The sequence below is a fragment of the Agrobacterium genomosp. 2 str. CFBP 5494 genome (assembly GCF_900013495.1).
Classification (GTDB): Bacteria; Pseudomonadota; Alphaproteobacteria; order Rhizobiales; family Rhizobiaceae; genus Agrobacterium; species Agrobacterium pusense.
This window is the reverse complement of record NZ_LT009718.1, coordinates 228,117-342,837: the sequence shown is the minus strand read 5'-3', so window position 1 is coordinate 342,837 and position 114,721 is coordinate 228,117. Positions and strand designations below refer to the sequence as shown.

General features: G+C 58.6%; 107 protein-coding genes, 1 pseudogene and 1 riboswitch (2 of these 109 only partly in view). Of the genes and pseudogenes, 64 read left to right on the top strand and 44 right to left on the bottom strand.

Features of this window, described 5'->3' with window-relative positions:
• Together addA and trxA are read left to right on the top strand one after the other, a co-directional pair.
• Positions 1-2,920, top strand: the 3' portion of a protein-coding gene (gene addA / locus AGR2A_RS01545) for a double-strand break repair helicase AddA (protein ID WP_072495227.1). It extends 638 nt beyond the left edge of the window; 2,920 of the gene's 3,558 nt are visible here — the last part of the coding sequence; its start codon lies beyond the left edge, outside the window; the stop codon is at positions 2,918-2,920.
• 77 nt (positions 2,921-2,997) lie between these two features.
• A complete protein-coding gene (gene trxA, locus AGR2A_RS01540) occupies positions 2,998-3,318 on the top strand; it encodes a thioredoxin (RefSeq protein ID WP_003516334.1) in 321 nt (106 codons plus the stop codon).
• A gap of 47 nt (positions 3,319-3,365) precedes the next feature.
• Here trxA and AGR2A_RS01535 read toward each other — a convergent pair whose 3' ends face one another.
• The 8 genes from AGR2A_RS01535 to AGR2A_RS01500 all read right to left on the bottom strand — a co-directional run bounded on the left by AGR2A_RS01535 (position 3,366) and on the right by AGR2A_RS01500 (position 11,622).
• Positions 3,366-4,745, bottom strand: a complete 1,380-nt coding sequence (locus AGR2A_RS01535) for a bifunctional folylpolyglutamate synthase/dihydrofolate synthase (protein ID WP_185933298.1) — start codon at positions 4,743-4,745, stop codon at positions 3,366-3,368.
• Positions 4,746-4,831: 86 nt separating this feature from the next.
• Positions 4,832-5,728, bottom strand: coding sequence for an acetyl-CoA carboxylase, carboxyltransferase subunit beta (gene accD / locus AGR2A_RS01530; RefSeq protein WP_006700113.1), 897 nt, complete (start codon positions 5,726-5,728; stop codon positions 4,832-4,834).
• Between the two features lie 27 nt (positions 5,729-5,755).
• Entirely contained in the window at positions 5,756-6,595 is an 840-nt protein-coding gene (gene trpA, locus AGR2A_RS01525; protein ID WP_004444282.1) for a tryptophan synthase subunit alpha, read from the bottom strand.
• A 4-nt stretch (positions 6,596-6,599) separates the two neighbouring features.
• Positions 6,600-7,820, bottom strand: coding sequence for a tryptophan synthase subunit beta (gene trpB / locus AGR2A_RS01520; RefSeq protein ID WP_035208049.1), 1,221 nt, complete (start codon positions 7,818-7,820; stop codon positions 6,600-6,602).
• Between the two features lies 1 nt (position 7,821).
• Positions 7,822-8,484: a phosphoribosylanthranilate isomerase gene (locus AGR2A_RS01515; RefSeq protein ID WP_004444276.1), complete on the bottom strand. Its 663-nt coding sequence runs from the start codon at positions 8,482-8,484 to the stop codon at positions 7,822-7,824.
• A gap of 102 nt (positions 8,485-8,586) precedes the next feature.
• Entirely contained in the window at positions 8,587-9,354 is a 768-nt protein-coding gene (locus AGR2A_RS01510) for a M48 family metallopeptidase (RefSeq protein ID WP_072495226.1), read from the bottom strand.
• A 69-nt stretch (positions 9,355-9,423) separates the two neighbouring features.
• Complete coding sequence (locus AGR2A_RS01505; RefSeq protein ID WP_072495249.1) at positions 9,424-10,656, bottom strand: polyhydroxyalkanoate depolymerase; 1,233 nt, start codon at positions 10,654-10,656, stop codon at positions 9,424-9,426.
• 123 nt (positions 10,657-10,779) lie between these two features.
• Complete coding sequence (locus tag AGR2A_RS01500) at positions 10,780-11,622, bottom strand: fumarylacetoacetate hydrolase family protein (RefSeq protein ID WP_072495225.1); 843 nt, start codon at positions 11,620-11,622, stop codon at positions 10,780-10,782.
• A 128-nt stretch (positions 11,623-11,750) separates the two neighbouring features.
• Here AGR2A_RS01500 and AGR2A_RS01495 point away from each other — a divergent pair, with 128 nt between their 5' ends.
• On the top strand, positions 11,751-12,353 hold the full coding sequence (locus AGR2A_RS01495; RefSeq protein ID WP_045533512.1) for a nitroreductase family protein: 603 nt from the start codon (positions 11,751-11,753) through the stop codon (positions 12,351-12,353).
• 104 nt (positions 12,354-12,457) lie between these two features.
• On the opposite strand, the gene gyrB is transcribed toward AGR2A_RS01495, so the two are convergent.
• The 5 genes from gyrB to AGR2A_RS01470 all read right to left on the bottom strand — a co-directional run bounded on the left by gyrB (position 12,458) and on the right by AGR2A_RS01470 (position 17,785).
• Positions 12,458-14,893 carry a DNA topoisomerase (ATP-hydrolyzing) subunit B gene (gene gyrB / locus AGR2A_RS01490; protein ID WP_004444267.1) on the bottom strand — a complete coding sequence of 812 codons (2,436 nt, stop codon included), beginning with the start codon at positions 14,891-14,893 and terminating at the stop codon, positions 12,458-12,460.
• A gap of 156 nt (positions 14,894-15,049) precedes the next feature.
• Entirely contained in the window at positions 15,050-15,415 is a 366-nt protein-coding gene (locus AGR2A_RS01485) for a helix-turn-helix domain-containing protein (protein ID WP_004444265.1), read from the bottom strand.
• Positions 15,412-15,981, bottom strand: a complete 570-nt coding sequence (locus tag AGR2A_RS01480; protein WP_004444262.1) for a Smr/MutS family protein — start codon at positions 15,979-15,981, stop codon at positions 15,412-15,414. Before AGR2A_RS01480 ends, AGR2A_RS01485 begins: the two co-directional genes overlap by 4 nt.
• Positions 15,978-17,090: a murein transglycosylase A gene (gene mltA / locus AGR2A_RS01475; RefSeq protein WP_072495224.1), complete on the bottom strand. Its 1,113-nt coding sequence runs from the start codon at positions 17,088-17,090 to the stop codon at positions 15,978-15,980. Before mltA ends, AGR2A_RS01480 begins: the two co-directional genes overlap by 4 nt.
• The gene (locus AGR2A_RS01470; RefSeq protein WP_004444258.1) at positions 17,087-17,785 is read right to left on the bottom strand and encodes a Tim44/TimA family putative adaptor protein; all 699 of its coding nucleotides are present in this window, start codon (positions 17,783-17,785) and stop codon (positions 17,087-17,089) included. Before AGR2A_RS01470 ends, mltA begins: the two co-directional genes overlap by 4 nt.
• A gap of 141 nt (positions 17,786-17,926) precedes the next feature.
• Here AGR2A_RS01470 and AGR2A_RS01465 point away from each other — a divergent pair, with 141 nt between their 5' ends.
• Together AGR2A_RS01465 and secB are read left to right on the top strand one after the other, a co-directional pair.
• Entirely contained in the window at positions 17,927-18,463 is a 537-nt protein-coding gene (locus tag AGR2A_RS01465) for an FxsA family protein (protein ID WP_072495223.1), read from the top strand.
• A 102-nt stretch (positions 18,464-18,565) separates the two neighbouring features.
• Positions 18,566-19,048 (top strand): protein-export chaperone SecB, encoded by a 483-nt coding sequence (gene secB, locus AGR2A_RS01460; RefSeq protein ID WP_022555303.1) that lies wholly within the window; start codon positions 18,566-18,568, stop codon positions 19,046-19,048.
• 95 nt (positions 19,049-19,143) lie between these two features.
• Here secB and dnaQ read toward each other — a convergent pair whose 3' ends face one another.
• From dnaQ to AGR2A_RS01435, 5 genes are read right to left on the bottom strand one after another with little or no spacing between them, the layout of a single operon-like run.
• Entirely contained in the window at positions 19,144-19,842 is a 699-nt protein-coding gene (gene dnaQ, locus AGR2A_RS01455; RefSeq protein ID WP_004444252.1) for a DNA polymerase III subunit epsilon, read from the bottom strand.
• The gene (coaE, locus tag AGR2A_RS01450) at positions 19,835-20,443 is read right to left on the bottom strand and encodes a dephospho-CoA kinase (protein ID WP_072495222.1); all 609 of its coding nucleotides are present in this window, start codon (positions 20,441-20,443) and stop codon (positions 19,835-19,837) included. The genes dnaQ and coaE overlap by 8 nt, the downstream gene beginning before the upstream one ends.
• A complete protein-coding gene (locus tag AGR2A_RS01445; protein ID WP_072495221.1) occupies positions 20,443-21,303 on the bottom strand; it encodes a shikimate dehydrogenase in 861 nt (286 codons plus the stop codon). Before AGR2A_RS01445 ends, coaE begins: the two co-directional genes overlap by 1 nt.
• On the bottom strand, positions 21,296-21,895 hold the full coding sequence (locus tag AGR2A_RS01440) for a Maf-like protein (protein ID WP_072495220.1): 600 nt from the start codon (positions 21,893-21,895) through the stop codon (positions 21,296-21,298). Before AGR2A_RS01440 ends, AGR2A_RS01445 begins: the two co-directional genes overlap by 8 nt.
• 31 nt (positions 21,896-21,926) lie before the next feature.
• Positions 21,927-22,748 carry a pyruvate, water dikinase regulatory protein gene (locus AGR2A_RS01435; protein ID WP_072495219.1) on the bottom strand — a complete coding sequence of 274 codons (822 nt, stop codon included), beginning with the start codon at positions 22,746-22,748 and terminating at the stop codon, positions 21,927-21,929.
• Between the two features lie 409 nt (positions 22,749-23,157).
• Between AGR2A_RS01435 and hemE the strand changes: the two genes are divergently transcribed.
• The 8 genes from hemE to AGR2A_RS01395 all read left to right on the top strand — a co-directional run bounded on the left by hemE (position 23,158) and on the right by AGR2A_RS01395 (position 31,897).
• On the top strand, positions 23,158-24,192 hold the full coding sequence (gene hemE / locus AGR2A_RS01430) for a uroporphyrinogen decarboxylase (protein WP_072495218.1): 1,035 nt from the start codon (positions 23,158-23,160) through the stop codon (positions 24,190-24,192).
• A complete protein-coding gene (hemJ, locus tag AGR2A_RS01425; RefSeq protein ID WP_072495217.1) occupies positions 24,189-24,734 on the top strand; it encodes a protoporphyrinogen oxidase HemJ in 546 nt (181 codons plus the stop codon). The genes hemE and hemJ overlap by 4 nt, the downstream gene beginning before the upstream one ends.
• Before the next feature lie 186 nt (positions 24,735-24,920).
• Positions 24,921-26,186 carry a transcription termination factor Rho gene (rho, locus tag AGR2A_RS01420; protein ID WP_004444236.1) on the top strand — a complete coding sequence of 422 codons (1,266 nt, stop codon included), beginning with the start codon at positions 24,921-24,923 and terminating at the stop codon, positions 26,184-26,186.
• 87 nt (positions 26,187-26,273) lie between these two features.
• Complete coding sequence (gene mnmE, locus AGR2A_RS01415; RefSeq protein WP_072495216.1) at positions 26,274-27,599, top strand: tRNA uridine-5-carboxymethylaminomethyl(34) synthesis GTPase MnmE; 1,326 nt, start codon at positions 26,274-26,276, stop codon at positions 27,597-27,599.
• A gap of 56 nt (positions 27,600-27,655) precedes the next feature.
• Entirely contained in the window at positions 27,656-29,539 is a 1,884-nt protein-coding gene (gene mnmG / locus AGR2A_RS01410) for a tRNA uridine-5-carboxymethylaminomethyl(34) synthesis enzyme MnmG (protein WP_080822356.1), read from the top strand.
• Positions 29,540-29,550: 11 nt separating this feature from the next.
• Positions 29,551-30,168: a 16S rRNA (guanine(527)-N(7))-methyltransferase RsmG gene (gene rsmG / locus AGR2A_RS01405; RefSeq protein ID WP_072495214.1), complete on the top strand. Its 618-nt coding sequence runs from the start codon at positions 29,551-29,553 to the stop codon at positions 30,166-30,168.
• Positions 30,169-30,187: 19 nt separating this feature from the next.
• Entirely contained in the window at positions 30,188-30,982 is a 795-nt protein-coding gene (locus AGR2A_RS01400; RefSeq protein ID WP_006700257.1) for a ParA family protein, read from the top strand.
• 30 nt (positions 30,983-31,012) lie between these two features.
• Positions 31,013-31,897 carry a ParB/RepB/Spo0J family partition protein gene (locus AGR2A_RS01395; RefSeq protein WP_004444225.1) on the top strand — a complete coding sequence of 295 codons (885 nt, stop codon included), beginning with the start codon at positions 31,013-31,015 and terminating at the stop codon, positions 31,895-31,897.
• Between the two features lie 59 nt (positions 31,898-31,956).
• Here AGR2A_RS01395 and AGR2A_RS01390 read toward each other — a convergent pair whose 3' ends face one another.
• A complete protein-coding gene (locus tag AGR2A_RS01390) occupies positions 31,957-32,157 on the bottom strand; it encodes a DUF1674 domain-containing protein (protein ID WP_004444223.1) in 201 nt (66 codons plus the stop codon).
• Positions 32,158-32,288: 131 nt separating this feature from the next.
• Here AGR2A_RS01390 and htpX point away from each other — a divergent pair, with 131 nt between their 5' ends.
• From htpX to purH, 4 genes are all read left to right on the top strand, one after another.
• A complete protein-coding gene (gene htpX, locus AGR2A_RS01385; RefSeq protein ID WP_004444222.1) occupies positions 32,289-33,254 on the top strand; it encodes a zinc metalloprotease HtpX in 966 nt (321 codons plus the stop codon).
• Positions 33,251-34,636: an RsmB/NOP family class I SAM-dependent RNA methyltransferase gene (locus AGR2A_RS01380; protein WP_072495213.1), complete on the top strand. Its 1,386-nt coding sequence runs from the start codon at positions 33,251-33,253 to the stop codon at positions 34,634-34,636. Before htpX ends, AGR2A_RS01380 begins: the two co-directional genes overlap by 4 nt.
• Positions 34,637-34,761: 125 nt before the next feature.
• Positions 34,762-36,429 carry a heparinase II/III family protein gene (locus tag AGR2A_RS01375; RefSeq protein WP_072495212.1) on the top strand — a complete coding sequence of 556 codons (1,668 nt, stop codon included), beginning with the start codon at positions 34,762-34,764 and terminating at the stop codon, positions 36,427-36,429.
• Between the two features lie 149 nt (positions 36,430-36,578).
• Positions 36,579-38,195 (top strand): bifunctional phosphoribosylaminoimidazolecarboxamide formyltransferase/IMP cyclohydrolase, encoded by a 1,617-nt coding sequence (purH, locus tag AGR2A_RS01370; protein WP_006700260.1) that lies wholly within the window; start codon positions 36,579-36,581, stop codon positions 38,193-38,195.
• 83 nt (positions 38,196-38,278) lie between these two features.
• Here the strand turns inward: purH and AGR2A_RS01365 are convergent, their stop codons facing one another.
• Together AGR2A_RS01365 and AGR2A_RS01360 are read right to left on the bottom strand one after the other, a co-directional pair.
• Positions 38,279-39,811, bottom strand: coding sequence for a UxaA family hydrolase (locus AGR2A_RS01365; RefSeq protein WP_080822354.1), 1,533 nt, complete (start codon positions 39,809-39,811; stop codon positions 38,279-38,281).
• 42 nt (positions 39,812-39,853) lie between these two features.
• Complete coding sequence (locus AGR2A_RS01360) at positions 39,854-40,546, bottom strand: FadR/GntR family transcriptional regulator (RefSeq protein WP_072495210.1); 693 nt, start codon at positions 40,544-40,546, stop codon at positions 39,854-39,856.
• 254 nt (positions 40,547-40,800) lie between these two features.
• Here AGR2A_RS01360 and AGR2A_RS01355 point away from each other — a divergent pair, with 254 nt between their 5' ends.
• The 9 genes from AGR2A_RS01355 (at position 40,801) to AGR2A_RS01315 (ending at position 50,119) form a co-directional block, all read left to right on the top strand.
• A complete protein-coding gene (locus AGR2A_RS01355) occupies positions 40,801-42,366 on the top strand; it encodes a sugar ABC transporter ATP-binding protein (RefSeq protein ID WP_072495209.1) in 1,566 nt (521 codons plus the stop codon).
• Between the two features lie 8 nt (positions 42,367-42,374).
• A complete protein-coding gene (locus AGR2A_RS01350; RefSeq protein WP_004444206.1) occupies positions 42,375-43,397 on the top strand; it encodes an ABC transporter permease in 1,023 nt (340 codons plus the stop codon).
• Positions 43,398-43,472: 75 nt separating this feature from the next.
• Positions 43,473-44,414 (top strand): ABC transporter substrate-binding protein, encoded by a 942-nt coding sequence (locus AGR2A_RS01345; protein ID WP_004444202.1) that lies wholly within the window; start codon positions 43,473-43,475, stop codon positions 44,412-44,414.
• Between the two features lie 66 nt (positions 44,415-44,480).
• Complete coding sequence (locus AGR2A_RS01340; RefSeq protein WP_072495208.1) at positions 44,481-45,494, top strand: aldo/keto reductase; 1,014 nt, start codon at positions 44,481-44,483, stop codon at positions 45,492-45,494.
• Positions 45,495-45,498: 4 nt separating this feature from the next.
• On the top strand, positions 45,499-46,320 hold the full coding sequence (locus tag AGR2A_RS01335) for an amidohydrolase family protein (RefSeq protein WP_037090068.1): 822 nt from the start codon (positions 45,499-45,501) through the stop codon (positions 46,318-46,320).
• A gap of 3 nt (positions 46,321-46,323) precedes the next feature.
• Entirely contained in the window at positions 46,324-47,334 is a 1,011-nt protein-coding gene (locus tag AGR2A_RS01330) for a zinc-binding alcohol dehydrogenase family protein (RefSeq protein ID WP_072495207.1), read from the top strand.
• Positions 47,331-48,464, top strand: coding sequence for a mannitol dehydrogenase family protein (locus tag AGR2A_RS01325; protein ID WP_072495206.1), 1,134 nt, complete (start codon positions 47,331-47,333; stop codon positions 48,462-48,464). The genes AGR2A_RS01330 and AGR2A_RS01325 overlap by 4 nt, the downstream gene beginning before the upstream one ends.
• Positions 48,465-48,475: 11 nt before the next feature.
• Entirely contained in the window at positions 48,476-48,805 is a 330-nt protein-coding gene (locus tag AGR2A_RS01320) for an L-rhamnose mutarotase (protein WP_006700267.1), read from the top strand.
• Positions 48,806-48,841: 36 nt separating this feature from the next.
• A complete protein-coding gene (locus AGR2A_RS01315; protein WP_006700268.1) occupies positions 48,842-50,119 on the top strand; it encodes an L-fuconate dehydratase in 1,278 nt (425 codons plus the stop codon).
• Here AGR2A_RS01315 and cobD read toward each other — a convergent pair.
• Positions 50,101-51,147, bottom strand: a complete 1,047-nt coding sequence (gene cobD, locus AGR2A_RS01310) for a threonine-phosphate decarboxylase CobD (protein WP_072495205.1) — start codon at positions 51,145-51,147, stop codon at positions 50,101-50,103. The genes AGR2A_RS01315 and cobD overlap by 19 nt on opposite strands.
• Here cobD and cbiB point away from each other — a divergent pair.
• Complete coding sequence (gene cbiB / locus AGR2A_RS01305) at positions 51,146-52,111, top strand: adenosylcobinamide-phosphate synthase CbiB (RefSeq protein ID WP_072495204.1); 966 nt, start codon at positions 51,146-51,148, stop codon at positions 52,109-52,111. The two genes, cobD and cbiB, sit on opposite strands and share 2 nt — an antisense overlap.
• On the opposite strand, the gene AGR2A_RS01300 is transcribed toward cbiB, so the two are convergent.
• The gene (locus tag AGR2A_RS01300; protein WP_072495203.1) at positions 52,098-53,555 is read right to left on the bottom strand and encodes a cobyric acid synthase; all 1,458 of its coding nucleotides are present in this window, start codon (positions 53,553-53,555) and stop codon (positions 52,098-52,100) included. The two genes, cbiB and AGR2A_RS01300, sit on opposite strands and share 14 nt — an antisense overlap.
• Before the next feature lies 1 nt (position 53,556).
• Positions 53,557-54,174 (bottom strand): cob(I)yrinic acid a,c-diamide adenosyltransferase, encoded by a 618-nt coding sequence (cobO, locus tag AGR2A_RS01295; protein WP_004444179.1) that lies wholly within the window; start codon positions 54,172-54,174, stop codon positions 53,557-53,559.
• 133 nt (positions 54,175-54,307) lie between these two features.
• Positions 54,308-54,524, top strand: a riboswitch (cobalamin riboswitch).
• Between the two features lie 118 nt (positions 54,525-54,642).
• Here cobO and AGR2A_RS01290 point away from each other — a divergent pair.
• The 7 genes and pseudogenes from AGR2A_RS01290 to AGR2A_RS01260 all read left to right on the top strand — a co-directional run bounded on the left by AGR2A_RS01290 (position 54,643) and on the right by AGR2A_RS01260 (position 62,957).
• Positions 54,643-55,068 (top strand): DUF1636 family protein, encoded by a 426-nt coding sequence (locus AGR2A_RS01290; RefSeq protein WP_072495202.1) that lies wholly within the window; start codon positions 54,643-54,645, stop codon positions 55,066-55,068.
• Complete coding sequence (gene cobW / locus AGR2A_RS01285; RefSeq protein WP_072495201.1) at positions 55,065-56,102, top strand: cobalamin biosynthesis protein CobW; 1,038 nt, start codon at positions 55,065-55,067, stop codon at positions 56,100-56,102. The genes AGR2A_RS01290 and cobW overlap by 4 nt, the downstream gene beginning before the upstream one ends.
• Before the next feature lie 2 nt (positions 56,103-56,104).
• Positions 56,105-59,454 (top strand): annotated as a pseudogene (gene cobN, locus AGR2A_RS01280) (cobaltochelatase subunit CobN).
• Complete coding sequence (gene cobG / locus AGR2A_RS01275; RefSeq protein ID WP_072495199.1) at positions 59,454-60,806, top strand: precorrin-3B synthase; 1,353 nt, start codon at positions 59,454-59,456, stop codon at positions 60,804-60,806. The pseudogene cobN and the gene cobG overlap by 1 nt, the downstream one beginning before the upstream one ends.
• Positions 60,803-61,435, top strand: coding sequence for a precorrin-8X methylmutase (locus AGR2A_RS01270; RefSeq protein ID WP_006700275.1), 633 nt, complete (start codon positions 60,803-60,805; stop codon positions 61,433-61,435). The genes cobG and AGR2A_RS01270 overlap by 4 nt, the downstream gene beginning before the upstream one ends.
• On the top strand, positions 61,432-62,199 hold the full coding sequence (locus AGR2A_RS01265) for a precorrin-2 C(20)-methyltransferase (protein ID WP_072495198.1): 768 nt from the start codon (positions 61,432-61,434) through the stop codon (positions 62,197-62,199). Before AGR2A_RS01270 ends, AGR2A_RS01265 begins: the two co-directional genes overlap by 4 nt.
• Positions 62,196-62,957: a precorrin-3B C(17)-methyltransferase gene (locus AGR2A_RS01260; protein ID WP_045533471.1), complete on the top strand. Its 762-nt coding sequence runs from the start codon at positions 62,196-62,198 to the stop codon at positions 62,955-62,957. Before AGR2A_RS01265 ends, AGR2A_RS01260 begins: the two co-directional genes overlap by 4 nt.
• On the opposite strand, the gene AGR2A_RS01255 is transcribed toward AGR2A_RS01260, so the two are convergent.
• Entirely contained in the window at positions 62,924-63,706 is a 783-nt protein-coding gene (locus AGR2A_RS01255; protein ID WP_072495197.1) for a cobalt-precorrin-6A reductase, read from the bottom strand. The two genes, AGR2A_RS01260 and AGR2A_RS01255, sit on opposite strands and share 34 nt — an antisense overlap.
• Here AGR2A_RS01255 and cbiE point away from each other — a divergent pair.
• The 3 genes from cbiE to cobM are packed head-to-tail and all read left to right on the top strand — an operon-like array spanning position 63,705 to position 66,150.
• Positions 63,705-64,964, top strand: coding sequence for a precorrin-6y C5,15-methyltransferase (decarboxylating) subunit CbiE (gene cbiE, locus AGR2A_RS01250; RefSeq protein ID WP_072495196.1), 1,260 nt, complete (start codon positions 63,705-63,707; stop codon positions 64,962-64,964). The two genes, AGR2A_RS01255 and cbiE, sit on opposite strands and share 2 nt — an antisense overlap.
• Positions 64,958-65,380 carry a cobalamin biosynthesis protein gene (locus tag AGR2A_RS01245; protein WP_004444156.1) on the top strand — a complete coding sequence of 141 codons (423 nt, stop codon included), beginning with the start codon at positions 64,958-64,960 and terminating at the stop codon, positions 65,378-65,380. Before cbiE ends, AGR2A_RS01245 begins: the two co-directional genes overlap by 7 nt.
• The gene (gene cobM, locus AGR2A_RS01240) at positions 65,377-66,150 is read left to right on the top strand and encodes a precorrin-4 C(11)-methyltransferase (protein ID WP_004444155.1); all 774 of its coding nucleotides are present in this window, start codon (positions 65,377-65,379) and stop codon (positions 66,148-66,150) included. The genes AGR2A_RS01245 and cobM overlap by 4 nt, the downstream gene beginning before the upstream one ends.
• Here cobM and AGR2A_RS01235 read toward each other — a convergent pair.
• On the bottom strand, positions 66,105-67,235 hold the full coding sequence (locus AGR2A_RS01235; RefSeq protein ID WP_037090092.1) for a cobalt-precorrin-5B (C(1))-methyltransferase: 1,131 nt from the start codon (positions 67,233-67,235) through the stop codon (positions 66,105-66,107). The two genes, cobM and AGR2A_RS01235, sit on opposite strands and share 46 nt — an antisense overlap.
• Positions 67,236-67,292: 57 nt before the next feature.
• Here AGR2A_RS01235 and cobA point away from each other — a divergent pair, with 57 nt between their 5' ends.
• The 3 genes from cobA (at position 67,293) to AGR2A_RS01220 (ending at position 70,841) form a co-directional block, all read left to right on the top strand.
• A complete protein-coding gene (cobA, locus tag AGR2A_RS01230; RefSeq protein WP_037090094.1) occupies positions 67,293-68,081 on the top strand; it encodes a uroporphyrinogen-III C-methyltransferase in 789 nt (262 codons plus the stop codon).
• Positions 68,078-69,394, top strand: a complete 1,317-nt coding sequence (locus AGR2A_RS01225) for a cobyrinate a,c-diamide synthase (RefSeq protein ID WP_072495195.1) — start codon at positions 68,078-68,080, stop codon at positions 69,392-69,394. Before cobA ends, AGR2A_RS01225 begins: the two co-directional genes overlap by 4 nt.
• A 199-nt stretch (positions 69,395-69,593) precedes the next feature.
• The gene (locus AGR2A_RS01220; protein ID WP_072495194.1) at positions 69,594-70,841 is read left to right on the top strand and encodes a cytochrome-c peroxidase; all 1,248 of its coding nucleotides are present in this window, start codon (positions 69,594-69,596) and stop codon (positions 70,839-70,841) included.
• Here AGR2A_RS01220 and leuB read toward each other — a convergent pair.
• The 3 genes from leuB to AGR2A_RS01205 form a co-directional block, all read right to left on the bottom strand.
• Positions 70,822-71,934 carry a 3-isopropylmalate dehydrogenase gene (gene leuB, locus AGR2A_RS01215; RefSeq protein ID WP_072495193.1) on the bottom strand — a complete coding sequence of 371 codons (1,113 nt, stop codon included), beginning with the start codon at positions 71,932-71,934 and terminating at the stop codon, positions 70,822-70,824. The genes AGR2A_RS01220 and leuB overlap by 20 nt on opposite strands.
• Before the next feature lie 265 nt (positions 71,935-72,199).
• Positions 72,200-72,805: a 3-isopropylmalate dehydratase small subunit gene (gene leuD, locus AGR2A_RS01210; RefSeq protein WP_006698323.1), complete on the bottom strand. Its 606-nt coding sequence runs from the start codon at positions 72,803-72,805 to the stop codon at positions 72,200-72,202.
• A 161-nt stretch (positions 72,806-72,966) separates the two neighbouring features.
• The gene (locus AGR2A_RS01205) at positions 72,967-73,197 is read right to left on the bottom strand and encodes a hypothetical protein (protein WP_006698322.1); all 231 of its coding nucleotides are present in this window, start codon (positions 73,195-73,197) and stop codon (positions 72,967-72,969) included.
• 110 nt (positions 73,198-73,307) lie between these two features.
• On the opposite strand from AGR2A_RS01205, the gene AGR2A_RS01200 reads away from it, so the two are divergent.
• Positions 73,308-74,219, top strand: a complete 912-nt coding sequence (locus AGR2A_RS01200) for an HpcH/HpaI aldolase/citrate lyase family protein (RefSeq protein WP_072495192.1) — start codon at positions 73,308-73,310, stop codon at positions 74,217-74,219.
• On the top strand, positions 74,216-74,422 hold the full coding sequence (locus AGR2A_RS01195; protein ID WP_003505258.1) for a DUF1737 domain-containing protein: 207 nt from the start codon (positions 74,216-74,218) through the stop codon (positions 74,420-74,422). The genes AGR2A_RS01200 and AGR2A_RS01195 overlap by 4 nt, the downstream gene beginning before the upstream one ends.
• Before the next feature lie 19 nt (positions 74,423-74,441).
• Here AGR2A_RS01195 and AGR2A_RS01190 read toward each other — a convergent pair whose 3' ends face one another.
• On the bottom strand, positions 74,442-74,882 hold the full coding sequence (locus AGR2A_RS01190; RefSeq protein WP_003520258.1) for a metallopeptidase family protein: 441 nt from the start codon (positions 74,880-74,882) through the stop codon (positions 74,442-74,444).
• A gap of 332 nt (positions 74,883-75,214) precedes the next feature.
• On the opposite strand from AGR2A_RS01190, the gene rplU reads away from it, so the two are divergent.
• From rplU to AGR2A_RS01120, 14 genes are all read left to right on the top strand, one after another.
• Positions 75,215-75,529 (top strand): 50S ribosomal protein L21, encoded by a 315-nt coding sequence (gene rplU, locus AGR2A_RS01185; RefSeq protein ID WP_003492690.1) that lies wholly within the window; start codon positions 75,215-75,217, stop codon positions 75,527-75,529.
• Positions 75,530-75,569: 40 nt separating this feature from the next.
• On the top strand, positions 75,570-75,839 hold the full coding sequence (rpmA, locus tag AGR2A_RS01180; protein ID WP_004444127.1) for a 50S ribosomal protein L27: 270 nt from the start codon (positions 75,570-75,572) through the stop codon (positions 75,837-75,839).
• A gap of 131 nt (positions 75,840-75,970) precedes the next feature.
• Positions 75,971-76,603 carry a GNAT family N-acetyltransferase gene (locus tag AGR2A_RS01175; RefSeq protein ID WP_004444125.1) on the top strand — a complete coding sequence of 211 codons (633 nt, stop codon included), beginning with the start codon at positions 75,971-75,973 and terminating at the stop codon, positions 76,601-76,603.
• On the top strand, positions 76,600-77,193 hold the full coding sequence (locus tag AGR2A_RS01170; protein WP_004444123.1) for a GNAT family N-acetyltransferase: 594 nt from the start codon (positions 76,600-76,602) through the stop codon (positions 77,191-77,193). The genes AGR2A_RS01175 and AGR2A_RS01170 overlap by 4 nt, the downstream gene beginning before the upstream one ends.
• 169 nt (positions 77,194-77,362) lie before the next feature.
• Positions 77,363-78,430, top strand: a complete 1,068-nt coding sequence (gene obgE / locus AGR2A_RS01165; RefSeq protein ID WP_004444121.1) for a GTPase ObgE — start codon at positions 77,363-77,365, stop codon at positions 78,428-78,430.
• Positions 78,427-79,596, top strand: a complete 1,170-nt coding sequence (gene proB / locus AGR2A_RS01160; protein WP_072495191.1) for a glutamate 5-kinase — start codon at positions 78,427-78,429, stop codon at positions 79,594-79,596. The genes obgE and proB overlap by 4 nt, the downstream gene beginning before the upstream one ends.
• On the top strand, positions 79,589-80,875 hold the full coding sequence (locus AGR2A_RS01155) for a glutamate-5-semialdehyde dehydrogenase (protein WP_072495190.1): 1,287 nt from the start codon (positions 79,589-79,591) through the stop codon (positions 80,873-80,875). The genes proB and AGR2A_RS01155 overlap by 8 nt, the downstream gene beginning before the upstream one ends.
• Before the next feature lie 42 nt (positions 80,876-80,917).
• Complete coding sequence (locus tag AGR2A_RS01150) at positions 80,918-81,502, top strand: nicotinate-nucleotide adenylyltransferase (protein ID WP_072495248.1); 585 nt, start codon at positions 80,918-80,920, stop codon at positions 81,500-81,502.
• A gap of 69 nt (positions 81,503-81,571) precedes the next feature.
• Entirely contained in the window at positions 81,572-82,060 is a 489-nt protein-coding gene (gene rsfS / locus AGR2A_RS01145; RefSeq protein WP_006698315.1) for a ribosome silencing factor, read from the top strand.
• A 157-nt stretch (positions 82,061-82,217) separates the two neighbouring features.
• Positions 82,218-82,700: a 23S rRNA (pseudouridine(1915)-N(3))-methyltransferase RlmH gene (gene rlmH / locus AGR2A_RS01140; protein WP_072495189.1), complete on the top strand. Its 483-nt coding sequence runs from the start codon at positions 82,218-82,220 to the stop codon at positions 82,698-82,700.
• A gap of 159 nt (positions 82,701-82,859) precedes the next feature.
• Complete coding sequence (locus AGR2A_RS01135; RefSeq protein ID WP_034500115.1) at positions 82,860-84,257, top strand: murein hydrolase activator EnvC family protein; 1,398 nt, start codon at positions 82,860-82,862, stop codon at positions 84,255-84,257.
• Complete coding sequence (locus tag AGR2A_RS01130; protein ID WP_004444102.1) at positions 84,247-85,575, top strand: S41 family peptidase; 1,329 nt, start codon at positions 84,247-84,249, stop codon at positions 85,573-85,575. The genes AGR2A_RS01135 and AGR2A_RS01130 overlap by 11 nt, the downstream gene beginning before the upstream one ends.
• Before the next feature lie 62 nt (positions 85,576-85,637).
• A complete protein-coding gene (locus AGR2A_RS01125) occupies positions 85,638-86,831 on the top strand; it encodes a divergent polysaccharide deacetylase family protein (RefSeq protein ID WP_034500116.1) in 1,194 nt (397 codons plus the stop codon).
• 56 nt (positions 86,832-86,887) lie between these two features.
• Positions 86,888-87,400: an RNA pyrophosphohydrolase gene (locus AGR2A_RS01120; RefSeq protein WP_004444097.1), complete on the top strand. Its 513-nt coding sequence runs from the start codon at positions 86,888-86,890 to the stop codon at positions 87,398-87,400.
• A 31-nt stretch (positions 87,401-87,431) separates the two neighbouring features.
• Here AGR2A_RS01120 and bfr read toward each other — a convergent pair whose 3' ends face one another.
• The 4 genes from bfr to AGR2A_RS01100 form a co-directional block, all read right to left on the bottom strand.
• Positions 87,432-87,923: a bacterioferritin gene (gene bfr, locus AGR2A_RS01115; protein ID WP_004444094.1), complete on the bottom strand. Its 492-nt coding sequence runs from the start codon at positions 87,921-87,923 to the stop codon at positions 87,432-87,434.
• A complete protein-coding gene (locus tag AGR2A_RS01110) occupies positions 87,889-88,200 on the bottom strand; it encodes a (2Fe-2S)-binding protein (protein ID WP_004444092.1) in 312 nt (103 codons plus the stop codon). Before AGR2A_RS01110 ends, bfr begins: the two co-directional genes overlap by 35 nt.
• Before the next feature lie 265 nt (positions 88,201-88,465).
• Positions 88,466-89,191 carry an acetoacetyl-CoA reductase gene (gene phbB, locus AGR2A_RS01105; RefSeq protein WP_072495188.1) on the bottom strand — a complete coding sequence of 242 codons (726 nt, stop codon included), beginning with the start codon at positions 89,189-89,191 and terminating at the stop codon, positions 88,466-88,468.
• 157 nt (positions 89,192-89,348) lie between these two features.
• Positions 89,349-90,530, bottom strand: coding sequence for an acetyl-CoA C-acetyltransferase (locus tag AGR2A_RS01100; protein ID WP_045533449.1), 1,182 nt, complete (start codon positions 90,528-90,530; stop codon positions 89,349-89,351).
• 242 nt (positions 90,531-90,772) lie between these two features.
• On the opposite strand from AGR2A_RS01100, the gene phaR reads away from it, so the two are divergent.
• The gene (phaR, locus tag AGR2A_RS01095) at positions 90,773-91,348 is read left to right on the top strand and encodes a polyhydroxyalkanoate synthesis repressor PhaR (RefSeq protein WP_072495187.1); all 576 of its coding nucleotides are present in this window, start codon (positions 90,773-90,775) and stop codon (positions 91,346-91,348) included.
• 57 nt (positions 91,349-91,405) lie between these two features.
• Here phaR and AGR2A_RS01090 read toward each other — a convergent pair whose 3' ends face one another.
• Both AGR2A_RS01090 and AGR2A_RS01085 read right to left on the bottom strand, forming a co-directional pair.
• Positions 91,406-92,782 carry an MFS transporter gene (locus tag AGR2A_RS01090; protein WP_004444081.1) on the bottom strand — a complete coding sequence of 459 codons (1,377 nt, stop codon included), beginning with the start codon at positions 92,780-92,782 and terminating at the stop codon, positions 91,406-91,408.
• Positions 92,783-92,886: 104 nt separating this feature from the next.
• Positions 92,887-97,647 (bottom strand): NAD-glutamate dehydrogenase, encoded by a 4,761-nt coding sequence (locus tag AGR2A_RS01085; protein WP_072495186.1) that lies wholly within the window; start codon positions 97,645-97,647, stop codon positions 92,887-92,889.
• 541 nt (positions 97,648-98,188) lie between these two features.
• On the opposite strand from AGR2A_RS01085, the gene AGR2A_RS01080 reads away from it, so the two are divergent.
• Positions 98,189-98,758: a CarD family transcriptional regulator gene (locus tag AGR2A_RS01080; RefSeq protein ID WP_004444078.1), complete on the top strand. Its 570-nt coding sequence runs from the start codon at positions 98,189-98,191 to the stop codon at positions 98,756-98,758.
• Positions 98,759-98,824: 66 nt separating this feature from the next.
• Here the strand turns inward: AGR2A_RS01080 and AGR2A_RS01075 are convergent, their stop codons facing one another.
• A complete protein-coding gene (locus AGR2A_RS01075; protein WP_080822350.1) occupies positions 98,825-99,328 on the bottom strand; it encodes a L,D-transpeptidase family protein in 504 nt (167 codons plus the stop codon).
• Positions 99,329-99,511: 183 nt separating this feature from the next.
• On the opposite strand from AGR2A_RS01075, the gene AGR2A_RS01070 reads away from it, so the two are divergent.
• Positions 99,512-100,195: a response regulator transcription factor gene (locus tag AGR2A_RS01070; protein ID WP_004444073.1), complete on the top strand. Its 684-nt coding sequence runs from the start codon at positions 99,512-99,514 to the stop codon at positions 100,193-100,195.
• Positions 100,196-100,314: 119 nt separating this feature from the next.
• Positions 100,315-100,770 carry a cyclic nucleotide-binding domain-containing protein gene (locus AGR2A_RS01065; RefSeq protein ID WP_072495184.1) on the top strand — a complete coding sequence of 152 codons (456 nt, stop codon included), beginning with the start codon at positions 100,315-100,317 and terminating at the stop codon, positions 100,768-100,770.
• Positions 100,771-100,802: 32 nt separating this feature from the next.
• On the opposite strand, the gene AGR2A_RS01060 is transcribed toward AGR2A_RS01065, so the two are convergent.
• The 6 genes from AGR2A_RS01060 to tesB form a co-directional block, all read right to left on the bottom strand.
• Positions 100,803-101,606: an exodeoxyribonuclease III gene (locus AGR2A_RS01060; RefSeq protein WP_004444069.1), complete on the bottom strand. Its 804-nt coding sequence runs from the start codon at positions 101,604-101,606 to the stop codon at positions 100,803-100,805.
• A 158-nt stretch (positions 101,607-101,764) separates the two neighbouring features.
• The gene (locus AGR2A_RS01055) at positions 101,765-102,490 is read right to left on the bottom strand and encodes an outer membrane lipoprotein carrier protein LolA (protein ID WP_072495183.1); all 726 of its coding nucleotides are present in this window, start codon (positions 102,488-102,490) and stop codon (positions 101,765-101,767) included.
• Between the two features lie 47 nt (positions 102,491-102,537).
• Positions 102,538-105,201 (bottom strand): DNA translocase FtsK, encoded by a 2,664-nt coding sequence (locus AGR2A_RS01050; protein WP_072495182.1) that lies wholly within the window; start codon positions 105,199-105,201, stop codon positions 102,538-102,540.
• A 273-nt stretch (positions 105,202-105,474) separates the two neighbouring features.
• Positions 105,475-106,821 carry an ammonium transporter gene (locus AGR2A_RS01045; protein WP_004444059.1) on the bottom strand — a complete coding sequence of 449 codons (1,347 nt, stop codon included), beginning with the start codon at positions 106,819-106,821 and terminating at the stop codon, positions 105,475-105,477.
• A 29-nt stretch (positions 106,822-106,850) separates the two neighbouring features.
• Entirely contained in the window at positions 106,851-107,201 is a 351-nt protein-coding gene (locus AGR2A_RS01040; protein ID WP_004444057.1) for a P-II family nitrogen regulator, read from the bottom strand.
• Positions 107,202-107,412: 211 nt separating this feature from the next.
• Positions 107,413-108,297 (bottom strand): acyl-CoA thioesterase II, encoded by an 885-nt coding sequence (tesB, locus tag AGR2A_RS01035; protein WP_022556997.1) that lies wholly within the window; start codon positions 108,295-108,297, stop codon positions 107,413-107,415.
• On the opposite strand from tesB, the gene AGR2A_RS01030 reads away from it, so the two are divergent.
• From AGR2A_RS01030 to fdxA, 4 genes are all read left to right on the top strand, one after another.
• Positions 108,261-109,598 carry a ubiquinone biosynthesis hydroxylase gene (locus tag AGR2A_RS01030; RefSeq protein ID WP_373968923.1) on the top strand — a complete coding sequence of 446 codons (1,338 nt, stop codon included), beginning with the start codon at positions 108,261-108,263 and terminating at the stop codon, positions 109,596-109,598. The genes tesB and AGR2A_RS01030 overlap by 37 nt on opposite strands.
• Before the next feature lie 458 nt (positions 109,599-110,056).
• Entirely contained in the window at positions 110,057-113,140 is a 3,084-nt protein-coding gene (locus tag AGR2A_RS01020; RefSeq protein WP_006698303.1) for a helicase-related protein, read from the top strand.
• 4 nt (positions 113,141-113,144) lie between these two features.
• The gene (locus AGR2A_RS01015; protein ID WP_004444041.1) at positions 113,145-113,561 is read left to right on the top strand and encodes an RNA-binding S4 domain-containing protein; all 417 of its coding nucleotides are present in this window, start codon (positions 113,145-113,147) and stop codon (positions 113,559-113,561) included.
• Between the two features lie 158 nt (positions 113,562-113,719).
• Positions 113,720-114,058, top strand: a complete 339-nt coding sequence (gene fdxA, locus AGR2A_RS01010) for a ferredoxin FdxA (RefSeq protein ID WP_004444038.1) — start codon at positions 113,720-113,722, stop codon at positions 114,056-114,058.
• A gap of 64 nt (positions 114,059-114,122) precedes the next feature.
• Here the strand turns inward: fdxA and holA are convergent, their stop codons facing one another.
• Positions 114,123-114,721: the 3' portion of a DNA polymerase III subunit delta gene (gene holA, locus AGR2A_RS01005; RefSeq protein ID WP_072495181.1), read on the bottom strand. Its footprint extends 439 nt past the window's final position; the window shows 599 of its 1,038 coding nt (coding positions 440-1,038); its start codon lies beyond the right edge, outside the window; its stop codon occupies positions 114,123-114,125.

Below are 114,721 nucleotides of genomic sequence, written 5' to 3'. Positions count from 1 at the left end.
CATCGCCAATCGCAGTGCCCTGCGGGCCTTCCTTCTGGACGCCAAACAGTCAGGCGGCATCGATGCCCGGTTGCGGCAGGCGATGCAGATTGCAGATGGAGAGACCGAAGAAACTGCCGCGGCCGCTTTCTGGCCTCTGCCCGGCCTCTCCGGCCTCGCGCTCGATACGTACCTCACCCTTGCCGACGAGGTGGGGGGATCACGCGTCATCGATGTCGCCTATGCACTCAGGGAAGCAAAACGACAACCAGACCCCGTGCGGCGGATGGAATTCATCGAAGCCGCCCTGCTGACGGCCAAGGGCGAAAAGAAATCCGATGCCTATGTCATCAACAAGGGCATGCAGAAATCCGCCCCCGAACTTCTCGAGGCGCTGACGCTGGCGCGGGACCATGTCGTTTCCTGCCGCAACCGTTATCGTCTGGTGCGAATGCTGGCGGCGACCAAATGCGCCCTTGTTCTGGCGGAAAGGCTGATCGGTGATTTCGAAGACCTGAAGAAACAGCGAAGCCAGCTCGATTTCGAAGACCTGATCGAGCGCGCGGCCAACCTCCTCAACCGTGATACGGCGGGTGCGTGGGTGCATTACAAGCTGGATCAGGGCATCGACCATATTCTGGTCGATGAGGCGCAGGACACGAGCCCAGTGCAATGGTCGATCATCCAGTCGCTTGCGGCGGATTTCTTCACCGGCGAGAGCGCCCGCATGGGGCGGCGGACGCTGTTTGCCGTGGGCGATGAAAAACAGTCGATCTATTCATTCCAGGGCGCGCGGCCGGAACGGTTTTCGCAGGAGCGCGAAGAGACCAAGAGACGGGTCGACTCGGTCGAACAGGCCTTTCACCGCATTCGCCTGCCGCTATCCTTCCGATCCACGGAGGATGTGCTGGCGGCTGTCGATCAGGTGTTTTCGGACCCGAATAACGCAAGCGGCCTCAGTGCCGATAACGAGCCGGTGGAGCACCGGTCCAACCGCGCTGGCCATCCCGGCACCGTGGAAGTGTGGGATATGGTGGCACCGGAAACCACCGAGGACGAAGAGGATTGGACAGCCCCCTTCGATGCGCTGCGGGAAAGCGCGCCGGCCACCATAATTGCCCGCCGGATCGCCGCGCGCATCGCCGATATGATCGGACGCGAGACCATCATCGAAAAAGGCGTGGAGCGCGCCATCGAACCGGGCGACATTCTGGTGCTTGTCAGAAAACGTCATGCCTTCGTCAATGCACTGACCCGGGAGCTGAAACGGCGCAAGAACATACCCGTTGCCGGCGCTGACCGCCTTCGCTTGACTGACCACATTGCCGTGCAGGACCTTCTGGCGCTCGGTCATTTCGTTGTCCTGCCCGAAGACGACCTTTCCCTTGCCGCACTTTTGAAAAGTCCACTCTTCAACCTGACGGAAGACGACGTTTTCGACATTGCCGCGATGCGATCGGAAACGGAGAGCGTCTGGAAACGGCTGCAAATCCTTGCGCAGGAAGATAATAGCCATCTTTCCAGCGTTACCGCCAAGCTGGAAGGTTTTATCGCGCTTTCTAAAACGGCCACCGTACATGATTTCTTCGCAGCGGTGCTTACACTGCACGACGGACGCAAAAAATTTCTCGGCAGGCTTGGCAACGAGGCAAGCGACGTTCTGGATGAATTCCTGTCCTTCGCGCTGGATCACGAAAGGACCGGCCTGCCCGGCCTGCAGGCCTTTCTCTCCGTCCTGGAAACTGACTCACCGGAGGTGAAGCGGGAGCAGGACAAGGATCGCGGCGAAGTTCGCATCATGACCGTGCACGCCTCCAAGGGGTTGGAAGCACCCGTCGTTTTTGTCGTCGATGGCGGTTCGAAGGCCTTCAATCACAGCCATGTGCCTAAACTGCGTTTTGTCGAAGCAGGTGAAGACGCCTTCCCGGTCTGGTTGCCCGGCAGCGGATTTTCAAACCATCTTATCCGATCGGACGAAGAGCGGCTGAAGACCGCCGCCGAAGACGAATATCGGCGGCTACTTTATGTGGCCATGACGCGCGCCGCCGATCATCTCGTCGTCTGCGGTTATCGCGGCCAGAAGGAAAATCCCGAATGCTGGCATGCCATCGTCAAAAAGGCGCTTGCCAACAACGAAGACCATTGCAAGCCCCAGCTTTTCACGGCGGATGGTGAGGAATGGCGGGGGCTTGTCTGGCGCAAATCCGAACCGCACTCGACACCTGCTCCACAAAGGCCACCGGAAACGCCGCAGCAGGAAGACTATGCCCTCCCAGCGGGACTTCTTACCCCTTTGCCGGCCCTGCCCTCTCTACCGAGACCGCTCAGCCCTTCCGGCGCGGGCACCATCATCGATGACGGTGCGGATGATCTCGCCGTGCGCTCACCGCTGTTCGGGGAGAAAGCCGAGGTTTCTTCATTGGCGCTGCAGCGCGGACGGTTGGTGCATCGCATGCTTCAGGCGCTGCCCGATTTTCCGGAGGTCGAACGGGAAGAGGCGGCGCGCCGTTATGCTGAACGCGCGGCGCGGTTCTGGCCTGTTACCGAGCGCGAGCAATTGGTACGGGCCGTTTTGCGTGTCATGTCCGAACCCGCTGTGCAGCCGGCCTTCTCTGCCAACAGTCGCGCGGAAGTGTCGATCATGGGCACGATGGCCCTCGGCCGGCAGCAATATGCAGTCTCCGGCCGCATCGACCGGCTGGCGGTCGAGGGAGATCGCGTCATCCTGATCGATTACAAGACCAACCGAGTGCCGCCCCGCGAAGCGCGTGAAATACCCTTCTCCCATACGGCGCAGCTCGCCATTTATCGGGAAATTCTGGTACCGCTTTATCCCGGCAAGGAATTTGTCTGTGCGCTGATTTATACGGAAAATGCTGCCTTTATAACGGTTGGCGACGATGCGATGAGAGAGGCCCTTGCCGCAATAAAGACAAAGTGAGATACCGGGGCATTGAAATTTCGACGCGCCCGCATCACATCGATAGTGGAAAAGATTTACTGAAAGGAGAGCCAGATATGGCTACCGTAAAAGTCGATGCCGCCAACTTCCAGTCCGAAGTCCTTGAATCCTCCGAACCCGTCGTGGTGGATTTCTGGGCCGAATGGTGCGGCCCGTGCAAGATGATCGCGCCGAGCCTTGAGGAAATTTCCTCCGAGTTGGCCGGCAAGGTCAAGGTCGCAAAGCTGAATATCGACGAAAACCCGGAACTGGCCGCTCAGTTCGGCGTTCGCTCCATCCCGACGCTCGCCATTTTCAAAAGCGGTGAAGTGGCTGACATCAAGGTTGGCGCTGCTCCCAAGACAGCGCTTTCGGCCTGGATTTCCGGCGCCGCATAAGCATTATCAATGGAATGAAAGAAGCCCGGCAGCGATGCCGGGCTTTTTTATTGCGGCACCGTGCCGTTCAGGGCAAGTGCATTGCCAGCAAGGTAAAGCGAACCGCCGATCAGGATGCGCGGTGCCGGTCCTTCAGGGTCGAAGCGGCGCGACAACTCTTCCAGAGCATGTGTCAGAGACGATGTTGGCGCTGCAACGAGGCCAGCATCGAAGGCGGCATGGGCGAGTACCACAGGGTCGATCGCTGCATCCGTACCGCCGATCGGCACGGTAAAGACATATTCGGCGATATCGGCGAAGGCCTTGAAATAGCCCACCGGATCCTTGGTGTTGATGAGGCCAGCAATGATGAAGAGCGGCCGCGGCGTCTTTTCCTCAAAACCCGCCATTGCCTCTGCAATCACTTCACCCGCACCGGGGTTATGGCCACCGTCGATCCAGATTTCCGCATCTTTCGGTGCCATTTCAGCGATTTTTCCAGTCAGGATGCGCTGAAGACGACCGGGCCATTCCACCGTGGTCATGGCCTTTTCGATCATCCGCTCCGTCACCTCAAAACCGGCAGCCTTGACGGCGCGGATCGCGGCGGCGGCATTGGCAAGCTGGTGACGGCCCGGGAGCCGTGGCAGCGGCGCATCCGTCAGTCCGAACTCATCCTGATAGACCATGCGGCCGAATTCTTCATGGGCGGAAAAATCCTGGCCATAGACGGACACCGGGCAACCGAGACGCTCCGCCGTGGCGACAAGTGTTTCGAGCGCCGCATCATATTCCTGATGGCCAATGACGACGGGTGAGCCCTTTTTCATGATTCCCGCCTTTTCGGCGGCAATCAGTTCCACGCGATCGCCGAGATAAGCCTGGTGATCAAGCGAGATTGGCATGATGACGGAAACCGCCGGGTTATTGATGACATTGGTTGCATCGAAACGGCCGCCCAAGCCAACCTCAACGATCGCGGCATCGGCGGGCTGTTCCGCAAAAAGCACGAACATAGCCGCAGTCAGGATTTCGAAAACCGTGATTGTCTGACCTGCATTGGCAGTTTCAATGCGGCGCAGCGCGTCCGCAAATATCTCGTCTTTGACGTAACGGCCTTTATCTCCCGCCACGCCTATACGGTATCGTTCGTGCCAATTTACCAGATGCGGTGAGGTATGAACGTGGACGGAGAGTCCTGCAGCCTCGAGGAGGGCACGGCAAAAGGCAGTAACCGAACCCTTGCCATTGGTGCCGGCTACATGGATCACCGGTGGCATTCTGTTTTGTGGATTGCCGAGTTTTTCGAGAAGACGGGAAATTCTGTCGAGTGAAAGATCAAAGCCCTTGGGGTGGAGCTGCATCAGCTCTTCAATGATCTTTTCTGCCTCACCGATCGCGGGCTTCGTCATGTCTTCCGTTCGCCTTTCAGGCGTTTTGCTTGTCATTTGTCCGCCGCCCTAAAAATGAAATCAGGCAACGTATAACATCATCCCGAAGGCAATTTATGCCTCCGGGCGACATATTTTTTTTCTCAGGCCGAAACGGCCAGGGGGACGACGGCGTTTGCGTTGTCAGCGGGCGCCTTGGTCATGATTTTGAGCAGATTAGCCAGCGTGTCCGGGATTTCGCGACGATCAATGACCATATCCACCATGCCGTGCTCCAGCAGGTATTCCGAGGTCTGGAAGCCTTCCGGCAGCTTTTCGCGAATGGTCTGCTCAATGACGCGCTTGCCGGCGAAGCAAATTTCAGCGCCCGGTTCGGCAATATGCACGTCGCCGAGCATGGCGTAGGAGGCCGTGACACCGCCCGTGGTCGGGTTGGTCAGAACCACGATGTAAGGCATGCCAGCTTCCTTCAGCATGTTTACCGCAACCGTGGTGCGGGGCAGCTGCATCAGAGAAAGAATGCCTTCCTGCATGCGGGCGCCACCGGAGGCCGGGAACATGACAAGCGGGCAGCGCTCGGAAATGGCGCGCTCAAAGGCCTTGACGATGGCTTCACCGGCGGCGATGCCGAGCGAACCGCCCATGAACTGGAATTCATGCACGACGGCCACGATCTTCAGGCCCTTCAGCAGGCCAACGCCGGCGAGGATCGTATCTTCCTGCTCGGTCTTCGCGCGGCTATCACGCAGGCGATCGGTGTATTTCTTGGAATCGCGGAACTTCAGTGGGTCCTGCGCCACCTTCGGCTGCGGCAGAGCCTCATAAACGCCGCCATCGAAAAGATCCGCAAGACGCGCCTTGGCCGGCATCTTCATATGATAGCCGGACGCCGGAATGACCCACTTGTTGTCTTCCAGATCCTTGTGGAAGACCATTTCGCCCGTTTCCGGGCACTTGATCCACAGGTTTTCCGGAACCTCCGGGCGGCGGCCGAGCATGGAATTGATCCGCGGCCGAACGTAATTGGTGATCCAGTTCAACTGTCTACTCCTGACTGGGCCGCGCGCTTATTCTGCAGCGGCGAGGCGCGATGCACGTACGCCCGTTGAAAGTCCTTTTACCAGCGTCGTAACCGCCGGCACGGTGTCTGCGGTTGCCTGTCCATCCTTGGTCAGGCTGCCGGCAATCTGGTTGACGATGGCGGAACCCACCACCACACCGTCCGCCACGGCACCGATTGCCTTGGCATGATCAGCCGTTTTGACACCGAAACCGACACAGACCGGCAGTTCCGTATGCGCCTTGATACGACCGACAGCGCCCGAGATCAACGAGGGATCAGGGAGTGCTGAACCGGTGATACCGTTCATCGAGACGTAATACACGAAACCTGAGGTATTTTTAAGGACGGTCGGCAGGCGTTTGCCATCGGTGGTCGGCGTTGCAAGACGGATGAAGTTGATGCCGCGCGCAAGCGCCGGAATGCAGAGCTCATCGTCCATTTCCGGTGGCAGATCGACCACGATCAGGCCATCGATGCCTGCCGCCAGTGCGTCGTCCAGAAATTTTTCGACGCCATAGATATAGATCGGGTTGTAATAGCCCATCATTACGATCGGCGTTGCATCGTCTTCTTTGCGGAACTCCCGAGCAAGATCGAGCGTGGTTTTCAGCGTCTGTCCGCCCTTCAGCGCGCGCTGGCCAGCGAGCTGAATGGCCGGGCCATCCGCCATCGGGTCGGAAAATGGCATACCGAGTTCGATAACGTCGGCACCGGCTTCCGGCAGCGCCTTCATGATGCCAAGCGAGGTTTGGAAATCCGGGTCGCCGCCCATGAAATAGGTAATCAGGGCCGGGCGATTTTCCGCGCGCAGATCGGCGAAGCGCTTGTCCATACGTGCAGTCATGATCTTATACATCCATTCCAAGGAACTTGCTGACGGTGTGGACATCCTTGTCGCCGCGGCCGGAGAGATTCATCAGGATGATCTCGTCCTTGCCCATTTTCGGCGCACGCTTGATGACCTCGGCCAATGCATGGCTCGGCTCCAGAGCCGGAATGATGCCTTCAAGGCGGGTCAGCATCTGGAAGGCATCCAGCGCCTCATGGTCCATGATCGGCACATATTCGACGCGGCCGATGTCGTTCAGCCAGGAATGTTCAGGGCCGATACCGGGATAATCGAGGCCTGCGGAGATCGAATGGCCTTCCTTGATCTGACCATCCGCATCCTGCAGCAGATAGGTGCGGTTGCCGTGCAGCACGCCCGGCGAACCGGCAGTGATTGAAGCGCAATGCTCTTCGCCCGAAAGGCCCTTGCCACCCGCCTCGACGCCGACGATGCGGACGCTCTTGTCATCAAGGAAAGGATGGAAGATGCCGATGGCGTTCGAGCCGCCGCCAACTGCCGCAATGACCATATCCGGCAGACGGCCTTCCGCTTCCAGCATCTGCGCCTTGGCTTCCTCGCCGATAACGGCCTGGAAATCGCGGACCATTTCCGGATAGGGGTGTGGGCCAGCGGCAGTACCGATCAGGTAATAAGTGTCGTCGACATTGGTGACCCAGTCACGCAGTGCCTCGTTCATGGCATCCTTCAGCGTGCCGTGGCCGGCCGTGACCGGCTTTACCTCGGCGCCGAGAAGCTTCATACGGAACACGTTCGGGGCCTGACGCGCAACGTCCGTCGCGCCCATGTAAACCACGCACGGCAGGCCGAAGCGCGCCGCAACGGTCGCCGAGGCAACGCCGTGCTGGCCGGCACCGGTCTCCGCGATGATGCGGGTCTTTCCCATGCGCTTGGCAAGCAGGATCTGGCCGAGGCAATTGTTGATCTTGTGTGAACCCGTGTGGTTCAGTTCTTCGCGCTTGAAGTAAATCTTCGCGCCGCCAAGTTCCGCCGTCAGCCGCTCCGCAAAATAAAGCGGGCTTGGACGACCGGTATAGTGCGCGCCGAGATGCTTGAGTTCCGCCTGGAACGCGGGATCGGTTTTGGCCTTGTCCCATTCCGCCTGCAAATCCAGAATGAGTGGCATCAGCGTTTCAGCAACGAAGCGACCTCCGTAAATGCCGAAACGTCCGTCCTCATCAGGACCAGCGCGAAAAGAATTGGGTGTTGGCGCGTCGTTCACTTCAAGCTCCCTTTGGGCCTTTCGACCAATCATTCACCACATCGAAAAAAGCGTCGATCATGGACAGATCCTTGACGCCCGGCGCGCTTTCGACGCCAGATGACAAATCTAGTCCGCTCGCCCGGGTTTCTGCCAGAGCCTCGGCGACATTGTCCTTGTTCAGTCCCCCGGAAAGCATGTAATCGATGCTTCCGTCAAGGGAGCGCAGGATGGTCCAGTCGAAGGAAACACCGTTGCCGCCCGGAAGCTCCGAACCAGCGGGCGCCTTGGCATCCAGCAGAAAACGATCGGCTATCCCGTTATAAGGGCCAATTTTGGCAAGATCAGCGGCATCGCGAATGGAAATCGCCTTCATGACCGGCAGGCCGTAAAGCGCCTTGATGGTCAACAGCCGCTCCGGGCTTTCACTGCCGTGCAGCTGCAGAATGTCAGGTTTTACAAGATCGACGATTTCATCGAGATAATCATTATCGGCATTGACGGTGACGGCGACCACCTTGGCTGCGCCACGGGCGGCTTCGGCCAGCTTACCGGCTAAATCGGGCTCGATGTTGCGTGGACTTTTTTCAAAGAAAATAAAACCGACATGCGACGCGCCGCGCCTGATGGCGCGCTCCAGCGCTTCCGGTGTCTTCAATCCGCAAATCTTGATATCCGGTTTCATATCCGCGACCTGACACGAAATGCGACGAGAGTCGAGCCAAATCGCATCCGTTATTGATGGAATGTTTCACGTGAATCCAGATGGCGATTGACGCCCTAAGTTTCAATCGAAATCGATGGCGTGGAGTTTGAAGCCATTACGTTTCAGCCAGTCCTTGGCTTCATCGGTGTGCGGGCAGAGTTTTTCGCACAAAGCCCAGAATTTCGGTCCGTGGTTCATTTCCCTCAAATGCGCGACCTCGTGGGCGGCGAGATAATCGATGACCTTTTCCGGAGCCATGACTATGCGCCAGGAAAAGCACAGATTTCCATCATGGGAACAGGAACCCCAGCGGCTGCGTGTATCCTTCATGCTGATCGATCGCACCGGCCGGCCGGCCGCTCTGGCATGAACGGCCACAAGCCGCTCGAGGTCGGCCTTCGCCTCCTTTTTCAGGAAGGCCGCTATCCGCCGTCTCAGATGCTCGGGCGCGCCGCTGACTTTGAGAACGGGCGCGCCATCGGCGTCTTTCGCGACGTGCGTCAGGCCGCGCAGGCTGCCCGTATGGTCAATACGGTGGGCTATGCCCCTGATATCGATGGTCGTGCCGGAACGCAGACCGTCATCAGGACTGAACTTCGGAAGTTTGCCTTCCAGCCAGCCCTGATGTCTCTCGAGAAAATCATCCACCTGGCGATGATGCAGACCCATTGGGATCGTCAGCTTCAGCGCCCGGCCGCCCGGCTCGATGCGCAAGGTAATGCGCGTGGCCCGTGGGTTTTCCCTGACCGTGATCGGCACTTGCCGGCCCGCAACCGCGACGGTGCGCTGGCTCGGCACGACCTTCTTTGGCGCCGGGGACTTCAGGGATTTTCTGAGAAGCGAAAACATGAAGCCTTCATAACCGATTCGTCCATCCCTTGGCCACGCAAATGCGCGGCGTCACCTACCGTTCTGCCGTTAGGTCGTCTTGTGTTTGGCAATGAAATCCAGCATACGCGGTACGATTTCCTTGCGGAAGCGCGAACCGTTGAAGACACCGTAATGCCCTACATCCGGCTGCATGTAGTGCGCGCGTTTATCTTCAGGGATGTTGCGGCAGAGATCGTGCGCTGCCTTTGTCTGGCCGACGCCGGAAATATCGTCATTCTCCCCTTCGACAGTGAATAATGCGACTTTGCGGATGGCAGCGGGATCGACCGCCCTGCCCCGATGCAGCATGTTTCCCTTCGGAAGCGCATGGTCGATGAAGACGGTTTCCACCGTCTGCAGATAAAATTCCGCCGTCAGATCCATGACGGCCAGATATTCATCGTAAAATTCGCGGTGTTTTTCAGCGGAATCGCCGTCATTCTTAACCAGGTTCAGGTAAAAATCCTTGTGCGCCGTCATGTGCCTGTCGAGGTTCATGGACATGAAGCCCGACAGCTGCAGAAAACCCGGATAGACGTTGCGCCCAAAGGCGGGCTGCGGCCACGGCACCTGCATGACCACATTGTCGCGGAACCATTCGATCGGCTTGGCCTTGGCTAGACCGTTGACGGCGGTGGGGTTGATGCGCGTATCGATCGGCCCGCCCATCAGCGTCATGGAAGCGGGTGCAAACGCGTCACCATCCGCCTCCATCAGGGAAACGGCAGCCAAAACAGGCACGGATGGCTGGCAGACAGCAACCACATGTGCGCCCGGCCCGATCTCGCGCAGCATCTCGATGATATAGCTGATATAATCGTCGAGATCGAAAGTTCCTTCGCTCACCGGCACCGTACGGGCATCGGCCCAATCGGTGATATAGATATCCGCAGATGGCAGCAGGGCCTCCACTGTCCCCCGCAACAGGGTGGCGTAGTGACCGGACATCGGCGCCACCAGCAGTATCTTCGGATCGGACTGACGGGGCGTATCGAACTCTCTTTCGAAATGAAGAAGATTGCAAAACGGACGAGACCAGACGACCTCTTGAGCAACATTTATGCTCTGGCCATCGACAATCGTGTTGCCGAGACCGAATTCCGGCTTCGCATAACGGCGCGTCAGGCGTTCGAAGACCTCAAAGCCTGCATCCAGGCTCCTTCCCAAAGCAGTGCTGGAAAGCGGGTTCAAAGGATTGTTGCAGGCCTGGCGCATCATGTCGGCACCGGCACGCAGCGGTGCCATGGCCGCATGGTTCATTTCATAGAGGTGGTAGAACACTGATGACGCCTCCCTCGCGATCACGCTCTTTTTTTCAACCATAGCAGCTTTTCGCAGGTGCACAAAATCGAAGGCGCCGGCGGTTTCCCGCCAGCGCCTCACTTTCCGTTGAACGCCGTTTAATCAGATGTCGGCGACGAAGGTCTGCTTCTGGGAACCGAGACCCTCGATACCGAGTTCCACGACATCGCCAGCCTTCAGGTAACGCGGCGGCTTCAGGCCCATGCCGACGCCGGGAGGCGTGCCAGTGGAAATGACATCGCCGGGGTGCAGCGACATGAACTGGCTGAGGTAGGAGACAACGTGGGCCACGCCGTAAACCATCGTTTTGCTGGAACCGTCCTGCATGGTCTGGCCGTTGACCTTCAGCCACATTCCGAGGTTCTGCGGATCGGTGATTTCGTCCTTCGTCACCAGCCACGGGCCGATGGGGCCGAAAGTGTCGCAGGACTTGCCCTTGGTCCACTGACCGGCGCGCTCCGTCTGGAAGGCACGCTCGGAAACATCGTGCGAAACGCAATAACCGGCGACATAATCGAGAGCATCCGCTTCGGAGACATATTTGGCGGTCTTGCCGATGACGACGCCAAGCTCGACTTCCCAGTCGGTCTTTTCCGAACCGCGCGGGATGACGACATTGTCATTCGGACCAACGATGGCCGAGGTGGCCTTCATGAAAATGACCGGTTCCGGCGGTACGGTGGCACCCGTTTCAGCGGCATGGTCGGAGAAGTTAAGGCCGATGCAGATGAATTTCCCGGTTCCCGCAACGCAGGCGGCGATGCGCTCTTCGTTCAGCACCGGAAGTGTGCCGACATCAATCGCGGCGATCTTCTTGAGGCCCTCGGGAGAAATGGCTTCGCCGCCGATATCTTTGACATGGGCGGACAGATCGCGGACTTTTCCTTCCGCGTCGAGGATTGCAGGTTTTTCCTGGCCGGGCTGGCCGACACGCATCAATTTCATGGAACTCTCTCCCGGTTGTCAGACAAGGTGATGCATATATGAACGATGCATTCATACATGTCACCCCTTGACTGTGCCAAGTTTCGAAAAATACCTTTTCGTTCCCGTCAATCAAAAGGACATGGCCCGTGACGAACAGCAATAACCGGCAATCAGAATACCCCGTTGATCCCCTCTTCCTCGATCGCTGGTCTCCGCGCGCCTTCGATGGTCACGCCATGCCGGCGCAGCATCTGATGACCATTCTGGATGCGGCGCACTGGGCGCCCTCCGCCTCCAATCATCAGCCGTGGCGGTTTGTCTACGCACACAAGGACAGTAAAGACTGGCCGCTCTTCGTGGAACTGCTGATGGAGGGAAACCAGCGCTGGGCAAAAAACGCCTCCGTGCTGCTTTTCGTCATTTCCCGAGACCACAATATCTCGCACGACGGCGAGAAGAAACCGTCAGCAACCCATTCCTTCGATGCCGGCGCCGCCTGGTTTTCACTTGCCATGCAGGCGCACCTGCTCGGTTACCATGCCCACGGCATGGCCGGCATATTCAAGGACAAGATCGTCGAAAAACTGAACATACCGGAAGGCTACAAGGTGGAGGCAGGGGTCGCCATCGGCACGCTCACCGACAAGTCCGTTCTTCCTGATGATCTGGCGGAACGGGAGGTGCCAAGCAAACGCCTGCCCCTTTCCGATGTTGCCTTTGAAGGTCGCTTCACCGGCAAGGCTGACTGATCACCATTATCCGCATGAAATCAAAAGGCCCGGCGGAGATTACCGCCGGGCCTTTTGTTAAAGTTTCGTTTCACGTGAATCGTTACGCGAAACATTCCCCAAATTTAAATATCCAGGTTAGCGACGCTGAGTGCATTTTCCTGGATGAAGTCGCGGCGTGGTTCGACTTCGTCACCCATGAGGCGGGCAAACAGGCCGTCAGCATCAGTCGCGTCACTTACTCTTACCTGCAGCAGCGAGCGAACGTTGGCATCGAGTGTGGTTTCCCAAAGCTGCTCGGCATTCATTTCGCCAAGACCCTTGTAGCGCTGCATGGAGAGACCCTTGCGGCCGGCAGCGAAAATCGCATCCAGAAGCGCGCGCGGGCCGGCCAGCTCCATCGTGCCATCCTTGCGTTGCAGAACCGGCGGCGTGGCGTAGATATCACGCGTGCGGGCTGCAAGCTGGTCGATGTGCCGGGCATCGGCCGAACCAAGCAGGCCCATATCCAGCGTCGAGACTTCCTTGACGCCGCGCACCATGCGTTCGAAGCGCAAGCCGCCGTCTTGCAGCACAGTGCCGGACCAGCCGCGTTCGGTCTCTTCAGCAATCATGTCGAGACGCCGGGCCACTTCGGCAACGGTTTCCTCCGCACGCGCTGCGTCGGCGGAAAGCTCGGGGTTGAGTGCGCCGGCAATGGCCGCCTGCTCCACGATGGAGCGGCTGTAACGGGAATGCAGCCCGTCGATCAGCGAGCGCATGCGCAGCGCATCCAGAATGACTTCGCGAAGATCGGCGCCAACACGCACTTCGCCAGAGCCGAGCGTCAAAGATGCTTCCTCGATACCCATGGAAATCAGGTACTCTTCCAGAGCTTTCTCGTCCTTCAGGTACTGAACGGATTTACCGCGCGTCACCTTATAAAGCGGCGGCTGGGCGATATAGAGATGGCCGCGTTCGATCAGTTCCGGCATCTGGCGGAAGAAGAAGGTCAACAGCAGTGTACGGATGTGGGCGCCATCGACGTCAGCATCCGTCATGATGATGATCTTATGGTAACGCAGCTTATCGGCGTTGAACTCGTCCTTGCCGATGGAGGTGCCGAGCGCCGTAATCAGCGTGCCGATTTCCTGGCTGGACAACATCTTGTCGAAACGGGCGCGTTCGACATTGAGGATCTTGCCGCGTAGCGGCAGGATCGCCTGGGTTTCGCGCGAGCGGCCCTGCTTGGCCGAACCGCCGGCGGAGTCACCCTCGACGAGGAACAGTTCTGATTTTGCCGGATCGCGCTCGGAGCAGTCGGCGAGCTTGCCGGGCAGAGAGGCAATATCGAGCGCTCCTTTGCGGCGTGTCAATTCGCGCGCCTTGCGGGCGGCTTCTCGGGCGACAGCGGCTTCAACCACCTTGCCAACGAGGATTCTCGCGTCGGATGGATGTTCTTCGAGCCAAGTGGAGAGTGCTTCGTTGACGAGGCTTTCGACAACCGGACGCACTTCAGACGACACAAGCTTGTCTTTCGTCTGCGACGAAAACTTGGGATCTGGCACCTTGACGGAAAGGATGGCCGTCAGACCTTCACGGCAGTCCTCGCCCTGAAGGCTTACCTTTTCCTTTTTCAGGATGCCGGAGGTTTCGGCATAGGAGGTGACCTGGCGGGTCAGAGCCGCGCGGAAACCTGCCATATGGGTGCCACCATCGCGCTGCGGAATGTTGTTGGTGAAGCAAAGCACGTTCTCGTGGTAGCTATCGTTCCACCAGAGTGCGACCTCGACCGTAATGCCATCCTTTTCACCCTTGATGGCGACCGGCTTATCAACCAGCGGCTTCTTGGCGCGGTCGAGATAACGGACGAAGGCCTCGAGGCCACCATCATACAGCAGTTCTTCCTGCTTGACGTCGGAATGGCGCTTGTCGGTAAGCAGGATGCGCACGCCGGAGTTCAGGAATGCGAGTTCGCGCAGGCGATGCTCCAGCGTTCCATAATCATAGTCGGTCATGGTGAAGGTTTCAGGGCTTGCCAGGAAGGTGACTTCCGTGCCCGAACGGCCTTCATATTCGCCGATAACGGAAAGCGGCGCGTCGGCGACACCATGGGTAAAGCCAATCTCGTGCACCTTGCCATTGCGGCGAATGCGGAGCTTCAGCCAGACGGAGAGCGCGTTGACCACCGAAACGCCGACACCGTGCAGACCGCCCGACACCTTGTAAGAATTCTGGTCGAACTTCCCGCCCGCATGCAGCTGGGTCATGATGACCTCGGCGGCAGAAACGCCCTCGGAGGAATGGATGTCAGTCGGAATGCCGCGTCCGTTATCGGTCACCGTCACGGAGCCGTCGGCATTCAGGGTCACCGTCACCAGGTCGGCGTGGCCCGCAAGCGCCTCATCGATGGCGTTGTCGACAACTTCGTAGACCATGTGATGCAGGCCGGAACCGTCATCGGTATCGCCGATATACATGCCGGGCCGTTTGCGCACGGCATCAAGGCCCTTGAGGACCTTGATCGAATCGGCTCCATATTCCGCGTTCGCGCCGACTTCGCTTGACGATGTTTCGGTCATAAGTACTCTTTCCAAAGTTTTCCTGGCCAGGTTTCCAGTGAGAGGGCCTGAAGCCAGCGAATCACTCAAATCCGACATGCGACTATAGAAATTCTATACCCAATCCCAAAGGCCGCATGCTTCAGGATGCTGCATAAAGCAGGGGATAGAGGGGTTTCAATCGCAAGAACGGCTTTTTTGCAGCACGGCTGACAGTTCCTCTACCACACTCGGCGGCAGCTTGCGAATATCCCGTGCCAGCCGGTTGGCGAAAGCCGTATATTGCGGCGGCAGGCCGACTGTGTCGATCACCACCTTCGGGTCGGATGAGCCGGCAAGGAAGAACAGTTCCTCGGCCTCGTCCCAGATGATGTTGAAATATCCGGCAATGCGCTGGAGGAGATCGAAGCTCGGCTTGCCGCGCTTGCCATGCTCAAGCGCTGAAAGGTATGCCGGCGAGACGCCGATGGCGGCGGCCATTTGCTTCTGCGTCACACCCTTGCGCTCACGAAGCTGCCGCACGGCCAGCGCAAAGGGCGTCATGACTTTTCGCCTCGCCGGCGCGAAAGCCGCACATAAAGCGCGCCATCGCCGCCGTGATTGGCCGACGCATCCTCATAGGAGGAAATCAGGTGGCGATATTCGGGTTTGGAAAACCACATGGGCACCGCCCTTTTCAAAGCCCCGTCACTGCCAATCGATCGACCTTTGCCGGTAATGACCAACACATGTCTTAGACCCCGCTCATGTGCACGCAACAGAAAATCGAGCAATACGGCGTGGGCCTCGCTCTGGAACATGCCGTGCAGATCGATCCGTCCTTCCAATGGCAGGCGGCCGCGGGTCAGCTTACGCTTGACCGGTTTTTCCATCGGCTGGTGGATTTTCGGCTTTTTATCCGGAGCTGGAGGGGGCGGCTCAGCCGGCTCCGCAAGGATGCGCGGAAAGGTGTCTTTACCGGTCAGCGAAACATCTGGTTCCCCCGCAGGGTCCTCCACGTCATCGAAAGCCAGCAAGTCTTCGAGCCTGCCGGAGATCGGCCGTGTGGTTTTTGCGACCTTTCCCCACAGAACGCGTTCTTCCTTGCCGAGCTTGCGACTGTTCTTCATCGCCGATACCTCTGCGCAGCAACCCGCGGTATCAGTATATAAAAATCTGCCTCATTGCGCACCGTGCCGGCAAGTTCTCCGGCTTCGAAACCCGAACCGGTAAAGATATCGCCGCGGGCCGGGCCAATGATGGCCGACCCGGTATCGAGCGCCAGCATCAGCCGCGCAAAAGGCTTTCCATCATCGAGATGGGTAAGCGACGGCGAATGGATGAAGAAGGGAAGCCCGAACGTGTGGATGAGCCTGTCCACAGCAAGCGAGCGCCCAGCGACGAGCGGTACTTTTGCGGCGGCGACCGGTCCCATATCCTCGTCGGCAACATCCGCCTCCCGGAAAAAAATGTAGGAGCGGTTATGCCATAGTACTCCATCCACCTGATCGGGATGGTCAGCGAGCCACTTGCGGATCGTCTGCATCGACACGGTTTTCGGATCGAGTTCTCCGCGATCGAGAAGCAGACGTCCGATCGGTGAAAAAGCATGGCCTGCCTTGGCCGCATAGGTAATGCGCTTTATCGCACCATTGGGAAAAACCAGACGTGCCGCGCCCTGCACATGGACAAAAAACAGATCGACCTTCGATTTCGCCCAGGCGATCTCAAGTCCCTTGCCCTCCAGATAGCCTTCATCGATCGCGCGGCGATCGGGGAAGCAGGAAATCCCGTCTTCATCCTGCCTGCCGAAAGCATAGGATGTATCGAAGCCGATGGGCCGATTGGTATCGTCGATATCCATCAATTCGGGTGGTCGGCGGTAAATGGGATAACGCCAGATGTCGTCAGGTTCAGACGAGACTTCCAGTTCAGGCTCGTAGAAGGCGGTCACAAAACCGCTTTCTCCCTGCGACGGAAAAATCCTGAAAGGAACACAGTTGGTTTCAAAGAACCGGCGTGCCTGTTCGGGACTGTCTGCCTTGCATTTCTCAGCGACCTCCAGCAGCGAAACCAGTTCCGCCGCCGTGACGCCGAGTGCGCCGGTGCGATAGGGTTTTGCGCTCCGAAGATGCGACAGAATTGCGGTCATCGCCGGAAAAAGGCTAGCGGGATCGTCTTGCCGCCACCCCGGCAGGTCGCTGAAAGAAACTTCTTCGATCGAAAAGGGCGCGGTCATTGCTCGGATTCGGTGGCGATCAGCTTCCAGTTCGGATCGCGTGAGCGGATATCGCGCGAGAAGGTCCAGATGTCATCCACCTCCGCAACCGCATCCGGATCACCATCGACCAGCTTGCCATCCTTGTCATAGGTCGCCGAGATGAGCTGGCTGACGATCCGGAGCGTTATCTGCACCTCGGAATCGCGAATACCCGCCTGGGTGATATCGGCTTTCTCAATGCCAACAAAAGTCGATTTCACCACCTCGCCGCGGCCTTCCCTTTCGGAAATCGCTGCGTCGAAACCTTCAAACACCTCTTTGGATAGCAGGTTCTTGAGCGTCTTGCGGTCGCCATCGGCAAAACCCATCACGATCATCTCGTAGGCCATGCGGGCGCCGTTCAGGAATTCCTTCGGGCGGAAGGACGGATCCTTCGTCATCACCTCACGCAGGGAGGCATTGAGTGCGCTGTCTGCAGGCGCCAGTGCATCCACCTCGGCGAAGCGGTTTTCATCTTCCGCCTCGGCGCGCTTCGGCAGTGTCACGACCTTGTTATCATCCGTGACGGGACCCTTCGCGACATCGCGCGGGCTATAAGGATCAAAAGGCGGCTTTTCATTGCCCGTGCGACGACCAAGGACGCTGCGCAGCTGAAAGAAGATCAGCACCGCTGCAACGAGAAAAAACAATGTGATAAAGTCGCTGAAGCCCATCTTTTACCAAAACCGCCATTTAAATTCGAAAACCACACCATCATATAGTCTGCATCTTACCATCATTCAAATATGCAGATTCAATCATCGGTGTCCCCGGGAACCGGCAATCTGCCAGAGATGCACACGCAAGGCTAGAAGATGCGTTTTTCCTTTCTCCCCATCATCGTCCTGATGATGCCCATCCTTGAAATTGCCGGTTTCATTATTGTCGGCAAGGCAATAGGCCTGTGGCTGACACTGGCTCTCGTCCTGTTCACGTCTTTCCTGGGATTGCTCATATTGCGCCTGGGCGGCCTTGGTATGGTGAGAAATCTTCAGGATGCGGGCCGCAGGGGCGCACAGCCTGCGGACGAACTCGTCAATGGCGCGATGCGCGTCGTGGCGGGCATCCTGTTGTTCATTCCGGGTTTCATCACCGACATTCTCGGCCTCCTGCTTCTGTCGCCGGCCATTCGCCGGTTTTTCTGGAAAGCCTTCGGACCGCGCGTCGTCGTGGCTGGTTCATTCAGACAGCCCGGCGCCCGGCCGGGCGATTATTCCGGTTTCAGCAATGGCCCGGGATCTCATGGCAATTCGAAGGTGGTGGATCTGGACGAAGAGGATTTTCACCGCGACGGGCCGAAAGACTCTCCCTGGTCGAACAGGCCCAACGATCGCGACCTGCCCAAGCCCTGACACCGCGTCGATCGCATGGCGACGACCCGATCACGAAGGGTTGTAAGCCCGGAGTCGAAATGATAGACCGCCTTCCACGAATTCACGCCGCGAGGAACCGTAATGACCGCTGAAAATGGCGCACAGGGCGCAGCTAGCCCTTCTCTCAACATTCTTGCCCAGTACATCAAGGACCTTTCCTTTGAAAATCCGGGTGCTCCTCGTTCGCTGCAGGCCCGTGAGAATGCGCCGTCGATCAACATCAATGTCAACGTCAATGCTAATCCGATTTCCGGTTCGGATTTTGATGTCGTGCTGACACTGAATGCCGAAGCCAAGGATGGCGACAAGGTTCTGTTTGCGGCCGAGCTGGTCTATGGCGGTGTCTTCCGCATTGCCGGCTTCCCGCAGGAACACATGCTGCCGGTGCTGTTCATCGAGTGCCCGCGCCTGCTCTTCCCCTTCGCCCGCCAGATCATTGCCGACGTTACCCGCAACGGCGGTTTCCCGCCGCTCATGATCGATCCGATCGATTTTGCGCAGATGTTTGCGCAGCGCGTTGCCGAGGAACAGGCAAAGGCTCAGGTTCAGGCTGTCCCGAACTAAGCAGCGGCCGTCTTCCATTACAGACAAACAAAACCCGGGTTCTTGGCCCGGGTTTTTCTTTACGCAGATTTGCGATTTAAGTATCTGAGCAGGCTTCAGTTCTGGTACCGGTTCCAGATCGCCTTGTCTCCCATGCCGAGAACGAGTTTGCCGTGGGCGGCAACCGTCTCTGCATCCAGCCGCGATGGCAGGGGGCGGGGCCGTCGCAGGGGCTCCAGCGGAATGTCTTCCTCAATGACAATGGTTTCCTGCCTGGCGGCAGAGCCGAAGCCGAGCGCGGTCTGGCGGCCGCCGATCATTTCGATATAGACTTCGGCCAGAAGCTCGGAGTCAAGAAGCGCGCCATGCTTGGTGCGATGGGAATTGTCTATTCCATAACGGCGGCAAAGCGCGTCCAGCGAATTCGGTCCCATCGGGTGCTTGCGGCGGGCAAGCGACAGCGTATCCGTCACCAGATCAGCGGCGACCGGTTCGATCCCGAGACGGGCGAATTCCGCGTTGATGAACCCCATATCGAATGTTGCATTGTGCGCCACCCAGCGCGCACCTTCGAAGAAATCCCGAATCTGGTCGACAACTTCAGCGAATTTGGGCTTATCCTGCAGGAACTCGTCGGTAATGCCGTGAACGGCAAGCGCATCGGGATGAACCTTGCGATCTTCGGGATTGATATAAAGATGCAGGGTGCGGCCAGTCGGGAAGTGGTTGATCAGTTCCACGCCGCCGATTTCGATGATCCGGTCCAGCTTCGACTCCAGACCTGTGGTTTCCGTATCGAAAATGATCTCACGCATGCATCTCTCCACGGCGCGACTCAGCGGTCAGCTTCTGCAAAATGTCTCTTACCTGATCCCGGGCCGCTTCGACACCATTTCCGGAATCGATGATAAAATCGGCACGTCTACGTTTGTCCGCATCGGGCATCTGCCGGGCAAGGATCATTTCGAATTTTTCTTCGGTCATTCCTGGTCGTGACAGGACTCTTTCGCGCTGGATCTCTGGTGCACAACTCACCACCACGACTTTATGGACACGGCTTTCCGCACCCGTTTCGAACAGCAGCGGAATATCCAGAAGCGCAAATTTCCGGCTGTTTTTCCTTGCTTCGGACAGAAAGGTTTCCTGTTTTTTCCGAACCAGTGGATGGACGATTTCTTCAAGCCTTCTGAAATTAGCCGGATTCTTTCTCAAGATGTCACCGAGTTTTTCCCGGTCCACGACACCGGAAACCGTAGTGCCCGGAAAAGCTGCCTCGATCTGGCCTACGGCCTCCGCCCTATAAAGACCGTGAACGACCTCGTCCGAATCCAGAACCGGAACACCTTCTTCGGCAAACAATTTCGCGGTTGTCGTTTTTCCCATTCCAATCGAGCCGGTGAGACCGATGACAATCATCAATGTTTCTCCATGTCCGCGATGATCAGAGCACGCAGGGTCTCATCCACCTCCGGCATTTTTCCGAACCATCGCCTGAACCCTGGTTTTGCCTGATGAAGCAACATGCCGAGACCATCGACGGTCGTGATACCCTGCTCTTCCGCCATCTGAAGGATCGGTGTTCGTAATGGCACGTAGACGATATCGGTCACCACCGCCTTGGCAGCGAGCTGCGAAAAATCGAGATGCGGCGCCACAGCGCCATCCATACCGAGCGATGTCGTATTCACGAACAGCCCGGCGCCCTGCATGACCTCCTGCAGCGCTGCCTGGGGATGGGAAAAGACGCGTGGGCCAAAACGATCAGCCAGTTCGCGAGCACGTTCGAGGGTCCTGTTCAGGACGTGGATTTCCGCGATGCCCCGGTCGCGCAGCGACTGAATGACGGCACGGCTTGCGCCGCCGGCACCAAAAACGACCGCCCGGTCCGTTTTGTCCCAACCGGGATGCCGCTCATCCAGGTTAGACACAAACCCGTAACCATCGGTATTGGTGGCATGGAGTTTACCCTCCTCCATCCAGATGGTGTTGGCGGCACCCAGTTCTTCCGCCAGAGCATCAGGACGATCCGCCAACCGGTAAGCGGCCTCCTTGTGAGGGATGGTGACGTTGCCGCCCACGGCCGTACCGGGCTTACCTTCCTTCACGGTTGCAATGAAATTCGCAAAATCGTCCGATGCGACCTCGACTGCCTCATAGTTACCGGTGATACCGAATTTCTTGAGCCAGTATGAATGAATGATCGGCGACCGGGAATGCTTGATCGGGTAACCAACAACGAAAGCGTTTATGGTTAATGTTTCACGTGAATCAACCATCGATGACACCCAGGTCGCGCAGTTTCGATAAAAGCGGCAGAAGCGGCAGGCCGAGGATCGTGAAATAATCGCCTTCAATCGAAGTGAATAGCTGGATTCCCTCTCCCTCGAGCTGATAGGCGCCCACGCTGCTTAGAGCTTTTTCACCCACTCTCTGGAGGTGACGGGAGACAAATTCGGGGCTCAATGTTCGCACGGCAAGTTCAGCACTGGAAACCACCTCCCACATCACCTCCCTGCCGCGAACGAGGACAGCCGCGCTGTTCAAGCGGTGAACCTTACCGGACAATGACAGCAGATGTGCTTCGGCCTCGGCCATGGTCTTCGGCTTGTGATAGACCCGCGAACCGAGTGCCATGGTCTGATCGCAGCCCAGAACCAGTGCGTCCGGATGAAGCGAACCAACGGCAAGAGCCTTGGCAGTCGCGAGTTGTTGTGCAACTTCCTCCGGGCTGGCGCCCGCACGTTCCAGCCGCTCATCGAGCGCGCGCTCATCAATATCCGCCGGTATCGCCGAAAATGTCAGCCCCGCATTGCGCATCAGCATCTGGCGGGATGCGCTGGACGAGGCGAGGATCAACTCTTGTTTCATCGGCTGTCTGCTCCTGATGGTGCGATCCGGATTATCGCGTCCTCGGGCGAAGGGCAAGGATGGCAGCAGCCGTTTCCTCAATGGAACGGCGTGTGACGTCAATCAGAGGCCAATTGTTGCGGGCGCAGAGCGCACGCGCATATTTCAGCTCTTCCATGATCGTGGCGCGATCCGTGTAACGGCGGCTGTCAAATCCGCCGGTTGCGCCCAGTTCGCGGTTCTCGCGAACCTGCGATATTCGATCCGACGTCGCCACGAGGCCGACGATCAGAGGCCGGGTGGCGGCATAGAGGCTTTCGGGCAAAGGCACGTTGGGTACAACCGGAATGTTTGCGGTCTTTATACCCCTGTTGGCGAGATAGATGCTGGTCGGAGTTTTCGACGTGCGGCTGATGCCAATGATAACGACATCCGCCTCGTCATAGGTCTCCGGCATCTGTCCGTCATCGTGATCCATTGCAAAATTGAGCGCTTCGATCCGCGCGAAATAATCCGCATTGAGGACGTGTTGCGCACCGACCCGCCGTCTTGATGGCGCGCCTAGATAAGTCTGAAAGATGCCGATAATAGGTTCAAGCACGTTGACACAGGGCACGCCGATCGCGTGACAGCGCAAATCCAGGAATTCTGCCAGTTGCTGATCGACGATGGTGTAAAGGACAATGCCCGGCTCCTTGTCGATGAAGTCAATGACCTGCGCAAGCTGCTTCTGGTTGCGGATCATCGGATAGACGTGTTCCACCGGCATGGATGCGTGAAACTGTGCCGAGACCGCGCGGCCGGCAGACATGAGAGTCTCGCCTGTTGAGTCCGAAATCAGGTGCAGATGGAAGAAGCTTTTTTTGTTCTCCACGCTGTTTTTCTCCCGCTGTTGATAACCCGGGACAAATGTCCGAACGAGCCTGCGGGTCGAACCGCGCCGTGAATAAAGTGGTGTTTTTCCACAATCCGCAAGTGGCTTTCAACATGCTCCGGGCAGCCTGTGAATTGCTGGAAGAGTTGACACTTGTCCAACCCGATTCACAGCCTGTCCACAGGTCGAGAACTTTCCAATAAGAATATAATCCATTGAAAATTCGAGATAAATTACGATTTTTCCAGGTTTTTCAAGATCCCTGCCGAAATTTGTCCTACCACCGTGCTGAAAAGATGCGGCTGCGGCATTTCGACTGGAATGATTTTAATCCTTGCTACCCACAGACTCTAAGAAATAGAAAATCTTTTAAATCTCTTTGATTTTATTTTTTTAGAAGCTGGGTGTGATGAGCGAACGCAAGGTTATGACTGTTTTGAACGGGAAGACGGTCACGCCGCCGCCCATATGGCTGATGCGTCAGGCTGGACGCTATCTTCCGGAGTACCGGGAAACGCGGAAGAGCGCCGGAAGTTTCCTGGATCTCTGTTATAATCCCGAGTTGGCAACCGAGGTGACGCTTCAGCCCATTCGCAGGTTCGGGCTGGATGCAGCGATTCTTTTTTCCGACATTCTGGTGATACCCGACGCGCTTCACCGCAATGTGTCCTTCACCGAAGGCAGGGGCCCCGCCATGGACCCGATCGATGTCAGCGGTATTGAAGAACTCGATGCGTCTGATGTCATGGCGCATCTTTCGCCTGTCTTCGAAACGGTGTCGCGTCTTCGCAGTTCATTGCCGGATGAAACGACGCTTCTTGGCTTTTGTGGCGCACCGTGGACGGTCGCGACCTATATGATTGCCGGTCACGGAACGCCCGACCAGGCGCCGGCGCGGCTATTCGGTTATAGGGAGCCCGCCGCGATGGAAAAGCTTTTGGCTTTTCTCGCCGAGGTTTCCGCGGATTATCTCGTGGCGCAGATCGATGCAGGGGCCGATGCCGTGCAGATTTTCGATTCCTGGGCGGGCGTGCTCGGCGAAAAGGAGTTCGAGAATTACGCGATAAAACCGGTTGCCCGTATTATTGCTTCGGTGCGCGCGCGGCGTCCCTCCGCGAAAATAATCGCTTTCGCGAAGGGGGCGGGTTATCTTCTCAAGGACTACCGTCGTAAGACCGGTGCAGACGCCATCGGGCTGGATTGGTCCGTGCCGCTCAGCTTCGCCAAGGATTTGCAGAAGGAAGGGCCCGTGCAGGGCAATCTCGACCCAATGCTGATGGTGGCGGGCGGGAGGGCTCTGCAGGATAGTATCGACGCCGTGCTGCAGGCCCTTGGGCAGGGTCCGTTGATCTTCAATCTCGGTCACGGCATCACGCCGCAGGCTGATCCGGACAATGTGACCCGGCTGGTCGAGCGGGTGCGTGCGGGTGGGACCGTGCCATGAATGACGAAAAACAGACTTCTGCGCGATCGGGAAACAGGGCCGCCCTGCGGGCTGGCGTCGGGCTGGGCGTTTTCCTCGCAGTCGTCGCCCTGTTCTTTTACGTGGATCCTGCCGATCTCTATCTCTGGATCAAGGCGTTTCACATTATTGCTGTGATCTCATGGATGGCGGCGATCTTTTATCTGCCAAGGCTCTTCATCTATCATACCGATGCGCCGGCAGGTTCGCAGCAATCCGAAACTTTCAAGGTGATGGAGCAGCGGCTGATCAAGGTCATCATGAACCCGGCGATGATGATAAGCTGGGTGCTCGGATTTTATCTCGCCTGGTCGGCCTACGGTTTTTCTGGTGGCTGGCTGCACGCAAAAATCGCTATGGTCGTGCTTCTGACTGCGACCCATGTTTATTTCACGCGTAGTGCGAAACGCTTCGCCCGAGATGAAAATACCAGGCCTGCCCGTCACTGGCGGTTGATGAATGAGGTTCCAACGTTGCTGATGATCCTCATCGTCATACTTGTGGTTGTGAAACCCTTCGGTTAGAGCGATGTAACGATAAATTTCGCGGAATTCGTGCTTTCCTCTTGCAGCAGCGATGTTCAATCGCTATTTTCGGGCCACTCATCTTCGTGGCATGTGAATTATTCAGTCATCTGCGGTCTTTCCCACAGCATCTGATTCGCGAACACGCCCTCCCCCGACATTACATTATTAAACGGTCTTCTCTTCATGGCTGAAATGAAGCTTCAGGAACTTAAGAGCAAATCGCCTACCGACTTGCTGACTTTTGCCGAATCCCTGGAAGTTGAAAATGCGAGCACCATGCGCAAGCAGGAGCTCATGTTCGCAATCCTCAAGGTTCTCGCGAGCCAGGACATCGAAATCATCGGCGAAGGCGTCGTTGAAGTCCTGCAGGACGGTTTCGGGTTCCTGCGATCCGCAAACGCAAACTATCTGCCGGGTCCGGACGATATTTACATCTCTCCCTCGCAGATCCGTCGGTTTTCGCTGAAGACCGGCGATACGGTTGAAGGACCGATCCGCGGTCCCAAGGAAGGTGAGCGCTACTTCGCCCTTCTGAAGGTCAACACGATCAATTTCGACGATCCCGAAAAGATCCGCCACAAGGTCCATTTCGATAATCTGACGCCGCTCTATCCGAACGAGCGGTTCAAGATGGAGCTTGATGTTCCGACATCCAAGGATCTGTCGTCGCGGGTTATCGATCTCGTCGCACCGCTCGGCAAGGGCCAGCGTGGCTTGATCGTTGCACCGCCACGTACCGGTAAAACGGTTCTGCTGCAGAACATTGCCCATTCGATCACGGCAAATCACCCGGAATGTTACCTCATCGTTCTTTTGATCGACGAGCGTCCGGAAGAAGTCACCGACATGCAGCGTTCGGTCAAGGGAGAGGTTGTATCCTCCACCTTCGATGAACCAGCGGTACGCCACGTACAGGTCGCTGAAATGGTCATCGAAAAGGCGAAGCGCCTCGTTGAACATGGCCGCGACGTCGTCATTCTGCTCGATTCCATAACCCGTCTTGGTCGCGCCTATAACACCGTCGTTCCCTCTTCCGGCAAGGTTCTGACCGGTGGTGTGGACGCCAACGCCCTGCAGCGGCCGAAGCGCTTCTTTGGCGCCGCCCGTAATATCGAAGAAGGCGGCTCGCTGACGATCATTGCGACCGCGCTGATCGACACTGGCAGCCGTATGGATGAAGTCATCTTCGAAGAGTTCAAGGGTACGGGTAACTCGGAAATCGTGCTTGACCGGAAGGTAGCAGACAAGCGTATCTTCCCGGCGCTGGATATTCTGAAATCTGGTACCCGTAAGGAAGACCTTCTGGTGCCGCGCCAGGATTTGCAGAAGATTTTTGTTCTTCGCCGTATTCTCGCGCCGATGGGAACGATGGACGCCATCGAGTTCCTCATCGATAAGCTGAAGCAGACTAAAAACAATTCGGATTTCTTCGAATCGATGAACACTTGAACCGGAAATTAGCCGGATTCACCTGAGGTCGTTAAAGCCGCATTCGTTTATTCGAATGCGGCTTGACTGTTTTGATCGAGGTGCGCCATGCCTTCCCCTGATACGATATATGCACTTTCGAGCGGCGCCCTCCCGGCGGGGGTGGCCGTCGTGAGGATCAGCGGACCCATGTCTTTCGCCATGCTGACAGAATTGACCGGACGAGAGCTTCCGGCACCACGAAAAGCCAGGCTGAGTTTGATTCGGAATCGAAACAATGAGACCATCGACCAGGCGCTCGTTATGTCGTTCCCGGCACCACATTCCTTCACAGGTGAGGACTGCGTTGAAATCCAATGCCATGGAAGCCGCGCAGTCATTGCCTCGATTTTTGCTGAGTTCGAGCGGTTCCCGGATGTACGTCCCGCGGAGGCCGGGGAGTTTTCGCGCAGAGCCTTCGAGAATGGCAAGATGGACCTTCTTGAAGTCGAAGGTTTGGCCGACCTGCTTCAGGCTGAAACGGAGATGCAGCGTCGTCTGGCGGTTGAACAGAGTACAGGCAATCTTTCGGCTCTTTATGACGGATGGGCTCAGCGCCTGACGCGTGCGCGTGCGCTGATCGAGGCGGAGCTCGACTTCGCCGACGAGGAGGATGTCCCGGATTCCGTATCTGGACAGGTATGGGAGGCGATGAGACAGCTGAAAGCGGAAATCGCCTCCCATCTGGAGGCCGGCGGAAACGGCGAGATTATCCGGGACGGTTTCAAGGTGGCGCTCATCGGAGAACCCAATGCCGGGAAATCCACGCTGCTGAATTCGTTAGCTGGCCGGGATATCGCCATCGTCACCGACATTGCCGGCACGACCAGGGACGTATTGAGCGTGGACATTAACCTTGAGGGCTATCTGGTACGAATATTCGACACGGCAGGCCTGAGGGAAACGTATGATGTGGTGGAACAGGAGGGTGTGCGGCGCGCTGTTTCGACATCGGAGACTGCGGATCTCATTCTGGTGCTGCAGGATAACGATTCGTTTCCGAAACAAACCATCGCATCACTGTCTGCAAAGCCGCATCTGCGCGTCAGGACCAAGGCGGCGTTGTCGTCTTCGACGACTAGAGCTGAGTTCGATCTGGCGATCTCGGCGAAAGAAGGGACTGGTCTCGATGAATTGCGGTTCTTGATAAAGCGGGAGATTGAATCGCGATTGCAAGGGGTCCAGACTTTGGTGCCCGCCCGGGCTCGCCATAAAAAACGACTTGAAGAGACGCTTAACTATGTTAGTGATGCGCTCGATTCTGAAGCCATGGATCTTGCTATAAGGTCGGAATATTTGCGGCTCGCAGCGACATCGCTTGGTCGTATTACAGGACGCGTCGATGTTGAAGATTTGCTGGGCGTCATCTTTTCAGAATTCTGCATAGGAAAATGATTCACGTGAAACATGGGCCGCGGACGCGCGGTTAGATCAGAACAGGGCGCAGATAGATGCACCAGTCATTTGATGTCGTTATTATAGGTGGTGGACATGCCGGCAGTGAAGCGGCTGCGGCTGCGGCTCGCCATGGTGCAAAAACCGCGCTCGTGACCCATAAACGCGACACCATCGGTGTCATGTCCTGCAATCCAGCAATTGGCGGGCTTGGAAAAGGCCATCTCGTTCGCGAGATCGACGCCCTGGATGGTTTGATGGGTAGGGTAGCTGACGCTGCCGGTATTCAGTTTCGCATGCTCAATCGCAAAAAGGGTCCGGCAGTGCGCGGTCCCCGCACCCAGGCGGATCGCCGTCTTTACCGTGAAGCAATGCAGGGTGAAATTGCAAATATCGAGAATCTTACCATTATTGAGGGCGACGCTTTTGATATTGAGATGACGAATGAGCGAGTGGCTGCTGTCGTCATGGCGAATGGTAGCCGGATTCCCTGCGGTGCCGTGGTACTGACAAGTGGTACTTTCTTGCGTGGCCTTATTCATATCGGCTCCGAAAAGGTACCGGCCGGCCGTGTGGGTGAAGAACCGTCAATCGGCCTTTCCAACACTCTATCGCGGCTTGGTCTTCGCATGGGCAGACTTAAGACGGGCACGCCTGCCCGTCTGGACGGGCGAACAATCGACTGGAGCGGTGTTGATCGACAAGGCGCAGACGAAGATCCTGTGCCCTTCTCCTTCATGACCGACAATATCGTGAATCCGCAAATCGAATGTGGAGTTACCAGAACCACATCAGCCGGACACAGGGTCATTCAAGAGAATATCCATCTTTCAGCAATGTATTCGGGTCAGATCGAAGGCGTCGGTCCGCGTTATTGTCCGTCGATTGAAGACAAGATTACCCGATTTGGCGAGCGTGATGGTCATCAGATATTTCTGGAGCCCGAGGGACTGGATGATCATACGATCTACCCTAACGGAATTTCAACGTCGCTTCCCGCATCTGTCCAGGAACAGTTCATCCACACCATACCCGGTCTCGAGCGGGTTGCGATCTTGCAGCCGGGTTACGCGATCGAATATGACTATGTCGACCCGCGAGAACTCAAGCCCTCCCTCGAGTGTCGCAAGATTACGGGACTATTCCTCGCGGGGCAGATCAACGGCACAACCGGATATGAAGAAGCAGCTGCTCAGGGGCTCGTCGCCGGCCTCAATGCCTCTCTTTATGCAAGCAACAGCAATCCGCATTATTTCAGCCGGACGGAATCCTACATCGGCGTCATGATCGATGATCTGACATCCAAGGGTGTCAGCGAACCCTACCGAATGTTTACGTCAAGAGCGGAATACAGGCTTTCGTTACGGGTCGATAATGCCGATCTGCGGCTAACTCCAGTCGGTCAGCGGGCGGGAATCATCAGTTATCACCGTCAAAAGCGATTCGATAATTTTATAGAAGAACTCGGTCGGGGTCGTGACTTGCTGAAGACCCTCACGATCAGCCCTTCGCAGGCAGCAAAACAGGGATTAAAGCTCAATCAGGACGGACAACGCCGCTCCGTTTACGAATTGCTCGCCTATCCTGATATGTCGCTTGATGTCCTCAAACAGCACTGGCCCGAGTTGGGCGGGCTTCCCGAGAAAATTGCGGATGTGCTGCAAATCGAGGCTGGTTACGCTGTGTATATGCAGCGCCAGAGCGCCGATATCGTGGACATCAAACGGGACGAAGACCGAAAGATTCCTGACGATTTCGATTTTCAAAGCCTGTCCGGCCTTTCCAATGAGTTGAAACAAAAGTTGGAAAAGGCCCGTCCAGAAAACATTGCCCAGGCCGCACGTGTTGACGGTATGACGCCGGCTGCGATATCGCTGCTTCTCGCCCTTCTGCGGAAAAACTCTTCTACGCAGAATGAAAAATTGCGTCTGCACCAATAGCGAGTCGGATTATGAAGATAAACGGCCAGAGTGTTTCACGTGAAACACAGGAGAAGCTCGAGCATTTTGTCGAGCTCTTCAAGAAGTGGAATAAGACCACCAATCTGGTGGCCCCGTCCACTCTTACAGAACTCTGGAGCCGCCACATTGCCGACAGTGCCCAGATATTTCATCTCTCTCCTTATCCTCAAAGATGGGTGGATCTGGGCAGCGGTGGGGGTTTTCCCGGTGTCGTCACGGCCATATTCCTCTCTGAAATTGGCGGCGGCTGGATCGATCTGGTGGAAAGTAACAATAAGAAGGCCGCATTTCTCCGGATAGCGCTAAAGGAAACCGGCGCGCGTGGAGCGGTTCATCCCGTGCGAATTGAGAAAGCACCTGCCATTCTCGAGACGTGCGATTCTGTGTCGGCCCGCGCACTGGCGGAGCTGGATTTGCTTTTCGACTATATCCATCCCTGGGCCACAAAAAATCCCGATCTCAAGGCATATTTCAATAAAGGCCGGGATTATGAATCCGAAGTGCAGAAAGCACATGGTCGCTGGCAATTTGATCTGGTAAAACATCGGAGTGCCATTGAGGCAGATTCTGTTGTTCTTGAAATCAGCAACCTCGCTCTGAGGCGCTGACAAGCTGGCCAGGTGCGGCATGACTTTGGAAAAAAACCGGATTATCGCAGTAGCAAACCAGAAGGGTGGGGTTGGTAAAACAACGACTGCTATCAATCTGGCCACAGCGCTGGCAGCCATCGGTGAGCGGGTATTGATAGTTGATCTGGACCCGCAGGGTAACGCCAGCACCGGGCTGGGGATCGACCGGCGAGAGCGGAAGCTCTCCTCTTATGATCTCCTGGTCGGTGATCACAATATTGCGGAAGTGGCTGTCCCAACCGCCGTTCCAAATCTCGATATCGTGCCATCGACGATGGATCTGCTTGGTTTCGAGATGCAGGTTGCTACCGTTGCCAATCGCGTCTTTCTTCTGCGTGAAGCGATGGAGACGACAGAGGCTAGAGGCTATTCTTATATTCTTGTCGACTGCCCCCCTTCCTTCAACCTCCTGACGATGAACGCAATGACGGCCGCGCATTCCGTGCTGGTGCCATTGCAATGCGAGTTTTTTGCGCTGGAAGGCCTTAGCCAGTTGCTTGATACAGTCAGCCAGATAAGAGGGTCGGTCAATCCGCAGCTCGATATCCAAGGGATTGTTCTGACGATGTTCGATGCACGCAATAATCTGGCGCAACAGGTTGTCTCGGATGTCAGGACACATCTCGGAGAAAAGGTTTACCATACACTCATTCCGCGCAATGTTCGCGTTTCCGAGGCCCCATCTTATGGTAAGCCGGCAATTCTTTATGATTTGAAATGTGCTGGTAGTCAGGCCTATCTGCAGCTCGCATCGGAAGTGATCCAGAGAGAGCGTTTGCGTAAAGCCGCCTGACGTCTGCCGCAATCTACGGAGTGATATCTTATGAGTGATGATCTTTCCAAGCGCCGGCTGGGACGTGGTCTCGCGGCCTTGATCGGCGAAATGGACCAGCCTGTACCCGTGGGTGAACCCCAGCGTACTGTCAGCGCTGATCGCACCATTCCGATAGAGTTCATTGCTCGTAGCCAACGGAACCCACGTCGTCATTTCGATGAAAATGAGCTGCAGGATTTGGCCGCGTCCATCCGGCAGCATGGCATTGTTCAGCCTGTGGTGGTACGGACGGTCGGAGTCAATCGATACGAGATTATTGCCGGTGAAAGGCGCTGGCGCGCTGCGCAGCTGGCCGGCTTCACCGACGTGCCTGTTATCGTTCGTGATGTGGATGACCGGACGGCGCTCGAGTTGGCCATCGTCGAGAACGTCCAGCGCTCAGACCTCAATCCGCTGGAAGAGGCGATGGGTTATGAGCAGCTGATCGCGGAACACGGTTACACTCAGAACGATCTCGGTGAGATTATCGGCAAGAGCCGAAGCCACGTCGCCAACAGCCTTCGGCTATTGAAACTTCCGGACCCGGTACGCGACATGCTCGCGGATGGTTCGCTTTCCGCAGGTCACGCGCGGGCGCTCGTTTCCACTTCCGATCCGGCGAATCTCGCACGCATGATTGTTTCCAAGGGCTTGTCGGTCCGTGATGCCGAGCGATTGGCTCAGAACGACATCAAATCGCAGGGCGAAGCTACGGAAAAGCGCCCTGCCGCGGAAAAAGATTCAGATACGGTCGCACTGGAGCGCAGTCTTTCTGATGCCCTCGGTCTTGACGTAAAGATTAACCACAAGGGCGGATCGGGGCAAATCCGTATCGCCTACCGCACGCTCGAGCAACTTGAGGCAGTGTGTCGCTTGTTGGAAAATAAACAATAAGTACTTGTTTTAATTTAAAAATACCCGCCTTTGGCGGGTATTATCGTTATGGCGACCGCCTAAAAATCTATTGCGCGGCCCTTTATTTCGTAGTCGCCGAAACGAACCGGTTCGGCGCCGCCGCGGCCACCGGTTTCCGGCGGTAACTGTAGATCTGCCTGTTGTTTGCGCCGTTCTTCTGCTTCTTTCAGGGCCCGCTCAGCCGCAGGCGATAGCCGCCTCCGCTGCTCCGCGCCGTTGTCGTTATCCGCATCCTGCATGAGAAATCCTCCCTATAACGGGATATTGAAATATGTTTGCCGTTTCCCAGATTATATACCCATAAGAATTTTTTACACCCCGGAATTATCCGGCGATGAGAATTCCGGCCACGACAGGGAGATTTCAGCGGATGAACATGATGCGCACGGCAATGCTTCTGGCCTTCATGACGGCATTGTTCATGGGCGTCGGTTTTCTGATAGGGGGCAAGGGCGGCATGATGATTGCTCTCGTCATGGCTGCCGGCATGAATCTTTTTTCCTACTGGAATTCAGATAAGATGGTTCTCTCGGCCTATCATGCCCGGGAAATCGATGAGGCGAATGCGCCTGAGTTCTTCCACATGATCCGCGATCTCTCACACAATGCCGGCCTGCCCATGCCGAAGGTCTATATTTATGACAGCCCGCAGCCAAACGCCTTTGCGACGGGAAGGAACCCGCAAAACGCCGCTGTTGCTGCTTCAACGGGTCTGCTGGAGCGTTTGACGCCCGAGGAAGTGGCCGGTGTGATGGCGCATGAACTGGCGCATGTGCAAAACCGGGATACGCTGACAATGACAATTACCGCTACGCTGGCGGGTGCGATTTCCATGCTCGGCAACTTCGCGTTCTTCTTTGGCGGCAATCGGGAAAACAATAATAACCCTCTCGGATTCATCGGCGTCCTGGTTGCGATGATCGTCGCACCGCTTGCCGCAATGCTGGTCCAGATGGCGATCAGCCGGACACGCGAATATTCCGCCGACCGGCGTGGCGCTGAAATCTGTGGCAATCCTCTCTGGCTTGCATCGGCGTTGCAAAAGATTTCCGGCATGGCGCAGCGTATCCACAACGACGACGCGGAGCGCAATCCGGCAACAGCGCATATGTTCATCATCAACCCGCTCTCGGGTGAACGTATGGACAATCTCTTCTCCACGCACCCGAATACGGAAAACCGGGTGGCGGCGTTGCATGCGATGGCACAGGAGTTTTCCCCGCGAGGATCGACGCCGCCGCCATCGGGTGATAGACCTCAGCGCAAATCGGGTTCGGTTCCCAAGACAGGCTGGGGACGGGGCAATGAAAATGAGCGCAAGGGACCTTGGTCTTGACATCAGATATTCAAAATAAGCCGTCACGGTCCAAAAAACCGAGGTTGGCGCAAGGCGGGGGCCGTGAAGACGGCCCTTCGTCTTTCCAGGACAAACCCGGTCTTCCTGCGCGCATAGCTGCCGCCCGCATATTGGCCGCCGTTCTGGAAAAGAAAACCTCGCTGGACGGTATGCTGGACAGCGAAAATGGCAATCCTGTTTATCGCGCGCTGTCGCCCGCGGACAGAGCGCTGGTGAGAGCCATCGTCAATAGCGCGCTTCGTCACCTCCCTCGGATCGAAACGGCGCTGTCAATGCTGCTGGATGGCCCGTTGCCGCAGGGTGCGCGGTCATTGCACCACATTCTCGTCGTTGGCGCGGCGCAAATGCTCTACCTTGATGTCCCGGATCACTCGGCCGTCGATCTCGCTGTCGAGCAGGCGCATCGTGATCCACGCAACAGGCGCTTCGTAAAGCTGGTCAACGCGGTTCTGCGACGGCTGGGTCGTGAGAAGGCCGAAATCGAAAAGGCCGTCGCCAGTGTGTCGGTCCTGCCGGACTGGTTCTACGCAAGGCTGGTTTCGGCCTATGGGCATGAGGTGGCGCAACGCATCTCTGACGCGCAGCTCACACCTTCTTCCATCGACCTCACCGTCAAGGCCGATCCTGCCCTCTGGGCTGAGAAGCTGGGCGGAACCGTCATGCCGAATGGCAGCGTGCGCCTGGGTGAATTTGAAGGCCAGATACCTTCTCTTGAAGGTTTTGCGGAAGGTGCCTGGTGGGTGCAGGATCTTGCAGCCAGCATGCCCGTGCGATTAATGGGAGATATCTCAGGCAAGCGTGTCGCCGATCTCTGCGCCGCTCCGGGCGGCAAGACGGCCCAGCTTGCACTTGCGGGTGCGAAAGTGACGGCGCTGGATCAGTCTGGCAATCGTCTTCGTCGCCTGAGGGAAAATCTCGACCGGCTTGGCCTTCAGGCTGAAACGGTTGAGGTCAATATGTTGAAGTATCAGCCGGAGCAGCTTTTTGACGCCGTTCTACTCGACGCACCCTGCTCTTCAACCGGGACATTGCGCAAACATCCCGATGTTTGCTGGACGAAGGACGAGGCCGATATTGCCAAGCTGGCTGCTCTGCAGGGCCAGATGTTGCGGCACGCGCTGACGCTGGTTGCACCAGGCGGTATCGTGGTGTTTTCCAATTGCTCGCTCGATCCTTCCGAAGGTGAGGCGATGATTGCCGAAGTCCTGGCGGAAAATCCCGATGTAGAACGTGTCGCCGTCCACAGTGAGGATTGGCCGGGAATGGAAGCGGCGATCAACGCCGAGGGTGACCTTCGCACCACGCCCGACATGTTCGGGGGGGTCGATGGGTTTTTTAGCAGTGTCTTGCGTAAGAAGTAGAAAAAAGCCAAGCTTTCGCGAATCATTGGATAATTGTCGATAACGTTCCGGTCATCACGGTTCACTGATAAAAACAAAACATGTGAAACGGGAAACACAGCTTGTTAGGGTCCTTTGCAGGCAGCATGAATGCCGCCGGTCTTCTTTCGCGGATGGCGTATCGCCATCTGTGTGTCGGCCTCACGCCGTTACGTCTGCATGTTTCACGTTTTGCCAATCGTGCGCCGGAGGGGCTGGTTGCGGCACCGACGGATCTTCGGGCAATCGATCCCTATTTTGCCGAGGAGTTGCTGCGCGGCCGTATCGCGCTTGCCGGCCGTGTCATGGAAACCGGTGGCCACTCGCCTTTTCAGGTGGAATATCCTTCGCTTGTTTTTGAAGAGCGGCTGCACGCGTTTAGCTGGCTGCGCCACATCCGTTCCGACAGATCGAGCGAGGCATGCAGGAAGGCCCGCCGTATCGTCGCCGAATGGATGGCCATCCATGGCAAAAAGCTTGCGGGGGTTGCGTGGGCTCCGGAAATCGCGGCGCAGAGATTGATCGCCTGGCTTTCCCACTCGCCCGTGGTCCTATACGAAGCAGATGCGGGGTTTTATCGCCGGTTTCTGAAAAGCCTGGTCTTTCACGTGCGTTACCTCGAGAAAATCGTTAGGCACGCGCCGGATGGGGAGGTGAGACTGCGGATCAGGATCGCGCTTGCCATGGCTTCTATCGCCATGCCCACCCGGATGTCGCGGATCGCGCGGCACGGAATGAAGCTGGCTCAGGAAATGGAGCGGCAAATCCTGCCCGATGGCGGGCATGTGTCCCGCAATCCGCGCGTGATGCTGGATCTGCTGCTCGACCTTTTGCCCCTTCGACAAAGCTATATCAATCTCGGCCATGACCTACCCTCCGGGCTGGTTCCTGCGATAGACCGCATGTTTCCGGCGATACGGTTTTTTCGGCACCAGGGCGGCGATCTCGCCTTGTTCAACGGCGCAACAGCCACGCTCGCCAATGAGCTTGTTTCGGTGCTCCGTTATGATGAGACAGCGGGCCGGCCTTCAAAGGTTTTGCCGGATGTGAATTATCACCGCCTTGCCGCGGGCGAAACGGTGGTTATCGTGGATACGGGCTATCCTGGCTCGGCCGAGCTTTCACGTAACGCGCATTCGGGCTGCCTCTCTTTCGAGATGTCATGCGGAAAAAACCGCTTCATCGTCAATTCCGGGTTTCCGCGAAATGCGGCGCCTGAATATCAACGGGCTAGCCGGTCGACCGCTGCTCATTCCACCGTCACGCTCGCCGACACGTCTTCATGCAGACTGTCGCGGTCCAGATTACTCGGACCGATCATGGTTTCCGGTGTCAGCCAGGTCGATAGCCGGCGTGAAACGGGCGCAAACGGCAATGATGTCCTGTGGGCGGCGCATGACGGATATCTTCACAACTTCGGCTGTTACCACGAACGGGAGATAGAGCTGAATGCCGCCGGCACCAAGATAAAGGGTCGTGACCTGCTAAGGGCCGATCACAATGCCGCAAACGCGCAGACCCAGTCGGTCTCGGCGGTTTCGCGTTTCCACATCCACCCCCATATCCAGCTGCACCAGCGGGATGATGAGTCAATTTATCTTGAGGCCGCGGACGGAACCACCTGGCTGTTGACGGCACCGGGGTTGGAGCTTTTCGTGACCGAGGACGTGTTCATGGCCGATGCGTCCGGCATGCGGCCATCGCAGCAGATCGAGCTACCGTTCAATCTCGCCAACACGCGGGAAATTCGTTGGCTTATCGAGCGTCAGGCCTGAGCGTTTCCCTCTGGAATTCGGCAAAAATACCCTAGTTTTTATCCTTCGACGTCCCCGCTGTTTATTCTTGCGGTAAGCTGTGTTAACGCGGCGGCAATTGCTGGAAAACCCGTTCCAGCCTGTCCTCCCCGTTTAACGGAGTATATTCGATGGCCGTCGTATCCAAAAAAATTCCCGCTCCCGACAAGGTCAAAATTCGCACGGCGCTTCTCTCCGTGTCCGACAAGACCGACATTATCGAGCTGGCGACAGTTCTCTCCAAACTCGGCGTCAAGCTGCTCTCGACGGGCGGAACGGCAAAGGCTATTGCCGATGCGGGTCTGCCGGTGACGGATGTCTCCGAGGTCACCAATTTTCCCGAGATCATGGATGGCCGCGTCAAGACCCTGCATCCCAACGTGCATGGTGGGCTTCTGGCAATCCGGGATGATGCCGAACATGTGGATGCGATGAAGGCTCACGGTATTGAGGCCATCGATCTTTCTGTCATCAATCTTTATCCGTTCGAGGACGTTCGCGCCAAGGGCGGCGATTATCCGACCACGGTGGAAAACATTGATATTGGTGGTCCGGCCATGATCCGGGCATCGGCGAAGAATCATGCCTATGTGACCGTGGTGACCGATCCGTCCGATTATCCTGATCTGGTTGAAGCCCTGCAGGCCGATGACGGACAGACAAGCTATGCGCTGCGCCAGCGCTTCGCCGCCAAGGCCTATGCCCGCACGGCTGCTTATGACGCAATGATTTCCAACTGGTTTGCCGAGGCGCTCGCTATCGAAACCCCTGACTACCGCGCCATTGGCGGCGTGCTGAAGGAAAAGATGCGTTACGGCGAAAACCCGCACCAGAGCGCCGGTTTTTATCTGACCGGAGAAAAGCGGCCTGGCGTGGCAACAGCGACGCTTCTTCAGGGCAAGCAACTGTCCTACAATAATATCAACGACACCGACGCCGCCTACGAACTGGTTGCGGAGTTCCTGCCGGAAAATGCGCCGGCCGTTGCAATCATCAAGCACGCCAATCCCTGTGGCGTCGCGACCGGTCCGACGCTTGCAGAAGCCTACCGGCGAGCGCTGGCATGCGATTCCGTCTCGGCCTTCGGTGGCGTCATCGCTCTCAACCGCACGCTTGATGCGGAAACGGCGGAGGAGATCGTCAAGCTTTTCACTGAAGTCATCATCGCACCTGATGTTACAGAAGAAGCAAAATCGATCATTGCCCGCAAACCTAACCTGCGACTTCTGGCAGCCGGCGGCCTGCCTGACCCGCGCGCGGCCGGCATTACCGCAAAGACGGTTTCGGGCGGCCTTCTGGTCCAAAGTCGCGATAATGGCATGGTCGAAGATCTGGATCTCAAGGTCGTCACCAAGCGCGCGCCGACGGCGCAGGAACTTGAAGACATGAAGTTTGCCTTCAAGATCGCCAAGCACGTGAAATCCAACGCCGTCATCTACGCCAAGGACGGCCAGACAGCGGGTATCGGCGCCGGCCAGATGAGCCGTGTCGACTCAGCCCGTATCGCGGCTCAGAAGGCCGAAGATGCCGCCAGGGCTCTCGGTCTGGCTGAACCGCTGACCCGTGGCTCTGCCGTCGCTTCGGAAGCCTTTTATCCCTTTGCCGATGGCCTGCTTGCGGCGATTGCCGCTGGCGCGACTGCCGTTATTCAGCCCGGCGGTTCCATGCGCGATCAGGAAGTGATCGACGCTGCCAATGAGCACGATGTTGCGATGGTCTTTACTGGCATGCGTCACTTCCGCCATTAAGCGCGATATGATCAGAAATGAACAAGGCCCGAAGAGCGATCTTCGGGCCTTTTTGTTTCACGTGGGACAGTGGCGTGAGGGGCTCAGGTCACTGCGCCGACCTGCCAGGGCACGAATTCATTATCGCCATAGTCGTAGATCTCGCTGACAGTCTTGTTGCCGGAGGCCACCGCTATGATGTGTTCGAAAATTCTTTCGCCGGATTCTTCGATTGTTTCGTTCCCGGTAACGATCTCGCCGCAGTTCAAATCCATATCTTCCTTCATGTGTTCATACATTTCGGAATTTGTGGCGATCTTGATGCATGGCGCAGGCTTGAAGCCGGAAACCGAGCCGCGGCCGGTGGTGAAACAGATGACGTTACAGCCGCCGGCAACCTGCCCTGTCACGGCGACAGGGTCGTAACCGGGTGTGTCCATGAAGACGAAACCGTGCTCCGTTACTGTCTCCGCAAATTCGTACACCGCCTTCAACGGCATGGATCCGCCCTTGGCGACCGCGCCCAGCGATTTCTCCAGAATGGTTGTCAGGCCGCCAAGCTTGTTGCCGTGAGAGGGGTTGTTGTTGAGTTCATCGCCGTTACGAGCCGTGTAATCACGCCACCAGTCGATGCGCTGCAAAAGCTTTTCGGCGACGGCAGGGGTGATGGCGCGCTTGGTCAAAAGATGTTCGGCGCCGTAAATCTCCGGCGTTTCGGAGAGAACTGTGGTGCCGCCATTGCGGACGATGAGGTCGGAGGCATATCCGAGGGCCGGGTTGGCGGAAATGCCGGAGTATCCGTCGGAACCGCCGCATTCCAGCGCCACTTTCAGCTTTGAAAGCGGCTGTTCCGTACGGCGTGCGGCATTGACCATCGGCAGCATGGCCTTAATCTCGGTAATTGCCGCGTCGATCGTTTTGCGGGTGCCGCCATGCTGCTGGATTGTCATGGTGCGCAGCCGGTCGCCCTCCTCCATCTTGTAATGTTCGAGGATAGGCGCGATCTGGTTGGTCTCACAGCCCAAGCCGATCAACAGGATGCCACCAAAATTGGGATGGCGGGCATAGCCTTGGATGGTGCGGATCAGCAGACGGTAGCCTTCCGATTTTGTATTCAGCGCGCAGCCGCCGCCGTGGGTCAGCGCCACGACGCCATCGACGTTGTCGAAACCATCAAGGCCGCCCTGCTTGTTGAAATAATCGGCGATATAGCGCGACACCGTGGCGGAACAGTTCACAGAAGCGATGACGCCGATATAGTTTCTCGTTCCGACACCGCCGAGGCCACGGTCATATCCCATGAAGGTACGGCGCTCGGCTTCCGGCACCATGCCCTTCTCCTCAATGTCGACGCTGAACTGATGCGCGTGTTCGGAAGGCACCATGGCAAGATTGTGCAGGTGCACGTGCCGGCCAGGTTCGATGTCCTGGGTGGCGATGCCAATCACCTGCCCGTATTTCAGCACCTCATCTCCGGATCTGATGAATTTAAGGGCCACCTTGTGCCCGCGCCCAATCAATTCGAGCGCCGCCAGATCGCCCCTGCCCGTCGCGCCGCCCGCCGGGATGGACCGACGCGCCACCGCAACGTTGTCGTTGGCGTTCAGCAAAATGGTTGCCTCGGAATTCTCACTCACGGATGTTCCTCCTCCCGGTATATTGCCTGCTATGTTCCTGAATTAGTTTTCGACCCAGCGTCTCTTAGAACCTTCCAGATGGGTATGCATGGCGGCCTGCGCCAACAGCGGGTCTTTCAGTTCAAGCGCGGCGAGAATGGCCTCGTGTTCCTGAAGAGCATGGGTCCAGGTATCGCGGTCTTCAAACTTCACGCGGAGCTGGGCCGAAATGGGGCTATGGCGCTCATCGAAAAGGTTGGCCACCATTCGGGCTAAAACGCTGTTACCGGATTGCTCGGCTATTGTGACGTGAAACAGCCGGTCCTGATCCAGCGGCTTGCGACCGGCCTCTATTTCCCTCTGCATGGTATTGAGTATCTGGCGCAGGGTCGCGATCGCTTCATCGGTCATCCGGCTTGCCGCCAGCACGATGGTGGCACCCTCCAATGCGGCGCGCGCCTGCATCAGTTCGGAGGGGCTGTCGCCAAGCGATTTGGTATGGTGGGTCGTCTGCAGCGCTTCCGCCGAAACATAGACGCCGGAACCCATACGAATTTCCACTGTGTTGTCGATCTCAAGCGCAATCAGGGCCTCGCGCAACGAAGGCCTCGATACACCGAGCTTCTGAGCCAGTTCCCGCTCAGCGGGAAGCCGCGTACCGGGCAGGAATTCACCCAGATCGATGAGTTCGCGTATCTGGTCCGCAATCTGCTGATAAAGCCTGCGCGGATCCGCTATTTTGGCCTGACCACTCATGAGTTTTACGACAAGTCCTGTCCGAAGTTCATATTTGGCCTTACCGTAGCGCCAAGCGTATCAATACGCAAGAAATTACTTAAATACGTGAAATTACATGTTTTTTACAGAAGCAGTTTAGATATGAAATTTTCGCTATGAGTCCGGATTCGCAAATTGTCAGCTAATTGGCTTGACCATTTAAAAAAACCGGCCTAACCATTTGACCTGTTCATGACCCCGGTGGAGCGGGGATACGGGTGGGAGGTTTCCAGATGTCGCAGGGCGCATCGACAATTCGGGGCGAGTACTCGCCTGAGGAGATGGCGCGCGCGGAGCGTTCGGCCCTTCTGCGTCTCGAAAATATCAGCAAGGAGTTCCCGGGCGTCAAAGCCTTGTCGAATGTGCATTTCGATCTGCGCGGCGGCGAGGTGCATGCTGTCTGTGGTGAGAACGGGGCGGGAAAATCGACGCTGATGAAAATCATCAGCGGTGTGTACCAGCCAAGTGATGGCACCATCCTGCACAAGGGCGTGAAGGTGCAATACGCCTCCCCGCTCGAGTCCGAAGCTGCCGGCATCGCCATCATCCACCAGGAACTCAATCTCGTTCCGCATCTTTCCGTCGCCGAAAACATCTATCTTGCGCGCGAACCGCGTCGCGGTTTCCTGGTTGACCGCAAGAAGCTGCGCCTCGATGCCAAGCGCTGTCTCGACCGGCTGGGTGTCGATATCGATCCGGATCAGATCGTCCGCGGCCTCTCCGTCGCCCAATGCCAGATGGTGGAAATCGCCAAGGCGCTCTCTCTTGATGCTGAAGTGCTCATCATGGATGAGCCGACCTCTTCTCTGACGGAGCAGGAAACCCGCCTTCTCTTCAAGGTCATCAGAGACCTCAAGGCTTCCGGCGTCGGTATCGTCTATATTTCTCACCGTCTCGACGAAATGGCCGAGATCGTCGATCGTGTGACGGTCTTGCGCGACGGACGTTATATTTCGACCGACGACTTCGCCTCCATCACCGTTGATGACATCGTCACGCGTATGGTCGGGCGTTCGCTGGAGGATAAATTCCCCGAGCGCACGTCGCGCCCGACGGACGATATCATCTTCTCCGTCGATGGGCTGACCCGCAACGGCGTGTTCAGCGATGTCAGTTTTTCGCTTCGGCGCGGCGAAATCCTGGGTTTTGCCGGCCTTATGGGCGCAGGTCGAACGGAAGTCGCGCGGGCGATTTTTGGGGCGGACCCGCTCGATGCCGGCAAGATCACCTTCAATGGGCGCGAGCTTTCGATCAGCTCACCGCAGGATGCGATTGAAGAAGGCATCGCCTATCTCTCGGAAGACCGGAAAAGCGACGGCCTCGCCATCAAGATGTCGGTGGCGGCCAATACGACGCTCGCCAATCTCGGCGAACTTTCCAACCGTTTTGGCCTGATCGACTTCAGGAAACACGACGAGGTCACCAAGCGATACGTCGACCTCTTGAATATCCGCACGCCTTCCATCGAGCAGACCGTGCGCCTGCTATCGGGGGGGAATCAGCAAAAGATCATCATCGGCAAGTGGTTGTTCCGCCAATCCCGTATCCTGTTCTTCGATGAGCCTACACGTGGCATCGATGTCGGTGCGAAATTCGCGATCTACAAGATCATGGATGAGCTGGCCGCTCAGGGCATCGGCGTCATTCTCATCAGTTCGGAACTGCCGGAAATTCTGGGGCTGACGGACCGCATCGCGGTTTTCCACCAGGGCCGGATCACGGGCGTGCTCGAAACCGCCAAGACCAATCAGGAAGAAATCATGCGGTATGCGTCCGGTTACGGCCGGGCCGCGCAGTGAGGAACGACATGGCCAATATTGCAGAACCCAAAAAGGGCTTCGCTGTCAGCGATCGCCAGAAGGACATCATCCAGAAATTTGCCGCGCTCGGCAGCCTGTTCGCCCTTGTCGCGGTGTTCTCCGCCACCAGCAGCGCCTTTTTTACCGTCAATAACGGCATGACGATCGCGTTGCAGGTCACGTCCATCGCTCTGCTCGGCATTGGCGCCACCTGTGTCATCATCACCGGCGGCATCGACCTTTCCGTCGGTTCGGTGCTGGCTCTCGCAGGGGTTGTTGCCGCTCTTGCGGTGAAGGAACTCGGCATGCCGGTGCCGGTCGGCATGCTGCTCGGCATTCTGACGGGTTCGCTCTGCGGGCTGATCAACGGGCTGCTGGTCACGCGCTTCAAGCTGCCGCCCTTCATCGCCACGCTCGGCATGATGCTGATTGCCCGCGGTGTGGCATTGCAGATCACCGGTGCGCGCGCCGTGTCCGGCCTCGGCGAATCCTTCGGCGAACTTGGCAACGGCGCCCTTTTCCGCATCGTCAATATCGGTGATGATGGCTTTCCGAATGTCGTATTTCCAGGCATCCCCTACCCTGTCATCCTGATGGTGGTGATTGCGCTTGCGGTGTCCTTCATGCTCAACCGCTCGATCCTCGGCCGCCACATCTATGCCGTGGGCTCCAATGCAGATGCCGCACGTCTTTCCGGCGTCAACGTCGCCCGCGTCACCAACTTCACATACATCCTCTCCGGTACGCTTGCCGGGTTGACGGGCTGCGTTTTGATGTCGCGCCTCGTTACCGCCCAGCCTAACGAAGGTGTGATGTATGAGCTGGATGCCATTGCCAGCGCGGTTATCGGCGGCACATCGCTGATCGGCGGCGTGGGCACGATTTCAGGCACGGCCATCGGCGCCTTCGTCATCGGCATCCTGCGCAACGGTCTTAATATGAATGGCGTCTCTGCCTTCACGCAACAGATCATCATCGGCCTCGTCATTCTGGTCACCGTCTGGATAGACCAGTTGCGCAACCGCCGCTGATCAAAGGGCTGCGGACCCTTTCCGCAAAAAAGATCGGCAGGGGAGGCCCGGTACACCGACATCACGGAGGAAGAAATGAAGAAAATTGCGACTGCCCTTCTGACATCCGCAATCGCGCTGTGGAGCGTTTCCACCGTGCAAGCCGGTGAAATCGCCGTCATCGTCAAGACCGTCAATTCGACCTTCTGGCAGAACGTCCAGAAGGGCGCCGATGCGGCCATGAAGAATTCTTCAGGCAACACCATGACCTTCCAGGGTCCGGCTGCGGAATCGGCCATTGCCGACCAGGTTAACATGGTTGAGAACGCCATCAACCGTAAGGTCGCCGGCATCGTGCTTGCACCTTCCGATCCGGACGCGCTGGTGCCTGCTGTCAAGAAGGCCTGGGAAGCCCGTATCCCCGTCGTTCTCATCGACTCGCAGCTCGCCAAGGGCTCTGAGCAATATTACCAGTCGTTCCTCGCGACCGATAACAAGAAAGCCGGCGAACTGGCAGCGCAGGCGTTGATCGACAAGGTGGGCAAGGAAGGCAAGATCGCCGTCATGTCCTATGTCGCCGGGGCTGGTTCTGAAATCGGCCGCGTCGGCGGTTTCACCGATTACATCCAGATGAACTCAAACCTGAAGATCGTCGGCCCGTTCTACTCGCAGTCGCAGATGGCGACCGCGCTGAACCAGACGACTGACGTTCTGGCCGCCAATTCGGACCTGAAGGGCATTTTCGGCGCCAATGAGCCGACGGCCATCGGCGTTGGCCGTGCGCTCGCCCAGTCAGGCAAGGCCGGCAAGGTCGTCGCCATCGGCTTCGACGGCAACCAGGATCTGCAGAACTTCGTGAAGGACGGCACGCTCGCCGGAATCGTGGTTCAGGGCTCCTATCAGATGGGTGAAAAGGGCGTCGAAACCGTCACCAAGCTCATCAACAAGGAAAAGGTCGAGAAGTTCGTCGACACCGGCGTCGTTGTTGTCACCAAGGACAATATCGAAAAGCCGGAAGCAAAGAACGTTCTTTACTGATCAAGCGATGACGCGCCGCTTCACCGGCGGCGCGTCTTTCCAAAGGCAAGCTGGAAAGTCTCCGCGATGAAAGTCTCCGATACACGTAAATTGCCGCGCCGCGCCGTCGACGTTACCGTCATGGGTCTCGGTTGCGCCCAGATGGGCAATCTCTACCGCGTTACGCCATATGAAGAGTCCAAGGGAGCGTTTGACAAGGCATGGGAAAGCGGCATGCGTTATTTCGATACCGCGCCGTTTTATGGATATACGCGGTCGGAGCGTCGCCTGGGGACCATGGTGACGGAGCATGACCGGAGCGAATATACGCTGAGCACCAAGGTCGGTCGCGTCATGGTTCCCGATGAGACCGTGGGCCCGGAAGAGGATGCCTATATTGCGCCGCTACCCTTCCGCCCGCTCTATGATTATTCCTATGATGGCATTCTACGCTCTTTCGAGGCCAGCCAGCAGAGGCTCGGCGTTCTGAAGCCGGATATTCTTTATGTGCACGATATCGGCTCCTACACCCATGGCGAAAAGCACCAGCATTACTGGGAGCAGCTGACTGCTGGCGGCGGCTTCCGGGCGCTTGGCAAGCTGCGCGAGGAAGGTTTAACTGGCGCTATCGGCCTTGGCGTCAACGAGTGGGAAATTGTGAACGACGCCATGGATGTCTTTGACATCGACGTCGCCATGCTTGCCGGCCGCTATACGCTGCTGGAGCAGCAGAGCCTTGCTTTCATGAACCGCTGCGCCGAAAGCGGTGTCGGCATCGTTGTCGCCGGTGCTTTCAATTCCGGCATTCTCGCGGGCAACCGCAAATTCAATTATGCCGATGCGCCTGCCGATATCCTTACGCGGGTTGATGCGCTGCAGGGTGTCTGCGAAGAAGTCGGTGTGTCGCTGCAGGCGGCTGCATTGCAATTTCCGCTGGCCCATCCGGCTTCGGTCACCGTCGTCTCGGGCGCGCGGAATGCGCAGCAGCTCGCTTCCAATATCGAATGGTTCGAACAATCTATTCCGGATGAGTTCTGGGCGGAACTGCACAGACGCGGTCTGATCGCCGAAGGTGCGCCGGTGCCGGGCGGAAAGGCCTGAGGCAATGCTTATCGACGCCCACCAGCATTTCTGGTTAATGAAGGACCGTGCCGGCCAGTGGCCGCCGCCGTCGCTCGCCGCCATCTACCGGGATTTTCTTCCAGCGGATCTGTCGCCATTGCTGGCCGCGGCCGGAATTTCCGGCACCGTGCTGGTTCAGACGATGGAGACGGCTGCTGATACGGATTTCATGCTGGCGCTGGCGGAAGAAACAGATTTCATCAAAGGTGTGGTCGGCTGGGTGGACATGAAGTCTCCCGATGCTGCAACGGAAATCGCCCGCCGGGCAAAACATCGGGCGTTCAAAGCCGTGCGCCCGATGCTGCAGGGCATGGAAGACGTGGCATGGATCGATGATCCGCTGCTCGACCCCGCCGTGGCGGCGTTGGTGAACCAAGGCCTGGCGTTCGATGCGCTGGTCCTGCCGCCCAATCTGCCGCATCTCCTCGCGTTTGCCCGGCGTCACCCGCAATTGCCTGTTGTCATCGACCATGGTGCCAAGCCGCTGATTGCGACCGGCCACTACAGCGCCTGGCGCAAGGATATGGGCGCTTTGGCGGCTCTTCCCAATGTCCATTGCAAGCTCTCCGGCCTTCTGACCGAGCGCGGCGATCAGCGACCGGAAGCGGTGCGGCCCTATGCCGAGACGATTCTGGAGTTGTTCGGCGCAGACCGGGTGATTTTCGGCAGCGACTGGCCGGTTTTGCGACTGGCGGGCGATTATCAGGAATGGCTGGGCTTCTGTCGCGATATCGTGCCGGCAGCGGACCATGCGGCAGTCTTCGGCGGTAACGCCATTCGTTTTTACTCCCTTTCCCACAGGTGATCCATGCTGGCGATTTTCTGCGACACTCCCGGTCAACTCAGCGCCAAGGATCTGCCTAAACCTGTGCGTGGCGAAGGTGAGGTGCTGGTGCGCGTCCGTCGCATCGGGGTTTGCGGTACGGATCTCCACATCTTCACCGGCAATCAGCCTTACCTCTCTTATCCGCGGATCATGGGCCATGAGCTCTCCGGTACGGTTGAAGAGGCGCCGCAAGGCAGCCATCTGTCGGCCGGCGACGTTGTTACCATCATTCCGTATATTTCTTGCGGGAAATGCAGCGCCTGCCTGAAGGGCAAGAGCAATTGCTGCCGCAATATCGGCGTGCTCGGCGTTCATCGTGATGGCGGCATGGTGGAATATCTGAACGTGCCGCAGCAATTCGTGTTGAAGGCTGAAGGGCTGAGCCTCGACCAGGCGGCGATGACCGAATTTCTGGCTATCGGCGCGCATGCGGTGCGCCGTGGCAACGTCGAAAAAGGACAGAAGGTTCTGATCGTCGGCGCCGGACCGATCGGCATGGCGGTAGCGGTTTTCGCGGTTCTCGATGGCGGCGAAGTCACGATGATCGATGGCCGCACCGACCGGCTGGATTTTTGCAAGGAGCATCTCGGCGTCGCCCATACAGTGACGCTTGGGGACGGTGACAAAGATCGTCTTTCCGAGATTACCAACGGTGATTTCTTCGATGCGGTCTTCGATGCGACCGGTAATCCTAAAGCCATGGAGCGCGGCTTTTCCTTCGTCGGCCATGGCGGTTCGTATGTGCTTGTTTCCATCGTCGCGAGCGATATCAGCTTCAACGATCCGGAGTTCCACAAACGTGAAACGACACTGCTCGGCAGCCGCAATGCGACGCCGGCGGATTTCGAACGCGTGTTGCAGGCATTGCGGGAAGGGAAAGTACCTGAGGCGCTGATTACGCACCGTATGACGCTTGCCGACGTGCCATCGCAGTTCGCAGGGCTGACAGATCCGAAAGCCGGAGTCATCAAAGGCATGGTGGAGGTCGCATGACGCCCGAGACGCCCATCCTGCAATTCGGTACCAGCCGCTTTCTTCTTGCGCATGCGGACCTCTTTGTTTCGCAAGCGCTGGAAAAGGACGAGGCTATCGGTCGCATCGCGATTGTCCAGACGACCGGCAATGCGGAAAGCCTGAAGCGTGTCGCGGCGCTGAATAGTGGCGCGCCCTACCCCGTGCGCGTTCGCGGCATCCGTGACGGGCGGAACGTGGATGAGGAAATTGAGGGCAAGGCTGTCACGCGGGCCCTGACCTCGGCAACTGAATGGGAGGAAGTACGCCGCCTCGCCTGCGAAGCTGCTGTCATCTTGTCCAATACCGGAGACCGCGGTTATGAGCTTCATTCTGCGGATGGCGCAGATCTCGCGGCGGATTTTACGGCCGTCCCGAGGAGCTTTCCGGCGAAACTCTGCATTTTGCTGCTCGAACGTTTTCAGCGCAATCCGGAAGCGCCCGTGTCCATCTTTCCTTGTGAACTTGTGCCGCGTAATGGCGAAAAGCTGAAAGAGGTCATTCGCCGGCTTGCCGATGAATGGCAATTGCCAGCGGGTTTTGCCTTTTACCTGAACGAAAAGTGCCGTTTCGCCAATAGCCTGGTCGATCGCATCGTTTCCGAGCCTATCGATCCGGTAGGTGCAGTGGCGGAGCCTTACGCGCTCTGGGCGATCGAAAAGCAGGACGGGCTTGTCCTGCCCTGCACTCACCCTGCCGTGGTGCTGACGGACGATCTCGACCACTATGAAAAGCTGAAGCTCTTCCTGCTCAATCTCGGCCATTCCTATCTGGCGGAACGCTGGTTACAGGATGCGCGGGCGAAGGACGAGACGGTGCGCCAGGCAATGGACGACAGTGCACTCGTCGCGGATCTGGAAACGTTATGGCGCGACGAGGTTCTGCCGGTCTTTATTGCTGAAGGCATGGGAAATGATGCGCAGGCCTATATCGGCGTGCTGCGGGAGCGTTTGTGCAATCCCTTCCTTGCCCATCGACTGGCCGATATCGCCGGTAATCACGATGAGAAGAAGCGCCGACGCTTTGCTCCGGTCATTGCCGCAGCGGACCGGCTGGGATTGAGCCTGCCGCAATCAAAGCTGCGTGCGGCGCTTGCCACAATCAGAAAGTAACGGAGTTTTTCATGCAGCGTATGGGAATGGTCATAGGCGTCAAGCCGGAGATGATCGCGGAGTATAAAAGGCTGCATGCCGCCGTCTGGCCGGAAGTTCTGGCGCTGATCAGCGATTGCAATATCCGTAACTACACGATTTTCCTGCGGGAGCCGGAAAACCTGCTGTTTGGCTATTGGGAGTATCATGGCACCGATTTCAGCGCCGATATGGCGAAGATGGCGGCAAGCCCCAAGAACCAGGAATGGTGGTCTTTTACCATTCCCTGCCAGAAACCGCTCGAAACCCGCAGGGACGGCGAGTGGTGGGCTATGATGGAAGAGACCTTCCACCACGACTGAACGATTTCCATAGGCACTGACCGCGAGTAAACGGCCATGACAAAAATTACTGATCTGCGTGTTTTCGACCTGCGTTTCCCCACATCCCAGAGCCTGGACGGCTCCGATGCCATGAACCCCGACCCGGATTATTCGGCGGCTTATGTCATTCTCGACACGGATGAGCCGGGTCTTAAAGGCCACGGCCTGACCTTCACCATCGGCCGGGGCAACGATATTTGCTGCATGGCCATCGAAGCGATGCGTCACCTCGTCGTCGGCACCGATCTTGCCACGGTCACTGAGAACCCCGGCAAATATTGGCGGCATCTGACCAGCGACAGCCAGCTGCGCTGGATCGGCCCCGACAAGGGTGCGATGCATCTCGCCACCGGCGCCGTTGTCAACGCGGTGTGGGATTTGCTGGCCAAGAAAGCCGGCAAGCCGGTGTGGCAGCTGGTGGCTGATATGAGCGCCGAAGAAATCGCCGATATCGTTGATTACCGTTATCTCACTGACGTGCTGACCCGGGACGAGGCGCTCGCAATTCTCAAGAAAGCCGAAAGCGGCAAAAAGGAACGCATCGAGACGCTGAAGAGCGAAGGTTACGCCTGCTATACGACTTCCGCAGGCTGGCTCGGTTATGACGACGCCAAGCTGCGCCGTCTTTGCCAGGAAGCCATCGATGCCGGTTTCAACCATGTGAAGATGAAGGTTGGACGTGATCTGGAGGATGACATTCGCCGTCTCACCATTGCCCGCGAAGTGATCGGCCCAGACCGTTATCTGATGATCGATGCCAATCAGGTGTGGGAAGTGGACCAGGCAATCGAGTGGGTGAATAAGCTCGCCTTTTCCAAGCCCTTCTTCATCGAAGAACCGACCAGCCCGGATGATGTCGCCGGCCATCGCAAGATTCGCGCAGCCATTGGTTCCGTGAAGGTGGCGACGGGCGAAATGTGCCAGAACCGCATCATGTTCAAGCAGTTCATCGCTGAAGGCGCGATCGATGTGGTGCAGATCGACAGCTGCCGTATGGGTGGCCTCAACGAAGTGCTGGCGGTGCTGTTGATTGCCGCCAAATACAATCTGCCGGTCTGGCCGCATGCCGGCGGCGTCGGGCTTTGCGAATATGTGCAGCACCTGTCGATGATCGACTATCTGGTGGTTTCAGGCACCAAGGAAGGTCGCGTCATCGAATATGTGGATCACCTACACGAGCATTTCATCGAGCCCTGCGATATCAGAAACGCCGCTTATATGCCGCCGAAACTGCCGGGTTTCTCCATCGAAATGAAGCCGGAGTCGATTGAAACCTACACTTTCGAGGGATGATGGAAAGAGAGCAGCGCCGCTTGAAGGCGCTGCCACTCAGCGTCGTTACCCGGAAGGCCGAAACGGATGTCGTGCGGCCTTTCATCGAAAATGCGCACGAGTATTCCGAGACGGCCGAGATGATCGAACAGGGCCTTGGAACGCTCGTCCCGCACCAGTGTGAACAGAGGCGTGCCGCCAACCCCGTTCAGCCCCGCTTTTTCCAAAAGGCAATTCATGCGCCGTGCTTCATCCGCGAGACGCAGCCGCATCGCAGATTGCCACGTTCCATCCGCCAGGGCTTCCGTTGCAATGTGCAGCGCCGGGCCGGAAACCGCCCATGGGCCGAGCCTCGCCTCCAACCCCGCAGCGATATCAGGGTGCGCAATTGCAAAACCAAGCCGGATTCCCGCCAGGCCATAAAATTTGCCGAAGGAACGAAGGACGACTAGAGCATGCCGATCAACGCTATCCGCAAGGCTCTCGGCGCCTCCTGTTTCGATGAAGGCTTCATCCACCACCAGCAGGCCGCCGTTTCGATGCATTGAATCGGCGAGCCGCAAAAGAGTTTCGCGATCGATGATACGTCCGTCGGGGTTGTTGGGATTGACCACCACCACGTAGTCGTGAGCGATCAGGTCGCTGATATGCTCCACTTCCATCATGGTCAGCCCGGCCATGCGTGCGGTGCGGGCATGTTCCGCGTAGGCAGGTGACAGCACCGCGCCGCTCTTGGCGCCCCGGGCAAGTGCGGTTTGAGCCAGCAGCGGCATGAGCATCTGGGTGCCGGGCGATAGCGTGACATGTCGGGCGGAGGGTGCGCCGAAATGGAGTGCGGCCAGCCGTTTCAGATAGTCGGCCGTCTCGGGCTCCGGCAGGCGAGCGAATGCGCTGGCGGGAATGGCAGAATACGGATAGGGATGCGGGTTGATTCCGGTCGAAAGGTCGATCCACGGTTCAGACGCGTCTGGAAACATCAGGCGCGCTCTGCCGAGATTGCCGCCGTGGCGGATCGCAGCCTGTGCCATTTCTGATATTGTCTCGCCCATGTTCCTCGCTCTCGCTTTCCTGTCGCTCGTGATCGAACGCCTGACCGGTTATCCGGACTGGCTGTTCAAACATATCGGCCATCCTGTCACCTGGGTCGGTTCGCTTATCGCGCTGCTGGACCAAAAATGGAACCGGGGCAGCGCGTCATTTTCACGGCGCAAGGCCGCGGGTGTTGTGGCGCTGGTTGTTTTTGTCGGGCTGACGGTGATCCTTGCATGGTTTGCGCAATCTGTTCTGCTTTTCCTGCCCTTCGGACTTCTGGCGGTCGCCATCCTCGGTGCTTCGCTTCCGGCACAGAAAAGTCTGGAGCAGCATGTGGAGGCGGTTGCGACTGCGCTGGAGCGTGAAGGAGTTGAGGGTGGCCGCAAGGCTGTCTCGATGATCGTCGGCCGCGACCCGCAAAAGCTGGATGAGGCGGCGATCTGCCGGGCGGCGATCGAAAGTCTCGCCGAGAACTTTTCCGATGGCATCGTCGCCCCTGCCGTCTGGATGGGGCTTCTGGGCCTGCCAGGTGGCGCGGCTTATAAGGCGGTCAATACGGCCGACAGCATGATCGGTCATCGTTCGCCTCGCCATGAAGCGTTCGGCTGGGCTTCGGCCCGGCTTGACGATCTCATCAATCTGCCCGCTTCGAGATTGAGCGGCAGCCTGTTTGTCGTCGCCGCATTTTTTGTCGAGGGCGCGTCGCCAAAAGCGGCCATTGCCGCGATCCGTCGCGATGCGCGCCACCACCGCTCTCCCAATGCAGGCTGGCCGGAGGCGGCGCTGGCCGGCGCGCTGGGTTTTGCGCTTGCCGGACCGCGTTCTTACGGCGGACAGATGATCGAAGCGCGTTTCATGGGGGACGGCGGAAGGTCTGCGCTGGTCGCCGGCGATATTCGCACGGCGTTGCGGCTGGCACGGATTGCGGACCTGTTGCTGATCGGCCTATTCGGACTTCTGGCGATCCTTATCGCGCTATAGCCAGCAGACCGTCGAGATCGAGGTGCTGTTCCATATGCGCAGCCAGACGGTCGAGAACCGCATCCACCTGCGCATCATAGTTCAGGTCGGTGCCGCACCCGCCGAGACGCTCCAACCATGCGCCGCGCTGGCTATCATGAGCAAAAAGGCCGTGAATATAGGTGCCGAAGACACGGCCGTCGGGTGAGATGCATCCATCGTAATGCCCGTCGATCGTCGAAAACACCAGATTGCCTGCTGCTCCCGTGGTTTTCCCCACATGCATTTCGTAGCCGGATAAACCAACACCTTCAAAGCTCACGCCTTGAACGGAAACGAGTCGCTTGTCACCCGTCAAAACCGTGTCGACATCAAGCAGGCCGAGCCCGTCCACAGTCGCAGGTGATCCCTCGATACCGTCAGGATCCGCAACGGTTTTTCCGAGCATCTGGTAGCCACCGCAAAGGCCGAGAACGTAGCCGCCGCGGCGCACATGCGCCTTTATGTCGATGTCCAGACCCGCATCTTTCAGCACGGCGAGATCGGCAATGGTGGATTTCGAACCGCACAGCAAAACCAGCCGGCAATCGGCGGGAATGGTCTCGCCCGGCCGCACGCGGATCAGTTCCACGTCCGGCTCCATGTCCAGAGGGTCGAGATCATCGAAATTGGAAATGTGCGGCAGGATCGGCACGGCGATGCGGATCTTTGCGCCGGGTTTTCGCTCAGCCGGGCCGGAAAGACCGAGCGCGTCTTCAGCCGGCAGTTTCGTGGCATCGGAGAAATGCGGCAGAAGGCCTATCGAGGACCAGCCTGTCCTTTTCTGAATTATCCGCATGCCGTCCGAAAACAACGCGGGATCACCGCGAAAGCGGTTGACGATGAAACCTTCGATCATCGCCGCATCGTCAGGTTCGAGTACGGCTTTGGTACCGACAAGGCTGGCGATGACGCCGCCGCGGTCAATATCGCCGATGAGGATCACAGGCGCGTCAGCAGCTCTCGCAAACCCCATATTGGCGATATCATTGGCACGCAGATTGATTTCGGATGCGCTGCCCGCCCCCTCCACCAGCACCAGATCGGCCTGTTGTTTCAGGCGGTTGAAGCTATCCAGCACGCGCGGCATCAACCCGGCTTTCAGGTGCTGGTAATCGGCTGCCCTGGCATTGCCGGCGATTTTGCCCTGAACCACCACCTGTGCCCCGGTCTCGCTCTGCGGTTTCAGAAGAACCGGATTCATGTGGACAGAGAGGGGTACGCCAGCGGCCCGCGCCTGCAGCGCCTGTGCTCGGCCGATCTCGCCGCCGTCGGCGGTAACGGCCGCATTATTCGACATGTTCTGTGGTTTGAACGGCATGACGGACAGGCCGCGCCTGACGAAGGCGCGGGCTAGACCGGCCACCATCAGCGATTTGCCGACATCCGAGCCGGTTCCCTGAAACATCAGAACCCGTGCGGCCATGTCAGAATTCTATCCCTGGCTGTGCTTTCACGCCCGCCTTGAAATGATGTTTTACCAGCGTCATCTCCGTCACCATGTCGGCGGCGTCGATCAGCGGTTGCTTGGCATTGCGGCCGGTGACGATGATGTGCAGATCGGGCCGGCGGCTGGCCAGCGTCGTCACGACCTCGTCAAGCGGCAGGTAATCATAACGCAATGCGATATTCAGTTCGTCGAGTATCAGCAGGCCGATCGTCTGGTCAGCCATCAGTGTCACGGCTTCTTCCCACGCCTTCGCGGCAGCGGCAACATCGCGTTTCAGATCCTGCGTATCCCAGGTGAAGCCTTCACCCATGGTACGCCACACCACCTTGTCACCGAACAGAGCCAGCGCCTGCTGTTCGCCGGTCGACCATGCACCCTTGATGAATTGCACGACGCCGACCCTGCGCCCGATGCCGAGCATACGCAACGCAAGGCCGAAGGCGGCCGTGGACTTGCCCTTGCCGGGGCCGGTATTGATCATCAGCAAACCTTTTTCGATGGTCTTTGCCGCGACTTCGGCATCCTGCACCGTCTTGCGGTTGACCATTTTCTGCCGATGGCGCTCGGCTTCGTTGTCGCTGATGTCGCGTGTCATCGCATATTCCTTCTTCACTCCAGCAGCCGGGAACTTATCCCTGCCCTTCGGAGCGGCGACTATACCCAATTTGCCGCACCCGGCAATGCGCGAGCCACAGGGGGGCGGCATTGACCCCAAAGCCCGTTCGGCCTAAGGGTAAGGAACTGACGGTCTTTCCCCGGCAACGGGAAAAGCTAAGAGGGAACACGGTTCCACCCTGAAACGGGTCATTCCGTGGCTGCCCCCGCAACTGTAAGCGGCAAGCCCGCACCGTAAAGCCACTGGACCAGAGAGACGGTTCGGGAAGGCGGTGTCCGGGCGCTCATCGAGCCGCAAGCCAGGAGACCTGCCGCTTCAGGAAAAACGTCTACCGGGCGGGGTGCTCCGGTCAGTCGATGACGTCGAACAGCCGGTCTGTGCCTGTGCGCATACCGTTTTCGATATCCGCACCCCAAAGAATTTGACTTGGCGCGGGAACGATACGGTTTGGATATTTCAGCGACATCTTCATTTGCTGGCGGAAACGCGCAGGATGAAACGGCGTCCGGTGTGGTCGTTTTCGTTTGCCGAAGCTGTCGCGACGAAGCTGATCCCAGCGCCGAGCCACGTGCCGGCTCGCGTCTTGCCGAGGCCGTCACCGCAGGGGCGGAAGCGTCCGGCATCGCGGTCCGTTCCGTCAATTGTCTCGCCAACTGCAAACGTGGCCTCAGTGCCGTGCTGCGCAGCGCCAATGGCTGGTCCTATGTGTTTGGCGGGCTGACACCCGACGATGCAGGGGACCTGCTGACCGGCGCGCGGCTTCTTTCTGCGTCTTCAGATGGCCTGATGCCCTGGCGCGGCCGCCCCGAACCATTAAAGCGCGGCATGGTGGCGCGCATTCCCCCATTCGATTTTACCGAGGAGAGATCATGAACAACCATCTGGACCGCGTTCCCTGCACCATCGTCACAGGTTTTCTAGGGGCGGGAAAAACGACGCTGTTGCGGGGTCTTCTGGAAAAGCTGGACGGCAAGCGGCTCGCAATCATCGTCAATGAATTCGGCGATATCGGTATCGACGGCGAAATCCTGAAAGGCTGCGGCATTGAAAGCTGCCCCGAAGAAAACATCGTCGAACTGGCCAACGGCTGTATCTGCTGCACGGTGGCTGACGATTTCCAGCCCGCGATCGAACAGATTCTCAGCCGCCAGCCGAAGGTGGAGCATATTCTGATCGAGACCTCGGGTCTTGCCCTGCCTAAGCCGCTGGTCCAGGCTTTCCAATGGCCGGCTATCAAGAGCCGCGTGACCGTGGACGCCGTTGTGGCCGTGGTGGATGGCGCCGCCCTTGCTGAAGGAAAGGTCGCGCACGACATGGAGGCGCTCGCTGCTCAGCGGGCTAATGACGAGGCACTTGATCACGATGATCAGGTTGAGGAAGTTTTCGAGGACCAGGTCGCCTGCGCCGATCTCATCGTTCTCACCAAGGCCGATCTCCTTGATGAAGCCGGCCTCGACAAGGCGAAGGCGCATGTACTCGAACATCTGCCGAAGGCGGCGAAGATCGTTGTGGCCTCCAATGGCGCCATCGACCCCGCCGTGCTGATCGGTCTTGGTCTTGCCGTCGAAGAGGATATCGAAAACCGCCGCACCCACCATGACGGTGAACTCGACCATGAACACGACGATTTCGACAGCTTCGTCATCGACCTGCCGGCTGTGGCCGATCCGGAAGCACTGGCGGCGCGCATTGCCGAAACGGCTGCGGCTGAAAACGTCCTGCGCATCAAGGGCTTCGTCGAAGTTTCCGCCAAGCCCATGCGTCTGCAGGTGCAGGCGGTCGGAAGCCGGGTCAATCATTATTACGACCGCCCCTGGGCAGCGGGCGAGCAGCGCCGCAGCCGACTGGTCATTATCGGCGAAAAGGGCATCAATCGCGAAAAGATCGAACAGATGCTGGCCGCCTGACGATGCATATTCTTGCCACCACATCCTCGTCTCTTGACGATCTGATCGAGCCGGTTGACCTCAACCAGCCTCGATCGGATGTGGTGATGCTGTCGTTTTCGACAAGCGATCTTGCCGGGCTTGAGCAGGCGTGGCGACAGGCGGACAGTGTGCTCCCCAGCCTGTCCGCCGCAAACCTCGCCGAGCTTCGCCATCCCATGTCGGTTGACCTGTGGATCGAAAAGACAGCGGAGCATGCCACGGTCATCCTTGTCCGAATCCTCGGTGGAGCGGAACGCTGGCGTTATGGAGTTGATCAGCTTTCCAGCATGGCGCGCCGACGTGGCATAAAGCTTCTGCTTCTGCCCGGCGAATGCAGTGAAAGGGACGAAAAGCTCGAAGCGGCGTCGACCGTGGACACACACATCCTGGCATCCGTCCTTTCCTTTTTCCGCGAAGGTGGAAGAGAGAATATGGGTCGCCTTGCCGGTGGCCTCGCCGCTCTGGCAAGAGATGACGCATGGCCGATGATAGAAGCTGAGCCATTGCCGAAAGCCGGCTTTTATCGGCCGGGGGTGGGGTTTTAGGGCAAATGGAGGCCTGCTCTGGCTTCCCGGCTGCCGCGCCCGTTCTGCCTATTGTCTTTTATCGCTCCATGTTGCTGGCTGCGGATGCAGCGCCGGTGGATGCGCTCTTTCACGCGCTTTGCGAGCGCGGTTTCTCCCCGGTGCCGATTTTTGTCAGCAGCCTGAAGGATGGCGACGCCCTTCGCTTTCTCGAAAAGGCGCTGAGAGATATTCAGCCCGCTGCCATCCTTGCTGCGACGGCCTTTGCCAGTCAGAGCGATGCCGATGGCCATACGCTGTTCGATCGGCTTGGCGTTCCCGTTTTCCAGGTCGCCATGGCGACGACCCGGCGCGACGGCTGGGCGGCGAATGCGCGTGGACTAAACCCGTCCGATCTTGCCATGCATATTGTGCTGCCTGAACTGGATGGCCGGATTTTCGCAGGCGTGATTTCCTTCAAGCAGCCTCGGACCGATGGCGGTATCAGTCTCGTAAACATGCCGGAGGCGGATCGTGTCGAGCAGGTGGCAAGCCGCATCGCGGCCTTCCTGCGTCTGAAAAATACCTCGCCGGAGGAGCGGCGCATTGTCGTTCTGATGCCGGATTATCCGGGTGCAGCCCCGGGGCGAACCGGTTACGCCGTTGGTCTGGATGTGCCGCAAAGCGTGCTCGAAATGCTGCGAGATCTTGCTGATGCCGGCTATTGCGTCGAAGATATTCCTGAAACAGCAAGGGCGCTGCTCGATCGCCTTGAGCAGCAGGAAGCGACGATCGACCTTGCGGACTATCGAGGTTTTCTTTCGGGTTTGCCTGATGATGCCGCGGCCTCCTTGAGTGCGACATGGGGAGCTGCGGAAAGTGATGAAGCTTTTGCCGATGGCGGGTTTCGTTTTCGCGTCGCGCGTTTCGGCCAGGTCTTCGTGGCGCTTGCGCCGGACAGGGGGCGCAATGAGGACCGCCGGGTTGACTATCACGATCCCGCCCTGCCTCCGCGCCACGCGCTTGTTGCCTTCGGCGCATGGATGCAGCGCGTCGCATCCGCCCATGCCATCGTGCATGTGGGCGCGCACGGTACGCTGGAATGGCTGCCGGGCAAGACAGTGGCGCTTTCCCGCAAGTGCTTTCCGGAAATTGTCACTGGTCTGCTGCCGGTGATTTATCCGTTTATCGTTTCCAATCCCGGTGAGGCGGCGGTGGCGAAACGGCGTATTGCAGCCGTCACCATCGGCCATATTCCGCCGGTGCTGGTTAATGCCGGGCTTTCGGCGGAACAACTGGCGCTTGAACAGCTGGTCGACGAATATGCGCAGGCCGATGGGCTCGATCGGCGCCGGCGCGACCGGCTGGCGAAGCTGATCATTGAAAAAGCGCAGGACACCGGGCTTGCAACCGAGGCCGGCGTGAATACGAAGGACGGTGCCGACGCCGCCCTCTCACGCATCGACGCCTTTCTCTGTGATCTCAAGGATTTTGCGATCAAGGACGGCCAACACATTTTCGGCCGATGCGCCGAAGGTGAGGCTGATCCTCTGAGACTTCAAAGCGCCCAGGCCGAGAAGGCGGCCTTGCTTGCCGCACTCGATGGCCGGCACGTTGCTCCCGGTCCTTCCGGCGCACCGGCACGGGGCCGGATCGATGTCCTTCCCACGGGCCGCAATCTTTATGCAGCGGATCCGCGCACGATGCCGACGCCCACCGCTTTTGAACTCGGGCGCATGGCCGGCGAAGAGGTGCTCCGTCATCATCTGCAGAGCCACGGGGATTGGCCGAAACATCTGGTGTTCGATCTCTGGGGAAGTGCCAGTCTTCGCAACGGCGGCGAGGATGTGGCGCAGGCGCTGCACCTGATGGGAGCGCGGCCAATTTACGACGCCGGCACCGGCCGCGTGACCGGCATCGAGGTGCTGCCGCCGGCCAGCCTCGGCCGTCCACGCGTTGATGTGACGTTCCGCATTTCCGGCCTGTTTCGGGATATGTTTCCTGCGCTGATCGCGCTTCTCGATGCTGCCGCCAAGGCCGTGGCGCGGCGTGAAGAAGCGCCGGGCGACAATCCGCTTGCGGAAGAGGCGGCTCTGCTCGGTCATATACCACCGCGGATTTTCGGCTCTGCGCCCGGCACCTATGGTGCCGGTATTGAGGAGAAGCTCGCCAGCGGCAAATGGGACGAACGCGAGGAGCTGGGTAAAGCCTACTTAGATGCGGCAAGTCACGCATTCGGGGGTGCGGACGGGCTGGAGATTTTCGAGGATGCCGGATTTGCGCAGGCGGTGCGCCGGGCTGATCTTCTGGTTCACACCGGCGATGATCCCGGCCGCGATCTTCTGGACGGTTCTTCCGATGTCGCTTTCATTGGCGGCTTTTCCGCTGCCAAGGCTGCACTTGGAGGCGTTGCCGATATCGTGGCGCTGGATACGACCGATCCGGCGCGCCCACGGGCAAGATCGATGACACAGGCCCTGACGCGGGTGGTGCGGGCCCGGGCCGTCAATCCGCGCTTCATCGAAGGCCAGATGCGACATGGTCCACGCGGTGCGGCGGAGTTTGCCGAGGCGGTGGACCGGCTGGTCGGCTTTGCCGAAACCACCAATGCGGTGTCGTCATCGTTGATCGAAGCCCTTTACGATGCCTATTTCGGCAATGAAGCGGTGCGCGATTTCATCCTGCGCGAAAACCCGAAGGCAGCGCGGGTGATGGCGGAACGTTTCTTGTCCGCCCGCCGCCGCGGCCTGTGGCACAGTCGCCGAAACGCGGTGGATGCGGAGCTTGAAATGCTGCTTTTGCCCCGTCCGGAAAGGGTCGGCGCGTGATGACGGCCTTATTCAATCCCGTTCAGCCAGTCAGCCGCCGCGGCGCATGCCCGGCTCTCTCTGCACCCATGCCCACCGGCGATGGTCTCCTGTCACGGATCGCATTCGAAGCGGATATCACGCCCCTTGAGATGAAGAGGCTTTGCGATCTTTCGGATTTCCATGGCAATGGCTTGATGGACATTACCGCCCGGGGCAGCCTGCAATTTCGCGGTCTGTCGCCCGAGAGCGCGCGCTTTCTGGAAAAAGAGGTTCTGGCGCTTGGTCTACCGCTTCGCGATGGGCTGGCGGTTGAGGTGTCGCCCTTATCCGGTCGTGACGAGACGGAAATTGCCGATGGCCGTTCTCTTGCAGACGAGATTCGCCGGGAGGCAAAAGCGCCGGGACTTGCTGAAAAACTCGCCGCCAAAATGTCTGTGGTGATCGACGGTGGCGGATATGTTTCCATGGGAGATTTGCTCGCTGACATCCGCCTGAAAGCACAGCGTCTGGAAGGGCAGGTCTTCTGGCGCCTGTTTGTGGGCGGTCCGGAAAGCAGCTCAGTGGATGCGGGGCTGGTTGGCGCCGGCGCCGCAGCTGGTGTCGTCCTTGAATTGCTCGCGCTTCTGGCAAAAAAAGGTCCGCTCGCCCGCGGTCGCGATCTGGATCGGAAGATGATTGAAGCGATCTGTGGTGATCATCTGGTGGATCTGGCCGGAAGCGAGGCATCCCGGTCCCTCGTGCCTTTGGGTTTGATGGCCGCAGGCGGGGCCGGTTTTGCTGCAGGCGTCGCGCCTGCCTTCAGTCAGATCAAAGCCGCTGATATAGCGCGTCTCTGCGAAGCGGCCGCCGTGCTCGGTATTCAGTCTCTTCGGCCAGCGATAAATCATAGCCTGCTGTTTTTCGGTTCCCAGCGCGCGTGCGGCGCACTGCTTGCGAGTGCCGGAACATCGGGTTTCGTCACGGCTGCCGGCGACGGGCGATCTTCCATAGCAGTCTGTCCCGGCGCTCCCGGTTGCGCGTCGGCCTTTTATCCTACTCACGAACTGGCTTCCTTTGCGGCAGGCGCTTGCGCCCCGCTGCTCGACGGTTCCGTGACCCTGCATATTTCCGGATGTGGCAAAGGCTGCGCCCATCCCGCGCCGTCGCTTCTGACCTTTTCAGGTTCCGATAATGGCATGGCTTTTTCGATTTTTGGCCGCGCCGGCGATTTTCCGGACGGCATTTTACCCTTTGCACAACAAAGAGCGGCGCTTTCGCGGCTTGCCCGTCTTTATGAAAAAGAACATAAGCCCGGGGAAAACGCCGCTGGCCTGTTTGCCCGTCTGGGCAGGCAGGCAATTGTCGCGGCGCTTCGACAGGATGACCGATGACCGACTATGACTATATTCGCGATGGCAATGCGATCTATGAGCGCTCCTTCGCCATAATACGCGAGGAAGCGGATTTGTCCGCTTTTGCCGAAGATCAGGCGGACATCGCCATTCGCATGATTCATGCCTGCGGGCTGGTTGAGGCCGCCGCCCATTTCCGTTTCTCCCCGGATTTTGTCTCTGCCGCGCGTGGCGCACTCCTTGCGGGCAAGCCCATCCTTTGCGATGCGGAAATGGTCGCCCATGGTGTGACGCGCGCGCGCCTGCCAGCCGCCAATGCGGTCATCTGCACACTTCGTGATCCGCGCACGCCCGACATTGCGAGGTCCATCGGCAATACACGTTCGGCCGCCGCGCTTGATCTCTGGGCGGAGCACATGAACGGTGCTCTGGTGGCGATCGGCAACGCGCCAACAGCCCTGTTCTATCTTCTGGAGATGCTCGAAAAGGGCGCGCCTCGCCCCGCCGCCATCATCGGCATGCCGGTCGGTTTCGTCGGCGCAGCGGAATCGAAGGATGCGTTGGAAGTCAGTACGCTCGGCATTCCCTACGCCATCGTCAAGGGACGCATGGGCGGCTCGGCCATGACGGCTGCCGCCGTCAACGCGGTTGCGAGGGCGGGCCTGTGAGCGCGGCTCTTTTTGAACATCGTAAGGGGAAACTCGTCGGCGTCGGCACCGGTCCCGGCGATCCTGAACTGCTGACGCTGAAAGCGGTGCGTGCCATCGAGGCAGCCGACGTTCTGGCTTTCTTCTGCAAAAAGGGCAGTAGCGGCAACGGCCGTGGTATCGTCGAGGCCTTTATCCGTCCGGGCACGCTTGAAATGCCGTTGGTTTACCCCGTCACGGTCGAAAGCGACAAGAACGGTGAGGATTATCGCGATGCGATCGCCCGATTTTTCGATCAGTCGGCGAAGGACATTGCAGCACATCTCGAAGCCGGCAGGAATGTTGCCGTGCTCTCAGAAGGCGATCCGCTGTTCTATGGCTCCTATATGCATCTGCATCTGCGGCTTGCGCCGTCCTATCAGGCGGAAGTCGTAGCCGGCATCACCGCCATGTCCGGCTGTTGGTCCATGGCTGGGCTGCCGCTGGTGCAGGGAGACGATATTCTGAGCGTGCTTCCTGGAACGCTTGCAGAAGATGTTCTTTCTGACCGTCTTTCCGGCACGGACGGGGCGGTCATCATGAAAGTCGGGCGCAACCTGCCCAAAATCCGCCGTGCACTGGAAAAGGCCGGCAAGCTCGAGCAGGCGCTTTATGTCGAGCGCGGCACCATGGCCAACAGCCATGCAGTGCGGCTCATCGAGCGGGATGCTTCGCCTGCACCCTACTTTTCGCTGGTTCTTGTACCTGGCTGGAAAACGAGGCCCGGCCCGGGTGAAGCACCATGACCGGCAAGCTCGTCGTCGTCGGACTGGGACCCGGTAATGCTGCACAGATGACGCCGGAGGCGCTTGCGGCTGTCGCTGCATCCGACGATTTTTTTGGCTATATTCCTTATCTCGACCGGCTCTCGCTTGGTCCCCACCAGCGCCGCCATGCCTCCGACAATCGCGAGGAGATCTCCCGCGCTGAACAGGCTCTTCGGCTTGCGGCCGAAGGCGGCAGGGTCTGCGTGGTTTCCGGTGGTGATCCCGGTGTTTTCGCCATGGCGGCGGCCATCTGCGAGGCAATCGAAAACGGTCCATCCGAGTGGCGCGACATCGATGTTTCCGTCGTGCCGGGCGTGACGGCGATGCTGGCGGTGGCGGCAAGAGCGGGTGCGCCGCTCGGGCATGATTTTTGCGCCATTTCACTGTCGGACAATCTCAAACCATGGGGAATCATCGAGAAACGACTGATCGCAGCGGCGCAGGCGGGTTTCGTGATGGCCTTCTATAATCCTGTCAGCAAGGCGCGGCCGCATCAGCTCGGCACGGCGTTTGACCTGTTGCGGGTGCATCTGCCCGGATCGGTGCCGGTAATCTTCGGCAGGGCGGCAGGCCGCCTGGATGAGCGCATACGGGTCGTGCCGCTATCGGAGGCGTCGAGCGACATGGCAGACATGGCGACCTGTGTCATTGTCGGTTCGGAAGAAACGCGTTTGATCGAACGTCCCGGAAAAGAACCGATCGTTTATTCGCCTCGTTTTTCGAAAAGAGAAAACTGATGGTGGATGGCGGTGAGCGCAGTCGCTATATCCGGCACCGTTACGCTTGTGGCGGCCGTGTCGTGCGACTGCCTCGGCCGCTCGATCATGATAACCGGCAGATGGAGTTGTCTGGCCGCTTCGATCTTGCCGTAACTTGCTGCGCCACCCGAGTTCTTCGATATCACGACCTCAATGCGGTTTTCTTCCAGCATACGGATTTCGTCCTCCGTTGCGAAAGGACCGCGTGCAGTGATGTAACGCGCATCCGGCAACTTCAGCGGCGGTTCCACGGGATCGACGCTGCGGATGAGATAGTTGTGCTGGGGCGCGGCCTCAAAAGGAAGAAGCTCCTGTCGACCGAGCGCCAGAAATACGCATCTGCCTTGGCCGCTAAGCGCGACGACCGCCTGATCGATGCTCTCGACACTTTGCCAGTTATCGCCCGGCTGACGCTGCCAGGCGGGACGCGAAAGCCTGATGAGCGGAACGCCGGCGCGCTTCGACGCCTCCACGGCATTGGCGGAAATTCTGGCGGCATAGGGATGGGTCGCATCCACCAGAATATCGAAATTCCCGGCGCGGATGAAATCCGTCAGCCCCGCCGCACCGCCGAAGCCGCCACTGCGCATGGGTACGGGCTGTTCCACCGGGGAGATCGTGCGCCCCGCCATGGAGAGCAGGATACGATAGCTGGAATCTTCGCCCAGCCGGCCGGCCAGGAGGCGGGCATCGGTCGTGCCGCCAAGAATGAGTATGGAGGGTGTCATGACCTCTGAATATTCCGGAACGGGCAAGGCTTCCACCGAAAAGGAAGCAACGCGCTGGCTTTCCATCGTCGGCATCGGCGAGGACGGGCTTGACGGGCTCGGTAAAAATGCGCTGCGGGCAATCGAGGCCGCCGAAATTGTCTTTGGCGGCAAACGTCATCTGGACCTGGCAGCTGCGGCCATTCAGGGCGAGGCGCGGGCCTGGCCCGTGCCATTCGACGTGGAGATGAGGGACGTTCTGGCGCTGCGCGGCAGGAGGGTTTGCGTGCTGGCATCCGGTGATCCATTCTTCTACGGTGTGGGCGTCACGCTTCTGAGAAACGTCCCTGTCCGAGAGGTTGCATCGTATCCTTCGCCTTCGGCCTTTTCTCTCGCGGCTTCCCGGCTCGGCTGGCCGCTGCAATCGGTCGAGTGCGTTTCGCTGCACGGCCGACCCATCGACCTTTTGCGGCCGCATCTCCATCCCGGCACCCGCATCATAGCGCTGACGTCGGACGAGCGTGACCCGGCTTTGATCGCAAAATTGCTGTCTGCCTCCGGTTTCGGCCGGTCGGAATTCACTCTGCTCGAGGCTTTGGGAGGAGAACGGGAAAGATCGCACCGCGTTCCGGCGAGCGATTTCGCCGTTGAGGACGTCAATGCGCTGAATGTCGTGGCAATTGACGTTGTTGCGGATCAAGGCGCACGTATCCTGCCCTTTGCGCACGGACTTGACGATGGCCTGTTCGAACATGACGGGCAGATCACCAAACGCGAAATCCGGGCTGTGACCCTGTCCTCGCTGGCGCCACGCCGCGGCGAACTGCTGTGGGATATCGGTGCGGGTTCCGGCTCGATCGGCATTGAATGGATGCTGTCGCACCCTTCGCTCCGCGCCATTGCCATAGAGCAGCACCCGGCAAGGGCGGAACGCATAACGTTTAATGCCGACGTCTGCGGTGTTCCCGGGCTTGAGGTCATGATCGGTTCCGCTCCCGACGCTTTTGAAGGGTTACCCCGTCCGGACGCAATCTTCATTGGCGGCGGCGGCAGTGAGGCGGGTGTATTCGATGGGGCCGTGGAGGCATTGAAATCCGGGGGGCGTCTGGTCGCCAATGCCGTGACGTTGGAAATGGAGGCAGTTCTGCTGGCCGCGCATGCGAGGCTCGGCGGTTCGATTGTAAGGCTGGATGTGTCGCGGGCGGCGGCTGTCGGTTCAATGTCGGGGTGGCGTCCGGCCATGCCGGTGACCCAGTGGAGCTGGGTGAAGCCATGGTGATCGTGGCTGGCATAGGCTGCCGCAAGGGAGCGACGGCGGGGATGATCATCGCTGCCTTGCGCGCTGCCGAGCAGGATTTTGGCGTCAAGGCCGACCGTCTGGCAACTGCGCCACTTAAATCGCGGGAAGCCGGCCTTGCGGAAGCGGCGAAAACCCTTTCCCTGTCGCTCGAAATCGTCGCGCAGCACCGGCTTGACGCGGTTATCTCGAAAACGCTGACGTTTTCACGCGCAAGTTTCGAGCGGTCCGGTTTGCCGAGCGTGAGCGAAACCGCGGCGCTTGCGGCAGCGGGAGAGAATGCAAGACTGGTCGCGCCGCGGCTCGTACACGGCGATGTGACGGTGGCCATCGCAACCGCTGACGGTGCCGCCCCAGAGGATGGCGGCTGCGCGATCGAACATGGAGAACACGAATGACGGTTCATTTCATCGGTGCCGGTCCGGGCGCCGCCGATCTCATTACGGTGCGCGGGCGCGATCTTATCGCGGCGTGCCCGGTCTGCCTTTATGCCGGCTCGCTGGTTCCGAAGGCGCTGATCGACTATTGCCCGCCGGGCGCGCGTATTGTCGATACGGCCGCACTTTCGCTGGATGAGATCGAGGCGGAATTCATCGCGGCAGCAAGGGAAGGCAAGGACGTTGCACGGTTGCACTCCGGCGACCTTTCCGTCTGGAGCGCAATGGGCGAACAGATCCGCCGGCTGGAGCAGCTGGGGCTCGATTACAGCGTGACGCCCGGGGTTCCTTCCTTCGCCGCCGCCGCGGCAGCCTTGCAACGCGAACTGACGGTGCCGGAAGTGGCGCAGAGCCTTGTGCTGACGCGGATTTCCGGGCGTGCATCGAAGATGCCCGATGGTGAGACGCTGCAGGCTTTCGGCGCGACGGGCGCGACGCTTGCCATCCATCTTGCCATTCATGCCATCGGCAGGGTCGTGGAAGAATTGACGCCGCTTTATGGTTCCGATTGCCCCGTCGCCATTGTCGTGCGGGCGTCCTGGCCGGATGAGCGGGTCATTCGCGGTAGCCTGTTCGATATCGAAGGCAAGCTTGCGGCCGAGCCTGTCGAGCGCACGGCGCTGATCTTTGTCGGCCGTGGTTTGGCCTCGACGGATTTTCGTGAAAGCGCACTCTACAGTGCAGACTATGTACGCCGCTTCCGGTCTCCAAAGGAGGATGCGGCGGGCTGATGCGACGGGGTGGAGGCGGTGCGTCCCTTCAACGCGCCCTGACGATCGAAAACCAGGATATCCAGTGCTATGGCCGGCGTCCTCAGCGCCGCCGCCGCGGTCACCCAGGCTTTTTCCGCAACGATCGCGCCAAGATCGATAGCGTTGCGATCGGCCAGCTGGAAGGCATGGGCGACGGTGTTGGCGCTGCGAATGGCGTCAGCGAGTTCCCCATCGCCACCTGCCTCCCCTGCCAGCGCCGCCAGCGCATCGAGATCGGCAAGACCTTTTTTGGAGTGCACGTCGAGCATCCCCTGGGCGAGCTTCGTCATCTTGGCGACGCCACCAGCAATCGTTACCCGCTCGACCGGGTGGCTGCGCAGATATTTCAACATCCCGCCGATGAAATCCCCCATGTCGATCAACGCGGTCTCGGGCAGTTCATACAGCGCCTGTCCCGCTTTTTCAGAGGTGTTCCCGGTAGCGCCGAGCACGTGAGTGCAGCCGGTCGCACGCGCCACGTCAATGCCTCGCCAGATGGAGTGGATCCAGGCCGAGCAGGAAAAAGGAATAACGACGCCCGTGGTGCCGAGAATGGAGATACCCCCGAGAATGCCGAGTCTGCCGTTGAGGGTTTTTTCCGCAAGTTTCTCGCCGTCCCGAACGGAAATTTCAACTTCGAAATCAGTCTCCGCACCAGCCACCTCGTGAATGGCGGTTTCGATCATCTTGCGTGGCACGGGATTGATGGCGGGTTCTCCTGGCGGCAGGGGCAGTCCGGGCCGCGTGACGGTGCCGACGCCCGTGCCGGCCTTGAAGGTGATACCGCTTCCCGGCTGACCGCGCCGCACCGTGCTTTCGATCAGTGCGCCGTGGGTAACATCAGGGTCATCGCCCGCATCCTTGATGACACCTGCGCGGGCGAAGTTTTCACCCTTTTCCTCGGTCGCGAGGGAAAATGCGGGCCTCGCGCCGCTTGGAAGTTCGACCTCGACAGGGTAAGGAAACTCGCCGGTCAGAAGGGCGGCGCAGGCCGCCTTCGTGGCGGCTGCCGCGCAGGTGCCCGTGGTCCAGCCGCGGCGAAGGGTCTTTCCATCCGTTTCCATATGAATTCCTATAGCCGGGACGGCTTTTTCCGTCATCGTTAAAAAGCAGCCAAGAGAATGTCGATACCGCAGATTTTGAACAGTATTGCCGCAAAAAGTCCGGCCTTCGAAGCGGGGCACGTCTGGCTCGCGGGCGCAGGGCCGGGCGATGTGCGTTATCTGACGCTCGAAGTGGCGCTGGCACTCTCCCAGGCCGAGATCATCGTGCGTGATGCGCTGGTGAGTGACGATGTCGTGGCGCTCGGTCCCCAGGCGGAGATCGTCTTTGCCGGCAAGCGCGGTGGCAAGCCCTCTGCGACGCAGGACGATATTACCGCCTCGCTGATCGATTTCGCCCGGCAGGGAAAAAAGGTGCTGCGGCTGAAGGGCGGCGATCCCTTCATTTTTGGCCGTGGCGGCGAAGAAGCGGAGGCGCTGGTCCGTGCCGGCGTTCCGTTTCGCATATTGCCGGGCATGACATCTTCGCTGGCGGCGCTGGCTTCTGCGCGTATTCCAGCCACGATGCGTGGGATCAGTCGCGCCGTGACGCTCGCCACCGGTCATGCGGCTGGCACGGAGGAGGACCTGGACTGGCTGGCGCTGGCAAAAACACAGGAGCCGGTCGTCGTTTACATGGGTCTGAAGAATATCGGCGCAATTGCAAAGCTTCTGATGCAGGGCGGACGTGCGGCAACGACGCCGGTCGCTGTCATCATGTCGGCGACAACTGAACAAGAGCGCATCTTTATTAGCAAGCTGGAAAGCATAGCTGGCGATGCAATGCGGGAAAATTTCGAAGCGCCGGCCTTGATCGTCATCGGAGAGATTGTGTCGATGCGCGAGCGGCTGGGAGTTTCGCAGGCATGACGGCACGGGCGATCATCATCGGCGCGCCGCGCTCGGGATCCGGCAAGACCAGCGTGACCATCGGCCTGCTGCGGGCTTTCGCCAGACGCGGCATCAAGGTACGCGGCATCAAGACGGGACCAGATTACATAGACCCGGGTTTCCATGCCTTCGCCACCGGCTCATCAGGTCTTAATCTGGATAGCTGGGCAATGAGGCCAGAGCTGCTGCGGCACCTGTTTTCACAGCACACGCAGGACGCCGATCTCATTCTGATCGAGAGCGCGATGGGCCTGTTCGACGGCATTCCGGTGGCGGAAAACCGTACCGGTTCGGCTGCGGATCTGGCACGGCTATTCGGCATTCCCGTGCTGCTGGTCCTCGATGTGTCCGGTCAGTCGCAGACCGCCGCCGCCGTTGCTCACGGTTTTGCCCATTACGATCCCGCCGTAACCATGGCGGCGGTGGTGCTGAACCGGGCCGGCAGCGAAAGGCACAGGCTCCTGTGTACGGAAGCCATCGAAAAAATCGGATTGCCGGTTGCCGGATGCGTGCTGCGCGATCCCTCCCTCATCCTGCCGGAACGTCACCTGGGTCTCGTGCAGGCGAGCGAACATCCGGAAATCGATGCACATATCGAAAAGCTCGCGGACGCGATGGAAAAATCCATCGATCTCGATGCCGTGTTGTCACTTGCTGCACCGGTCGAGCTGTCTCCGGGTTTGAAAACAGCAGCCATCGCGCCGCCCGGCCAGCGCATTGCGCTGGCGGAAGATGCAGCTTTCACCTTCCTTTACCCGCATCTCAAGAAGCACTGGCATGCATCCGGCGCCGAAATCGTGCCTTTTTCTCCGCTCGCCGATGAGGCTCCGGACGGGAGCTGTGATATCTGCTGGCTGCCCGGCGGGTATCCCGAGCTTTTTGCCGGAAAACTCGCGAATGCCGCTGTTTTCAAGGCCGGCATTACCCGCTTTGCCGCGACAAAGCCCGTGCATGGCGAGTGCGGTGGTTACATGGTGATGGGGGCGGCGCTGGAGGATGCCGATGGGGTGACCCATGCCATGACAGGGCTGTTGTCGCATGCCACCAGCTTTGCCACGCGCAAGATGAATCTCGGCTACCGGCAGGCAACAATTGCGGTGAATGGTCCGCTCGGATCGGCAGGGGAAGTTCTGCGCGGCCATGAATTCCATTATGCGCGGGTCATCGACCCCGGCCAAGACGCGCCTTTTGCTGAGATAGCCGACGGGCAGGGTCGCCCGCTCGGGCCATCGGGCGGCAGGCGAGGCCTCGTTTCGGGCACGTTTTTCCATGCCATTGCCCGGGGCGGTTGATCCCCGTGCGGCAAAGTGGAGCAAGCTGTGAAAGTTTGTAGGCTCCGACCGTGAGAAAGTGTTATAGGGTCCTCTCAGAGGGCATGGAAAGACGGAAATACTTCCGGCGCTCCATGTTCCGTGAAGTCCGGGCCGGAAGCCGTTCTGTCTGCCGCGGCCCGGATTTGCTATCGCGCATTTATCTCGAGCGTGCCTACCGATGACGAAACCCGGATTTTTTCTCTCCGCCGCTCTGGCTGCATCCGTTCTGCTCGCTCCTTTCGGTGTCGGGTTCGATGGTGTGGCTGCTCATGGCGGCGAAGATTATGCGACGCTGGAAAAGCTCGGTGCGGCGCTCTTTGACGATCCCAATCTTTCCATGAACCGAACGATGGCCTGTTCCACCTGCCATATGCAGGCGGCGGGTTTTTCCGATGGACGGGAAAACGACAAGGTTGGGCGCGATGTTTCGCTCGGCGATGACGGTTTCTCACTGGGCGACCGCAACGCGCCGACCGCGGCCTACGCCCGGTTCTCACCGCCTTTCGGCAGGAATGCGGCGGGAGAGTATGTGGGTGGCCAGTTCTGGGACGGCCGCGCCTCGCTGCTGGAGGATCAGGCAGGTGGACCGCCGCTCAACCCCGTCGAAATGGGTATGCCGGACAAGCCCTCGGTCGTGAAGCGACTCAAGGAGAATCCGGATTATGTCGCGGCGTTCGGCACGCAGTTCGGCAAGGATGTTTTTGAGAACGACGACACCGCCTATGCCGCAATGACGAAGGCGCTGGCGAGCTTTGAGCGATCGGACGAGTTCTCGACCTTCGATTCCAGATATGACCGCTTCCTGCGTGGCGAGGAAAAGCTGACTGATCAGGAAGAGCTGGGGCGGGTTCTTATCTCCTCGACGCAATTCACCAATTGCAATACCTGCCACGAAATCCGGGGCGCCAAGGGTCTGGAAGACGGCCTCTTCACCAACCACAAATATTTCAACATCGGCGTGCCCGCCAATACACCTGTCCGGGCCGTAAATGGCTCGAAGCCGGGCGCAGTCGATCTCGGTCTTGCGCAGAATCCGATCGTCGCCGGTGATCCGGCTGAGCGCGGCAAATTCAAGGTGCCGACGTTGCGCAACGTCGCCGTGACCGGCCCTTACATGCACAATGGCGTGTTCAAGGATCTGCGCACGGTCGTGCTGTTTTACGTGAAATATAAGAGCAAGAAGCCGAGCCGTCAGATCAATCCTGAAACCGGCAGGGCCTGGGACGCGCCTGAGGTGCCTGAGAATATCGCCATGGCGGAACTGACATCAGCGCCGGCGCTGGACGACAAGCGGGTCGACGCCATTGTCGCGTTTCTGAAGACACTGACCGACAGGCGCTACGAGCATCTTCTTACGAAGGAAAACGGGCAGACGGCTATGCCGTCTGCCCAGCCTGTATCAAGCCTTACGCCGAAAGCGCCTTGAATTCGGCAAGAACCGCATCACCCATTTCGGACGTGCCGACCTGGCGGCTGCCTTCTGCCATGATGTCGGCGGTGCGGATGCCATTGTCGAGCACGTTTGCAATCGCTGTCTCGAGTTTCGTTGCCTCATCCACCATGTTGAACGAGTAGCGAAGGCACATGGCGAAGGACGCGATCATGGCGATGGGGTTGGCGATGCCCTTGCCGGCAATGTCAGGCGCCGAGCCGTGGACCGGCTCGTACATCGCCTTGCGTTTGCCGGTCTTGGCGTCCGGTGCGCCAAGCGAGGCGGAAGGCAGCATGCCAAGCGAGCCGGTGAGCATGGCGGCGACGTCGGAAAGCATGTCGCCGAAGAGATTGTCGGTGACGATAACGTCGAACTGCTTGGGTTTGCGCACCAGCTGCATGCCGCCGGCATCCGCCAGCATATGCTCCAGCTGAACATCCCTGTACTTTGCAGCATGGGTTTCGGTAACCACCTGGTTCCACAGCACGCCCGATTTCATCACGTTGCGCTTTTCCATCGAGCAGACGCGGTTGTCGCGGGTGCGGGCCAGCTCGAAAGCGACACTGGCGATACGCTCGATCTCGAAGGTGTCATAGATCTGGGTGTCGATACCGCGCTTCTGGCCGTTGCCGAGGTCGATGATCTGCTTTGGTTCACCGAAATAAACGCCGCCCGTCAGCTCGCGAACGATGAGGATATCGAGACCTTCGACAAGTTCCGGCTTCAGGGAGGAAGCGGCGGCGAGTGCCGGGTAGCAGATGGCGGGGCGCAGATTGGCGAAAAGTTCAAGATCCTTGCGCAGGCGAAGAAGGCCGGCTTCCGGGCGATGCTCATAGGGAACGCCATCCCATTTCGGGCCGCCGACGGCGCCGAACAGGATAGCATCGGCAGCGAGCGCCTTTTCCATGTCCGCATCGGAAATCGCAACGCCATGGGCGTCATAGGCGGAACCCCCGACCAAGCCTTCGGAGACTGTGAAACCGGCACCTTCAGCGCTGTTCATATAGTCGATCAGCTTGCGGACTTCGGCCATGGCCTCAGGGCCGATACCATCACCGGGCAGAAGGAAAAGCGAACGAACTGTCATAGGAACCCTCCTTGGGCGGCGCGCCGGAAAACATCCAGAAGGGATGATGGCGAGCGCGGCGTCAAACTCATTCCGTCCTGCATCTGCAAAGTCTTATTGCAACCGGACGGGATCGGGGGCTTCTTATCTCTGCCTCAGGGGCTTTTCAAGCAAAGCAAAAGCCGATCCGGTACGGTTTTGTACGGGATCGGCTTTTTAGTCTTTTACCTTGACGCATTTTCCTGACAGGTCCCGCTTGTGCGAATGCCCGGCGTAGAAAGTGGGATCAGGCCCAGGGCCGCGCGGAGGCGTTGGTCTTTTCGAAGGTATCGATTGCGCCGCGATGTTCCAGCGTCAGGCCAATATCGTCGAGGCCATTCAGCATGCAGTGACGCTTGAACTCATCGATCTCAAAACTGATCGTACCGCCGTCGGGACCGCTGATCTCCTGACGTTCAAGATCGATGGAAAGAACGGCGTTTGATCCGCGCGATGCGTCGTCCAGCAGCTTTTCCAGGTTCTCCGGGCTGACGACAACCGGAAGAATGCCGTTCTTGAAACAGTTATTGTAAAAAATATCCGCAAAGCTGGTGGAGATCACGCAGCGGATGCCAAAATCGAGCAGCGCCCAGGGTGCGTGTTCGCGCGATGAGCCGCAGCCGAAATTATCGCCGGCGACGAGGATCTGGGCGTTCTGATAGGCGGGCTTGTTCAGCACGAAATCGGGATTGGGCGAACCGTCTTCGAGATACCGGGATTCAGCAAAAAGGCCCTTGCCAAGACCGGTGCGCTTGATGGTCTTCAGATAATCTTTCGGAATGATCATATCGGTGTCGATATTGACGACCGGCATGGGCGCGGCAACGCCTGTCAGCTTGGTGAATTTTTCCATCTGTCGCTTCCCGTGTTTCCCTGAACAAAATCTGGCGCTGGCTAAAGCCGGCCGGAGTTAACTGGGGAAATACTGCAAAAAGGGTCGCTTTAGAAGCGCAAACCCGCATTCATCGGTACGCCTTGCGCGCACCGCCGGTGCTTTTTCCGAATTCATCGACCTCAGAGATCGATAATCGTACCCTTACCATCGTTCCAGACGCGCATGTCGCGCTGGCTGCGGGGCTTCACAGGGATCGGAGCCGGCTTCAGACGCGCGGACAGGAGGCGGGCTGCGCTGAGAACCGCGAGCACGCCAATGAAAGCGACCGTAAGCGACGCCGTGAAAAGAGCGGCCATGGCCAGAATTGCAATGCCGGATGCGGCGATGAAAAACGAACGTATGCCTTGCATGATCCAAACCTTTCTTTCCAGACGAATGTGGGCCTTCTTCTTCCGGCTTGCAAGAGGATTCAGTGGATTGTCGGCTTGCAGATGTCACAAAAGCTTGACACAAGTGCGGCATGGTCAGTTTTTCCGAAAATATTCCTGTCCAACCGCGCCGTTCGCTGCTTTCTGTCCCCGCGATCAACGTCCGGGCGCTGGAGAAAATTCGAGATCTCGATTGTGACGGGGTGATCCTCGATCTGGAAGATTCGGTAGCGCCCGACATGAAGGGCAAGGCGCGGGAGAATCTGAAAACCTTGTTTTCGGAAGCCCCTTTTTTCGGCGGCGAGACCATTATTCGCATCAATCCCCTCTCCACATCTGAGGGGAAGGCGGATCTGCAGCTTGTTCTTTCCTGTCGGCCGAACGCAGTCCTGCTGCCGAAGGTGGAACAGCCGGCGGATATCAATGACGTGGCCGATCTTCTGGCCGAAGCAGATGCGCCCGAAGCCCTGAAAATCTGGGCGATGATCGAGACGCCGCTCGGTGTCCTGAACGCCGCCTCGATTGCAGACGCGGCCCACACGCCGGATGCACGGCTGGCGGCTTTTGTCATCGGACTGAACGACCTCCGCAAGGAAACGCGCGTTCCAGCGCTGACAGACCGCATGTATCTCGTACCCTGGATGATGCAGGTTGTGCTTGCCGCCCGTGCGTACCGTCTGGAAGTCATCGACAGCGTTTCAAACGACTTTCGTGACATCGAGGCCTTCGAAGCTGAATGCGAACAGGGGCGCGCCATGGGGTTCGATGGCAAGATGTTGATCCATCCTGCTCAGATCGAGCCGGCTAACCGGCGTTTCGCCCCGGACGAGACTGCGGTCGCGGAAGCGCGTGAGATCATTGCGGCTTTCGCAAAACCGGAATATGCGAAATTGAATGTCATCAACATGAATGGTCGGATGATAGAACGGCTGCATGTAAACCAGGCCGAAAGACTGGTCGCCATGGCCGATATCATCGCACAAAGAAAGGCAAATAAGACGTGAAGGTCTATCGTTTCATCACCGGACCGGACGACGCGAAATTCTGTCACCGGGTTACCGAGGCGCTGAACAAAGGCTGGGAACTCGCGGGTTCGCCAAGCTATGCCTTTAATGCGGCAAGTGGCGTCATGCATTGCGGCCAGGCCGTGACCAAGGTGGTCGAGGGCAAGGAATACCATCCCGACATGAAGCTCGGCGAGCAGTAAGCAGTCATGGCCGCCCCGATCAGCGATCGGCGGCGGCCTCGTCGGCGCTTTCTTCAATCCGCTCCATGTCGTCATCAGACAGGCCGAAATGATGGCCAATCTCGTGGATGAGGACATGAGTGATGATATCACCCAGCGTTTCCTCGTTCTCGGCCCAGTAGTCTAGAATGGGACGTCGATAAAGCGTGATACGGTTTACCATCTCGCCCGTTTCCATGGTGAAACGTTCGGAGATGCCCCGGCCCTCGAAAAGCCCCAAGAGATCGAAAGGCGTTTCGAGCGCCATGTCTTCGAAGACATCGTCGGTCGGGAAATCGGCGATCTCGATGATGAGATCTTTCGTCAGTGCGCGAAATTCTTCCGGCAGGTGGCCATAGGCCTCGATCGCAAGCGATTCGAAGGCGGAAAGTGTCGGCGCATGGCGGTCCCGCCAATCGTCGGTCTGGTCTATGCGGGCCATTTCTGCTCCTTGTTGGAAGGCCCATATAAACACTTGCTGGGCAAATTTCGAGACCTGACTGCCGCGCCTGCCGAAAAAGCATGAAATTCTTGGCGTTACAGTTACTTTTCAAGCCGTCTTCATCTTGACATAAACCGGCGTCTCGCGTAATCGGCACCCAAATTGATGGCGTAGTGCGCCTTCTTTTAAATACCGCCTTCAAAAAGGCGGCTTCACCGGCAGACATTCAAAGGGCATCCTGTCCCGACGGGTTTCTACCAAATTCCGACTGATAAAAAGACGGCCAGCTTGCTTAGGCGGGCAGAGCCGGAACGAACATGAAAGGATAAAAAATGTTCGCAGTCATCAAGACCGGCGGTAAGCAGTACCGCGTAGCGGCCGACGCCGTGCTGACCATCGAAAAGCTGGAAGCAGAGGCAGGCGCAACTGTAGAATTCACCGAAGTTCTCGTTGTTGGCGAAGGTGCCGACGCCAAGTTCGGTGCTCCCTTCGTCAAGGGTGCCATCGTCAAGGCGGAAGTTGTCGAGCACAACCGCGGCAAGAAGGTCATCGCCTTCAAGAAGCGTCGTCGTCAGAACTCCAAGCGTTCGCGCGGCCATCGTCAGCATCACACTGTCGTCCGCATCACGGACATCGTTGCTGCCTGATCGGCGCGACACGGGAAACAAGGTTTAAAGGAGAACTCCAATGGCACACAAAAAAGCTGGCGGTTCCTCGCGTAACGGTCGCGATTCCGAATCCAAGCGCCTTGGCGTAAAGAAGTTCGGCGGCGAAGCTGTCATTCCAGGCAACATTATTCTGCGTCAGCGCGGCACGCAGTGGCATCCCGGCGCCAATGTTGGCATGGGCAAGGACCACACGATTTTCGCACTGACCGCAGGTAACGTGAACTTCCGTACGAAGGCCAATGGCCGCGTATTCGTATCCGTGGCACCGAAAGCGGAAGCCGCAGAATAAGCCGGTAAGCGTCATATGCAGCCGGTGTCCCATCGACCCGGCTGAGGCGTATCAGGTTCAGTCAAGAAAACAGGGGAGATGGGGCACCACCCAACTCCCCTTTTTCTTTAACCCCAAGGAGGGACTGAACCATGCAAGCTGAATTGTTGAGGGTTGACCAATCACGGTCACCCGAGGAACGGCCGAGGCCCGATCGGTCGAGGAGCGATTGCCCCGTTTTACTGTCGCAGAGGCTGGTTTTGCGCAAGCCTCACGAAGAAGACATCGACGCCCTTGCCCATCTTGCCAACAATGCCAATATCGCGACCATGGTATCGCGTATGCCGCACCCCTACACGGCCAAAGACGCCGCGGATTTTGTGCGACGCTCCAAAGCTGGCGAGATTGGCAAGTGCGTCTATGCGATTACCCGCATGGACAATGGCGAGTTTCTGGGCTGCTGCGCGCTCGAACCCCAGGAAGACGAAAAGACGCTGGAGATCGGTTACTGGCTGGGGGAACCCTACTGGAACCGGGGATACATGACCGAAGCGGCGCATGCGCTGATCGACATGGCCTTTCGTACGCGTGAAATCGACCAGATCGATGCCCGTTGCCGGGTCACCAACATCCCGTCGCGCCGTGTCATCCAGAAGTGCGGTTTCCAGTTCCAGGGCTCCGGCATGGTCGGTTCGCTGGCGCTCGGTGGCATGGTGCCGGTCGAATGGTACAGGCTGGACCGCAAGACCTGGGTTTCTCTGAAGAGCTGGGGGGACATGGGATGAGCACGCTCGAACTGAGCCGCCGCCGGGCGGCCCCTGCGATAGCGCCACCAGGCCCCTGCCCCGTCATCGAGACATCGCGTCTGGTGCTGCGCCCACAGCGCCTTTCCGATGCCGGCAGCATTGCGGAATCGCTTGGCGATTTTGCGGTAACGAAAATGCTGGCCCGCGTTCCCGCGCCTTACCACAAGCAGGATGCGCTGGAGTGGCTGGTGTTGCGCACCTCCGGCACCCTGCCTGACTGGGATTTCGCCATCACCAGCGGTGACGACACGCTGATTGGCGTCGTCTCGGTGGAATTGCGGCATGGCGAGTGGCATTTGGGCTACTGGCTCAACCGCTTCTACTGGGGCAAGGGCTACATGACCGAGGCGGTGGCCGCCGTCGTCGAGCGGTTCTTTCGCCGCATGCCGGGAGTGACCCTTCACTCCGGCGTGTTTGCGGATAACCCCGCCTCGCTGCGTGTGCAGGAGAAGCTCGGCTTCCGGGTGACCGGTTGTCACCAGATCTACGCCACGGCGCGTGCCGCCATGGTGGCGCATATCGACACGATGGTCACGGCTGAAGATTTCATTAAGCCGCATCGCATTTGAGGAGCATTACAAGGCCGGTTTGATCCAGACCGGCCTTGTCTCGCGCATGAGCTTCCCGCACGATAGTCTTTGACCTTGTGAAGAAGCGCTTGTATTCGAAACGACGATATTTTTGTTTGGCGCAGCACGATTGGTTGTTGTGCCCGCAAACCGACAGAACGGCAGTCCGATGAAATTTCTCGATGAAGCAAAAGTCTATATCAAGTCCGGTGATGGCGGCGCGGGTGCCGTGTCGTTCCGGCGTGAAAAATTCATCGAGTTCGGCGGCCCTGATGGTGGTGATGGCGGACGCGGCGGCGACGTCTGGGTTGAGGTGGTCAACGGTCTCAACACGCTGATCGACTTCCGTTTCCAGCAGCATTTCAAGGCCTCGATCGGCCAGCACGGCATGGGCAAGACCCGCACCGGCGCCAAGGGTTCCGACGTGGTGCTGCGGGTGCCTGTTGGCACGCAGATTTTTGAGGAAGACAACGAGACGCTGATCGTCGACCTCACCAAGGAGGGCCAGCGCTTTCGCCTGGCCGCGGGCGGCAATGGCGGTTTCGGCAATGCCTATTTCAAGTCATCCACCAATCAGGCGCCCACTCATGCCAATCCGGGTCTTCCGGGTGAAGAAAAGACGGTCTGGCTTCGTTTGAAGCTGATTGCCGACGCTGGTCTCGTTGGCCTGCCTAATGCGGGCAAGTCTACATTCCTTGCAACCGTGACGCGCGCGCGGCCAAAGATTGCCAACTATCCGTTCACCACGCTGCATCCGAACCTTGGTGTCGCGACCATCGATGGCCGTGAATTCGTGCTGGCCGATATTCCCGGATTGATTGAAGGCGCGCATGAGGGGGTCGGCATCGGTGACCGTTTCCTCGGCCATGTCGAGCGCACCCGCGTGCTTCTGCATCTCGTTTCCGCGCAGGAAGAGAAGGTCGGCAAGGCCTACAAAACCGTCAAAGCTGAACTCGATGCCTATGGTGGCGGACTGACAGACAAGCCGGAAATCGTCGCGCTGTCACAGATCGACGTGCTGGATGAAAAGGAACTGAAAAAGAAGGCCAAGGAACTGGAAAAGGCCTGCGGCCGTCCGCCGCTTCTTCTGTCCGCTGCCGCGCATATCGGCATGACGGAAGCCCTTCGCGCCCTTCGCGACATCATCGTGTCGGCAAGCAATGGCGGCGAAACCGCCCTTCCCGATCGGTCCATGCCGCATGAGAGCGAGGTCGAGGAAGAGGACGACCGCCTATGAGCCTGAAGCGCAAGCCGCTGGGCAGCCACCACCGGATCGTCATCAAGATCGGATCGGCGCTTCTGGTGGACCGCAAAAGCGGCCTGAAGAAAGACTGGTTGGATGCCATCTGCGAGGACATCGCGGCGCTGAAGAAAAACGGTGCGGATGTTCAGGTGGTGTCTTCGGGCGCTATCGCTCTTGGCCGCACTGTCCTCGGCCTGCCTTCGGGCGCGTTGAAGCTGGAGGAAAGCCAGGCGGCGGCGGCTGTCGGCCAGATTGCGCTGGCGCGGGCATGGTCGGAAAGCCTGTCGCGGCATGACATCGTTGCCGGCCAGATTTTGCTGACGCTGTCCGACACCGAAGAGCGTCGCCGTTATCTCAATGCGCGCGCCACCATCAACCAGCTTCTGAAGATCGGCGCTATTCCGATCATCAATGAAAACGACACGGTTGCGACTACCGAAATTCGTTATGGCGATAATGATCGCCTCGCTGCGCGCGTGGCGACCATGACGGGCGCCGATTTGCTGGTTCTGCTGTCGGATATTGACGGCTTGTACACAGCTCCGCCGCATCTCGATCCGGACGCCAAATTCCTTGACACGATTGCGGACATCACCCCCGAAATCGAAGCCATGGCAGGCGGCGCAGCTTCCGAGCTTTCGCGCGGCGGCATGCGCACCAAGATCGATGCGGGCAAGATTGCCACCGCTGCCGGCTGTGGCATGATCATCGCGTCAGGCAAGACGCTCAATCCGCTCAAGGCCATCGAAAACGGTGCGCGCTCCTCATGGTTCGCGCCATCCGGGACTCCGGTGACGGCACGCAAGACCTGGATTGCCGGGCAATTGCAGCCCGCTGGCGAAATCCATGTGGATGCCGGCGCGGAAAAGGCCCTTTATGCCGGTAAAAGCCTGCTTCCCGCTGGCGTGCGGCAGGTCAAGGGCAATTTCGGGCGCGGCGATGCCGTTGCCATCATCGGCTCGGAAGGCCGTGAGGTCGCGCGCGGTCTCGCGGGTTACGATGCGGAAGAGGCACGTCTCATCATCGGCCACAAGTCCAATGAGATTGAAGCGATCCTCGGTTATGTCGGACGGGCGGCGATGATCCATCGCGACGACCTCGTCATGACCGGGGCCGCCGTGAAAGTTAAGAGTGCAGAGAAGGATGAGGTCCATGCCTGAACAGGCCGTGAAGCAGAGCCATGATATTGACGCGCTGATGATGACCATCGGCGCTCATGCGAAAGCTGCTTCACGACCGTTGTCCATCGCTGGCGCGGACCAGAAGAACCGTGCGCTGCTTGTCATGGCCTCCGCCATTGAAGCCTCGAAAGAGGCGATCCTTGCTGCTAACCGCAAAGATCTAGCCGCGGCGGATCAGGCTGGTCTTGCGCCCTCCTTCATCGACAGGCTGACGCTCAATGATGACCGGATTGCCGGTATCGCTGAAGGCATTCGTTCCGTCGCGGCGCTGCCCGATCCGGTCGGTGAAGTCATCGCCGCATGGGACAGGCCCAATGGCCTGAAGATCGAGCGCGTGCGCACGCCGCTTGGCGTTATCGGTGTGATTTACGAAAGCCGCCCGAACGTGACGGCGGATGCCGGCGCGCTATGTCTCAAGGCGGGTAATGCCGTGATCCTGCGCGGCGGCTCGGATTCGCAACATTCATCGCGTGCTATCCATGCCTGCCTCGTGGAAGGTCTGAAGATCGCGGGTCTTCCCGAGCATGCCATTCAACTGGTACCGGTGACCGACCGCGCCGCCGTCGGCGCGCTTCTCAGCGGCCTGAATGGCACGGTTGACGTTATCGTCCCGCGCGGCGGCAAGAGCCTCGTGGCCCGGGTACAGTCGGAGGCCCGCGTGCCGGTTTTCGCGCATCTTGAGGGGATCTGCCACATCTATGTCGATAAATCCGCTGATCTCGACATGGCGAAACGCATCGTCGTCAACGCCAAAATGCGCCGTACCGGCATTTGCGGGGCGGCCGAAACGCTGCTGGTGGATGCTGCTGCCGTTTCCACGCATTTGCAGCCGCTCGTCAAGGCTCTGATGGAAGTCGGTTGTGAAGTGCGCGGTTCGCAGGCCGTACGCGAAGTGATGGCGGGTCTCGCGCCGGCAACGGAAGAGGACTGGCGCACCGAATATCTCGATGCAATCATTTCGGTCGCCGTGGTGGATGGCATCTCCGGTGCGATCGAACTTATCGGCACCTACTCTTCCAACCATACCGAGGCCGTTATCGCCGAGGATGCCGAGGTGGTGGCGCGATTCTTCAACGAACTTGATTCGGCCATTCTGCTGCACAATGCCTCGACCCAATTTGCCGATGGCGGTGAATTCGGCATGGGCGCTGAAATCGGCATCGCCACCGGCAAGATGCATGCGCGAGGCCCCGTCGGCGTCGAGCAGCTTACCTCGTTCAAATACCGTGTGCATGGCACCGGCCAGACACGGACCTGATATTTGCCGGCCGATAAGCGCCTCGACAGACGTTATCTCACCATGCCGCATGTGGAGCGCGGCATGGTTGTCGGGCTGTTCGGCGGTTCTTTTAATCCGCCGCATGCCGGTCACGCGCTTGTTGCAGAGATTGCGCTGCGCAGGCTCGGTCTCGATCAGCTGTGGTGGATGGTGACGCCAGGCAATCCGTTGAAAAGCCGCTCAGAACTGGCCTCTCTCGAAGATCGCATCGCTGCCTGCGAAAAGCTCGTTCACGATCCTCGCATCAAGGTCACGGCTTTCGAAAAATCGCTAGGCATAAGCTATACCGCTAATACGCTCGCCAAGGTGAAGGCGAAAAATCCGCACGTGCGCTTCATCTGGATTATGGGTGCCGATAATCTCAGGAGTTTCCATCACTGGCAGAAATGGCGCACGATTGCTGAGACTTTCCCGATTGCGGTGATCGACAGGCCGGGTTCGACGCTTTCCTACCTCTCCTCCACCATGGCGCAGGCCTTCAGCCAGGCGCGGATCGATGAGGACGATGCCGGTGTTTTATGGAAAAAACCAGCGCCCGCCTGGGTTTTCATTCATGGACCGCGTTCCACGCTCAGCTCCACTGCGCTACGTAACGGCCGCAAATGACACGGCCGATCACAAATGATGTATGTGGCCGCCGTCGAAGGCTCCATATCTTGAAAAGTTAATGCTTTGATGCCACCTTCATTGTGTGACGCAGAGAATCGCGTCGCGCAGTGCCTGTTTTGTCATTCTTGGAAAGGAAAACCTCTGACAACAGTACACGCCAAGGGAAGAGCATTCGTTGCTATCCCGAAGGGCCAGGACAGTGGCGCCGATGCCGCCGGCCATGCCCTCGACACCGTCCTCGCGAGCCTCGAGGACTCCAAGGCTGAAGATATCGTCTCTCTCAACATTGCCGGAAAATCGGCGCTTGCGGACTACATGGTTGTGGTTTCCGGGCGGTCGAACAGGCATGTCTCGGCGATTTGCGAGCATCTTCTGAAAGACATGAAGGATGAAGGGTTCGGAAACGCCCGCGTCGAAGGTCTTGAGACCGGCGACTGGGTGCTCATCGATACCGGCGATATCATCGTTCATGTGTTCCGACCGGAAATCCGCGCTTTCTACAACATCGAAAAAATGTGGGCGACGCCGGACATGCCGGAAGAGACACTGCATTGATGCGGTGAGCCTTTGAGCGAAGGCATCGTTTTTGCCGAAGATCGCCTGTGACTTCGGAGCGATGCTTCTGGCCGGAAATCAGGTCGGCCGCATAGGAATCCGCGCGCTATGCTGTTAAGAGCGTGGCCCGTTGGGCTACGACACGTGCAGGTTTGCGATGCGGCTTTCAATTTTTGCGGTGGGACGGCTGAAATCCGGCCCCGAAAAGGATCTTGCGACCCGTTATATCGAGCGCCTCGCCAAGACTGGCCCGGCGGTCGGGCTGGAATTTTCGCGGGTCATCGAAGTCGCGGAAAGTCGTGCATCAAACGCAGAAACCCGCAAGCGCGAAGAGGCGGCGATGCTGGAAAAGCATCTTTCCGATGGCGCAGTGCTCATCTTACTCGATGAGCGTGGTAAGGCGCTCGACAGCCCGGCCTTTGCGTCCTTTTTCGGTGATCTGCGCGACAGCGGCAAGCGCGAACTTGTTATCGCCATCGGCGGGGCCGATGGTCTCGATCCCGGCCTTTATGACAGGGCGACAGCCGTTCTCAATCTCGGCAAACTGACATGGCCGCATCAGATTGTCCGCATTCTGATTGCCGAGCAGCTTTACCGCGCCGTTACCATCCTATCCGGTCACCCCTATCACCGGGTATAACGCGTGGACGGATGCGGGTGCCGTCGCAATTTCAACATGAAGCTCGGCGACACGGCTGACATGGGCATGGTCGTCGGCCGCCCCTTACAGGCCTCTTGGAAGATCGCGGTAAAATCCCTAATATCGGCGCTCCCTGCTTCGGCATCAAAGAAAGTTCAGATGGACAAGAAGTCTCCAGGAAAACGGCACGCGGCCCTTGCGGGCGCGGTTCTCGCTGCTTTCGTTGTGGGGATCGGTCCGACCTATTCGCGCGATGATGCAGGCGCCGTTCCCACCGAGAATGGCGATTTATCTCCAGATGAGTTGCAGTCGCTGGAGAAGCGTCGTGACCAGAACCGTCAGGATCTGGAGGAGCTGGTCGACAGTATCGGACTTTCCGAGGACAAAACAAGGAAGCTCGAGGAGAGCATTGCATCCCTCAATCAGGACAGCGCCCGTATCCGGGAAGAGTTGATTGCGTCGGCTGCGAGACGCAAGGCGCTGGAAACCAAGATCAGCGATGGTGAGGATCGCCTGGCCAAGCTTTCGGTGCGCGAGGACGGCGTCAAGGCGTCTCTACGGGAGAGGCGCGGTGTACTGGCTGAGGTTCTGGCCGCGTTGCAGCGCATGGGCAGAAATCCGCCGCCCGCCCTGCTCGTTTCGCCGGAGGATGCACTTGCTTCCGTTCGCAGCGCCATTCTTCTTGGCGCCGTTGTGCCCGGCATTCGCGGTGAAACGGACAAGCTGGTCGCCGCTCTCAAAGAATTGACCGATCTCAGACAGGCAATCGCTCGCGAAAAGGACGATCTTACGGGTATGATGACGGCAAGTCTTGAAGAGGAAAAACGCCTCGACCTGCTGATTGCCGAAAACGACCGCAAGAACTCCCAGACGGCGGCGGAGCTGGAGGCGGAGCGCAAGCGGTCCGAAGAACTTGCGAGCAAGGCGACGAGCCTCGAAGGGCTAGTCAGTTCGCTTGAAGGCGAAATTACCTCGGTACGGGAGGCGATGGAAAAGGCGCGTGCGGAAGAGCAGCGTCTGGCCCGTCTTTCTGAGGCGGAACGCGAAAAGCAGCGCGCCGCGGCCGAGGCTGGAATGCCCGATAAAAACCGTATTGCGCCCGCATATCCCTTCGCGAGTTTGAAGGGAAAGCTGGAGTTTCCGGTGGCGGGCGAAGTGCTGCGGCGCTTCGGCGATGCGGATGGTACGGGCCATTTTTCCAAGGGAGTTGTCGTCGCGAGCGGCCCGGAGGCCATCGTGACGGCGCCTGCGGACGGTTTCGTGGTATTTGCCGGCGATTTTCGCAGCTACGGTCGCATGGTCATCCTCAATACCGGCGATGGGTATCACGTGGTCATGACGGGCATGGATAATGTAAGAACCCGGCAGGGCATGTTCGTGTTCTCCGGAGAGCCGATCGCCTCCATGGGGGCAAAAAGAGTAGCGAGTGCAGCAGCATTGGCGCTGGAAACCGACAGGCCAACGCTCTACATTGAGTTCAGGAAAGATGGTGTACCGGTTGATTCCCAACCGTGGTGGACCGCAAAAAATACCGGAAGGGCGCACAATGATTCGTAAGGTTTCGCTTCTCCTTATCGGTGGGCTTATGGGCGCCACGGCGATGAGCGTGATTTATTCGGCGAGCATGCCGGCACAGGCGGCCGGGCCTTCCACCTATAAGGAGCTGTCGATCTTTGGCGACGTGTTCGAACGCGTGCGTGCGCAATATGTGACGCCGCCGGATGACGAGAAGCTGGTGGAAAATGCCATTAACGGCATGCTCAGCTCGCTCGACCCGCATTCAAGCTTCATGAATGCGAAGGACGCCAACGACATGCGCACCCAGACCAAGGGTGAGTTCGGCGGCCTCGGCATCGAAGTGACGATGGAAAACGAACTGGTCAAGGTCATCTCTCCGATGGATGATACGCCAGCATCCCGCGCGGGCATCCTTGCCGGCGACTTCATCTCCGAAATCGATGGTACGCCGGTTCGCGGACTGAAGCTGGAGCAGGCGGTCGAAAAGATGCGCGGCGCAGTCAAGACGCCCATCAAGCTGACCGTCATCCGCCAGGGCGCCGACAAGCCGCTTGAAATTACCGTTGTGCGCGACGTGATTGCCGTTCGCGCGGTCAAGTCGCGTGTCGAGGGCGACAATGTCGGTTATCTGCGCGTCATCTCCTTTACCGAGAAGACCTACGACGATCTCGAAAAGGCGATCAAGAAGATCAAGGCGGATGTTCCTGCCGACAAGCTGAAGGGTTACGTGCTCGACCTGCGCCTCAACCCGGGCGGTCTGCTCGATCAGGCGATCAATGTCTCCGACGCCTTCCTTGAGCGTGGTGAGGTCGTTTCAACCCGTGGCCGTAACCCCGACGAGACCCGCCGCTTCAACGCAACGGCCGGCGATCTGACCGACGGCAAGCCGGTGATCGTGCTCGTCAACGGCGGTTCGGCTTCGGCGTCTGAGATCGTTGCCGGCGCTCTGCAGGATTTGCGTCGCGCGACCGTTGTCGGCACGCGCTCCTTCGGCAAGGGTTCGGTTCAGACGATCATTCCGCTCGGCGAGGCCGGTGCGCTGCGTCTGACCACCGCGCTCTATTACACGCCGTCTGGCAAATCGATCCAGGGAACAGGTATCGAGCCCGATATCAAGGTAGAGCAGCCTTTGCCGCCGGAATTGCAGGGTCGCGTCACGGCAGAGGGCGAATCCAGTCTCTCCGGGCACATCAAGGGTCAGAGCGAAACGGACGAAGGTTCGGGTTCTTCGGCCTATGTTCCGCCGGAGGCCAAGGACGACATCCAGCTTAACTATGCGCTTGACCTGTTGCGTGGCGTCAAGACGGATCCGTCTTTCCCGCCCAACCCGGAAAAGGCTGTGGTCAACAAGCAATAAGAGCGTTGTGCCGGCTTCCGGCACTCCATCTCGATTGACAAACCCTCTGGATGGATCGTTCATTGCCTTCGGACCTGCGAAAACCGCTTCTGGGTCGTCAGAAAAAAAGCGCCGGTATCAACCGGCGCTTTTCCGTCATTATGGTTCTGGCGGCGCTTGCGGTTCTTTCCATCGGCGGACTGTCCGTCTACACGGCGCTCTCGCCCGCCAATCTGCAGAGGACGGCGACCGGGCCGGACCTTGAACTGACGCCTGCGCAAAACAAAGCTGAACCATCCGTACCGGACGGGGAGGCCGAAACGGCTGGTCTGCAACCGGAAAGTGGCCGATCTGGCGCGAACATCAATCGTGCGACCATGCCCGATGGTAATGTTGTCTCAGTCTATTCTCCTCGGCCCCGTGATAATGACGGGCCCGTGTTGATGAGCGGCCAGACCTATGGCCAGGACCCGCGGATGGCCACGCGGCCCAACGAGGAATTGCTCGAGGATACGGCCTTTGGCAGGTTGCCAGTGGTGGGCGCCGACGGATTGCGACCGATGGAGCAATATGCGCGGCCCTGGTCGGGAGCGCGGGGCACGCGGGTGGCGATCGTGGTCGGTGGTCTCGGCCTCAGCCAGACAGGCTCGCAAAAGGCGATACGGGAACTGCCGCCGGAGGTGACGCTTGGCTTTGCCGCCAGCGGCAACAGCCTTCAACGCTGGATGCAGGAAGCACGCCGTGAGGGGCACGAAATTCTTCTCCAGATACCGCTGGAGCCCTTTGGTTATCCCGGCACCAATCCCGGCCCGGATACATTGATTGCCGCCGATCCCGCCAAGGTAAACCTCGACCGGCTGCATCGATCCATGGCCAAAATCACCAATTATACCGGCATCATGAATTATCTCGGCGGGCGCTTTCTCGCCGAGCAGGCGGCGCTGGAGCCGGTGATGCGTGATATCGGCAAACGTGGTCTGCTATTTCTGGACGATGGTTCGTCAGCGCAGTCCCTGAGTGGCGGGATTGCAAAGGCCATCTCTGCCCCCCAGGGTTTTGCCGATATTCTGCTCGACGGCGAAGTGACCGAAGCTTCCATCTTGCGGAAGTTGGACGAATTGGAGCGGGTCGCGCGCCGCAATGGTCAGGCGATCGGGGTGGCTTCTGCTTTTGATGAAAGCATTGCGGCGATCTCGCGGTGGTCCCGGGAAGCGGCGGGCCGCGGTATCGAGATCGTCGGCGTTTCCGCCCTTGTTTCGGAGCCGGCGGGGCAGTAAACCTTGCCTGCGGCCATTTCCGCGCCCTTGTGGCGCTCAGACAATGCGGGAAACCCATGACAATCAAAGCAGAAGATTTGCCCTATCGTCCCTGTGCGGGGATGATGGTTCTGAACGCCGAAGGCCTGGTGTGGGCCGGCCGGCGCATCAAGGAAGGCAATTCCGAATATGATGGCTCGCCGCATTTGTGGCAGATGCCACAGGGGGGGATTGATGAGGGCGAGCGGCCTCTGGCCGCGGCCATTCGCGAGCTTCACGAAGAGACGGGAATGAAAACGGTGCGGCTGCTGGCGGAAGCGAGCGACTGGATCCACTACGATCTTCCGCCGGAACTGATCGGCGTCGGATTGAGGGGTAAATATCGCGGCCAGGCACAGCGCTGGTTCGCATTCCGGTTCGAAGGCGACGAAAGCGAAATCCAGATCGATCCGCCACCGACGGGGCACGCAGCCGAATTCGATGCCTGGGACTGGAAGCCGATGGAGAGCCTGCCTGAACTCATCGTTCCGTTCAAGCGCGGCGTCTACGAGAAAGTGGTTGCCGAATTCCGGCACCTTTCCGATAAATAAAAAGGCGGCCGCCGGCCGCCTTTTCCGTATTTTAGTGGTCTTCCGCTTCGTTGGCGGAATCCGCATTGAGCTGGCCGTATTTTTCTTCGCCGATCTTGCCGAGCAGTTCGAGCTGGGTCTCGAGGAAGTCGATATGACCCTCCTCGTCGATCAGCAGCGTTTCGAACAGCTTCATCGAAACGTAGTCACCGGCCTCATGACAGATATCGCGGGATTTCTTATAAGACGCTCTTGCATCATATTCACCAGCAAGGTCGGCTTCGAGCACTTCCTTGACATTCTGTCCGATACGCAGGGGAGCAACGGTCTGGAGGTTGGGATGGCCCTCCAGGAAGATGATCCGGTCGATAAGCTTGTCTGCGTGCTGCATCTCTTCGATGGATTCCGCACGCTCCTTTTTGGCAAGCTTGGTGTAACCCCAGTCATTCAGAAGCCGGTAATGAAGCCAATACTGGTTTACTGCACCGAGTTCGAGAAAAAGGGCTTCGTTAAGCCGCTCGATGACTCTTTTGTCGCCTTTCAATGTCCGCTCTCCTGTTCTCTTCGTGGAATCGCTTCAGGCGGGACATAAAATCAAAAACATCGGCCTCAGTCGAGTGCCGACGGGCGTGATATTCTTCCGTGGTTTTGATAATCAGGTCGACAACGGTCGGAAAGCAGCCACAGCAGCGACCGCGCTTTTCCATGGCATGATACACTTTTGCGGGAACGATAAGCTGCCAACAGTCCTCATCGAGGAGCTCGTTGATAACGTCCTTGATCTCATGATCGGTGATGTAATTGCAGCTGCAAACCAGCATGATGGACTGCCTGTATGACGCAACACGTTGTTTTCGTTCTTAAACCAAAACAGGACAGCGAATGTCAAGAAAAACCTCTTTTCAAATTCATAACGATTTCTAGACTCGTTCTAAACTATACGAAAAATGTCGTATTTTCATTGGTTTAGCTGTCTCTTTTTTACGTCCTGTCCTGCTCAAGTTTTCGTGCGCGCCAAAATGTGCTGTCACGATATCACGAGAAGTTTACTGATCTGAACCGGCCGGAGCAGCGGACGTGTAAATGTCAGGCGAAATATTGACCGCCATTGGCCGTCATTGTGGAACCGGTGATAAAGCCAGCCTCGTCCGAGACGAGAAACAGGACGCAACGCGCGATCTCCTCCGGTTCCCCAAGCCGTCCGATGGGGATTTGTGGCACGATCCGCTCGGCCAGAACCTTCTCCGGGATCGCTCTCACCATTTCCGTGCCGATATAGCCGGGGCAGATGGCGTTGACGGTGATATTGCGGCTTGCGCCCTCCTGCGCGAGCGCCTTGGTGAAGCCGATATCACCGGCTTTCGACGCGGAGTAATTGACCTGGCCCGCCTGACCCTTCTGTCCATTGATGGAGGAAATATTGACGATGCGGCCGAAACCGCGCTCCCGCATGCCCGGCCAGACGGGGTGGGTCATGTTGAAGACGCCGGTGAGGTTCGTATCGATGACATCACGCCACTGCTGCGGTGTCATCTTGTGAAACATGGCGTCACGAGTGATGCCGGCATTGTTGACGAGGATTTCGACCGGCCCGAGGGTTTCCTCCACCTTCGCGATACCGTTGACGCACGCGTCGTAGTCGCGCACGTCCCACTGGAACGCAGGAATGCCTGTCTCCGTCTGAAATGTCTCGGCCCGGTCCGTCGTGAAGGCATAGTTGACGGCCACCCGATAGCCGACTGCTTGCAGGGCGCGGGCGATGGCGGCACCTATACCGCTCGTCCCGCCGGAAATCAAAGCAACCCGGCTCATCTAGGCCTCCATGACCTGTGATTGAAGCGCCTGCAGTTGTGCAGGTGCTTGTTCGTCGTGCTCAACGGCCACAGAAATGCGGCCAATGGGAGGCCGCTTCTATCTTATTGTCCGCTGAACCGGAATTGCTTTTTGGCAAGTGAGGGCGGCCCGCGCGTCAGAGCGCCTCGATGCACATGGCTACACCCATGCCGCCGCCGATGCAGAGTGTCGCAAGACCCTTGGACACGTTACGGCGGCGCATCTCGTAAATCAGGGTGTTCAGGACGCGGGCGCCCGAAGCGCCGATCGGATGGCCGATGGCAATCGCTCCGCCGTTGACGTTGACGATATCAGGATCAAGGCCAAGCTCGCGCACGACGGCACAGGACTGGGCTGCAAACGCTTCGTTGGCTTCGACGAGGCCGATATCGCCTACCGACCAGCCGGCCTTGGCCAACGCCTTGCGGGAGGCGGGAATGGGGCCGGTGCCCATGATCTGCGGATCGACGCCCGCCGTCGCCCAGGAGGCAATACGGGCCAGTGGCTTGATGCCGCGCTTTTCTGCTTCCCGTTCCGACATCAAAAGCGTGGCGGCTGCGCCGTCGTTCAGACCTGAGGCGTTCCCCGCCGTCACGGTGCCGTCCTTTTCGAAGGCAGGGCGCAACTTGGCCATCGTTTCCAGCGAGGCGCCGGCGCGGATATGTTCATCGGCGTCGATGACGATATCGGCCTTGCGGCCCTTCACGGTGAAAGCGACGATTTCGTCCACGAAACGTCCGGCAGCCTGTGCGGCTTCAGCCTTGTTTTGCGATGAGACCGCAAACTGGTCCTGCTCATCCCGGGAGAGTTGCCACTGGCGGGCTATGTTTTCAGCGGTGATGCCCATGTGATAGCCGTAAAAGGCGTCGGTCAGGCCGTCCTTCAGCATGGTGTCGATCATCTTGAAGTCGCCCATTTTCACGCCGCCACGCAAATGGGCGCAGTGAGGTGCCATGGACATGGATTCCTGACCGCCGGCGATGACAATGCCCGCATCACCCGTCAAGATTTGCTGCATGCCGAGGGCCACGGCGCGCAGTCCCGAGCCGCAGAGCTGGTTGAGGCCGAAAGCGGTCGCTTCCTGCGGAATGCCTGCCTTCATTGCCGCTTGCCGCGCCGGGTTCTGCCCTTCGCCCGCGGTGAGCACCTGACCGAGAATGACTTCATCAATTTCGTTCGCCGCAACGCCGGCACGTTCAAGCACGGCACTGATAACGGTCGCGCCGAGTTCGTGGGCTGGCGTATTGGCAAAGTGGCCATTGAAAGAACCGACGGCGGTGCGCGCAGCGCTGGCAATCACGATTGAAGGCAGGGTCATTTGTTTTCTCCTCACTTGCGGGCGGAGACTGGCAAAGCTTTCAATCCAAGTCAAATGACGAAAGTTGCTTTAAAAGATATTGCTAAATCACGTTGGAATCTTGCTAAAAATTGCTGCGCAAAAAACAAACTGTTGCGATGCACAAAACATTTGTCAGACAGCGCATTTTGCGCATACACTTTGCGCCGGGAAGAGCAATAACACCAAAAAACAAAAAATACCATCATCGCGAGGAGGCGGGCATGGCGAAACACGACGGCGAAACGATCATTAAAAAATACGCCAATCGGCGGCTCTACAATACCGGCACCAGCACCTATGTAACGCTTGATGATCTGGCGCAGATGGTCAAGCGTGGTGAAGACTTCAAGGTTCAGGACGCGAAGTCATCCGAAGACATCACGCACGCCGTGCTGACGCAGATCATCGTCGAACAGGAGGCCAAAACCGGCAATACGCTGTTGCCGACGGCGTTTCTGCGTCAATTGATCTCCTATTATGGCGACCAGATGCAGATGGTCGTGCCGACATTTCTCGAACATTCCATGAAGACCTTTTCCGACCAGCAGAGCCAGATGCAGGAGCATATGGCCAAGGCTTTCGGTGACGGCTCGCTCGCCCGCAATTTTCAGGCGCCATTGCAAATGATGGAAGAGCAGATCCGCCGTAATACGGAACTGTTCCGGCAGGCAATGCAGGGTTTCACGCCTTTTGCAATGCCACAGGCGCCCAAGGAAACCCGCAAGCCCAATCCGTCCGAAATCGATGAGCTGAAAGCGCAGTTGCGCGCATTGCAGCAAAAGCTCGACCAGCTCTGAGCCAGCGCCAACTGGCCGATGCTCGACTTTAACAAGGCGTCGGCCTCACTTGCGCCTTCAGCCTGCCGTTCGTTCGGGCACGCGCAGTAGCATCATGAAACCGGCTCCGAGAAAGACGATCAGCGTTGCCATGCCAATGTGGGCGGAGCCGCTGAGAGTGGTAGCTATGGAAAATGACAGTGTCGCCATGAAGCTCGTGGCGCGACCGGAAAGCGCATAGATGCCGAAATAGCGGCCGGCTTCCGCTACGCTGATGTTGCGGGCAAGATAGGAACGCGATGAGGCTTGAACAGGGCCGAAAGCAAGCCCGATCAGCACCCCATAAAGCAGGTAGGCCTTTTCGGCTGCTGTCGCGAAGAAACTGTCATTGTCATCCGTGGAAAGTTGAAGCAATCCGAATAGGGTTGAACCTTTTTGTGTGGAAACGATGCCAATGGTCGCAAGCAAAAGAAGCACCAGACTTATGAGTACGGTGTTGCGCGACCCGAGGGTTTGATCAACACGCCCTGCGGCAAAGCATCCGACGATGGCGACGACATTCAGAAGGATGCCAAAGAGACCAGTTTCAATTGTCTCCCACCCGAACATTCCCGCCGCGAATGCGCCTCCCAAGATTACGACGCCATTCACGCCATCCTGATACAGCATGCGCGCGATCAGAAACCGTAGCAGCATGGGGCGGTGACGAAGCTCGCGAAGTGTCGTCTTTAACTCCCGAAGTCCGGAGTGGATTGCGGCCCCGAAAGGCAGACCCTTGTTAGAGTCCGGGGTCAATAAGAACATTGGCAGAATGAATATCAGGTACCAGAGCGCAGCAATTGGTCCGGTTATTCTCGCGTCCTGCCCGGAGGCGGGGTCGAGGCCGAAAAGAGGCGTGATTCCCACGAGCGTCAGTCCGGTCTTGGGGTTTGCCGCCAGCAGGGTGACGACCGCAATCAGCACCACCATGCCGCCGAGATAACCGAGGCCCCAAGCGAGATTGGAAATGCGCCCCACATTTTGCGGGTTGGTGAGCCGCGGCATCATGGAATCGTTGAAGACGATCGAGAATTCCGCCGCGATGGAGGCGAGGATCATGCAGATAACGGGCAGAATGACCGGCGATCCCGGTGCCGCGTACCAAAGGAGACACAGGCTGACGATCTTGATGACGGCAAAAAAGGCGATCCACGGCTTACGTGCGCCGGACTGGTCGGCAATGGAGCCGAGGATAGGGGAGAAGAGGGCGATGATGATCGACGAGACCGTCGCCACATTGCTCCATGTCGCCTGGGCCGCAATGGGATCGTCGGTGAGGCGGGCGACGAAATAGGGCCCGAAAACGAAGGTTGTGACAACCGTGAAAAACGGTTGCGCCGCCCAGTCGAACATCACCCAGCCCCAGATGCCGCGTTTGGTAACGACTGCTTGCGCATTTGGGGCAGGGCTAGTCATTCATCGTCCTATCGGAAATTGGGAAATACGGCGCGATGCCGGTGCATCGTCTTGTCTGGCGCCATCCGGGTGGTGTCCCGGATGGCGTTTTTAAAGGCGGCCAATCAGCGTGCCTGAACGATATCGCCAAGCAGGCCCGCGGCCACGGTGAGCCGCGCGAGGTTTGTATCGCCGCTCTCGCTGAGCGCGCCGAGTTCGGAGACGATACGATTGACCCGCACGCGATCCGCCGCATACCAGGCCTGAACCGGATCCTTCTCCCTGGCGTATTCTGTCAGGGCGGAGATAACGATCCGGCGTCTCGATGAGGAAATCTGGTCCTGGCTGCGCAGGAGAGCCAGGCTTTCGTAGTGATCCGCCGGTGTGATGCGCTGGCTGGCATCCAGCAGGCGCGCGACACGGAAGGTCGAGGAGACGGTGGCGTAGCTTTCAGCGGCGCGCGCGAGCGTTGTGCCCGCACTCTCGGCGATGCGCATGATTTCAGGCACATAGACGAGCAGCGAGAGCGTATCGAGTTCCTCCAGAAGAGCGGAAGGAACCCCGTCGATTTCCGTGATGCCGAGTTCGCGGCGATATTTCGCCGCTGCCGGTGACAGCGTCTTGATCGCGGTTTTCAGGCGCTCGATTTCCGTCGCCATGTCGCCCGGGGTCGCACCCGCGCTCCCGGTTTGCAGATAGAGCCTGCTCGCATCCGTGAAGATACGAGTGATCGTGGCATAAAGCCCATTCTGAACTTCGCCCCCGATCTGGCCGTCAAGCGCATCGACCTCGTTCCACAGTCGTTTGAGACCGAAGCCATCTTCAACGATTACCGCTGCCTTGACGACATCGGCCGCAAGCAGACCACTTGCATCGGCAAGTTTCTGCACGAAGCCGGGGCCGCCGCGATTGACCACGGCATTGGCAAGTGCGGTCGCGACGATTTCGCGATGCAGGCGATGCGATTTGATATCGTCGGCATAGTTCTTCTGCATCTTGGCCGGAAAATAATCGACCAGCAGATGCTGGAGATAGGGTTCGTCGGGAAGCGTGCTTGCCACCAGTGCATCAAACAAAGTGAGCTTGGCATAGGACAGGAGCACCCCGATCTCTGGCCGGGTCAGCGGTTTGCCGGTGGCGTATCTCTCGCTGAACTCGGCATTGTTGGGCAGGGTTTCGACCTTGCGGTTCAGTTGCCCGGTTGCCTCCAGTGCGCTCATCAGTCGGCCAAGTTCTTCCCTGTTTGAAAGGCCCAGCCGCTCGGTCAGCGAGATCGCCAGCGATTGCAGATAGTTGTTGCGCAATACCAGCTGCGCCACCTCAGGCGTCATGGAGGCGAGAAGCTGGTTACGTTTCGGCATCGTCAGGCGACCGCTATTGACGGCGGAGGCGAGTGCGATCTTGATATTGACCTCGACGTCTGAGGAGTTCACGCCTGCCGAGTTGTCGATGGCGTCGGAATTGCAGCGCCCGCCCGAAAGCGCATAGGCGATGCGCCCTTTCTGGGTGATACCGAGATTGGCGCCTTCGCCGATGACCTTGGCGCGCACCTCCGTGGCGTTGACGCGGATGGGGTCGTTTGCCCTGTCGCCCACCTCGGCATTGGTTTCCACCGCCGCCTTGATGTAGGTGCCGATGCCGCCGAACCAGAGGAGATCGGCCGGGGCCTTCAGGATGGCGGTCATGATTTCGAACGGTGTGGCGACTGACTTGTCGATGCCGATGGCCGCCACAGCTTCCGGAGTCAGCGTCACCGATTTTTCTGAGCGCGAAATGATCATCGCACCGGCAGAGAGAGCCGAACGGTCATAATCCTGCCAGCTGGAACGCGGCAATTCGAACAGCCGCCTGCGCTCGACGAAGGATTTGTCGGTATCGGGATCCGGATCAATGAAGATATCGCGGTGGTCGAAGGCGGCGATAAGCCTGATTTTCTCCGACAGCAGCATGCCGTTACCGAAGACGTCGCCGGACATATCGCCCACACCCGCCACCGTGAAGGGTGTGGTCTGGATGTCGGTGTTCATCTCCCGGAAATGGCGCTTCACCGTCTCCCATGCGCCACGCGCGGTGATACCCATCTTTTTGTGGTCGTAACCGGCCGAACCGCCCGATGCAAAGGCATCGTCCAGCCAGAAGCCGGCTTCATGGGCAAGGCCGTTTGCCGTATCGGAGAAGGTGGCCGTTCCCTTGTCGGCGGCGACGACGAAATAGGGGTCGTCACCATCGAGCCGCAATGTGTCAGCCGGCGGCACGATGGCGTCGTCGACAATATTATCGGTGATGGACAGCAGTGTGCGGATATAGGTCTTATAGGCCTCGCGGCCGGCATTGAAGACCTCGTCGCGGGAGCCGCCGGCGGGCAGGTTCTTGGGGAAGAAACCGCCCTTGGCGCCGACGGGCACGATGACCGCGTTCTTCACCTGCTGCGCCTTGACAAGACCGAGCACCTCCGTGCGGTAATCCTGGCCGCGATCCGACCAGCGCAGACCACCGCGTGCAACCTTGCCGAAACGCAGATGCACGCCTTCGACCTCGGTTCCGTAAACGAAGATTTCGCGGAAGGGGCGCGGATCGGGCAGGCCGTCCAGATGTTTGGGATCGAATTTGAATGCCAGAATGTCACGCGGCGTGCCGTCGGTATTTTTCTGGAAGTAATTGGTGCGCAGGGTTGCATCGATGGCGTTGACGTAACGCCGGAGGGTGCGGTCCTCATCGAGATTGGGAACGCCGCTCAGGGCTGCTTCGATTGCCTTATGAATTTCCGCGAGTTTCTTCAGCCGCTTCTTCTCTTCGATGGATGGATCGAAGCCGGCCTTGAACAGCGCGAAAATATTCCTGGAGATGTCAGGATATTTATAGAGCGTTTCGGAGATATGTTCCTGCGAATAGACGATTCCGGTCTGGCGCAGGTACCGTGCGTAGGCGCGCAGCACCGAGACTTCGCGCACCGTGAGACCGCAGGCAAGGATCAGGCGGTTGAAGTTGTCATTGTCCACCTTTCCTGAAAAAGCAGCAAGGAAAGCTTCTTCGAGTTTCTGTCCGTAATGCGGCAGGTCGAGTGTCGTGCTGGCCGCGACCGACAGTTCCATGTCGTGCAGCACGATGTCGTGCTTTTCGCCATCCGCCACGACGCCGATATCGAAAGTGCGCTCGCTGATGACGTTAAAACCAAGATTTTCGAGCAGCGGAACACGTCGTGAAAGCGGAAGATGGCCTTCGCGGTGGAAAATCTTCAGGGATAGCGTTCCCGCCGGCTGGCCTTCCTGCTGATAGAATTCAATGCGGACCGGGTCGCCTTTCACAGCGGCCAGAATATCAGGCATGTCGCCGATCGCCTCTTCGGGCGTGAAAGCTTCCTGATAGGCCTGATCCACTTCCAGCACCGGTGCGCCCGGTTCGGACAGGGAGACGAAGTGATCTATCCAGCGTGCCGCAATATCGCTGACGGCATCTTCGAGCTTGTCCTGGGCGATGCGGGGCGTCTTGCCTTCCGTGCGGCCGACAATGAAATGGACGCGGGCAACGGCGCCTTCGGGAAAGGCGGGATAATAGGCCGATATATGCCCGTCATAGACCCTGCTCAGATAATCGCCGATCTTCTCGCGCACATAGGAATTATACTCCTCGCGCGGAACGAAGATGATGGCCGAAACGAAGCGGTCGAAACGGTCTATACGTGCGAGCACGCGCACACGCGGACGGTCGCTGAGCTCCATGATCTGCTCGATGAAGCGGATCAGAAGGTCGGTTTCGATCTGGAAAAGATCGTCACGCGGATAGGCTTCCAGCGTGTTCTGCAGGATGCGGCCCGAATGGCTGTTTGGATCGAAGCCGAAATGCCGCTCGACTTCCGCGACCTTGGCGCGCAGCAAGGGAATTTGCTTGACCGAACGCGTATAAGCAGTTGCGGTGAAAAGGCCGACGATACGCAGCTCACCAACGACATTGCCGTCCTCGTCGAAGCGCTTGATGCCGATATAGTCCATATAGGCGCGACGATGCACGATGGACTTCACATTAGCCTTGGTAACGATGAGGAAATCCGGGCCATCGAGGAAGGCAAGGATTTCCGGTGTCGTCGTCACGGCATTCTTGCCGAGTCGCAGCACGCGGACATCCGGGTCGCTGAGGCTGCCGAGGCCGACGCCGTCACCGCGCTCGATCTTCGCGTTCTTCCCCTTGCCGGAATAGGTGTAGTCACGCATGCCCAGGAAGGTGAAATTGTCGTTGCGAAGCCAGTTGAGGAATTCGACCGCCTCCGTCCGTTCGGCCTTGCGCCGCGACGAGCCGCGTTTCGACAGTTCATCCAACGCCTCGTCTAGCTTCGCCAGCATGGGCCGCCAGTCGCGATAGGCCGATTCCACCTGCTTCAGCACGAAGCGAAGCCGCTCTTCCAGAGCCGAGGCTCCCTGCTGCGAAAGCGGTGCGATGTGCAGCTGGATAAGACTTATATTGCCGGCCGGATCATCATCGGGCTCGGCAAGGCGGTAACCACCCTTCGCATCATCGTCTCGGACGAGGATCGGGTGCACGGCAAGATAAAGACCGCGATAACTACTGGTGACTTCGCCCATAACAGAATCGTAGAGGAAGGGCATGTTGCGGCCGATAATGGTCAGAACCGTTACCGGCACGTCCCGCGGGGAAACACCCTCGACTTGTGAAATGCTGATATGAGGGGTGTCCCCGGTCCACCGCGAAAGCGCCTGGAAACTGTGGGCGGCACTCGCCGCCAGCATCTCGGCGGAATAATATTCTATATCGTCGACACTTGCCCTTCCATAAAGAATACCAGGATCAAGAAATTCGACATTTTCGGCAATTGCCTGCTGGCGCGCTTTTTCGATCTGTTTTTCGCGTTTTGGATTGTTTCTGTAGCCCATTTGACGTGGATTCCTCCAAAAATCACACTTTAATATAAAAAAGCATCGCCAATTTGCGGATTTTGCCTTTTCAGTCGAATCGGATATTGGCGTGGAATTACGAAGAGTTTAAGAGGCTATCGTGTTTCTTCAGGCGGTAAGTGAAATTTTTTTGCTTCTTTTCTCGCGAGGCTCAGTTTAGAAGCATACGACAGTATTTTTGAGGCTAATTTTTAAGCGGTTCTTGAGCCGCAATGTGATGTTGCGGCCACGGTTGAAGCAAATTATTGATTTGCGCCTATTTTTGTGGTACACCAACAACACTGATCCACAGCGCGGCATTTGTGTGCCCAAAAACACCACGAAAGCAACACCTCTTTTGCACGCGGTTTCCGTGACATATCGAGCGTTTACGTTATCGAACCCCGCGAGGCGGGAAGGTGTATTTTTGCGTGCACGGCTGGACCAGTGCGGAATCACCTGACGGTTCCCCCGTCTCATCAGGGCCTGACCGACCCAACCCCGGCATCCCCGGGTATGTAACAGGGAGTTTTTAGAACGAATGACGACCCAGCAGAAGAAATCTCCAGCACATCACGGCTTTAAAACCGGTGAAGCGATTGTGTATCCCGCTCATGGTGTCGGTACCATTTCTGCCATCGAGGAACAAGAAGTCGCCGGCATGAAGCTTGAGCTTTTTGTCATTGATTTCGAAAAAGACAAGATGCGTCTTAAAGTTCCCGTCGCCAAAGCCGTCAGCATCGGCATGCGCAAGCTTTCCGAAGGCGATTTTGTCGAGCGGGCGCTGAAAGTGGTGCAGGGCAAGGCACGTGTGAAGCGTACCATGTGGTCGCGCCGTGCGCAGGAATATGATGCGAAGATCAACTCCGGCGATCTCATCGCGATCGCGGAAGTCGTTCGCGATCTCTACCGCGCGGAAAACCAGCCTGAGCAGTCCTATTCCGAGCGCCAGCTTTACGAAGCCGCTCTCGACCGCATGGCGCGCGAAATCGCCGCTGTCAACAAGATGTCCGAAACCGAGGCTGTTCGCCTGGTGGAAGTTAACCTTGCCAAGGGCCCCAAGCGCGGCAAGGCTGTCGAAGAAGACGATTCTCAGGACGAAGCCGCGTAATCGCCGGCCTCTTCCTTCTAAAAAAACCCGCCTTTATGGCGGGTTTTTTGTTAGTGCCGGCTTAATTCACAAGATGCGGATTTTCGTGCCTTTGCGCAGGTGCGGCAGGACGCGCCGCATGTCGCGGGGATGCAGTGCTACGCAACCTGCTGTCGGTTCATATCCCGGCCTAATCATATGCATGAAGATTGCCGAGCCGCGATTGCGGCTTCTTGAGCTGACGTTCCAGTCCAGCACGAGACAGACATCGTAAAGGCCATCTGTGCGCATCATGTCCTCGTGGCTCGGCGCGAAAGGTGCTTTGACCAGCCTGTTATAATTGGGGTTGCCGGGCTCATCACACCACAGCATCGATTTCCGCGTGCGTTGCATCGGCAGGGCAGTCGTGATGGCGGACATGCGGTCGCCGCGATAAAAGCCATGCAGCAGGCGGGTCACGGAAATCGGCGACCTTCCGTCACCTTCCCGTTTTCGTGCGGTCCGGCCATTGCGCCCGATGGCGGCCGGAAATGTGAGATGGCCGAGCTGAACGATGGCCCGGTTGATTTTCAAAGGAGCTGGCCGAACCATGAGCGTTGATGCGCGTTTACGTTGTTCTACGGGTCGTTTGCTCATGTTTTTCACGAGATTTTGCTTTGCAGGTTATTTAACGTGAAGTCATAGCACTTCATCATGTGATGGCAATGGGTTGACCTTTTACCGGCAAACCGCTGAATTGGCTGACGATTAAAGTAAGAAAGGCTGAGAATCCGAATGACGGCTCGCACTATCCTTCTCGTGGACGATGACGACGATCTTCGGGAGACGCTGACCGAGCAATTGTCTCCCTATGAGGAATTCTCGCTTCTGAGCGGCGCAAACGCCGCACAGGCGATGCAGACCGCCAAAACTTCGCAGGTCGATCTACTCATCATGGATGTCGGCCTTCCCGACATGGATGGCCGCGAAGCCGTGAAGCTCTTACGCAAGGGCGGCTTCAAGGCGCCCATCATCATGCTCACGGGTCACGATACGGATTCGGACACGATCCTTGGCCTTGAGGCTGGCGCCAATGACTACGTGACAAAGCCTTTCCGCTTCGCCGTGCTTCTCGCCCGCATCCGGGCCCAGTTGCGTCAATATGAACAGAGCGAGGATGCGGTCTTCACCGTTGGTCCTTATCAGTTCAAGCCCAGCCAGAAGCTCCTGACGACCGAAGACGGCAAGAAAATCCGGCTGACGGAAAAAGAGGCCGCGATCATTCGTTATCTCTACCGGGCAGGCAGCACGGTCGTGACGCGCGACGTCCTGCTGGAAGAGGTCTGGGGTTACAATTCCGGGGTCACGACCCACACGCTCGAAACGCACGTTTATCGCCTGCGTCAGAAGATCGAGCGGGATCCTTCCAATGCCGAGATTCTCGTAACCGAGAACGGCGGCTACAAGATCGTCCCCTGATAGACCCCCGGGGGGTCCCCCCGAGTTGTTGAAGCATTGCTCTAGCACCTTGTGTTTTGAAGGCCGATATTGGAAAACCGCTATAGCAACGCAGGCGGTTTTCCGGAGTAACAATCGACATGGCCTTGACCGACGATATCATGCTGCTGGGGCAAGTGCCGTTGTTTGCGGGCTTCAGTGATGATCAGCTGCGGCTCATCGCCTTCGGCGCAGAGCGCCGGCGTGTCGCGGCGGGACAGACCTTGTTTCGCGAACACTCCCCCGCCGAATGCGCCTTTGCCGTGACGTCGGGTCATTTCGAGCTTTTTTCAGCCGGCCGGGACGGCAAGCCCGTGCTGCAGGCTACGCCCGCAAAGGGCGCCCTGCTTTCGGAACTTGCGCTTTTTACCCTTTGCGAAAGAAAATTTACTGCCGTGGCTGCGGAAGATTCCGAAGTCATCCGGATAACGCGCATTCTCTTTCACCGCCTGGTGGAAGAGTTTCCTGAGGTCGCCGACATCGTTTCGGCGCGCATTCGCGACAATATCGCGTCTCTGGCCGCCGGTGCCGCCCGTTTGCAGAACCGCTTCATGTGACCGCGCGCCAGATCACCGCGTCCGGCATTGGTTCAAAACCGGAAATGGGCGGTGACTGGAACGTGATCCGATGGTCGGTTCCAGCCGCGGGCTTCCCGCAATATCTCGATCCTGTCAAGCGACGGGCCGAGATCCTGAGACGACCAGATGTGATCGAGGCGGCGGCCGCGATCAGCCGCTTCCCAGTCCTTGGCGCGGTAACTCCACCACGTGTAGATTTTTTCCGTCGCCGGCACATTCAGCCGCATCAGATCAAGCCAGTTGCCCTTCTTCATGATGTCCAGCATACCCTCGGTTTCCACCGGCGTGTGGCTGACGATCTTGAGAAGCTGCTTGTGCGACCAGACATCGTTTTCGAGCGGCGCTATATTGAGGTCGCCGACGAGGATGGAAGAGGTGCCGGGCACGCCATCGGCACGCAATGCCTTCATTTCCTCGATGAAATCAAGCTTGTGGCCGAATTTCGGATTGATTGAGCGATCAGGTTCGTCGCCGCCTGCCGGAACATAAAAATTATGGAGCCGGATGCGGCGCGATCCCACCTGGACAATCGCGGAAATATGGCGCGCGTCGCCAATTCCGCAGTAATCCTGCCGATGATCTTCCGTCAGCGGGATTTTCGAGGCGATGGCGACGCCATGATAGCCCTTCTGGCCGTGAATGATCACGTGCTCGTAACCCAGCGCCTTCAACGGCTTCATCGGAAACTCGCCGTTCGGGCATTTGGTTTCCTGCAGGCAGAGAATGTCGGGTTTGTAACGCACAAGAAACTGCTCGACGATCGGCATTCTGAGCCTGACGGAGTTGATGTTCCAGGTGGTTATCGAAAACGACATAAATGAGCTCCGCTTTTATCGCCTCGAAGCAAGGCCTCAAGGCTGTTTCCGGGGCGCAGGCTTATAACATCGTGACGAAAACGGGAATGTATTTTAGCGGCAAAATGAAAAAGGCGGCCTGAGAGCCGCCTTCACAGAGCATACATCGACAGGGAGCGTCAGCCGCGCTTGCGTACTTCTTCATAATTAATGTTGAAGACGCGTTCATCGAGGTTCACGCCGGTCTGAACGTTGAAGATCATGACCGTCGTGTCCTTGTTCTGGGCGTCCGTCGTGGTCCATTGCCGCAGATCGAACGTCTTCGGGTCGAACATCAGCGTGATGGTGGAATCGCCGAACACGCTCTTGTCACCGAGGACTATGGTGGTCAGGTCAGATTCTTCCTTCACATCCCGGACCTTCTGGTTGCTGAGATCGATCTTGTCGGAGAGAAGCAGGCTGAGCGGAGTCTTCGACAGGGGATAGAGATCCCATGTCTTCAGTTTCATATTGCCGATGACGACATTCTTGCCGTCGGAGATGACGCGCATCGGCGATGGGTCTTCATAATTGAAACGGAGCTTGCCTGGCCGTTCGATGTAGAACTTGCCGCCGGTCTGTTCCCCGCGCGGGCCGAACTGCACGAATTCACCCATCATGGTTTTTACCGACGAAAAGTGGTTCGCGATCTTCTGTGCCGTTGCGGTATTGCCGGCTGCCTGGGCAAAGGCGTCGAGCGGCGAGATGCCAGCGATCACGGCAGCCATGGAAAATGCCGTCAGCACCCCACGCCGCGTCACGCCATTTTGCGCTGCGCTTCCATTGGCCGTTTCGCCGGTGGTCAGGTCGTTCATTCTGTTCTCCTTCATCGCAGCGATTGTCCGCGAAAAACGCGGCGGCTTCATGACGTGAAAGCGTGTAATAACGCTTCTCGACGCCGCTTGGTTGCGGATTATCGCTCGATGATATCTGCTTCCGTGGGAACGAGGATTTCGCGTTTTCCGGCGTGGTTGGCGGGGCCGATAATGCCTTCCTGCTCCATGCGTTCGATCAGCGATGCCGCGCGGTTGTAACCGATGCCGAGACGACGCTGCACATAGGAGGTGGAGGCTTTGCCATCGCGAAGTACGACGGCCACGGCCTGATCGTAGGGGTCCTCGGAATCCGAGAAGCTGCCGCCGCCGGCCGGGCTTGCGCCAGCGCCGTCCTCGTCTTCTTCTTCGGTAATCGCTTCGAGATACTCAGGCGACCCTTGTGTCTTCAGATAGGAAACGATCTCTTCCACTTCATTGTCGGAAACGAAGGGCCCGTGCACACGCTGGATGCGTCCGCCGCCCGCCATGTAAAGCATATCACCCATGCCGAGCAGCTGTTCGGCGCCCTGCTCTCCAAGGATCGTGCGGCTGTCGATCTTCGAGGTGACCTGGAATGAGATGCGGGTCGGGAAGTTGGCCTTGATCGTGCCGGTGATGACATCAACGGAGGGGCGCTGGGTGGCCATGATGACATGGATGCCGGCAGCACGCGCCATCTGCGCCAAACGCTGCACCGCGCCTTCGATATCCTTGCCGGCCACCATCATCAGGTCGGCCATCTCGTCGATGATGACGACGATATAGGGCAGGGGCTTCAGATCGAACTCTTCCGTTTCGTAGATTGCCTCGCCGGTCTGGCGGTCGAAACCGGTCTGCACCGTGCGGGTGAGGATTTCGCCCTTGTCGAGCGCCTGCTGCACGCGGCTGTTGAAGCCGTCGATATTGCGCACGCCGATCTTGGACATCTTCTTGTAGCGTTCCTCCATCTCGCGCACCGTCCATTTGAGCGCGACGACCGCCTTTTTCGGATCCGTGACGACGGGAGAAAGCAGGTGCGGGATGCCGTCATAGATCGACAGTTCCAGCATTTTCGGGTCGATCATGATCAGGCGGCACTGTTCCGGCGACATGCGGTAAAGCAGCGACAGGATCATGGTGTTGATGGCAACGGACTTGCCCGAACCGGTGGTGCCTGCAACGAGCAGGTGCGGCATCTTGGCGAGATCGGCGATGACGGGTTCGCCGCCGATGGTCTTGCCGAGCGCCATGGCAAGCTTGGCTTTGCTGTTTTCGAAATCGCGGCTGCCGATCAGTTCGCGCAGGAACACGGTTTCGCGGGTCTGGTTCGGCAGTTCGATGCCGATGGCATTGCGGCCGGGAACAACGGCCACGCGGGCGGCGATCGCGCTCATGGAGCGGGCGATATCATCCGCGAGGCCGATGACACGCGACGATTTGATGCCGGGGGCCGGTTCCAGTTCGTAAAGGGTGACGACCGGGCCGGGGCGGACATGAATGATTTCACCCTTGACGCCGAAGTCTTCAAGAACCCCCTCGAGAAGACGGGCGTTCTGCTCGAGCACCTCTTCGCTTAGCGTATTGTCGCGAACAATGTTCTTGGGCTCCGCCAGAAGATGAACGGTAGGAAGCTGGAAACCGTCTGCGGCGATGAAAGAGGCCTGTGCTTCGCGTGCCACACGCTCACTGGGCTTCGGGCGTGCCGAAGGAGCGGTTATTTTCGTCTGTCCGCGTCCCGGCGCCTGTCGGGCAGTGAATTTCTGGTCGACGTCGTCATCGGAAAGGATGCCACTTGGCAGGCGGGCCTCGTCAGTACCGAAGGACGGCTCGCCGTCCCCATCGTCTTCATGACTGGGCGCGATGGAGGGAGGAGACATCTGGCGACGCGATGCAGTTCGTTCTTCGAAAGAGGGTTCCGCGCGCTGGTCGAGACGGTTGATCGCCGTCTTGAGGCGCGACGGCTCGTTTAGCGTGCCGAATTCATACTCGTTGAAATCATAGGGATGTTCGAATTCGTCATGCAGCGATTTCGACTTCAGGCCGAACAGGCGACGAAAACGGGCCTGGGTGATGTACCAGTAGTGCGTCAGTGCGCCGAAGGCGAGAATATTGGCGAAGAAACCCTCGCCATCATCCTCGTCGTCCTCTTCCGCCTCGCGGAAGGCGCGGGCCTTGCTGACGGCCGGTGCGGGTTCTTCACGCTCCAGTTCATCGTCCAGACCGCCGACAATGCCCGCGGCAAACAGCATGAGCCAGGCAGCCGGCGCGGCGAATATTACCCCAAGTATCGTCGCAACGGTGCCAGTGGGATAAGCGCCGATGAATAGGGCGGGGAAGCGAAGGATCATGTCGCCGATCACGCCGCCGATACCGTTCGGCAGCGGCCAGGTGACGGGAGCCGGAAAGCAGCCGAGGGACGCGGCGCAGACGATCGCGCCTGCGATCCAGGCCACGAGGCGGGCGGGTATGCGCTGCAGTTTGCGGCCGGCGATCAGGGCGATCGCCCATGCAATGACCGGCAGCAGGGATATGATGGCCGAAAGCCCGAGGAACTGCATAACGATATCCGCGAAGATCGCGCCGCCGTAGCCCAGGAGATTGGTTGGTTGGTTTCCTGTGGCATAGGACAGGCTCGGATCTGCCACATTCCACGTCGCGAGCGCGGCGATACCGAGTGCAATCGTGGCAAGCAGAGCGAAACCGGCCAGAGCCATAATCTGCCGCACGAAAAACGCCGTCAGCACAAAACGTGTGTGACGACCATCGAATGTCGGAGAATGCATTCTGCCCATGTCCCTGAACCCGTCATTTTTTGGTTTCGGCGAGATCCGGCACACGGCCTGATCCCGGATTGACAGGGAAAACTAACCGCCAGCTGGTTAATGTCGTGTTAACCATGCGGTTTTTTGAGGAGATCAGAGCATTTTCGGGTGAGCGTTCGAGCGGATTTGTGCTTTGAGACGGCTGCGTTACGGCGGGCTGGCGGCAAAGAAAAAGGCCCGTCGAAACGGGCCTTTCTTTCGGGGATGGGGATGGAGAACCCCATTTTCCCGGAATCAGGAGTGGTAAGCGGCTTCGCCGTGGGTGGCGAGGTCCAGACCTTCGCGCTCGGCTTCGACCGGGACGCGGAGCCCGACGATCACATCGACGATCTTATAAAGGATTGCCGAGACGATGGCGCACCAGACGATGGTGATGGCGACGGCCACGAACTGCGTCCAGAGCTGCGAGGCGATGGAGAATTCGGGCTTGCCGGTGCCGCCGAGTAGCGGCGAGGTGAAGATGCCGGTGCCGAGTGCGCCGATGATGCCGCCGATGCCGTGAACGCCGAAGACGTCAGCGGTATCGTCGTAACCGAACTTGTTCTTCACCACGGAGACGAAGAAGTAGCAGATCGGCGAGACGATGAGGCCGAGAACGATGGCACCCATCGGGCCAACCGAGCCTGCAGCAGGTGTGACGGCAACGAGGCCGGCGATCATGCCCGAAGCGGCGCCCAGCATGGATGCCTTGCCACGGGTGAAGCTTTCAACCAGCGACCAGGAAACAATGGCGGCTGCGGTTGCGAGGAAGGTGTTCATGGTTGCGAGAACCGCACCACCCGATGCTTCGAGGTTGGAGCCGGCGTTGAAACCGAACCAGCCGAACCACAGCATGGCTGCACCGACGAGTGTCAGTGTCATGGAGTGAGGAGCCATCATGTCCTTGCCGAAGCCGGTGCGCTTGCCGACCATGATCGCGCCGATCAGGCCTGCGATACCAGCATTGATGTGGACGACCGTGCCGCCGGCGAAGTCGAGAGCGCCCATGCCGAAGATCAGGCCGTTCGCGTCCCAGACCATATGGGCGACCGGGAAATACACGAAGGTGGCCCACAGGATGGTGAAGAGGATGACGGCGGAGAACTTCACGCGTTCCGCGAAGGCACCGATGATCAGCGCCGGGGTGATGGCCGCAAAGGTCATCTGGAAGGCGATGAAGGTGTATTCGTAGATCACGACACCTTGCGAGAAGGTTGCCGAGGTGCTGTCAAGCGAAACGCCCGACAGGAACAGCTTGCCGAAGCCGCCGAAATAAGGGCCGGTGCCGCCGCCGAAGGCGAAAGAGTAACCGTAGATGACCCAGATGAGCATCATGACGGCGGTGATGACCGTGCACTGCATGAGAACGGAGAGCATGTTCTTCGTGCGGACAAGACCGCCGTAAAACAGCGCCAGGCCCGGAAGGATCATGAAGAGCACGAGGATGGTGGCGACATACATGAAGGCTGTGTCGGCCTTTTCCGGAACAGGCGCTGCGGCTGCGGCCGGCGCTGCATCCTGGGCAAAGGCGATGGCCGGGGCCATCAGGGCCGTCGCTGTTGCGCCCAGCTTGCCGAGCGTCAAAAACTTGTTGAGTTGCATAGCTAGAAAACTCCCCTGTCAGCCGTGCTTCAAAGCGCTTCTGTGTTGGTTTCGCCGGTACGGATGCGCACGGCCTGTTCAATTGAGTAAACGAAGATCTTGCCGTCGCCGATCTGCCCGGTCTTTGCCGCAGATGCGATCGCTTCGACGGCCTTGTCCACGACGTCGGATGGAACAGCGATCTCGATCTTTAGCTTGGGAAGGAAGCTCACCGCATATTCCGTGCCGCGATAAATCTCGGTATGTCCCTTCTGGCGCCCGTAACCCTTTACTTCGGTCACGGTCAGGCCCTGGATGCCGACGCCGGTGAGTGCTTCGCGCACTTCATCCAGCTTGAACGGCTTGATAATGGCCATCACAATTTTCATCTGGTTTCCCATCCTTTGTTTGTCCTCGGCACGGAGCCGACTCTCCTGCCGCTGGCAGATCAGTAACAGCGACTGCGGACATACATTCAAAGGGCGTGCCAGTTTTGAGTGTGTAACTAACTTATTGAAATGTAATGTTTATATGACGGACGTCTGAAAAAGGGGCATTTGTCGGCGAATTTTGCGTCTATAAAATGTGCGATTTTTAGAAAACGCACTTTATTTAATCATTTGCCCTTTTGCGGATCAAACCTTCCTGCGCCACGGAGGCGACCAGTTCACCCTGTCTGGTGAAAATATTGCCACGGGTCAAACCGCGCGCGCCCGAGGCGCTGGGGCTGTCCTGTGTATAGAGCAGCCAGTCATCCAGCCGGCAGGGACGATGAAACCACATGGCGTGGTCCAGGCTTGCCACCTGGATCGCAGGATCGAAGATCGTCGTGCCATGGGCATAGAGCGAGGTGTCCAGCAGCGTCATGTCGGAGAGATAGGCGAGAATGGCGGATTGCAGGCGCGGATCGTCAGGTACGCTTCCAACGGCACGGACCCAGATATCCTGCTGCGGCTCCAGCTTTTCTTTTGAGATGTAGTGGGTCAGCGAGACCGGCCTGATCTCGATCGGCCGCTTGTTGCTCCAGTAGTTGCGGATCGAAGCGGGCGCCTTTGCGAGGAAAGCCGCCTGCATCTGTTCCTCGCTCATCAGTTTTTCAGGCGGCGTCACATCAGGCATCCTGATCTGATGGGTAAAACCGTCCTCGAATATCTGGAACGACGCCGACATGGAAAAAATGGCTTTGCCGTGCTGGATGGCGACCACGCGACGGGTGCAGAAACTGGCGCCATCGCGGATACGCTCGACCTGGTAGACGATGGGCACCAGCGGGTCGCCGGGACGCATGAAATAGGCGTGCAACGAATGCACGAAGCGATCGTCATCCACGGTTCTTTGCGCTGCGATCAGGGCCTGTGCAATGACCTGACCACCAAAAACCCGTTGCCAGCCGATCTGAGGGCTTTCGCCCCGGTAAAGGTTCTCTTCCAGCTTCTCGAGATCGAGCGTGGCGATGAGATTTGCCATCGGGTCTGACGATTGCAAGGGATGCGACATTTTTTCGGCCTGCTCCGGCTGTAGGAAGACGTCACATGGTCTATAGTGCGCCGATGATGCATGCACAAGATTTGAGGAGAAGCGCGATGCTGGACGTTGTGGTGGCAGGCGGCGGATATGTCGGTCTTTCCGTTGCTGTGGCAATCAAGCAGGCGGCCCCGCATCTGAATGTGCAGGTAATTGAAGCCGCTCCTGAGGATGTCTGGGCGAAGGATGTTCGCGCGTCCGCCATTATCGCAGCGGCCACCCGCATGCTCGATGTTTTCGGCATCTGGAACGAGATCGAGCCGGAAGCCCAGCCGATCCACAAGATGATCGTTACCGATTCGAAAACCGCCGATCCGGTACGTCCCGTGTTCCTGACGTTTGACGGCGCGGTGGAAGAGGGCCGGCCCTTTGCCCATATGGTTCCCAACGTCGCTCTGGTAGGCGCATTGCGGGGCCTTTGCGCACGCCTGGGCATAGAAATCCGCCACGGCCTCAGTGTTTCCGATTTTACCGCAGGACCGCAGTCGACGGCTATTCACCTTTCCGACGGATCGACGCTCGAAGCGCGATTGCTGATTGCCTGTGATGGTGTTCGCTCGGCTCTTCGGGATATGGCTGGCATCAAGACGGTGCACTGGGCTTACGATCAGTCAGGCATCGTGACGACCGTTGAGCATGAGCGACCGCACGAAGGCTGCGCCGAGGAGCATTTCCTGCCATCCGGACCCTTCGCCATTCTGCCGTTGAAGGGAAACCGGTCTTCGCTTGTCTGGACCGAACGCACCGCCGATGCCGACAGGCTTGTGGCCGCCGACGACCTGGTGTTCGAGGAGGAGCTTGAGCGCCGGTTCGGCCACAAGCTCGGCACGATCCGCCCTGTCGGTCCCCGACGCGCCTTTCCGCTGGGTCTCACTTTGGCACGGTCCTTCGTCGCGTCGCGTTTCGCGCTCGCCGGTGATGCGGCGCACGGTATTCACCCGATCTCGGGTCAAGGCCTCAATCTGGGTTTCAAGGATGTGGCGGCTCTGGCCGAAACCGTGGTTGAAGCTGACCGTCTCGGCCTCGACATCGGCTCCCTCAATGTTCTGGAGCGGTATCAGTCCTGGCGCCGGTTCGACACCTTGCGGATGGGGGTGACCACGGATGTGCTGAACCGGCTGTTCTCCAATGATGTCGGTCCCATTCGCATCATGCGCGATTTCGGTCTCGGCGTGGTGGATCGTTTGCCGGGTCTCAAATCCTATTTCATTGGCCAGGCCGCCGGTACCACGGATGCAAATGCGCCGCGTTTGCTCACCGGTGAGGCACTCTGATCTCGGCTTGTGGAGCCGGCTTCGGAACGGCTTTTCGGGGATTGGCGCTTGACAGCCGATTCCCGGATTTTCCGACCGGCGGTTTTACCGTAATGCCGAATCCGGCCAAGGACTTATCCGGATTCATAATCTGGTAGAGGCCGTGATTTCGCCAACCAGATATTGCGGAGAACAAAAGCTGAATCACGGGGAGTCAGCGATTCGTATTCGATTCGTTCGCAGACTGTTCCGCAGCCGAATCGATTTCATTTTCGCCGGATTCTTTTTTCTTGTTCAACTATCTGAATCGAAATGGAAAATTTCGTTGACTGGTTGCCTTGTAGCACTTTGCGGGTGAGGCCTATTGCCTTTGTCGGCAGGCGTTGCCATGTGTGGTGCGTGCGGCCCACACCGTTGATGTGGGTGGCACGCCAAGCAGATGAAGTCGATTCGCGGATAGTACGTTGAATTTTCGCCCCATGATCCTGAGCGGCCGCGGTGTCACGGCCGTTCTCGGCCCCACCAACACCGGCAAGACCCATTACGCGATTGAGCGTATGGTGGCGCATGGCAGCGGTGTCATCGGCCTGCCGCTGCGCCTTTTGGCGCGCGAGGTCTATACCCGTCTGGTCGAAAAGGTGGGGGCGCCCAATGTGGCGCTGATAACCGGCGAAGAAAAAATCTCACCCCCAAAAGCCAAGTATTCCGTTTGCACAGTGGAAGCCATGCCGCGCGAAACGACGGCCGCCTTCGTTGCAATCGATGAGGTGCAGCTGGCAGGCGATCTCGAACGCGGGCATATCTTTACCGACCGGGTTCTGCATCTGCGCGGTCGGGAGGAAACGCTGCTGCTGGGGGCGGGCACGATGCGCCCGATCCTCGAAAAGCTGCTGCCGGGAATTACCGTGGTGGAGCGACCGCGTCTGTCACAGCTTTTTTATGCTGGCCAGAAGAAGATAACCCGCCTGCCGCAGCGCACGGCGATTGTCGCTTTTTCCGCCGATGAGGTCTATGCCATTGCCGAACTGGTGCGCCGCCAGCGGGGCGGCGCGGCCGTTGTGCTAGGCGCGCTTTCGCCCCGCACGCGCAATGCGCAGGTGGGTCTCTATCAGTCGGGCGATGTCGAATATCTGGTCGCGACGGACGCTATCGGAATGGGCCTTAATCTCGATGTCGATCACGTCGCTTTCGCGCAGGACCGAAAATTCGACGGTTATCAATTCCGCAATCTCAATCCGGGCGAAATCGGCCAGATCGCCGGCCGCGCCGGCCGCCATCTTCGTGACGGCACCTTCGGGGTGACAGGCCGTGTCGACCCGTTCGATGACGAACTGGTGGAGCGGATTGAGACGCATCAGTTCGATGCGGTGAAGGTGTTGCAGTGGCGGACGAAAAACTTCGATTTTTCCTCTATCGCCAATCTGCGTGCGAGCCTTGACGCTGCGCCGGCGATCCAGGGGCTTTCGCGCGCCCTGCCGGCCATCGACCAGCAGGCGCTGGAGTATCTGTCCCGTTATCCCGAAATCATCGACGTGACGACGACCGATGCACGGGTGGAAAAGCTCTGGGAGGCCTGCGCGCTTCCGGACTATCGCCGTATCGCGCCGGCGCAGCATGCGGATCTGATCTCCACGCTCTATTTCGACCTCGTCAAGCGCGGTACGGTGAACGAGGATTTCATGGCCGAACAGGTGCGTCGCGCCGACCGCACGGATGGAGAGATCGATACCTTGTCTGCGAGGATTGCGCAGATCAGAACATGGACTTATGTATCGAACCGCCCAGGATGGCTTGCCGATCCGACACACTGGCAAGAAAAGACTCGGGAAATCGAGGATCGATTGTCCGATGCGCTACATGAAAGGTTGACGAAACGCTTTGTTGATCGCAGGACATCTGTGCTCATGAGGCGCCTGAGAGAGAATGCGATGCTTGAAGCTGAAATCAGTGTAAATGGTGATGTCTTCGTAGAAGGTCATCACGTCGGCCAATTGGCCGGGTTCCGGTTCACGCCGGTGCCGGGAATGGAAGGGCCGGATCAGAAGGCCGTGCAGGCTGCGGCGCAGAAGGCGCTCGCACTCGAATACGAGGCGCGTGCCGCGCGTCTGCACGCCAGTGGAAATGGCGATCTCGCTTTGAGCTCCGATGGTCTGGTTCGCTGGCTGGGCGAGCCGGTTGCCCGTCTTTCGGCCGGCGACAATATCATGAAGCCGCGGGTGATCCTGCTGGCCGACGAGCAGTTGAGCGGTAATGCCCGTGATCACGCGCTCGCGCGGATCGAGCGTTTCGTCAACCACCAGATCGCAACCGTGCTGAAGCCGCTGGATGATATCTCCCGCGCGGAAGACCTTCAGGGTCTCGCAAAGGGTCTTGCTTTCCAGCTGGTTGAAAATCTCGGCGTGCTGTTCCGTCGTGACGTCGCGGAAGACGTGAAGTCGCTGGATCAGGACGCGCGTGCTTCCATGCGGCGTTACGGCGTGCGTTTCGGCGCCTATCATGTCTTTTTGCCTGCGCTCCTGAAGCCTGCTCCGGCAGAACTTGTGACGCTGCTCTGGGCCTTGAAGAATGATGGTCTTGGCAAACCGGGTTATGGCGACCTTATTCCCGTCCTGGCTGCAGGCCGCACCTCGGTCGTTACGGATGCCAGCTACGAGCGCATGTTCTACAAGCTTGCCGGTTTCCGTTTCCTCGGAAAGCGCGCGGTGCGTATCGACATTCTCGAACGCCTGGCGGATCTCATCCGTCCGCTGCTGCAGTGGAAGCCCGGCCAGCAGCCGCGCCCCGAAGGCGCTTATGATGGCCGTCGTTTCACGACAACGACCGCGATGCTTTCCATTCTCGGCGCAACGCTCGATGACATGGAAGAAATCCTCAAGGGCCTCGGTTACCGTGCCGATCAGGTGACGGCGGAAGAGGCGCAGGCCTTCCTCGCCAGCCAGGCAGGCGCCACTGTGCCGGCTGCCCCAGAAACGACGGCGGGCGAAGAGGATAGCGCTGAGACCGAGCAGGACGAGCCGGCTTCCGAAGAGCAGGCCTCCGAAGCGGTTGCTGTTGTGGAAGGCGACGTTACCGAGGCGCCGGTCGCGGAAGCCGCCGGTGAAGAGGCTGCTGCAAATGAAGCGGCTCCGGCGGAAAGTGGTGAGGCCGCCGAGCCGAAGCCCGTGCTTCTGTGGCGTCCGGGTGGCCGCAATGAAAACCAGCGTGGTGAAAACCGTCGTCCCGGCAATCGTGGCCAGGGTCGTGAGCAGACAGCGCGCGAGCAAGGCGAGCGACGCGGCGAAGGCCGTCGTGACAATCGCGACGGGGCAAATCGCGATGCAGCCAATCGTGGCGGCGAGGGCGAGCGCAAGCGTGACGGCGGCCGTCCCGATCGCGGCAACAACCGCAATAATGATCGTCATGATCGTGGCGAGCGCAAGGACAGGCCGGAGCGCAGCGACCGTGGCGGAAAGCCGCAGGGCCAGCAGCGTTTTGAGGCCAAGCCACCGCGCAAGGAAAAGCCGCTGGACCCGGATTCGCCTTTCGCAAAGCTCGCTGCCCTCAAGGAGCAGCTGAAGAAGTAAGCCTATGGGAAACAGCGAACAGCCACTGGAAAGCACGCGCCAGCGTCTGGACAAGTGGCTGTTCTTTGCCCGCATGGCTAAATCCCGTTCGCTCGCCCAGAGCTACGTTCAGTCGGGACAGGTGAAGATCAATGGCGTCGTCGTCCGCCAGCCCAGTCATGCGGTGAAGCCCGGCGACAGGCTGGAAATAAGCTTCGAGCGGATGGACAGGGTCGTGGTGGTGAAGTCGGGCGGGACGCGGCGCGGCCCCTATGAAGAAGCCAGACTTCTCTATGACGATCAGACGCCGCCGAAGGAGCCTTCCGACAGGCTGACACTCCTTGAGCAGGCAATGCGCCAGCCGGGCAGCGGACGCCCGACGAAAAAGGAGCGCAGAGCGCTCGACAGGTTTCTGTCCGACAGCGACGGCAGTACAGATTAGAATAAACCTCCAAGTCAGCACCGTTTTTCAGAATTGTTTATCCTTGCTATCTGCAAGCAAAGGCATTACGTCACTTGCGAAATTGCCCTGTCTGAATTCCGGGCGACGGCTTGTGTTCCGAAGCCCAAAGACCCGGCCTGCATATTCTGGAGTTCATCATGACATATGTCGTGACCGACAATTGCATCCGCTGCAAATATACCGATTGCGTAGAGGTCTGCCCTGTCGACTGCTTTTACGAGGGCGAAAATTTCCTCGCCATCAATCCCGACGAATGCATCGACTGTGGTGTGTGCGAACCGGAATGTCCTGCCGAGGCCATCAAACCCGATACGGAGCCGGGTCTCGACAAGTGGCTGAAGCTCAATGCGGAATATGCCGCGATCTGGCCGAACATCACCATCAAGCGCGACCCGATGCCGGAAGCCAAGGAAATGGATGGTGTCGAAGGCAAGCTGGAGCTTTATTTCTCTGCTGAGCCCGGCAAGGGCGACTGACCGCAGATTTGCGACGGTCTCGCACTAACATTTGAAAAGCCCTCGTCTGCACGAGGGCTTTTGTTTATCCGCCGCGGCCGGATTGCAGCGTGGTGGATAATAGTGTCAGTAGGGCCACGCTTTCCTCCAGACTTTGACGCTGGCGGCTTTGCAGGATGGCCGCCTGCAGTCGGTTCATCTCGCGCGCGATCGCCGCTGGCTGCCATGTGCGTAGCGCTCTTTCGATGATCGGTTTCCGGCGAAAATGGATATGGCGTCCAAGCGTCTGCATGACCTGACCGGCCTGCTGCTTTTTCTCGTCCATCTCCGCGCGCATCTGATCGAGCAGCTGGAATTGCTTGAGGCACCCCTGAAGCACGAGGAAGATCGGCGTCTTGGAGGAAATGATCTTCTGGGTGGCATGGAAAAACGCGTTTCTGTCACCCTTCAGGATGGCGTCAACGGCGTCATCGGCTGAAACCGTACTGGCATCACCGATGATGGCCAGGACATCGTCTTCCTCGATTACCTCTGCGCCGCGGCAATAAAGTGCCAGCTTGCGGATTTCGTTTCGTGAAGCGATACGGTCGCCCCCCAGCGATTCGATAAGCCGTTGCCGCGCGGCAGGCGCGATACGCAAATTGTCGCCCGAAAGTTCCTGGTCTATCAACGCGTTCAGTGCGC

Coding starts and splice junctions, on each gene's coding strand:
- trxA (WP_003516334.1), top strand. CDS start 2,998: ATGGCTACCGTAAAAGTCGATGCCGCCAACTTCCAGTCCGAAGTCCTT.
- AGR2A_RS01535 (WP_185933298.1), bottom strand. CDS start 4,745: ATGACAAGCAAAACGCCTGAAAGGCGAACGGAAGACATGACGAAGCCC.
- trpA (WP_004444282.1), bottom strand. CDS start 6,595: ATGACTGCACGTATGGACAAGCGCTTCGCCGATCTGCGCGCGGAAAAT.
- AGR2A_RS01515 (WP_004444276.1), bottom strand. CDS start 8,484: ATGAAACCGGATATCAAGATTTGCGGATTGAAGACACCGGAAGCGCTG.
- AGR2A_RS01510 (WP_072495226.1), bottom strand. CDS start 9,354: ATGTTTTCGCTTCTCAGAAAATCCCTGAAGTCCCCGGCGCCAAAGAAG.
- AGR2A_RS01500 (WP_072495225.1), bottom strand. CDS start 11,622: ATGAAATTGATGCGTGTCGGCCAGCCCGGCCAGGAAAAACCTGCAATC.
- gyrB (WP_004444267.1), bottom strand. CDS start 14,893: ATGACCGAAACATCGTCAAGCGAAGTCGGCGCGAACGCGGAATATGGA.
- AGR2A_RS01485 (WP_004444265.1), bottom strand. CDS start 15,415: ATGACGCCCTTTGCGCTGGCCGTGCGGCAGCTTCGTGAGCGCAAGGGT.
- AGR2A_RS01480 (WP_004444262.1), bottom strand. CDS start 15,981: ATGAAGAACAGTCGCAAGCTCGGCAAGGAAGAACGCGTTCTGTGGGGA.
- mltA (WP_072495224.1), bottom strand. CDS start 17,090: ATGACCGCGCCCTTTTCGATCGAAGAAGTTTCTTTCAGCGACCTGCCG.
- AGR2A_RS01470 (WP_004444258.1), bottom strand. CDS start 17,785: ATGGGCTTCAGCGACTTTATCACATTGTTTTTTCTCGTTGCAGCGGTG.
- AGR2A_RS01465 (WP_072495223.1), top strand. CDS start 17,927: ATGCGTTTTTCCTTTCTCCCCATCATCGTCCTGATGATGCCCATCCTT.
- secB (WP_022555303.1), top strand. CDS start 18,566: ATGACCGCTGAAAATGGCGCACAGGGCGCAGCTAGCCCTTCTCTCAAC.
- dnaQ (WP_004444252.1), bottom strand. CDS start 19,842: ATGCGTGAGATCATTTTCGATACGGAAACCACAGGTCTGGAGTCGAAG.
- coaE (WP_072495222.1), bottom strand. CDS start 20,443: ATGATTGTCATCGGTCTCACCGGCTCGATTGGAATGGGAAAAACGACA.
- AGR2A_RS01445 (WP_072495221.1), bottom strand. CDS start 21,303: ATGGTTGATTCACGTGAAACATTAACCATAAACGCTTTCGTTGTTGGT.
- AGR2A_RS01440 (WP_072495220.1), bottom strand. CDS start 21,895: ATGAAACAAGAGTTGATCCTCGCCTCGTCCAGCGCATCCCGCCAGATG.
- hemE (WP_072495218.1), top strand. CDS start 23,158: ATGAGCGAACGCAAGGTTATGACTGTTTTGAACGGGAAGACGGTCACG.
- hemJ (WP_072495217.1), top strand. CDS start 24,189: ATGAATGACGAAAAACAGACTTCTGCGCGATCGGGAAACAGGGCCGCC.
- rho (WP_004444236.1), top strand. CDS start 24,921: ATGGCTGAAATGAAGCTTCAGGAACTTAAGAGCAAATCGCCTACCGAC.
- mnmE (WP_072495216.1), top strand. CDS start 26,274: ATGCCTTCCCCTGATACGATATATGCACTTTCGAGCGGCGCCCTCCCG.
- mnmG (WP_080822356.1), top strand. CDS start 27,656: ATGCACCAGTCATTTGATGTCGTTATTATAGGTGGTGGACATGCCGGC.
- rsmG (WP_072495214.1), top strand. CDS start 29,551: ATGAAGATAAACGGCCAGAGTGTTTCACGTGAAACACAGGAGAAGCTC.
- AGR2A_RS01400 (WP_006700257.1), top strand. CDS start 30,188: ATGACTTTGGAAAAAAACCGGATTATCGCAGTAGCAAACCAGAAGGGT.
- AGR2A_RS01395 (WP_004444225.1), top strand. CDS start 31,013: ATGAGTGATGATCTTTCCAAGCGCCGGCTGGGACGTGGTCTCGCGGCC.
- AGR2A_RS01390 (WP_004444223.1), bottom strand. CDS start 32,157: ATGCAGGATGCGGATAACGACAACGGCGCGGAGCAGCGGAGGCGGCTA.
- htpX (WP_004444222.1), top strand. CDS start 32,289: ATGAACATGATGCGCACGGCAATGCTTCTGGCCTTCATGACGGCATTG.
- AGR2A_RS01375 (WP_072495212.1), top strand. CDS start 34,762: ATGAATGCCGCCGGTCTTCTTTCGCGGATGGCGTATCGCCATCTGTGT.
- purH (WP_006700260.1), top strand. CDS start 36,579: ATGGCCGTCGTATCCAAAAAAATTCCCGCTCCCGACAAGGTCAAAATT.
- AGR2A_RS01360 (WP_072495210.1), bottom strand. CDS start 40,546: ATGAGTGGTCAGGCCAAAATAGCGGATCCGCGCAGGCTTTATCAGCAG.
- AGR2A_RS01355 (WP_072495209.1), top strand. CDS start 40,801: ATGTCGCAGGGCGCATCGACAATTCGGGGCGAGTACTCGCCTGAGGAG.
- AGR2A_RS01350 (WP_004444206.1), top strand. CDS start 42,375: ATGGCCAATATTGCAGAACCCAAAAAGGGCTTCGCTGTCAGCGATCGC.
- AGR2A_RS01345 (WP_004444202.1), top strand. CDS start 43,473: ATGAAGAAAATTGCGACTGCCCTTCTGACATCCGCAATCGCGCTGTGG.
- AGR2A_RS01340 (WP_072495208.1), top strand. CDS start 44,481: ATGAAAGTCTCCGATACACGTAAATTGCCGCGCCGCGCCGTCGACGTT.
- AGR2A_RS01335 (WP_037090068.1), top strand. CDS start 45,499: ATGCTTATCGACGCCCACCAGCATTTCTGGTTAATGAAGGACCGTGCC.
- AGR2A_RS01330 (WP_072495207.1), top strand. CDS start 46,324: ATGCTGGCGATTTTCTGCGACACTCCCGGTCAACTCAGCGCCAAGGAT.
- AGR2A_RS01325 (WP_072495206.1), top strand. CDS start 47,331: ATGACGCCCGAGACGCCCATCCTGCAATTCGGTACCAGCCGCTTTCTT.
- AGR2A_RS01320 (WP_006700267.1), top strand. CDS start 48,476: ATGCAGCGTATGGGAATGGTCATAGGCGTCAAGCCGGAGATGATCGCG.
- AGR2A_RS01315 (WP_006700268.1), top strand. CDS start 48,842: ATGACAAAAATTACTGATCTGCGTGTTTTCGACCTGCGTTTCCCCACA.
- cbiB (WP_072495204.1), top strand. CDS start 51,146: ATGTTCCTCGCTCTCGCTTTCCTGTCGCTCGTGATCGAACGCCTGACC.
- cobD (WP_072495205.1), bottom strand. CDS start 51,147: ATGGGCGAGACAATATCAGAAATGGCACAGGCTGCGATCCGCCACGGC.
- AGR2A_RS01300 (WP_072495203.1), bottom strand. CDS start 53,555: ATGGCCGCACGGGTTCTGATGTTTCAGGGAACCGGCTCGGATGTCGGC.
- cobO (WP_004444179.1), bottom strand. CDS start 54,174: ATGACACGCGACATCAGCGACAACGAAGCCGAGCGCCATCGGCAGAAA.
- cobW (WP_072495201.1), top strand. CDS start 55,065: ATGAACAACCATCTGGACCGCGTTCCCTGCACCATCGTCACAGGTTTT.
- cobG (WP_072495199.1), top strand. CDS start 59,454: ATGACGGCCTTATTCAATCCCGTTCAGCCAGTCAGCCGCCGCGGCGCA.
- AGR2A_RS01270 (WP_006700275.1), top strand. CDS start 60,803: ATGACCGACTATGACTATATTCGCGATGGCAATGCGATCTATGAGCGC.
- AGR2A_RS01260 (WP_045533471.1), top strand. CDS start 62,196: ATGACCGGCAAGCTCGTCGTCGTCGGACTGGGACCCGGTAATGCTGCA.
- cbiE (WP_072495196.1), top strand. CDS start 63,705: ATGACCTCTGAATATTCCGGAACGGGCAAGGCTTCCACCGAAAAGGAA.
- AGR2A_RS01255 (WP_072495197.1), bottom strand. CDS start 63,706: ATGACACCCTCCATACTCATTCTTGGCGGCACGACCGATGCCCGCCTC.
- AGR2A_RS01245 (WP_004444156.1), top strand. CDS start 64,958: ATGGTGATCGTGGCTGGCATAGGCTGCCGCAAGGGAGCGACGGCGGGG.
- cobM (WP_004444155.1), top strand. CDS start 65,377: ATGACGGTTCATTTCATCGGTGCCGGTCCGGGCGCCGCCGATCTCATT.
- AGR2A_RS01235 (WP_037090092.1), bottom strand. CDS start 67,235: ATGGAAACGGATGGAAAGACCCTTCGCCGCGGCTGGACCACGGGCACC.
- cobA (WP_037090094.1), top strand. CDS start 67,293: ATGTCGATACCGCAGATTTTGAACAGTATTGCCGCAAAAAGTCCGGCC.
- AGR2A_RS01225 (WP_072495195.1), top strand. CDS start 68,078: ATGACGGCACGGGCGATCATCATCGGCGCGCCGCGCTCGGGATCCGGC.
- AGR2A_RS01220 (WP_072495194.1), top strand. CDS start 69,594: ATGACGAAACCCGGATTTTTTCTCTCCGCCGCTCTGGCTGCATCCGTT.
- leuB (WP_072495193.1), bottom strand. CDS start 71,934: ATGACAGTTCGTTCGCTTTTCCTTCTGCCCGGTGATGGTATCGGCCCT.
- leuD (WP_006698323.1), bottom strand. CDS start 72,805: ATGGAAAAATTCACCAAGCTGACAGGCGTTGCCGCGCCCATGCCGGTC.
- AGR2A_RS01205 (WP_006698322.1), bottom strand. CDS start 73,197: ATGCAAGGCATACGTTCGTTTTTCATCGCCGCATCCGGCATTGCAATT.
- AGR2A_RS01200 (WP_072495192.1), top strand. CDS start 73,308: ATGGTCAGTTTTTCCGAAAATATTCCTGTCCAACCGCGCCGTTCGCTG.
- AGR2A_RS01190 (WP_003520258.1), bottom strand. CDS start 74,882: ATGGCCCGCATAGACCAGACCGACGATTGGCGGGACCGCCATGCGCCG.
- rplU (WP_003492690.1), top strand. CDS start 75,215: ATGTTCGCAGTCATCAAGACCGGCGGTAAGCAGTACCGCGTAGCGGCC.
- rpmA (WP_004444127.1), top strand. CDS start 75,570: ATGGCACACAAAAAAGCTGGCGGTTCCTCGCGTAACGGTCGCGATTCC.
- AGR2A_RS01175 (WP_004444125.1), top strand. CDS start 75,971: ATGCAAGCTGAATTGTTGAGGGTTGACCAATCACGGTCACCCGAGGAA.
- AGR2A_RS01170 (WP_004444123.1), top strand. CDS start 76,600: ATGAGCACGCTCGAACTGAGCCGCCGCCGGGCGGCCCCTGCGATAGCG.
- obgE (WP_004444121.1), top strand. CDS start 77,363: ATGAAATTTCTCGATGAAGCAAAAGTCTATATCAAGTCCGGTGATGGC.
- proB (WP_072495191.1), top strand. CDS start 78,427: ATGAGCCTGAAGCGCAAGCCGCTGGGCAGCCACCACCGGATCGTCATC.
- AGR2A_RS01155 (WP_072495190.1), top strand. CDS start 79,589: ATGCCTGAACAGGCCGTGAAGCAGAGCCATGATATTGACGCGCTGATG.
- AGR2A_RS01150 (WP_072495248.1), top strand. CDS start 80,918: ATGCCGCATGTGGAGCGCGGCATGGTTGTCGGGCTGTTCGGCGGTTCT.
- rsfS (WP_006698315.1), top strand. CDS start 81,572: ATGCCACCTTCATTGTGTGACGCAGAGAATCGCGTCGCGCAGTGCCTG.
- rlmH (WP_072495189.1), top strand. CDS start 82,218: ATGCGGCTTTCAATTTTTGCGGTGGGACGGCTGAAATCCGGCCCCGAA.
- AGR2A_RS01135 (WP_034500115.1), top strand. CDS start 82,860: ATGGACAAGAAGTCTCCAGGAAAACGGCACGCGGCCCTTGCGGGCGCG.
- AGR2A_RS01130 (WP_004444102.1), top strand. CDS start 84,247: ATGATTCGTAAGGTTTCGCTTCTCCTTATCGGTGGGCTTATGGGCGCC.
- AGR2A_RS01120 (WP_004444097.1), top strand. CDS start 86,888: ATGACAATCAAAGCAGAAGATTTGCCCTATCGTCCCTGTGCGGGGATG.
- AGR2A_RS01110 (WP_004444092.1), bottom strand. CDS start 88,200: ATGCTGGTTTGCAGCTGCAATTACATCACCGATCATGAGATCAAGGAC.
- phbB (WP_072495188.1), bottom strand. CDS start 89,191: ATGAGCCGGGTTGCTTTGATTTCCGGCGGGACGAGCGGTATAGGTGCC.
- AGR2A_RS01100 (WP_045533449.1), bottom strand. CDS start 90,530: ATGACCCTGCCTTCAATCGTGATTGCCAGCGCTGCGCGCACCGCCGTC.
- phaR (WP_072495187.1), top strand. CDS start 90,773: ATGGCGAAACACGACGGCGAAACGATCATTAAAAAATACGCCAATCGG.
- AGR2A_RS01090 (WP_004444081.1), bottom strand. CDS start 92,782: ATGACTAGCCCTGCCCCAAATGCGCAAGCAGTCGTTACCAAACGCGGC.
- AGR2A_RS01085 (WP_072495186.1), bottom strand. CDS start 97,647: ATGGGCTACAGAAACAATCCAAAACGCGAAAAACAGATCGAAAAAGCG.
- AGR2A_RS01080 (WP_004444078.1), top strand. CDS start 98,189: ATGACGACCCAGCAGAAGAAATCTCCAGCACATCACGGCTTTAAAACC.
- AGR2A_RS01075 (WP_080822350.1), bottom strand. CDS start 99,328: ATGGTTCGGCCAGCTCCTTTGAAAATCAACCGGGCCATCGTTCAGCTC.
- AGR2A_RS01070 (WP_004444073.1), top strand. CDS start 99,512: ATGACGGCTCGCACTATCCTTCTCGTGGACGATGACGACGATCTTCGG.
- AGR2A_RS01065 (WP_072495184.1), top strand. CDS start 100,315: ATGGCCTTGACCGACGATATCATGCTGCTGGGGCAAGTGCCGTTGTTT.
- AGR2A_RS01060 (WP_004444069.1), bottom strand. CDS start 101,606: ATGTCGTTTTCGATAACCACCTGGAACATCAACTCCGTCAGGCTCAGA.
- AGR2A_RS01055 (WP_072495183.1), bottom strand. CDS start 102,490: ATGAAGCCGCCGCGTTTTTCGCGGACAATCGCTGCGATGAAGGAGAAC.
- AGR2A_RS01050 (WP_072495182.1), bottom strand. CDS start 105,201: ATGCATTCTCCGACATTCGATGGTCGTCACACACGTTTTGTGCTGACG.
- AGR2A_RS01045 (WP_004444059.1), bottom strand. CDS start 106,821: ATGCAACTCAACAAGTTTTTGACGCTCGGCAAGCTGGGCGCAACAGCG.
- AGR2A_RS01040 (WP_004444057.1), bottom strand. CDS start 107,201: ATGGGAAACCAGATGAAAATTGTGATGGCCATTATCAAGCCGTTCAAG.
- tesB (WP_022556997.1), bottom strand. CDS start 108,297: ATGTCGCATCCCTTGCAATCGTCAGACCCGATGGCAAATCTCATCGCC.
- AGR2A_RS01020 (WP_006698303.1), top strand. CDS start 110,057: ATGATCCTGAGCGGCCGCGGTGTCACGGCCGTTCTCGGCCCCACCAAC.
- AGR2A_RS01015 (WP_004444041.1), top strand. CDS start 113,145: ATGGGAAACAGCGAACAGCCACTGGAAAGCACGCGCCAGCGTCTGGAC.
- fdxA (WP_004444038.1), top strand. CDS start 113,720: ATGACATATGTCGTGACCGACAATTGCATCCGCTGCAAATATACCGAT.